The sequence below is a fragment of the Halobaculum saliterrae genome, assembly GCF_009831625.1.
GTDB classification, from domain to species: Archaea; Halobacteriota; Halobacteria; order Halobacteriales; family Haloferacaceae; genus Halobaculum; species Halobaculum saliterrae.
In genome coordinates this window covers 1-112,326 of record NZ_WUUS01000009.1, presented here as the reverse complement: position 1 = coordinate 112,326, position 112,326 = coordinate 1, and the positions used below count along the sequence as shown (strand labels likewise).

Genomic DNA, 112,326 nt, shown 5'->3' with positions numbered 1-112,326 from the left:
ACGACAGCCAACTGCGTCGCTGGGCGAACGGCGAGTACAAGCCGATGGACCGCGCGATGCGCGGCGAGCTCGCGGTGCGGTTCGCTGGGGGTGACGACGAGTGACTCCCGGCGGCGACCGTCGGAACCGCTGGATCGCGACGGCGCTGGCGCTGATCGCCGGCCTCGGTCTCGCGTCCGTCCACTGGCTCGGTCTGGTTGCAGGGGCGGCGCTCGTCGCGCTTCCGCAGCGAACGTGGCCCCGTGGCGTCGGCGCCGGCGTCGCGTTCGGGGTGCTCACGCTCGCGGCGACGGCGGCGTCGCTGTCGTTGGCCGGCGGACTCGACGTGGCGCTCGCGATGACGCAGCCGCTCGGCGTCGCCCTCGGCGTCGCCGTCGTGGGAGGCGCGGTCGGCGGCCTCGTCCGCGGCGTGGTGTAGGGGGCTGACAGGCGGTCACTCGATCCGGGCGCTCGTCGGGCCGGATCGTCCCGTCGGCGGTGGACCGCGCACTCGCTGTGGCCGCCGACGGCGCCGTTCAGGTCACACGACGGTTGGTCCCGTTTCGGTACTTGAACCCGCGCGAGCGCCGTGGAGCCGGATGACGCGCCCGTTAAGTGGTTCCGACCCCAGATCGCTCGTAATGACTGGTAGAGCCGTGCGTCACCGACCCACACCCCGATCGCGGGGTGACGCGTAGTGCCCAAGGAGTTCATCGAGGTCCGCGGCGCCGAGGAGAACAACCTCAAGGACCTCGACGTGGAGATCCCCCGCGAGCAGTTCAACGTCGTCACCGGCCTGTCGGGGTCGGGGAAGTCGTCGCTCGCGTTCGACACCGTCTACGCCGAGGGACAGCGCCGGTACATCGAGTCGCTGTCGGCGTACGCCCGGAACTTCCTCGGACAGATGGACAAACCGCAGGTCGAGAGCGTCGAGGGGCTCTCGCCGGCGATCTCCATCGACCAGAAGAACGCCGCCAACAACCCCCGCTCGACCGTGGGGACGGTGACGGAGCTACACGACTACCTGCGTCTGCTGTACGCTCGTGTCGGCCACCCCCACTGCCCCGAGTGCGGTCGCGAGGTCGGCGAGCAGTCGGCCCAACAGATGGTCCGGCGCGTGTTCGATCTGCCCGAGGGGACCCGCGCGATGATCGCGGCGCCGGTCGTCCGCGACCAGAAGGGCGCCTTCGAGGACCTGTTCGACGAACTCGTCGGCGACGGCTACTCGCGCGTCGAGGTCGACGGCGAGCAGTTCGACCTCTCGCTGGACCGTCCCGAGTTGGACGAGAACTACGACCACACGATCGACGTGATCGTCGACCGCGTGAAGGTCCGCGAGGCGGACCGCTCGCGCATCACCGACTCGGTCGAGACCGCGCTCGATGAGGCCGAGGGCACGCTGAAGCTGATCCTCCCGAACCCGCCCGAGGAAGGCGATCTCGATCTCGGCGGCAACGAGTCGCGGTCGACGGGGGACCTCGCGGGCGACGGCGACGACCGCCTCGTCGTCGAGTTCTCCGAGGACCTCGCGTGTACCCACTGCGGCATCGACTTCTCGGAGATCGAGACGCGTTCGTTCTCGTTCAACTCCCCCCACGGGGCCTGTCCCGAGTGCGAGGGGATCGGCTCGACCAAGGAGGTCGACGAGGACCTCGTCGTCACGGACCCGAGCCAGCCGATCAAGCACGTGTTCGAGCCGTGGAGCTACAACCGCTCGTACTACCGCACCCGCCTCGACAACGTCGCCGACCACTTCGGCGTGAGCGTCGAGACGCCGTTCGAGGAGCTCTCGTCCTCCGAGCGGCGCCAGTTCCTCTACGGCACCGACGCGGAGGTCGAGTTCGAACAGCAGACGAAGAACGGCGTCCGCCGGAAGACCCAGCGGTTCGAGGGCGTCATCCCCAACCTGGAGCGGCGCCACGTCGAGACCGACTCCGATCGGACGCGCGAGCACATCGAGGAGTTCATGGCCGTCACCACCTGCCCCGAGTGCGAGGGGACGCGCCTGAAGCCCCAGTCGCGCTCGGTGTACGTCGACGGTACGTCGATCACCGACGTGAACGAGCTGTCGATCGGCGACGCGCTGGAGCACTTCGAGGGGATGGAGGAGACGATGAGCGAGCGCGAGCGCACCATCGCCGAGGAGATACTCAAGGAGATCCGCGCGCGCCTCGGCTTCATGGAGGAGGTCGGACTGGAATACCTCACGCTCGACCGCGAGGCCTCGACGCTCTCGGGCGGCGAGAGCCAGCGTATCCGCCTCGCCACGCAGGTCGGATCCGGGCTCGTGGGCGTGCTGTACGTCCTCGACGAGCCCTCCATCGGCCTCCACCAGCGAGACAACGACCGTCTGCTCGACACGCTGGAGGGGCTGCGCGACCTGGGGAACACGCTGCTGGTCGTCGAGCACGACGAGGCGACGATGCGGCGGGCAGACAACATCATCGACATCGGCCCGGGGCCGGGCAAGCGCGGCGGCGAGATCGTCGCGCAGGGCGACTTCGACGACATCGTGAACACCGACGAGTCGGTGACCGGCGACTACCTCGCCGGCCGCGAGGTCGTCGAGGTGCCCGAGAGCCGTCGCGACAGCGACGCGGCGCTCACGATCGAGGGCGCGCGCCAGCACAACCTGAAGGACGTCGACGTGGACGTCCCGGTCGGGCAGTTCACCGCCATCACCGGCGTCTCCGGCTCCGGGAAGTCCACCCTCATGCACGACGTGCTGTACAAGGGCCTCGCCCGCGAGATGAACGACAACACGGAGGTCGACCCCGGCGAGCACGACCGGATCTCGGGCATGGACAACATCGAGGGCGTCCGGCTCATCGACCAGTCGCCCATCGGGCGGACGCCGCGGTCGAACCCCGCGACCTACACCGACGTGTTCGACTACATCCGCGAGCTGTTCGCCGAGACGAAGGTGGCGAACCAGCGCGGCTACGACAAGGGTCGCTTCTCGTTCAACGTGAAGGGCGGTCGCTGTGAGGAGTGCGGCGGGCAGGGAACGGTCAAGATCGAGATGAACTTCCTCTCGGACGTGCACGTCCCCTGCGAGGAGTGCGGCGGCGCGCGCTACAACGACGAGACGCTCGACGTGACGTACAAGGGCGCGACGATCGCGGACGTGCTCGACATGAGCGTCGAGGAGGCGTACGACTTCTTCGAGTCCCACTCCGGCCTCGAACGCCGCCTCGGACTCCTGAAGGACGTCGGGCTCGACTACATGCAACTGGGTCAGCCCTCGACCACGCTCTCGGGCGGCGAGGCACAGCGGGTGAAGCTCGCCGAGGAGCTCGGGAAGAAGGACGCCGGCGACACCCTCTACCTGCTCGACGAGCCGACCACGGGGCTGCACAAGGCGGACGAGCGGAAGCTCATCGACGTGCTCCACCGGCTCACCGACAAGGGGAACACGGTCGTCGTCATCGAGCACGAACTCGACCTCGTGAAGAACGCGGACCACATCGTCGACCTCGGCCCCGAGGGCGGCGACGGCGGCGGCGAGGTCGTCGCCGAGGGGACGCCCGAAGAGGTCGCCCGGATCGAGGTGTCGCACACGGGCCGGTACCTCCGCGATTACCTTCCGACGGTCGACGTGGAGGGGCCCCGAAGCGACCGACGGATGCCCGCGTTGGCGGCCGAAGCAGCGGACGACGCGGAGGAGGCCGTCGAGGCGCCCGCGACGGACGACTGACCGGCGCACGCGCGGACTGCCGGCCGACCTTTTTCGCTTGCCGTCGCGAACGGACGGCTATGACCACCGTCTACGCCGCAATGCGTGACTGCTTCCGGGTCGTCGATCCCGACGCGGGGACGGCTATCGCCGCCGCCGACCTCGACGGTCGCGCGCTCGAATCCGTCGCCGTCCACCCGGACGCGCCCGACCGCGTGTTCGTCGGCACCTTCGAGTCCGGACTGTGGCGCTCGCTCGACGCCGGCGAGACGTTCGAGCGCGTCGGCGCCGAAGCGATCGAGCAGGACGCGGTGACGGCGACGACCGTCTCTCCACAGGACCCGGCCGTGATCTGGGCGGGAACGGAACCGTCCCGCGTCTTTCACTCGACCGACGGCGGCGACACGTGGGAACGCCGCGAGGGCCTCGTCGACCTCCCGTCCAGCGACGAGTGGGCGTTCCCGCCGCGTCCGCACACCCACCACGTCCGGTGGATCGAGCCGGATCCGGACGATCCCGATCACCTCTACGTCGCCGTCGAGGCGGGCGCGCTCGTGACCACCCACGACGCCGGTGGGACGTGGGAGGACCGCGTTCCGGGCTCGCGACGAGACACGCACTCGATGGCGACCCACCCCGACGCGCCGGGCCGGGCGTGGTGCGCCGCCGGCGACGGCTACGCCGAGACGGACGACGGCGGCGAGACGTGGACGCACCCGCAGGACGGACTGGATCGCACCTACTGCTGGAGCGTCGCCGTCGACTCGGGCGATCCGGATCGCGTGCTCGTCTCGGCCGCGCGCGGTGCACGCGAGGCGCACACGGCGGGGCGTGCGGAGACGTACGTCTACCGGCGGGAGGGAAGCGAACGCTGGGAGCGACTGGATGACTGGGGCCTCCCGCTCGGTGAGGGCGTTACCCGACCAGTGCTCGCCGCAGGCGACCCCGGCGAGTTCTACTCGTTGTCGAACCGCGGGTTGTTCCGGAGCGACGACGCGGGCGGGTCGTGGTCCGCGGTCGCCGTTGAGTGGCCCGAACGGACCAGCGACCAGACGGCCCGCGGACTCGCCGTGCTCGCGTAGGTTCAAATCGGATGCCGGGTCCAGCACCTCCATGACCTGAGGACTGCCGCGCGGCGGTTCGCGGGTGTGCGGTCGCCCGTCGCGCGTCCGATCCGACCGCCTGTCAGCCCGCGACGACCCACGAGATATATCTCCGTTCGCACGAACCGAGAGGTATGTACGACTTCGTCGTGGTCGGCGTCGGTCCCGCCGGCGCGCGCTTCGCCCGGCGGGCCGCGGAGGCCCACTACGACGTGCTCGCCCTCGAGAAGGGGACGATCGGCGAGCCGTTGGCCTGCTCGGGGCACGTCTCCACCGACATCTGGAGCTACGTTCCGGACGACGCCAAGGAGCGACTGTTCCAGAACCGGGTGTACGGCGCGGACTTCCACGTCGGCGGCCCCGACTCGCCGAGCAACCGCTTCTACAAGCGCGAGGAGGTGTCGAACGTCATCGACCGCGTCGAACTCGATCGCACGCTCGCGGACGCCGCCCGGGCGGCCGGCGCCGACGTCCGCGAGGGCCACACCGTCACGTCCGTCGAGGAGCGGCCGGGCTACGTCGAGGTGACCGCCAGCGTCGGCGGCGACGAGGAGACGTTCGAGGCGCGGATGGTCGCCGGCGCCGACGGCCCCGTCTCCAGGGTCCGGAAGCAACTCGACCTCCCGGAGCCCGACGAGACGCTCCACGGCGTGCTCGCGTTCACCGACGAGGAGGACCACGGTGACCACGTCGACGTGCACCTCACCGCGCCGCGGTTCTTCGCGTGGCGCATCCCCCGCGGCGACGCCGGTGTCGAGTACGGCCTCGCCGCGCCGCCGGGTCACGAGGTGAACGAGCTGTTCGACCGGCTCACCGCGGAGTACGGGGTCGAGACCGACCGATTCTGCTCGGGCGCGATCCCCATCGGGCCGCCCGAGCGCACCGTCGCGAACCGGGGATTCCTGGTGGGCGACGCCGCGGCTCAGACGAAGCCGTTCACCGGCGGGGGCATCCTCTACGGGATGCGCGCGGCCGACGTCGCCGCCGATGTTATCGACCCGCAGGACCCGAACACGCTCGCGCGCTACGAGGAGGGGTGGCGCGAGGAACTGAGCCGGGAGATCCGGCTCGGCCACTGGATCCGTCGCGCGTACTCGCTTCCGGAGCCGGTGCAGCGGGCGGGGCTGTGGGCGCTCTCCGGGGAGATCGGCGTCCACATGGACGAGCCGAGCTCGTTCTTCTCTCGGGAGCACCTGCGGAAGCTATTCTCCTGAACCGCCCCGTCCCGCTTCGACGTTCTATCGGTGAGGCGGGGACGACGACTGCGGGAGTCTTAGCGTCGCTACGCCTGTTCGGCGGCCTCCGGGTACGTCGGGATCCGGCCAGAGCGCGCGCCCCCCTCCACGAACGGGAGGTCGGTGCGCTCGGCGGCGACCTCCTCGCCGTCGACCCGGACCGTTAGGTCGTCCGTCTCGGCGCCGGAATCGAGATACGCGAGCGCGATCGGGGCGTCCAGCGACGGGGAGTCGACCGCTCGGGTCACCTCCCCGACCGAGGCGTCGCCGGCGAACACCGCGGCGTCGGGTTCGGGGGTCTCGGCGGGCAGAAGCCCGACGAGGCGCTTGCTCGGTCGCCCGCGGTTCTCCACCTTCGAGACGACCTCCTGTCCGACGAAACAGCCCTTCTCGAAGTCGACCGCCGAGCGGACGCCGGCGACGTTCGGGAGCCGACCGCGCAGCTCCGTGTCGAACAGCGGCGTGCCGGCCTCGGCGGTGAGCGTGTCCAGCGTGGCGTACCCGAACGGCGCGGCGTTGAGGCCGCGGGTGAGGAGCGTATCGAACACGTCCTCGGCCTCGTCGGCCGCGCAGACGACCTCGTACCCCTCCTCGCCGGTGGGGTTGTCGCTCGCGATCACCGTCACGCCCACGTCGTTCATCCGCCCGCGGACGAACGTCAACTCGGGCTCGGGAGAGCCGGCGCCGTTGAGCACGGAGGCGATCTTCTCGGTCGAGGTCGGGCCGTGAACGCCGAAGACCCCGAACTCGGCACTGGCGTCGCGCAACTCCACGTCGTCGATGAATATCTTGTCCTCCCAGTCGTCGACGAGCGGTTCCGCGCGTTCGGGCGGGGTGAACAACAGCAGGCGCTCGCCGGCGTTGTAGACGAACAGCTCCGTCTCGATGGCGCCCTGCGGGTCGAGCAGCAGCGCGTAACAGCCCACGCCGTTCTCGCTCGGGACGCGATTCGAGACCGCGTTGTCGACGAACTCGACGCGGTCGTCGCCCTCGACGATGACGACGCCGTAGCCCATCTCGATCACGCCCACGCCGTTGCGGACGGCACGGGCGGCACTGTCCGGACGACCGTAGTCGGCGACGACCTCGCGTCCGCCCCGCTCGGTGAAGGCGGCGCCGTGGTCGGCGTGCACGTCGGCGACGAGACTCATACGCCTATGCAGGCCCGCGGCCGGCAAAAGGGGACCGGAACCCCGTTCGCCGGAGCACGAACGGGCCGGGACCCCGAACCGTCGTCCGTCGGCGGGGGTGGCCGACCTCGAACGGCGCTCACAACCCGAGCCTGCGTCGGATCGCGTCCAGCAGCCCGGCCTCCTCGTCGACGTGCTCGCCGGCGTCGGGAACGACGCGGTCGTCCGGATAGATCCGGACTCGACCGTCCGTCTGTTCGACCTCGATCAGGCCGGCCGACTTCAGCCCCGACAGCGCCTCCTCCACCTCGTCGATCGTCGCGTCGACGCCCGAACGGAGTTCCAGCACGGTCATTCCGTCGTCGGCGCGGCCGACGAGCGCGTCGAGAACCGCCACCTGCGTGTCGTCCCTGTCCCGGAACTCGGGCGGCACCCTCATGCCCGAGCGAACGCCCGGGTTCGGCTTACGTGTACCGGCGGCGGGTCCCGGTTCGACGGACCGAACCCGCGCAACATCCCCGGCGTCACGGCGCGCGTGCCACGCGTCCGACGCGAGCGAACCCTTTTATGGAATTGGGCGATTCGTAGGCACAATGGGACTCAGATGTCTCCTCGGTCACGACTTCTCGGAGCCGAGGACGGAACGGGACCGCGAGGTGCGGGGGGACGAGGTCATCACCACGATCACGGAGGTGAAGGAGTGCAGCCGGTGCGGCGAGACGCGCGTGGTCTCCGAGAACAAGGAGGTGACGTCGGCGGCCCCGGGCCGGGACGACGCGGACTCGCCGGGCGTTCAGTCCGGCGAGCGGACGGCCGACCGATCCGGGTCGGAGCGCCCGCCCGACACGGGATCGGCCGACGGAACCGAGGACGTCGCCGGAGCGACAGCCGACGGGAGGACGGCCGAGCCGTCGGACGTGACGGACCCGGGTCCGTCCCTCGGACCGGGCGACGGCACGGTCGCGTCCGGTGAGGGCGGCGACGACGCCTCCGTCGGCGACGAGGGGACCGCGACCGAGGACGGCTTCGACCACCCGGCCGCGGACGCGGCCGACGGTGCTGTCGACGCCGACATCGAGGAGGACGCGGAGATCATCGACGGCGACGACGACGAGTCGCCGCAGCGGTCCGAGGCGGAGGGTCGGGGGCACGGCGAGTGGCCGGACGCCGACGCGAACCGCGGCGGCGACGGCGCGCCGGAGGGCGACCCCGAGCCGACGGAGTGGCCCGACGCCGACGGCCCGGCGAGTCCGGTCGAGGGCGAGGACGAGGACGTGGAGTTCATCGGTGACGACGGGGATCCGACGGTCGAGGACACAGCCGCGAGCGAGGCCCGGACCGACGTGGTTCCGGACGCGAAGCGCGCCGACGAGCCGGGCGCGGCCGCGGACCCGGCCGACGAGGACGCGGAGTTCATCGACGGCGACAGTCCCGGCGACTGGCCCGATCAGGCGGGTGAGGACGAGGGATACGACGCCGAGCTCGACCACGCCGACGCCGGCGCCGACGTCTCCGTCGACGGCAACCTCACGCCGCAGGTCGACGCCGAGGCCACGCGCGGGGAGGACGTGGAGTTCATCGAGGCCGACGCGGACGTGACCGAGAGCGGGGATCCCACCGCTCCCGCCCCCGCCGACGACGGGCGCGGCGACGTCGGCGGCGACGGCAGCGCCCGAGACACCGCCGATACGGCGCGCCAGACGTCCGATTTCGAGTTCCGGACGACCGTCGACGACGTCGACACCGTCTACGTCTGCCCGGAATGCGGAAACAACGAACCCGTCGGCGGCTCCTCGATGCGGGCCGGCGACATCTGTCCCGAGTGCAAACGCGGATACATCGACGAGCGCGAGCTCCAGTAGGCCGGTCGCTTCGTGAGCCCGATCGGTTCGACACGACTTCTCGCGTCGGCGTCGCGTTCGGTCGCTCCGAGACGGCGGACGCGCTGGATCACACGGCTGCGACGGACAGACTCGTCGCAGCGGCGGCTGACGAAACGTGTTTACGGTCCCCCGGCAAACGGGCGGGCATGAAGGAGTACAAGATGCGTCGCGGCGAGCATCTCGAGGACCGGATGCCCGACCTGAAAGCCGAGATCGAGGAGCGATTCGGCCCGGTTTCCGGAACCGAGGAGTGGCAGGGACACGAGCTGTACGTCGTCGAGGACCCCGAAAACGCGGTGTTCGAGCGCGTCGTCGCCGGCGCCGCGTCCTACTCGGGCAAGAAGGACAAACTCGCCGTCCACTTCGAGGAGCGACCCGCCGAGGACGTCATCGCCGAGGGCAACGCGGACGCCGCCGCCGACGCCGTCGACGCGAAGAACTCGTTCCTGCTCGACGCCACCGGCCGCGACGCCAAGTCGCGCCGCGACTCGATGAAACGCGACGTCGAGGACGACGCGCCCGACTACTGAGACCGCGACTCCACCGACCCCGTTCTCCGGTCTCCTGACGAAAAGACCGACCCATCGTCCGTAACTAGCACCCTCGTGGTCCGTGGTCACATCCGTCGAGAGTGGCACGAGCGGATGTTTCAGACCGTGATAAACATTACTTCGAACCTGAGTAAATTGGCGCCACGCTTTTCACCGCCAGGGGTGTAGTGGAGGTATGACCATCGAGACGATCCTGCTGACGGTGAAGCGCGACGACGGCGACCGACTGGACTACATGACGGAGGAGGCGATCGGCCTCGCCGCCCAGGTCGGGGCGGACGTCGTCGTCGCCCACGTGTTCGAGAGCCAGTCGTCCGTGAACGAGTCGCTCGCGCGGCTGGAGGGCGTCGACGGCACGCCGACGGACGTGGCCCGGCGGCTCGGGAGCGTTCGCCGCGCGACGAAGGCGATCGAGGCCGCCGGCGTCGAGTTCCGGGTGGAGGGCGTCGTCGGGGACCCCGGCGAGGCGATCGCCGATCTGGCGACGCGAGTCGGCGCCGACCGCGTGTTCGTCGGCGGTCGCAAGCGCTCCCCGACGGGGAAAGCGGTCTTCGGCTCGACCGCCCAGCAGATCCTCCTGTCGGCGCCGTGTCCGGTGACGTTCGTCCGCGAGGAGTGACCCGCGATCGGACGCTCGTCGGCAGCCGATCGACCGTCCCCCCGTCGTTGACGGTCGCGCCGCCGTCGAGGGCCCGACGTTCACTCGCCTCCGTGTGAGAAAACGGTATCCGTAAGTGCGGGCGCCCGAACCACCGTGGTGATGGCCTACTACGTGGGCGTGGACCTGGGGGCCACGAACCTCCGTGCCGTCGTCGGCGACGACCGCGCGGAGGTCCTCGCGCGTGCAGAGACCGCCACTCCGCGAACGTCCGGCATCGCGATCACCGAGGCCGTCCTGCGCGTCGTCCGCGAGGCGTGTGGGGAGGTCGGTCTCGACCCCGCGGACGCGACGGCGGCGGGGATCGGCTCCATCGGCCCGCTGGACCTGGCCGAGGGCGCCATCGACGGTCCGGCGAACCTTCCCGGCGTCGGCCGCGTCCCGCTGGTCGGACCGCTCTCGGAACTGCTCGACACCGAGGAGGTCCACCTCCACAACGACACGATCGCGGGCGTCATCGGCGAACGCTTCCACAGCGACCGCAACCCCGACGACATGGCGTACGTCACGATCTCCTCGGGGCTCGGCGCGGGCGTCTGCGTGGACGGGCACGTCCTCTCGGGCTGGGACGGGAACGCCGGCGAGGTCGGACACATGGTCGTCGACTCCGACGGGGCGATGACCTGCGGATGCGGCCGCGACGGCCACTGGGAGGCGTACTGCTCGGGCAACAACATCCCGAAGTACGCCAGACACCTCGCGGAGACGACCGACGACCACCTCTCCACGAACCTCCCGCTCGACGACCCCGACTTCTCCGCGGTCGACGTGTTCGAGGCGCACGGGTCGGACCCGCTCGCCGACCGCGTCGTCGACCGCGTCGCCGACTGGAACGTGATCGGGTTCACCAACCTCGCGAACGCGTACGCCCCGCTGGTGGTTCGCGTGGGCGGCGCCGTCGCGCTCAACAATCCCGACGTCCTGCTCGACCCCGTCCGCGAACGGCTGGAGGAGACCACCTTCGTCAACGTCCCCGACGTGCGACTCACGGACATGGGCGACGACGTGGTCGTCAAGGGCGCGCTCGCGTCCGCCATCACCGGCGGCACCGGCGAGCGACCGGCGTAGCTCCCGGGTTCGATCGCTTCGTCCCCTCGACGGCTGTCGGCGGTGTTCTCCCGCCGCCGGCTGTCGGCCGTGTTTCCCGCCGACGGCGGCCGTCGCTAGCCATATCCGGCTCGGTCTCGACTCTCCGGTATGCGACGCCGTCGCGTCCTCCGCGCCGCCGGGGCGACCCTCGGCACGAGTACTCTCGCCGGAATCGCCGGTCGGTCCCCACCCGTCTCCGTCGCGGGCGCACACTCGGGGGTCGACAGCGACGGCACCGGTGCCGCCGACAACGACTCCGCAGACACCGGCGACTCCGCCGACGGGGCGTACGGCCCGCTCGGCTCCGTCGAGGTGGCGGGAACCCGCGAGGGGGTCGTCTCGGCGGACGGTCGGACGGCGTACCTGGCGCTCGGCGACGGCTACGCCACGGTCGATGTCTCGGACCCGGCCGAGCCGACGGTGCTGGCGGAGCGGCGCGAGCTCCTCGCCGACCGCGAGAGCGGGCCCTTCAGACAGGTCAACGACGTGAAGGTCTCGGGGGATCGCCTCGTCGCCGTCGGGCCCGCGCACCCGGGGCAGGAGAGCCCCCACGGCGTCCTCGTGGTCGACGTCTCGGATCCCGAGGAACCCATGGAGGTGGGCTTTCACCGGACGGGGTTCCCGATCCACAACTGCGACCTCGACGGCCGGCACTGCTATCTGACGGGCAACGGCGAGGAGGGGAACCCCCTCGTCGTCGTCGACGTCGAGGACGGCTCCGAGGTCGGCCGGTGGTCGCTGTTCGACGCCGACGAGTCGTGGCGCGACGTGCCGCGCCCGGTCCGCCCGATCCACGACGTGACCGTCCGCGACGGCGTCGCCGCCGCCGCCTACTGGGACGCCGGGACGTACCTGCTCGACGTGTCCGACCCGTCGGATCCGACGCTCCTCGGCGCCGTGGACCCCGGGGACCCGGCGGACCTGCGCGACCCGCCGCCGCGCTCGGCGACCGTGCCGCCCGGGAACCACCACGTGGCCGCGCTCGCGCCCGGCGGCGACACCCTCGCGGTCGGCCGGGAGAGCTGGGCCGTCGAGCGCGACGGCGACCTGATCGGCGGGCCCAGCGGCGTCGACCTGTACGACGTGTCCGACCCGGTCGACCCCGTCCACCTGTCGAGCATCGATCCCCCCCCGTCGCCCGATCCGACGTTCCGCGGGACGTGGACGACCGCGCACAATCTCGACCTGACCGACGACACGCTGTACACCTCGTGGTATCAGGGCGGCGTGAAGCGCCACGACGTGTCCGACCCCAGCGACCCGGTCGAGGAGACGTGGTGGGCGGACCCCGGGGAGGCGCGCTTCTGGGGAGCCGTCCTCGCGGTTCCGGGGGAGTTCCTGCTCGCGCCGTCGATGGGGACGCGCGCCGGCGCCGCCGCGGGCCTGTGGACGTTCCCCGACCGTGCCGGCGTCGGCGGCGACCGCTCACGGCTGACCGAGACGGCCAGGGACGGGAGCGAAACGACGCCGCCGCCGACGACCGGTCCGACGCGGACGGCGACGGATCGGCCCCCGGAGACGCCGACCGCGTCGCCGTCCCCGTCGCCGACGGACACGCCGTCGGAGGCCGCCGCCCCGGGGTTCGACGTCGCCGGCGCGCTCGCGGCCCTCGGGGGCGCCGTGGCGCTGGCGGCCCGGCGGGGACGTGGCTGCGACTCGGACCGCGACGACGACTGACCCGCGTCCGGCCCGACCCGATCCGGATCGGACCGCGAGCGCGCCGGCGCGCGAATCCGTCCGCAACGACCGTGAGGGTGTTTCTTCCGCCTCCCTCGGGGGCCGGGCAACCGCAAGCTTTCAAGCCTTCGGCGACCAACTCGAAGTAATGAGCGACCTCGCGGAGCGCGTCGAGACGTGGATGGTCGGACAGATGCCGATCATCCAGATGCACGGCGGGACGAGCGTCGTGCGCGAGGCCGACGCCGAGGAGGGCGTCGTCGTCGTCGAGCTCGGCGGCACCTGTTCGGGCTGCGGCATCTCCGACCTCACCGCACAGAACATCAAGCGCGACCTGATCATGGACTTCGACGAGGTCGACGAGGTCCACGTGAAGGTGCCCGACACCGGCGAGATGGGCTCCAGCACCGTCGAGGGCGGCCGCGGCGGCGACCTCCAGTACTCGACGGAGTCGTCGGACCACTTCTGAGGCGGCCGCGGCGGTAGCGCTTTCACCCCGGCCGCCGCCGGTGCACGCGTGCCGAGCGAACGCGACCGGATGGTGGCCGGCGAGCCGTACGACCCCGACGACCCCGAGCTGGTCGCCGCCCGTCGGCGCGCGCGAACCCTCACGAGCGAGTACAACGACACCACCCCCGAGGAGTCCGAACGCCGCCACGACCTCCTCGCGGACCTGTTCGGCGCCCTCGGCGACGGTGTCGCGATCGAGCCGCCGTTCCGCTGCGACTACGGCGACAACATCGCCGTCGGGGACGAGTTCTTCGCCAACTTCGACTGCGTGGTCCTCGACGTGGCGCCCGTCGAGTTCGGCGATCACTGCCAACTCGGGCCGGGCGTTCACGTCTACACCGCCACGCACCCGATGGACGCCGAGGAGCGGCGAGGGACGGAGTCCGGCGAGCCGGTGATCGTGGGCGACGACGTCTGGATCGGCGGACGTGCCGTGCTCAACCCCGGCGTCACCGTCGGCGACCGCGCGGTGATCGGCTCCGGGGCGGTGGTGACCCGGGACGTGCCGGCGGACACGTTCGTCGGCGGAAACCCGGCGCGGGTGATCCGCGAATTGGACTGATGAACGTGTGATTGGATCTTGTCTGTGTCGTTCCGTACCTTTTATATCACCTATTCTTCCAGATCTCTCAATATGTCTCAGGGAAAAACAGATCTCCAACGGGAGATCCTTCTCACGTGGCATGAACACCCCAACGCAACGAACGCCGAAATCGCCGAGGCATGTGATTGTTCGGCGTCTTACGTGAGTCAGGTGAAGAACCGATTCGACGGATACGACGAGATGGAAGCGATGTTCGATCGACAGGACCGCGAACTCGAACAGATGTTCGGAGACGGTATTCTCGACGGGTCGTCGCAGTCTGTTGGAGGAACGAGTTCGCCGTCGGCTTCAAGCCTCAACGGCGAGCCGGGGATCGCCGAAATGTACGAGGATCTCCCGGACAACGCCGCTGGGAACCTCATCCGGGTGATGATCCTTCTCGTTCTCCTATACGTCCTCTACGAGATCGTGATGGCTCTGGTTCTCTGAAGGGGCGCTATTCCCACTTACAGCGCCCGCTCCAGCGCCGACGCGACGCTCCGCGCCTTCTCGGCCAGTTCCTCCGTGAGTTCGCCGCGCTCGACCGCCTCGTCGAGCTCGTCGTCGTCGACGCGCTCGACGCGGCCGTCGCCGTGTTTCACCACGTCGACGTGGAGGTCGACGTAGCGCAGGGAGTCCGGGAACGCCTCGACGGGCGTGCAGACGTTGACGTAGGTCCCCTTCCGCTCGCCGTCCTCGTCGCGGTAGACCGTCGGGTACCACCACCGACCCTCGCGGAACGTCGTCGTCGCCACGTCGCCGGCCTCCCGTCGGGCGTCGAGCGCGTCGTAGCTACCGCCGGCGCTCATCCGGCGCTCGACCGTCACCGAGCCGTCCGACGGGTCGAGGTCGGTCACCTCGCCGCGCCCGAGGACGATGAGTCGGCCGTCGGGCTTCCCGTGGCCGATGGCGACCCGGTCGCCCACGTGCGGGCCGAACTGCTCCGCGACGACGCCGAACGGGAAGTCCGTGTCGTCGTCCGGGTCGCGCGCGAACTCGTCCGACGCGACGAGCGCCTCCGCGAGGTCGACGCCGGCGGAGGCGGACCGCGAGGCGGCCTTCGTCCGGTGGTGACCGGGCATCGTCGTCGTCACCGCGCGACGCAGGTCGTCCAGCGCGAAGCGGCAGTCCCGGCCGAACCACACCCACGCGCCCGCGGTCGGCGCCGCCAGCAGTCCCGGCTCGTCCTGCGGTTCCTCCAGCGCGCCGTCGAGCGTCCGCGCGTGGTCGCTCGCCCGCGTCAGCGCGTCGCCGAGCGCGTCCATGTCCGCGTCGCGGGCGTCCCGGCTCCACTCGATCCCCCAGCCGTCGGGCACGTCCACCGAGAGCAGGTCGGTCATCCCCGCGAGTTCACGCGCCGCTGCGTCGTCTGCACCGTCGACGCGGACGCCCTCGCGGCCGGGGACGAGCGTGGCGAGCCCGGCCATCGCGCGGACGTGGGTGTCGAGCGTCGGGCGGTCGTCGGCCCACGGCGCCGCCGGGGCGAGCACCTGCACGCGGAGGGTGTCGTCCTCGCCGACGTAGCCGTCGGCGTTGTCGAACGGGAGATACCCCTCCGCGCCCGATCCGCCCAGATCGACGACGGCGCCGCCGCCCAGCGTCTCGCTCACAACGCCGTCGAACACCGCACCCAAGGGTGCGGGGTCGTCCCACGCGAGCGCGTCCAGCCCCACGTCGAGGAGGTGATCGCGAAGCGTCGCCACCGCGGCGGGGTCGCCAGCGACGCCGACGCCCTGTCGGTCGTCGGTCGTCTCGACGCTCGCGTCGTGGTCGGCGGCGGGCAGGTCGGCGTCGAAGCGTCGCCGGATCGGCGGGCTCGCCTGCACCACGTCGTGGCCGGCGTCCAGCAGCGACCGGGTGAGCGCCGTCGTGTAGATCCCACGGACGCGGACTCGGTGACTCGCTGCGTCGGCGCCCCCACGGTCGTCGCCGGCGCGGTTCTCCTCACCGTCACTCTCCTCGCCGTCGCCGCTCATAACGCGTCGGGGTCGGTCGCGAAGCGCACGCGGTCGTTCACGGTGTCGCCGAGCGTGAGCTCGACGGTCTCGTCGTTCAGCACGCGGCCGTCCTCGACGGGGACGCCCCAGCGGTCGAACTTCAGGTAGCCGCGGAGGTCCGCCGCGTGGGTGTACACGTCGAGGTGGTCGACGTCGTGCTCGCGGACCCCGCCGTCGCCGTGGGCGGTGTCCATGTCCGAGTAGTAGGGCCCGCCGCCCTCGAAGAAGTCGGCGAGGTCGGCCGCCGCCTCGTCGACCGCGTCCGCCACCAGATCCGAGGCGGCCGCGAGGTCGTCGGCGTCGAGCCCGACCTCGCGGAGCGCCGCCTGTTCGCGCGGGTCGAAGTGCATACCGCGGCTTCGGCGGGGCGCGTGTCAAACGTACCGGTCCGGACGCAACGGGGTGCCGGGTCGACGATCGGTCGGGACTGCCGAGTATCTGACCTTGCAACAAGACACAAGTCTCCGGCGCGTCTCGAACCCCACACACGATGGCCAGGAAGGAGCGGACTGATCCGATCGAGGAGGCGGCCGACACCTCGACGGACCTGTACGACGTGGCGACGTGGGAGGAACGAACGTCGCTCGACGGGCTCGCCGTCGCGATCTATCGGCTCCTCTCCGGGTCCGCCCGGTGGGGAACGATCCTCCTCGCGGCGCTGTTGTTGGTCGGGATCGGCGGGTTCTCCGCGGTGACGAACCCGGCGATCGGCGCGCTCACGCTCCTGTCGGCGATCCCGGCGCTCGCGCTCGCCGCGTACGTCTATCGCTCGGACATCACCACGAGCGAGCCGCTCTGGCTGCTCGTCGCGACGTTCCTGCTCGGCGTGCTCACCGCGAACTTCGCGGCGATCCTCAACTCCGTCGCGCAGCCGTACTTCCGACCGATCGGCTTCCTCGGCACGGTGCTGTTCTTCTTCCTGATCGTCGGCCCCGTCGAGGAGACGGTGAAGCTGCTGGCGGTCCGGCTGTACGCGTACGGCCACGACAGCTTCGACTCGGTGCTGGACGGCGCGGTGTACGGCGCGATGGCGGGGCTCGGCTTCGCGTTCATCGAGAACGCGCTGTACATCTCCCGCGGCATCGAGCAGACCGGCCTCGACCTCGGGCTCGGGCTGATCGGGATCGGCGGGGGGATCACCTTCACCCGCGCGCTCGCCGGGCCGGGACACGTCATCTACTCCGCGTTCGCGGGCTACTACCTCGGGCTGGCGAAGTTCAACCCCGAGAACCGCGGCCCGATCGTCGTGAAGGGGCTGATAATCGCCGCGCTCATCCACGCCACGTACAACTCCACCGTCGGGATCGGCTCCGCGGTGCTGAACGCGTTCGTCGGGCTGCCGTCGCTGGCGTCGTCGTTCGTCTACATCGCGCTGTTCGACGGCGTGTTCGCGCTGATCCTCCTCGGGAAGATCAACCGGTACCGGACGGCCTACCGCGACGCTCACGACTCGGACGCGTCCGCCGAGGAGGAACAGCGCTCGGAGCTGACGGAGTTCGACGCCTGAGAACCGAGGGTGGATCGGTCGCCGGCCTACTCGCCGAGCTTCTCGCGGCTCACGGTCACGCCCGTCGGCGTGATGATGAGCTGGTCGTCGCCCTTCTGGACGATGTCGCCGTCGACCTCGCCGACGACCTGTCGGAGCTCGTCGATGATGCGCTCCACGGTCTGGTCGGTCGTCGAGTGCCGGGTGATGTCGGCGATGACGAAGTCGCCGTCGTAGACGGCGTCCTTGATGTCGATGACGTCCCGCTGCTCCGAGATCTCCGCGATGTGGACCTGCATCCCGGCGCCGCCTCGAGCGTTCTCGAAGTCGTCGAGGTCCAGTTCGACGTAGTCCTCGGCGCTGTGGGTCCCCCCGCTCCCGAGGATCTTGCTCATGATGCCCATGTACCCCACCAAACTCCCTCCACCCATAAGTCTGTACGTCGGACGCGACGCGGACGCGCGTCGGACTCCGGCGTCCCGCGTTCCGGGACCCCCGACTTTTTGCGTCGACCGACCCCACCGACGGACCACATGACGTTCAGCGTCTGCGTCCGCGAGGAGTACACCGACGACGAGGGCGAACGACAGACCCGGTTCGGCGTCGCCGTCACGACCCGCCTCCCCGGCGTCGGAACCCTCTGCCCGTTCGTCTCCGAGAACGGCGCGGTCGCCACGCAGTCGCTCGTGAACGTGGAGTTGGGACGCAAGGGGATCGAGTACGTCGACGACGGCCTCGCCGTCGAGGACGCCCTCCAGTCGCTCCTGAACGCCGACGACGGCGCCGAGCAGCGCCAGCTCCACGGCGTCGACGCGGACGGGACGTTCACGTTCTCCGGCGAGGAGTGCAACGACTGGTACGGCCACATCGACGGCGAGAACTACACCGTCGCCGGCAACCTCCTCACGGGCGAGGCTGTGATCGAGGCGGTCGCGAACGCCTACGAGTCGGACGCCTTCGGCGACGCCCCCCTCGCGGAGCGGCTGATCGACGCGCTGGAGGCCGGGCACGAGGAGGGCGGTGACAAGCGCGAACACCTCCCGATCCAGTCGGCCGCGCTGAAGGTGGAGACCACCGAGGAGCGCGAGGTCGGCACCTACTACGACGACCTGCGCGTCGACGCCACCGAGACGCCTATCGACGACCTCCGGGAGACGTTCGAGGAGGCGCGACGAGGCCGGGAGATCCTCATGGAGGAGTACGCCGACGAGTTGGAGGACGACGGGGACGGAGACGAGGCGGACGCCGGGGAGGAACCGGACGACGGCGCCGACAGCGAGCCGAACGAGGACGCCGAGGCCACCGCCGAGTGATCCACGACGACGGCGAGCCCGCTCGCCGGGGTCGCAGGCGGCGACCGTCCCGGTCGAACCAGTTTTGTCGACACGCGATCACGTCGGCGCATGGACTGGGCCCTCCTCCGTCGCGGACTGCTCCGCTACAGCCTCCTCGCCGCCGGCGGGACCGTCGCCGTCCTCGTCGCGCTCGCGGGCACGGCCGCGGCGGTCGTGACGTTCATCGCCGGCCTCGCGACGCTGCTGTGGGCGGCCGGGGGCGGCGGGAACGTCCGTACGACGACGGCGATCTCCAACGCCGACTCGATGGGCGTCGCCGGGAGCATCAGTGACGCCGCCGACAACGCGCCCGAGTCGCTTCCCTCGGACGTCCGGCTGTTCTTCTACGGGATCGGTCTGCTGGTGTGGAGTCCCGTCGCCATCGCGGTCACCGTGTTCGTCGTCTGATCGGCGGTCGACGGCGCCGTCGCCCCCCGATCAGACCGAGAACTCGTAGAGGTCATCGCCGACGTGGTGGAGCGACTTCACGACCTTCCCGGAGTCGCCGGCCATCTCCGCGCCGTCGACGAGCGCGCGGCCGACGCCGAGCACCTTCCCGTGGGTCTCCTCGGCGACCGCGACGAGGTCGCCCTCGGCGATCGAGTCGTCGGCCTCGGTGATACCCGGGCGCATCACGTCGGCGCCGTCGGAGACGAACGACACCGCGCCGGCATCGACGGTGACGACGCCCCGTTCGGGCGGGTGGTCGTTGGCGCCCCGAACCGTGAGGAACGGCTCGCGGTCGCCGTCGCTCTCGTAGTACAGCACGTCCGGCTCGCCGTCGACGAGCACCAGATCGAACGGGGAGTCGGTCAGTTCGACCAGCTCGAAGGACTCCCCCTCCAGATCGACCCCGAGGCGGTCCGCGAGCGCGTCGCGGATCTCCGAGACGGCGTCGCTCCGGAGGTGGTGGCGTGACTTGACGTCCATGTTCGTCCCTCCGCGCGTCGGCGGATAAATCGACCGCTCGGCGTCGGGCCCGGCCGGTCGCCCTGAACTGACCGGCGTGTGTGCCGATCACACGATAAACGCTAAGTCGGCCGACGCCGGAGTACGGTCCATGTGGGGATCCCGGCGGGACCGGGACCGGTCCGCCGTCGTCTGTATCGCCTGCGGCGAGTCGCTCTCCCGCGAGGACGCTCGCGAGTACGACAAGCAGGGCGACCGCTGGAACCGACGCGACAAGGAGTTCGAGTACCTCTGTAAGGAGTGTTATCGCGACCTCTCACACCAGCCGCGCGACGACCTGGAGGCGCTGTTGGTCGACGTCGAGGCGGCCGCCGGCGGCGACTCACAGGAGACGTACGTCGAGGCGTACCAGCGCGAGGTCGCTCGTCGCTACGGCGACGCGGAGGCCGACGCCGAGGACGCCGAGGACACCGGGGGTCGCAGGGACTGAGAGCGCGCCGCCGTCGGCTCGCGGCGCCGTTCCTCCGTGGTCTCGGTCGCTCACTCCGTTCGCTCCGTCGACCACGCACACCTCGTGGGCGGCGCATCTCAAAGCGCGTCGCCCTTCGACCGTCGCCTCACTCACTTCATTCGTTCGGCGACGCACTCCCCGAAACCCTCACGTACCACACCGCCGTACCCCGCGCCATGAGCGACGCACAGTCGGAAGAGGAGCCGGCCCAGGGCACCGCCGAGGACCAGGGTCCGGTCACCATCACGCAGGGCCTCGCGGACGCGCTCGCCGAGAAACGCGAGTCGCTGTTCGCGGAGTTCGAGATCCGCGACGAGTTCCCGCCGGAGGTGATGCGCGAGGCGAAGGACCGCACCGAGGGCGTCCAACAGGAGATCCAGGACGAGATCGACGAGCGACGCGATCTGCGGGACCTGACCGCGTGGACGACGGACCCCGCCGACGCGCAGGACTTCGACGACGCCATCTCCATCGAGGACGAGGGCGACGAGTACCACCTGTGGGTCCACATCGCCGACGTGAGCCACTACGTTCACCCGGACTCCGCGATGTGGGAGGAGGCCGTCGAGCGCGGCAACACCGTCTATCTCCCGGGCTACACGGTTCACATGCTCCCGCCGATCCTCGCGGAGACCGTCTGCTCGCTGGTCCCCAACGAGGACCGGCTCGCCCACACCGTCGAGATGCGCCTCGACAAGGAGACGCTCTCGTTCGAGGAGCTGGACATCTACAAGTCCGTCATCAACTCCGACGAGCGCCTCACCTACAAGCAGTGTGAGGCCCGCCTCGAGGACCCGGACGCGCCGTTACACGAGGAGTGCGTCCTCGCGTACGACGTGGCCGACCAGCTCCACGAGCAGCGCAAGGCGGACGGCTCGCTCGTGCTCAACCCGAGCCGCGACCGCGCCCACACCATCATCGAGGAGTGCATGCTGAAGGCGAACAAGGCGGTCACCCACGAGCTGATGTGGAACCGCGGCGTCGAGGCGATGTACCGCGTCCACCCGCAGCCGACGCCGGAGCAGTGGAACGAGGCGCTCAAGGAGATACAGGAGCTCGACGGCGTCTCCATTCCCGGCGACGCGTGGGGCGACGACCCCCGCATGGCGGTCAACGCCGCGCTGGAGGAGGCCCCGGACCGCCAACTCAACAAGATCCAGCGGGCGGTGCTGAAGGTGATGCCCCGCGCGAAGTACATGAACGACCCCTTCGGCGGCCACCACGCGCTCAACTTCGACATCTACGGGCACTTCACCAGCCCCATCCGCCGGCTCTCGGACCTGATCAACCACTGGATCGTCCACGAGAACGACGTGCCCGAGAACCTCATCGAGCTGTGCGACAGCGCCTCCGACAAACAGAAAGACGGCGAGACGGCCGAGCGACTCTACAAGCAGTTCATGCAGGAGGTCGGCCTCGACTCCTACGCGGTGAACAACCGCGGGGTCGAGGTCGTCGACGACCCCGAGGACGCGCAGTACGACCGGCCGGATACCGTCCCGGAGTAGTCACACCAAGACGGGGCTGCGTCCGTCCGATCCCTTCGTCTCCCGTTCCACGATCCGCCCCTACCGTCGGTCAGCGACGACCACCAAGTCGGTCGTCGCGCCGCGCCGCTCGAAGTAGATCCGGCACTCGTTGCGCCGCAGGAACGATTCGACCTCGTCCACGCTCGTCTCGGTCACGTCGATGCGCGCTCGGGTGCTCGACTCCACGTCGACGCGCTCGGGCGAGGCGACGGTCGGTGTCGTGCTCATACTCACACCTGTGGGGGAGACAACTTGTACGCGAGCCATGCGGAGTGAAAGTGAAACCGAGGGACTGCGGACACGTCGGCACGCTGGACCCGACGGGGACCCGCAGTCGCTTCTGGCCCCGTGACCGGCCGGATCAGAAGGGGGCTCCACGCGGAACGGCGCGACGGACGCGGTCGATCGCGTCGACGCAGCCGCCGACGCCAGCCGAGAGACCGCCACGCACCGACTCGGTGGCGCGCCGCCCGGCCCGACCGAGCAGTCCGCCGGCCGTCCGAGCGACTCCGCCGATCCGAGCCGCCGACCGCGCCGCGCGCCGGCCGGCCCGCGTCGGCGAAAGGACGCTCCCCGTGGTGACCAGACACGCCGCCGCCAGCGCCGGCACGGCTGCCAACGACGTGAGTCCGGATCCGGTGGCGACCGGAGCGCTCGCGGTAGCCAGTTCGGCGGCCCCGTCCGGATCGACCGTCGGTTCCTCAGCCGAATCGGCCGCGTACGGGTCCGGGTCGCACAGGTCGGTCGTGACCCGGCGAGCCACGAACTCCGCGCCGTTCTCGAACGCCGGGGGGTCCGGCGGGTCCGCGACCGCGTCGAGCACGTCGATCGGATCGGGCGCGACGGCGAACCCCGTCACGTCGTACCGGTCCAGCCAGTCGGCGACGGCGTCCTGCTCGTCGGTCGCCGGATGTACGACGCAGGGCGTCCCGGCGACGGCGGCGTCCATGACGGTCGAGTACCCGGAGCAGACGACCGCGTCGGCGCCCCGAATGTACGGCAGGAGCGACTCGACCGGGTCCCACGACTCGTCGGACACGTCCAGCACGTCGTACCCCTGCCGCCGGAGGTGGGTCGCGATCCGCGACAGCGACGAGTAGTGGCTCGGCACGACCACCACGTCGTACCCGTCGCGAACCGGCGGCTCGCCGTCGAGCGCGACCGGGGGGATCCGGGTCGCCCGCGACGGGTCCGCGCCCGACTCCGGCCACACGACCGGGTAGAAGAACTCCCGCGCGGCCGACAGCTGGAACCGGGTGTGGAACCCGGCGCCGGTCCGTTCGATGAGGTCGTCGTACAGCCCCGGCATGTCGTGTTTCAGCACGTACAGCGGCACGTCGCACCGGGTCGCCGCGATGGCCGCGAACATGTCGTCGGTAACGAGCGCGTCCGGCTCGGTCGCCGACAGCCACGCCCGGTAGTCGACGACCCGGTCGAGGCTCGCCGGCAGGCTCCGGGTCGCCGTCCGCCACAGCGACCCGCCCTGGTAGTCCCCGATGTAGTCGACGACGGTCGGTTCGAACTCGTCGTAGCCGTTGAGCGTGACGAACTCGGTGCCGGCGCCGCCGCCGGCCATCCTGACCGTCCCACCGGCGTCCTCGATCGCCTCAGCGATCGCGAGCATCCGCGTCGCGTGTCCAGCCCCCTCAGGGTAATGTGCGACGGCTACCGTCGGTGCCATGGTGCGTTCGTCCGAGGGTACGGTCGGCGCTGTATGGGTCTTGTGCCGTTCCCAGCGCTCCCCCGTACCCCTCCCCGTCCGCTCCCCCGTACCAGCCCCCGTCGGGACACGACCGCCGATCCGCTCGGGACGGGCGTATCGTGCACTCGCGAACGAGCACGAGGTCCGGACCGGACTGGAATCCCCGACCGCTCGGACGAACTCGAACCGATCGATCCCCGGGTCTCCCGGCGAAGGGTGCCGCCGTCGGTCGAGCGGGTGTGTGATCAGGAGACGCTCGACGGCCTCCGGTCGTCGTCGAGTCGGTTCGCGTGGAGGACGCCCCCACGAGACCTCGTACGCGAGCGGTGCGGAGTGGCTGTGAAACGGAGGCACGGCCCCGTGGTCGTCCGCGGACCCGTTCGACAGACGGGCCCAGTCTCACGGGCGGCCGAAGCCGCCAGTCTGATGCGGTCGGCACCGCTGGTGACCGCATGGACTACGACGCCGTCGTGTTCGACATGGACGGGGTGCTGATCGAGCGGTCGCCATCGTGGGTGTTCGACGACGCCGCCGAGCGGACGTTGGCGGAGGCTGGTATCGACGACCCGACCGCCCGAGAGTTCCGCGTCGTCCGAACGCTGGAGGGCGGCCTCGATACGGCCAGCGAGCACTTCGAGTCGACGCACGGCGTCGCCTTCGAGGACCTGTGGCGCCGCCGCAACGAACTCGTCACCGAGAACCAGGTTGCCGCGATCGAGGACGGGGAGAAGTCCCTCTACGACGACGCGACGGCGCCCCTCGAGCTCCCGGGTGCCCGCGGGATCGTGAGCAACAACCAGCACACGGCCGTCGAGACGGTTCTCGATCGGTTCGAGCTCCGCGATCGGTTCGACACCTGGTACGGCCTTCGACCGGGGATCGGGGACGTCGGGGCCGAGAAGCCGGCGACGGGATACATGGAACGCGCTCTGAGCGACCTCACGGCCGACCGCGCCGTCTACGTCGGCGACCGCTCCTCCGACGTCGCCGCCGCCCACAACGCCGGCATCGACGCCGCGCTCGTCCGACGGGAGTTCAACGCCGACACCGACCCCGAGCCGACGCCCGAGTACGACGTCGGTTCGCTGCACGAACTCGTGGAGCGACTGACCGCCGCGGACTGAACGGGGCGCGGGGCGACGGCGGTCCGCCGTGACTCGACCGCCGGAACGAACGGTCCGTTCCACCCCCGCCCTCGGAACGGTTCCTCCCCACGGACGACCCGTCAGGCGTCTCGGCCGACGACGTCGACGTCGGTTATCTCGAACCGCGCGCCGCCGTCCCGCCCCTCGGTCGCGGTGATCTCCCAGCCGTGAGCGATGACCAACTGGCGAACGCTCGCCATCCCGAACCCGGCATCGGTGCCCTTCGTGGAGTATCCCGCCTCGAACACGCGATCGCGTTCGCCCTCGGGGATCCCCGGTCCGTCGTCCTCGACGTAGAACCCGTCGGGGAGCGACCCGACGGTCACGGCCACCTCGTCGCCGCCGTGTTCGACCGCGTTCTTGAGGAGGTTCTCCAGCAGGCGTCCGAACGCGTCCCCGTCCGCGCGGATCCGGCCGTCGGTCTCGACCGTCAGCGTCGCATCGCCCGTCTCCAAGGAGTCCCACACGGAACGGAGGCTGTCGCTCATGTCGACCTCCGTCGGTTCCCGTACCAGCTCCCCCTCCCGCATCACGTTCGCCAGGTCGTCGACGAGTTCGTCGAGGCGATCCAGCGCGATCTCGGCCTTCTCGAGATGCACGTCGTCGTCGGTCTCACGTGCCAACTCCAGGCGCCCCCGGGCCGTGTCCAGCGGCGTCCGAACGTCGTGTGCGAGGACGCTCCCGAAGTGTTCGAACTGGTCCAACTGCCGCTCCAACTGCCGCTCGCGACGCTTGCGCTCGCTGATGTCGCGCCCGATCCCGACCAGATAGACGTCGCCGGCCTCGTCGACGAGCCGACGCTTCCGGAACTCGAACGGGACCGTCCGTCCGCCCTTCGTCCGGAGGTCCGCCTCGATCACGGTCGAGCCGGTCTCGAGCGCCTCCTCCAGGTCCTTCCGTATCCGCGGTCTGTCCGCCGGCGTGAACAGGTCCGTGGGGGACATCGCCAGCAGTTCCTCGCGGCTGTAGCCCGTCACCGCCGTCGCGCGGTCGGTCACCCGGACGAACGCCCCCTCGCTGTCGAGCACGTAGAAGACGTCCTCGAGCACGTCGAGGGCCCGTTCGAGGAAGCCCTCTCGGGCGTCGGTCGTTCGTTCCTCCCCCCACGGTCGGCTCGTGTCCCGTGTGACGTTGGTGAACCCCCGATGGTGACCGTCGTCGTCGAAGACGGCCGTGATGACGGCGGTCGCACGGAACGTGGTCCCGTCCCGGCGGACACGCCAGCCCGTGTCCTCGACGGATCCCTCCGCGAGTGCGGTCTCCAACAGCTCCGCGGGATCCCCGGCGTCGACCCGCTCCGCGGGATAGAACTCCGAGAAGTGTTCGCCGAGGATCTCCCCGTTCGAGTACCCGGTCAGCTGTTCGGCTCCCCTGTTCCAACTCGTCACGAACCCGTCGGGGTCCAACGAGAAGACGGCGTAGTCCTCGACGGCGTCGACGAACTCCTCGAACCGCTGCCGCTCCTGTTCGAGGCTCCGCTCGGTCGCCCGCTCCTCCGTGATGTCCCGGATGAGACACAACAGCGTCCCGTCGTCGGCGTACGTGAGCGCGTGACTCACGACGATCCGTGAGCCGTCCCGGCGGACGTGAACGTTCTCCCCGTCCCAGGTTCCCGTCTCCGGCACGGCGGGGAGGATCTCCTCGTACACCTGCTCCACGTCCTCGTCGGGGTAGAGCATCTCCCAGTGTTTCCCGATCATCTCCTCGCGGGTGTAGCCGTACACGTCGGTGTAGGCGGAGTTGACGTAGCGTATCGTTCCCTCCTCGTCGAGGAACGCGATCCCCTCGCGGGCGGTCTCGATGGCGGAGAAGCCCCGGTGGATCTCCCGGTTGGCCCGGGACTGTTGGACGGCGTTCTCGACGCGGTTCGCGAGCAGGGTGTACTGGTCCGTCCCGCCCTCCTTCTGGAGGTAGTCCGTGACGCCCGCCGAGATCGCCTCGCTCGCGATCTCCTCGCTTCCCTTGCCGGTGAACAGGAGGAACGGGAGATCGGGGAACTCCTCCCTGACCGCCTCGAGGAACTCCAGTCCGTCCGTCTGAGGCATGTCGTAGTCGCTGACGATACAGTCGACGGCCTCGGTCTGGAGCCGATCGAGCGCCGATCGAGGGCTCGTCTCGGTGATCACCTCCAGGGTGTCCGCCTCACGCTCGAGATAGATCGAGACGAGGTCGGCGAACTCTCGGTCGTCGTCGACGTGCAGTACCGTCGCCGGCCGTCGTCGGGTCAGGGTGTCCAATCGTTCGTGGAGAGCCGGCGACCCTGGCGGCGGTGCCATGAGGTCCCCTTGCCACGCATCGCATATGACTCCTTGCAGGCCTCGACGCGATCGACCTCGACCCGCCGAGGCTGGCCGACGGGCGCGAACGCGCGGCGTTCGGCGTGTCCCCTCGTCGATGACCGGCGGACCGGTTCACCGGTCTCACGGTCCGGTCCCCTCCCCTCGGGACGGTGCGCGACGGCTGTCGTCGGTGCAACGCTGAGCCCGTCCGAGGGGTCGGTCGACGCCGTAGGGGCATGTGGCTTCCGAGAGCTATGTCGGTCCCATGCGGCGGTCGCACCCAGCCACGTTCCGTCCCTGCGCACGATCTCGCCACCGCCGCAGTCCGTCGTTCACTGATAACCCCCCTGCAAGCGAAAGGCGCACGCTCACCACTGACAGCCGACAGTGATCCCGCATGGCGGAGTCAGAAGGCGGCCGCGAGGTGGTTGCCGAGCACGACCAACGCCGGGGGGGAACCGAACGGCCAACGATCGGGGAGGGCGTCGAGGTGGTCGTCGTCTCGAACCGGCAGCCCTACCGGCACAGCTGGGGCGACAACGGTATCGAAGTCGACAGGCCGACCGGCGGCCTGACCGCGGGGCTCGACACCGTCGTCCGCCGGATCGAGGGGAGCTGGATCGCGTGGGGCGACGGCGACGCCGACGCGGAGGCCGTCGACGAACACGACCGCGTGTCGGTCCCGCCGGACGCCGAGGACGGCTACCCGCTCCGGCGCGTGTGGCTCACCGAGGACCAGGTCGACGGCTACTACTACGGGTTCAGCAACCGCGTGCTGTGGCCCATCTGTCACGGCGCGTTGACGCGCGTCCACAGCGAGAGCGAGTACTGGGAGGCCTACGAGGCGGTGAACGAGCGGTTCGCCGACGCCGTCGGCGAGCGGGTGGGTCGCGGCGACGTCGTGTGGCTCCAGGACTACCACTTCGGGCTCCTCCCGCAGATGCTTCGCTCGCGCGTCCCCGAGGACGTCCTCGTCACGCACTTCTGGCACATCCCGTGGCCGGGCTGGGACACGTTCCGCGCGTGCCCCCACGGGTCGGAGGTCCTTCGGGGACTCCTCGGGAACGACCTCTTCGTCGTGCACACCGAGCGCTACCGACAGAACTTCCTCGACTGCGTCGAGGCGGCGATCCCGGACGCCGTCGTCGACCGCGCCGCCGGCCGAGTGTTCCACGAGGACGGCGTCACGACCGTCGAGGCGTACCCCCTCGGCGTCGACACCGAGCGGATCCTCGAGCTCGCGACCGACGGCGACGCGGACGAGCGCTGGCGTCGCATCCGCTCCCGGTACGGCATCGGCGAGGGCGTCCGGGTGGGCGTCGGGGTCGACCGCCTCGACTACACCAAGGGTATCCCCCAGCGGATCGACGCCGTCGAGCGCCTGCTCGAGCGCCACCCGGAGTGCCGAGGGACGTTCACCCTCGTCCAGATCGGATCCGAGTCGCGCTCGCGGATCCCGGCGTACCGGGAGCTACAGACGGCGGTCGTCGAGGGGGTCAACCGCGTCAACGCGCGGTTCCGCACCGACGACTGGCGGCCGATCGTGTACACGACCGACCGCCTCTCCGATCGGGAGCTGTACACCCTGTATCGCAACGCCGACGTCGGCGTCGTCAGTCCGATCCGAGACGGGATGAACCTCGTCGCCCAGGAGTACGTCGCCGCCCAGGCCGACGGCAACGGGGTCCTCGTGTTGAGCCGGCAGGCGGGCGCACACGACCTGATCGGCGAGGACGCGGTGTCGATCACCCCCCAGGACACCGACGAGTTCGCCGGGGCCCTGCATGCGGCGCTCACGATGCCGGAGGAGCGGCGCCGCGAGCGCATGGGGGCGCTCGTCGAGACGTGCCGCTCGTTCGACACCGAGGTGTGGATCGAGGACGTGCTCGGCAGCGTCGCGCGACTGCGCGAGGAGGGTCACGGGGGCTGATGACCGCCTCCGACCGGCCGCCGTCCTCGGCGGACTCCCTGCCGGAGGGCGTCCGTGACCTGCTCTCGGGCGCCGAGGGCTTGCTGTTGGGCCTCGACTTCGACGGAACGCTCGCGCCCATCGTCGACGATCCCGAGGCGGCGACGCTCGCGCCCGCGGCGCGCCCGGCGGTGGAGCGGCTGGCGACGCGGCCCGGCGTCGCGCTCGCGGTCGTGAGCGGGCGGGCGCTCTCGGACCTCGAGAAGCGGGTCGGGATCGACGGCGTCGTCTACGCGGGCAACCACGGGCTCGAACTCGGCTACGGAGGCGAGCGGGCCGTCCACCCCGCCGCCTTCGATCGACTGGGAGAGATCGACCGCCTGTGTGCGGATCTCGCCGACCGGCTCGCGGACGTTCCGGGGTGTCGAATCGAGAACAAGGGCGTCACCGCGACCGTCCACTTCCGGACCGTCGCCGGGGAGGCCGTTCCGACCGTCGTCGACGCCGTCGAACGGGCGGTCGGCGAGACGGAGGGGGTCCGGATGACGGAGGGCGACTGTATCCGCGAGATACGCCCCGCGGTCGCGTGGGACAAGGGGGACGCGATGCGGTCGATCGCGTCGGTCCTCCCGGACGACCGGCCGGCGATGTACGTCGGCGACGACGCGACCGACGAGGACGCCTTCGCCGCGATCCAGCCCGAGGGCGCGGGCGTGCACGTCGCCCGCGAGGGCACGACGTTCGAGACGGTCGCCGCCTGCCGCCTCGACGGCCGGGCGTCCGTCCCCCCGTTCCTCGAACTGCTCGCGGGGGCGACAGCCGACTTCGACGCGGCGCCGGGCTGGCGGGGAACCGATCCGCTCGCCGATCCCTTCGGGCGGACGGAGTCGTGAGTCGGCGGGCGACCCACGACGCTCGATCCATGGCGAACCGGCCGCGCTGTCCATCGGTTGGACGCGACCGCGGTGGCCGGAAAGCGGCGCGTGTCCTCGACGTATCCGTTCCGGGATCGCACCGCTCTCAGGAGTCCTGCTCCCGAAACCGCCGCCTCGCGAACCCTGCCAGTCCTCGGAAGTAGCCCGAGCCGCCCGCCGCCACGATGACCCCGCCGAGCGTGTTGAAGATCGTGTCGGAGACGATGTCCTCGACGCCGTACACCACGAGCGGCGCGTCGATGCCGAGGAGCGCCGGAACGGTGCCCGAGGCGAACTCGATCAGCTCCCAGACGACCGACATCGCGAGGACGAACACCACGATGAACACCGCACGGAACTCGGACGGGACCTCGAGCTCGTCGGAGTGGCGTTCGAACCCGCGGAACGTCGCGTACCCCGCCCCGGCGATGACGATCGAGGACATCACGTGTGTCACGTTGTCGTACCACGAGAACCACGAGTACGGGCCGAGCGAGCCGACGCTGTGGAGCCAGACCGCGGCGGTTATCCAGAGCACCAGTCCGGGGCTCATCGAGTAGCTGTACTCCCTGCGAATGGCTGCCGGCAGCAGCGTCAGGGCGAGACCGAACCCGCCGTTCGCGGCCATCCCGAGCCGAAACGTCGCGAGCCCGTACAGACAGATGCCGGCCAACACCGCCTGCAGCAGCCGTGTGAGGAGCCGTTCGCGGCGATCCGTGACCCCGATCTTCTCCCGCAGCGTCACGGGTCCTCCTCCGGGACGACGGGTCGTTCCCAGGCGCCGACGTGGTCGACGCGGTCGAAGTACCACAGGAAGAACCCGCCCATGACCAGGGCGACCGCCGCGACGGCCACGAGGTCCCACTGCAGTTCGGCCTGCGACTGGATCAGGTCCGTCGCGAACCACCTGTCGGAGTAGTACTGGCCGACGATCCACCACGACTGGAACGCCAACGTCGTCAACGCGGCGAGGACGACGGCGACACGCCGGCTCATCACGACGGCGGTGAACGCGTTGATCTCGACGACCGCCACGAGGGCGAGTCCGGAGACGGCGACAAACCCCGCCAACTCCGGAGCGAACCCCAGCGCCCGCATCGCCACGGGGACCGTCACGAACGCGGCGAGCGGCCACGGGATCATCACCTTCCAGTCGCCCGTCAGGACGGGCGGCAGTGCAACGAGGGCGACGACGATCAACGCGAAGACGCCCCACGCGGTGGCGTTCGTGAGAAGGCTCGCCCCGGCGACGAGGATCACCACCGCGAGCAGTCCCCAGCTGACCACCGCGTTCGTGGTCTCGTTTCGCGCCAGCGAGTGCGTGATGGCCATCCCCGCGTTACCCCACCGACCGACTGCGGTCCCCCCGTCGAGTCCAACGAACCGCCCGTGAACTCGCAGCACGGCGACGGGCAAGCGCGGGCGGTGGACCTCGAGCTCCCGTTCGGGCGGTACGGGTACCGCTCGTCGTCGTGTGGTCCGGCGTTGCCCGTGTCCGCGTCGTTCGACGACCGGGTAGGTGAATACCCCATGCGTACGCCCCGGACGTGGTAGTTATTCGCCGGATACCGCGACCGCCTCAGTGACCGTTGCCGGACGAGGCGTCTCTGATGTGGAGAAGACCTCCGCCTCCAGGTAGCGGGCTGCTGTGAAACAGTTCCGCCGCGGCGGGAGTCAGTCGGTGGCTGCGGGGGGTTCCCTCCCCCTCGGCGCTTCGCGAGGGGACCCTATCGGACGCGTCCGTACCGGCGTGTGACGAGCGCGATCCCGACGAGGGTCGAGACCGTGATCGCGGCCCCGAACCCGGGACCGGACGTCGACGTCTCCGCGGCGGTAGCCGTCCCCGTCGGAGACCCGGTTGCGACGTCGGTTCGCTCCGTCGCGGTCGGTGTCCGAGTCCGCGTCGTCGTCCCCGTCTCAGTCGGTGTCATAGTCGACACCTCCGTTGGCGTCGCGGTCGCCGTCTCCGCTGGCGTCGCGGTCGCCGTCGCGGTGTCGGTCGTGTCGGTGTCGTCGTCCGTCCCGTCGTCCGTCGAGTCGGTACCACTCGTCGAATCTGTACTGTCCGTCGAGTCCGTGGAATCGTCCACGTTCTTTGCGATCGACACTGTCCCGCTGGAGTAGTGGAGTGAGAGGCTCACGTACACGCCTCCCTCGACCTCGTTCACCGACATCGAGACGTCGGAGGCCGAGTAGGTCGCCTGAAGTTCCGTCTCCGGATCCGTGACGTTCCACGCGTCCAGCAGCGAGTCGGGAATGAACGTCCGGTAGTAGCCCTGGTGGACGTTTCCGTTCACGGTCTTGTGAGGCGCGGCGAGCGAGATCTCGAGACGTGACTCCGTGTCGGCGTCGCCGGAGTAGTACCGCGGCATCTCGAACAGCTGGGCGTTCGTCGAGAGGGTCATCCCGTCGAGGTCCGACGGCTGAGCGTCGAAGAAGTCCCCCTCGGCGTTCCCGACCGCCATCAGAACGGCGGATTCCAGCTCGACGTTCGCGCTGTCGTTCTTGACCGCGGATTCCCACTCGGCAGCGTTGTTCGGGCGGTTCCCCTCGAACTCGCTCTTGTAGTTCAGATCCGAGGGGCTCACCTCGAGGGTCACCTTCGTCTCGTTTCCGCCGACGTCGGTCGTGTTCCAGGTCAGATCGCGGCCGGTCGACAACAGGACCCGCGGAGTGTAGTTCTCGACGCGGAAGCTGACGCGGAACACCGTCGAGTTGTCGGCGCCGATGTCGTCGAGCTCGATGCCGCCGTTCGGATCGCGGAACTCGACACTGATGGAGCCGCCGCGGAACTCCGCGTCGACGGACGGGAGCTGATCGGGAGTGGTTCCGGAGACGTGCTCGACTGTGACCGACGAGTCGTTGACGACATCGCCTCGCACCTCCACCTCGAACTTCTTCGAGTCACTGCCGTTGATGTAGACCGTGTGGTTCCCCGTCTCGGTGAAGCGGTGTTCGAGGAAGACGAACGAGGACTCGTCCGGATCGACGTACACCTGATAGGAGTCGACGACCTTCCCATCGACGTTCAGCGTCACGTTCTGTATCCCGGAGGCGTCGCCGGTGTTGACGGCCTCCGCGAGGAAGTACGTGCTTGAATCGTTGACAGTCATCTCGGGAGTGAACGTCCGGGACAGGGAGACGTTCGCGGTCCCGGTCGTATCGCCCATCACGAACAGCGTCTCACGCTGCCCGTTGACCCAGAGGCTCTTGCGCCCGGTCTCGCCGTAGCTGACCGAGAACGAGACCGTCTTCTGCGAGTTCGCGGCCACGGTCACCCGCTTGCTCTGGCTCGTTCCGTTCCAGACGGAGACGTACTCCTCGCGGTCCGTGCTCGTCGGATTGTCGAGCGTGATGTCTACCGTCGCCGTCTCCCCGACTCCGATCTCCCTGCTCGAGAGGGAGACGTTCGTCATCGACACGGCCTGCTTCACCGTGACCGTCGTCCCGGTCTGGTCGTTGATCGTCAGGGTGTGATCGCCGGTGCGGTAGAACTGAACGTCGAGGGTGACCTGCTTGGTCTCGCTGGCGTTCACTCGAACCGTCCTCTCCCCACGGTACCCGGACCGGTTGCTCCAGGCGCTGAGTTTGAAACTCTTATCGGTGCTACCGGCATTGCTGAGTGTGACATCCACCGCCAGCGGGTCGCCCTCGTACACCTCGGTCGCCGAGACCGAGACGTCGTCGACAGTGATGTCGGAGTCGTTCACCAGCACCCTTCTGTGGTTCCCAGCACCCGCGGAGATGGCGTGTGCACCGCCGACGTTCAGCGTCCGGTTGAATTCGACGGTTGCCGTCTCATCACCGGCAACTGTGGCCGTCGACGTCGCGAGCGTCCTGAAGCCGGATCGCAACTCGGTGACGCGCTCCGTCGAACTGGAACCCGTGTTCTCCAGCGAGACGTTCGTTCGAACGGTGTCCCCGACCGACACCGACGTCGCGTTGACTGAGGTGTTGCGTACCTCGACCGGATTTGTAGCGACAGACACTGTCGTTATGTTCCCGTCGCCGACCCGGAGGTCGACGTCGCCATCGTACCGGAAGTACGTGACGTAACTGAGGTTCTTCGTCTCACCGGCCGTGAGCGAGACCGATCTCGTGTCCAACCGGCGGTCACCATCGTAGAGGGAGATGTACCGGTTCTCGGTCGAGCTCCCCCGGTTCTTCACCGTGGCGTTCACCGTGACGTTCTGATACGTGTGTAGGGACGTCTCTGAGACCGTCGTGTTCGTCACGGTCACCGGATCCTCGACCGAAACCGTCGTCGTCGGCTCGTCGTTCACCCGGATGTCGTACTGGCCGGTGTCCTTGAACGACACGTTGAGACCGATGGTACGCGACTCACCCGCCGTGAGCGTCACTTGGGTCGAGTTCCGTGGGTACGGACTGTTCCCGTACACCGCCAGCGTATACGTTTCGCTCGTGTCGGCGGTGTTGTTCAGCGTCGTCGAGACGGTCTCGGTCTCGTCAGGGTACGTCGTCGTCGCGGAGACCGTATAGCCGTCCAGATCGACCGGTGATGTGACGGAGAGCGCGGCCGTGTCTCTCGCTTCAGTCTCGCCCGTGCTCTCGTTCACCATCGACGCCGCTAGGGTGACGTTCCCACCGCCGAAGGTGCCGGCGGGAACTGTGACGTTGAGAACGTCCTCGGCGGCCGTGACGTTCGACTCGACGTTGTACGTCGCCGTCGAGTTCGACCGGGCGGAGTACCCCGGTCCGAATACTGTTATCCTTGTGTCGTTCGTCTCGACGACGCCGGTCGCGTTGTAGGCGACCTGGATCGTCGAGTCCGTGCTGTCGTTGATCGTCGCGTTCGCGAGTTCGATCGACGGCGCGCCACCTGCCGCGCTCACCGACGTCGTTCCGCCGTCGGTCGTTTCCGCGCCAACGGGTATCGAACCGAACGTCGACCCTACCATCAACACAGCGAGGAGAACCGCAAGCAAAGCTCGTGTTCCAGCCGAATGAGACATGCATCCGATGTGTCTGGCCCCCGATAATAAGGGCTGTTCATCTTTTCAATTCCATCTATCGGTAACGATATCTGTGGTGGTTCCTCATGCACGATCACGTCGGTTCGGGGCGTCGAACCGGTCATCGAGTTCGGGTTCGGTGAGATCTCCCCCATCGACGCCATCGCCGGCAGTAGCACGGGCTTCCACCGAGACGTGAGTCCGGCCCGCACGGAGGATCGCCCGAGGCTGATCCTGACGGGCGTATACCCTCCAACCGTCTCCTTCGAGGGGAACGTGGTCGGACCCACCCGTCGCGTTGTACGCACGCCGTGAGGAGAGTCCCCCCTGCCAGTCGCTTCCGCCACCCTCCCAACGAGCAGCAGTCACGAATCGATGGGTAGCCAGTGCCACGCGTCGGCAGTCACGGTCCCGAGCAGTTCCCGTCGCCGCTCCGAGAGCGCATCCAGCGCGTCGTCGAACTCGCCGTCCCCGACGGTCGGGACTTCGTCGTCACGGAGTCGATCCAGATCGCGTGTTCGCTTCCCTGACCGAACCGAGTTCGCAACGGGTCCGCTGCGAGACGATTCACTCCGTCCGCTCCCCGGCACGCTCTATGGGGGACGAAAATATCGCGTCGAAGACCTTCCCCTGGGCCTTTCGAAGGTGCTGATGGAAGGTCGGCGGGGCGACGCCCATCGACTCGGCGACCTCCTCGCCGGACGTGTCGCGAGGCCAGCCGAAGAAGCCGGCGTGGTAGGCGGCCTCCAGTGTAGCGCGCTGGCGGTCGGTGAGCTCCCTCATGAGGCGACGTTGGAAGTGGTGCAACTCATCGCGGTCCCGGCTGATCTGCTTGCGACGAACCATCTCGGCCGATGGATAGGCCGTTTCGACAGCCTCGATGACCTGTCGCACATCGACAGTCGGTGGGAGGTGGATCGTCATCCGTAGGTTGCCGTCCTCGATGACAGCACGGACAAGGTAGCCACCGTGAGAGGCGACGGCGGAGAGTATCGAGGAGTCGGTTACCCGAAGTTCGAACCGAGCGGGGTCGCCGTCCGAACGAACGGTGATCGATTCCCAGTACGGACGGACCTCGACGAGGGCCGTCAGGCTGTCGAGCCCCTCAGGAGTCGTCGTTCCGTAGATGAGATATTCGCCGTCGCCGACTGCGACCGCCTGGTCGAACGTGACTGTACCGGCCATTTCGACCGGCATGTCGTGGTCCGAGTAGACATCCGGAACCTGGAAGGTGAGTTCGACGAGCGTGTCGCTCATCAGCGCCTGTTTCCGTTCCGCGGCGGCGATGGCGTGGCCGATGATCTCGCCGACTTGGCCGATCATGACTCGTTCCTGCCCGGTGAACGCGTTCGGCCGCTCGGCGTAGACGTTCAACACCCCGTAGACCGTGCCCTCGTGGACGATCGGGATCGCGGCGGACGAGCGGAACCCGTGACTCTCGGCGTGGTCGCGCCACGGCTCGAACTGGGAGTCCGCCTGGACGTCGTTGGCGACCTGTATCTCGCCCGTCCGGAACGCTCGCCCCGTCGGTCCCTGACTGTGTTCGTCGTCGGGATCGACCGTGATCACCACGTCATCGAGATACCCCTCTACACCCGCCTCGGCGCGTTGCCTCACCACTTGGGAGTTCGTCTCGACGGTGCCGATCCAGGCGAACAGGTACGAGTCCGACTCCGCGAGCCGCTCGCACGCTATCGCCTCGATCTCCTCGCGCGTGGACTGCTCGATGACCGCGTTCGTTATCTCCTGGACGACCCGGTTGAGGCTGTTCAGTGCCGCCAGTTGATCGCGTTGGTGACGCACCTCCTGCTCGCGATCGTGGCGTTCGATAGCGGCGGCCAGGACGTTCGCGACGGACTGGACGAAGGCGGCGTCGTGCTCGGAGAAGTCCTTGACGTCGGTATCGTGGGTGCCGAGGATGCCCCACGGGTCATCGACGGGACCGATGATCGTGCTGATACCGCTTCGTACGTCGTGATTCCTGAGGAGGTCGGGGCCACTGAACCGCGATTCAGTGGACAGATCCTCGACGATGACTGGTTGTTCCGTCGCTAATGTGTAGGCCGCCTGAGAATCGTCCTCGACGGCAGAGATCGTCGCTTCGTTGACGGTCCCTTCGTCCCACCCGACACCCTGTCGAAGCAGGAGTTCATCAGATTCCGTGTCGAGGTCCAGCACTTTACAGTAGTCGTTGTCGAGCGTCTCCGCAACGAGGCGGGTGGCTTCGGCCATCAGCGCGTTCAGGCTCGACCCTTCGAGTGCACGTGTGCCGAGATCGGTAACCACCTTCTGCTGGCGTATTCGGTCCTGAAGTTCCCGTTCGCGCTCCTCCCGCTCGCTGATGTCCCGAACGATGCCGGCGAAGTGATGTCGCCCGTCGTGTTCGTATTCGCTGAACGAGATCGAGAGCGGGATCTCGGTGCCGTCAGCGGTGACGCCGGGGAGCTCGACGTGGTCCCAGTTCAGGGTCCGTTCGCCCGTCCGGAGATACTGGGCGATTCCGGTGTCGTGGGCGACAGCCAACCGTTCGGGCATGAGTTTCGTGAGCGACTCGCCGAGCAGTTCGTCGGGCGGATAGCCGAACATCTCCTCCACCGCAGGGTTGACACTCCGTATCCGGCTCTGGTCGTCGATGCTGAGGATACCGTCCGAGGCGGTTTCGGTGACCGACTCGTACCGTTCGAGGGTGCGCTCGCGTTCCTTCCGCTCGGTGATATCTCTGAAGTGGACCGACACTCCCGACTCCGAGGGATAGATGGTCGACTCGAGCCAGGCGTCGAGCGATCCGTCGTACCCCTCGCTCTTGACCGGGGTCTGCTCCTCCAGGGCTCGGTGGAGGGCGGCCTCGAACCGGTCGGAAAGGGGGATCGTCTCCCTGATGTCCTGCCCGACCACCGATGACTCCTCCAACCCGAGAAGCGTCTCTGCGTGGTCGTTGACGTACGTGATCCGGAACGCGGTATCGAGCGCGTAGAAGCCGTCCGAGATCCGCTCGAACACCTCGTCCAGTTCCGTCTTGAGTTCCTCACGCTGGCGTTCGAGGTGACGGGTCTGCTCCTTGAGCTGCGTGATGTCCTCCCCGGTCGTAACCACTCGCTCCACCTCGCCCTCGGAATCGAGAATCGGGGCCGCGTTGAGTCTCAGCCACCGATGGCCACCGTCGGGAAGCTCGACTCTGAATTGCGCGTCGAACACGGCTTCGCCGGTGGTCAGCACCCGTGAGAAGGGGAGGTCGGTCGGGGAAACGCGTTCCCCATCGGCATCGTATATCGGGCTCTCCGCGGCTGAAGCGGATCCGGAGCGACTGTCGAGAACCTCGAGGATCTCCCGCGCACGGTCGTTCATCCGCGTTATCTCCCCGTCGCGGTTCGATACTTGGATCCCGATCGGGCTCACCGCGAGGATCTGGTCAACGACGGCCTGCTCGTGTTTCCGCTCCTCCTCGGCCCGTCGCCGAACGACGAGATCTCCGAGACCCGCGGCAACGGACGAGACGGTCTCGACCAGTCGCTCGTCGGTGTCTCGGACCTCGCCCATGAGGAAGGTAAGCACGGCAACGACTTCGTCGTCCGCGAGGACCGGAACGCCGAGCGAGGACCGCAGGTCGGCGTCGGCGGCCCGCTCACGCCGTGGGTACGCCTCGAACGACCCACCCGGAAGGTCGGACGCCCACTCGAACTCGCCGCTCGCCCACACGCGCCCGGGGAGGCCCTCGCCCCTCCCGAACGTGTGCTCCGCCGAGAACACCGAGAACTCGGCGAACTCGTCCTCGTAGTAGTCGATGTCCGTCCGCCGAAGCTCCCCGTCGTCCGTCGGGAGCCAGACCTCGGCGTACTCCCAGTCGGTCAGCTCGCAGACGTCCCGTAGTGCCGCCCGCAACCCTTCCTCGAGGGTCTCGGCCTCGGCGATGTCGCGCGTCGTCTCGTACTGCAACTCGCGTTCGGCCTCCCGACGCTTGCGGTCGGTCATGTCCCGGGTGACCTTCGCATACCCTCGGAGGTCACCGTCGTCGTCGCGGATCGCCGTGATCGTCACGTTGGCCCAGAAGCGTGAGCCGTCCCGTCTCACGCGCCACCCCTCGTCGAGTGTCGAACCGTTCGCTGCGGCCACTGCGAGGTTCTTCTGGGGAACACCCGCTGTACGGTCCGCCTCCGTGTAGAACCGTGAGAAGTGTTCACCGAGGATCTCGTCCGACTCGTACCCTTTGATCCGCTCGGCACCGGGATTCCACGTCCGGACGTGGCCGTCGGGATCGAGTGTGAAGATGGCGTACTCCTCGACAGCATTGACCAGCGATTCGAACTCGCGGCGTTCATCCCGACGCGCTTGCTCCGCGTGCTTGCGGTCCGTGACGTCGTAATACAGCTCGACTCGACCACCCGCATACGCGCCAGCCTCGATGGGCTTGCTCCGGTGTTCGAGCCAGCGCTGTTCGCGCCCGTCGCCCGCCGTCACGTGGCACTCGAACCGCTCGGTGTCGGTGTTGTCGTCGTAGGTCGCCAGGACCGTCTCCACGAACGCGTCCGAGTTCTCGATCATCGGCGCGATACGTTCATCGACGAGGGTACGCTTATCGCGGCCGAGAACCTCCCGACGGTCGAGTCCGAAGTACCGTTCGGTCGCACCGTTCATCCAGGCGACCCCGAAGTCTTCGTCGAGAACGAAGACGCCCATCGCGACGTCGTCGAGAACGTCGTCGACGAGCGATTCCGCGGCAGCCGGCCACTCCGGCGCGTTCACACCGGAGTCTGTCGATGGTCGCCACCAGACCCGTGCGTTCGCGCCGACCTTCTTCGTCTCGAGTCTGCCGTGTTCGACGAGCGTTTCGAGGCGCTCGTAGGTACTCCGGCGACCGACATCGAGCGAGTCCGTCACCTCCGCCGTCGTCAGCGGCTCTCCTCCCTCGTGAAAGACCGCGAGGGTTTCGCGGAGGCGGTCAGTCAGTGTCTCCGGAGCCATTCTAGTGCCACACGGTCGCTCGCTACTAACCTCCGTCGATGGAAATCACGGGAACCAACGAGATCACAGACAGTCGGCGGTTCCACGTACCCACCACGCAGCTATCGAACGCTACCTGGTATGGAAACCGACCGTCCATCGCGTTGACCGCTCCCTAATCACTTCTAGAATCTCCTTACACCAGTGTGGGATCTCGGAATGAGTACGGAGGAACTCGATCGAATATGACCAAGACACAACCCACGGACGCCGACAGCGGGGAAGAACGGACGCCAAATGCCCTCTTCGAGTGCCTGGCGAGCAGTGACCGTCGTCGACTCCTCGGGGTCCTCGACGAGCAGGCGCCGCACTCGTTGAGCCGGAGAGACCTCGCCACGGTTCTGGGTTCGGGCGATCGCTCGGACGAGGAGGGGTCGGATTCGGACACGGACGTTCGGCAGGCGGCGCACGCGATCCACCACACACATCTCCCGAAACTGGACGCCGCTGGACTGATCGAGCGCGGTACGGACGGGGAGACGGCGACGATCGCCGATCACCCCGCGCTCGAGGACGACGGGATCCGTGCCGTCCTCGATCCGGACTCGGACACCACCACTGACTCGCTCTCCGAGGTCTTCCGGGCGCTCGCCAACGCTCGCCGCCGGACCATCCTCGACGTACTCAGCCACCAGCTCACACCCATCCACACGGAAACGCTGGCGCGTGAGCTCGGCGCAAAGGAGCTGACCATCGCCGAGTCCGAGGTCCCGGCGGACAGGGTCGACGAGATCCTCGTCGATCTCGCTCACGTCCAACTCCCGCATCTGGCGGACGCGGGATTGATCGCGTACGATCCCGACGAGCAGAGAGTCGCGTACGAGGGACATCCACGGCTGTCCGTTCCGTGGATGCACTCCACGTACCAAGGGGAGTTTCGTCGGAGTCTCACCGGCGAGCCGGAGCCGGAAGGGGTCGGAGAGATCGAGGGTCGCGAGCGGGTGATCTCGTTCGGACAGTCGCTGTGCGACCGGGCGGAAGACGAGCTGTTCGCCATGTTCACCGATACCGACCTGCTCGAAGCGGGCTGTCTCACCCGTCTCAGGGACGCCTCCCGACGCGGCACGGACGTGTATCTCGGGACGCGGGACCCGGACACTCGGGCGTACGTCCGGGAGAACGCCCCGGAGGTCGTCCTCTGGGAACCGGACACCGACTGGCTGAACCTGCCCGCCGCGGGTGACCGCGTCGGGCGCCTGCTGTTGGTCGACCGGGAAGCAGTCATGCTCGGGACACTGAACGAAGAAGGGACTGACGGTGTCCACGAGGAGCAGGCGATCGTCGGTGAGGGCGAACACAACACCATGGTCACCATGGTCTGCCAACTCGTGACCCCTCACATCGAGGAGCTCGACGAGAGCACCGCGGACATCGAAGCCGGGCTCTCGCTCTGAACTTGGTCTTTAGCCACCCGAATATGGTCTCCGTGGACGAATTCGCGATTCCGCCCGATGCGGTTCCCTCGGGAATCCTCTCCGCAGAGCTTCCCGAAGTGACCGTCGAACCGGAGCGCGCCGTATCGACCGACCACGCGCTCGTCCCGTACGTGAGGGTTCGGGGAGCAAGCCCCCGGACGGAACAAAACAGATCTACAGCATGTGTGACATCAAAACCGGCATCGAACTGGAGCTATGGGTCGTTGATCGCTCGGGACGACTGTGCGACGGCCAGAAGATTCCCCACTCTCACGAGCGAATCAAACCCGAGTTTATTGGGCCGCTTATCGAGGTACAGACGGAGCCACACGAAACCGAAGTAGCACTGCGGCAGGACCTTCAGACGACGCTTCAAACGGCGATACGAGCGGCAAGCGCGGAGGGAAAGCACCTCGTTCCGCTCGGGACGCCACTGACAGCTTCAGACGCGTCAGTTCACTCTGAGCGAGGGCGACTCTTCGAGACAATCTATGGGTATAACGTAACGAGCGCGAAAAACTGCGCCGGAACGCACGTCCACTTCGAGAGGGACGACTCCATCGACCAGATCAACCTCCTGACAGCGCTCGATCCCGCGCTCGCGCTGTTGAGTACGTCGCCGTACTACTCCGGCGAGAACGGGAGCGATTCCTCCCGAGCACACGCTTACAGAAGGAAGTGCGGCCCCAAGTTCCGTGGATACTGCGATCTGTGGGACTACGCGGACAGCCTCGAGGAATGGAACGGACGCGTCGATCACATGTACGAGGTCTTCAAGCGACTTGCCAGCGAGCGCGGCGTTCCCACGGAAACCGTCGAGAGATTCTTCGAACCGGAGGACACCGTATTGAATCCCGTTCGCCTCCGTGAGTGCCAACCGACAGTCGAATGGCGTGCCCCCGACGCGGCGCTACCGAGCCAGATCGTCCAGATCGCGACCGATGTCGGTCGACTCGTCTCCCAGACGAGCGACAAACGTATCGAGTTCGGAACCCCGGGCGTTCACTCCGATCGAATCCGACTGCCGGAGTTATCCGAGCTCCGAGACCTCAGCCAGCAGGCGATCCGATCGGGGCTCGGAGCCGTCCCGGTCAGAGAATATCTGCGGGAGATGGGGTTCGACCTCTCGAAGTATCAGCCGCTCTCACCGCAACTGAGCGGTCCACCGACCCTTACGAGATCGGAGGCCCGGAAGCTCCGACTCGAACAAGCGCAACGGTTCCGTACCGACGTCCAGCGGCTGACGGGGGAGTCGACGGTCTCGGACTCCACGGCCCAGTTGACGTAACGTCGGTTCCGTAAGGAGGTCTCCAACACGGGGAACGAACGGTGGATCCGCTATCGTGGCCGGTGGACGATCGAACGCGAGACGTCGTCGACCGCCTGTGTGAATCGAACTCAGCAGCGACGACGTGGTATCCGAAGCAGTCGCGCAGTCGCCGCCGCGCCTCCGGCTGCTTGATGGGAATGGTTCAGGCGGCGTGCTCGGTCTTTGGCGACCATGCGCCCTCCTGTGGCGGTACACGGATCCGCTCGTTCTGCCATCAACCCAGTCGCCGGTCATGTGCGCGAGCTCGTCGGCACGCATCCCGGTGTGGGCGAGCGTGTAGATCGTCACCCGGTGGTCGAGGTCGCGCTCGTCGGCGGCCTCCAGGAGAGTGCTCAGTTCGTCCTCGGTGAGGGGTTCTCTCGTCCACGCCATGGTTCGCTGTCAAATCGTTTGACTGCAAGCCCTAGAAACGCGGGGAGGACTCGGGCGTGAGCGGATCCGGTTTTACAGACGTGCATCTCTGTAAACCGAGAAGAATCCAAATATAGAAATAATGACAGTGGTGTCAGTTCGTGCTTGAGTCGTCCAAGCTATCTATCAACCAATCTCTCACAGATGGTCGCTCTTCCTCACGGAACCAGATCGGGGCCGCATATGTGACGTATCCAGTGAGTAGCAGGATAACAGCAATACCCAGCCCAATGAGGAGTAGGCCTGCTACAGAAAACCCGAAACCGGTTCTCTGTACAAATTCTGCCGCAATACCACCGGACGCACCAACGATAATCAGTCGAACGCCAATAGCGAACTCCTGACTAATTTTAACAACTGCCTTTTTTAGCACATGTCTATTTATATTAGCAAATAATTTATTCTTGTCCTTTTAGCCCGATGATGGCTCTCGCTCAGTAATTAGAACACCTCCTCGATTGGCACCTTCGCCTGCTCGTCCCACTCCTCGTGACCCGACGGTCCCCAGCCGACGGTGTCCTCGACGAGATCCCGCGCGGTCCGCGCGTGCATCCGCCGACGTGGACCGGCGTATCGCCGTCGAACAACACGAACGCGACCCACGTCGTCCCCGACTCGTCCGCGAACCGCGACGCGACGAGGCTCCGGATCTGTCATCGCCACAGCCGGAACCGGCCCTCGGCGGGATACTCGTCGTCCACCTGCTTGTGGGCGGACTTCACCTCGATCTTGGTCGCCGTCCGCTCGACGACCACGTCGTACCAGTCCGCGCGGTCGGGCGCGTGCGTCCCGTCGACGAGCGCCGCGACGAGTCGCTCCGCCAGCTCGGCGTCGTCGCCGCTGACGGCGTCCACGACCGTCACCTGGGCGGCGTCGGGAAGCGTGCGGCCGTTGTCGTCGAAACGGCTCACCGTGCGACACCTCCGAACCGGGAGAGGTGGGGTGGCCGGTCCCACGGGACGACCCGAGCCGCTCCGCCGCCGTAGGCCCACACCGTCGCACCGTGGACGTGTTCGCGAGCGATCGACCGCGTCACCGGCCGTCACCTACGGAACACTCGGGGCAGACGCGACGCGGGATCCCGCTCCCGGGCGGCGTCCGGCTTGAAACCCGGACGCCGTGTACGGGGCAGGACCTCACGGCGAACGCCTCCCGTCGTCGAGGGCCGGGCACCGCTTGTCGGGCTCGTCGATGGGACAGCCGCACCACTCGCACACGAGCGGTCGGGCTCGGCGCTCAAGTAGCACCCCCGCTGAGGGCCGCGTTCCTTCGCCCGACGGCGTGGGGATCGCCGGGAGTGTCGGTGAACTCTCTGTCGTTCGCGACTTCGTTTCGCATCGCTACGGAGAAACCATCCGGTTCAGAGTTGTTACTCGCCGTTTTGTGGTCCTTCGAGAGCGAGCCGCGACGGGATGGACTCGCTGGGATTTGAACCCAGGGCCTCTTCCTTGCGAAGGAAGCGATCTACCACTGATCTACGAGCCCGCACCCTATTGTGGCCCGGGATCGCACTTGAGGGTTCCGTTTCGACCCGTCCCCGTTCGTTCTTCACACACGGAGAAGCCGTGTCCGGCCGGCGCCCAGCCCGCACGCTAGCCCCACGAAGTGGGCGATCAGCGCGCTTCCGGGACCGCTGAACGCGACGGCGACGAGGAGCGCGAGGACGGCGACCGCGCCGACCACGACGCGCGGCGACACCCCCAGCCGCCGGGCGAGTCGTCCGAGCGCGTCGGCCGCCGGGTTGGCGGCGACGACGTAGCCGACGAGCGCGAACGCGGCGCCGCTGCTGCCGACGACACCGACGCCGCCCGGGAAGAGCAGGCCACCGAGCCACACCTGCGCGAGTCCGGCGATCGCGCCCGTCGCGAGCACGAACGCGTGGAATCGCGCTCTGGTCGTACTCGCGGCCACCGGGAGCCCGGCCACCGCCACCACGACGGCGTTCGCGAGGAGGTGCCCGAGACCGGCGTGGGCGTAGACACTCGTCGCCAGCGTCCACGGCCGTGCGAGCGCCGGCGTCGACAGAACGAACAGCAGGCGCGCCAGCGGCCCCGCGACGACCCCGGCGAGCCAGAAGGCGCCGGAGACGACCGCCATCGCCGCCAGCGTCTCGACGACCGGACGAAGCGGGGTCGAGCGGGACCGCGTCGACGCCGTCCGAGAGCTCATACCGACCGCTGGCGTCGGCGGCGCAAAACGGTGGCGTCGCTACGGGACGGAAAAACGATGAGAACGGTGTTCGGAGTCGGACCGTGTGGTCCGGTCCGGTGCGCCTCAGGTCAGTCCTCGAGGACGATCTCGATGGAGACGTCGTTCGGGACCTGGATCCGCATGAGCTGACGGAGCGCGCGTTCGTCGGCGTCGATGTCGATCAGCCGCTTGTGGACGCGCATCTCCCAGTGCTCCCACGTCGCCGTCCCCTCGCCGTCGGGGGACTTGCGCGACGGAACCTCCAGCGTCTTCGTGGGGAGCGGGATGGGGCCCGACAGCGCCACGCCGGTCTTGTCCGCGATATCGCGGACGTCGTCGCAGATGGCGTCCAGGTCGTCGGGGCTCGTACCCGCGAGTCGGACGCGCGCTTGTTGCTCGGGCATTTACCGCTCGTTGACGGAGAGCACCTTGCCGGCCGCGATGGTCTGACCCATGTCGCGGACCGCGAAGGAGCCCAGTTCCGGGATCTCGCTGGACGGCTCGATGCTGAGGGGCTTCTGCGGGCGCACCGTCACGATGGCCGCGTCGCCGGACTTGATGAAGTCCGGGTTCTCCTCGTCGACCTCGCCCGACGACGGGTCGAGCTTCTGGTCGAGCGACTCGATGGTACACGCGACCTGTGCCGTGTGGGCGTGGAAGACGGGCGTGTAGCCGGCCGTGATGACCGACGGGTGCTGCATGACGACGACCTGCGCCTGGAAGGTCTCGGCGACCGACGGCGGGTCGTCCGCGGGACCACAGACGTCGCCGCGGCGGATGTCGTCCTTGCCGACGCCGCGGACGTTGAAGCCGACGTTGTCGCCGGGGCCCGCGTAGTCGACCTCCTCGTGGTGCATCTCGACCGTCTTCACCTCGCCGCCGACGTCCGACGGCTGGAAGGAGACGTTGTCGCCGGGAGTCATCTCGCCGGTCTCGATCCGTCCGACGGGGACGGTCCCGATACCCGAGATGGTGTACACGTCCTGAATGGGCAGCCGAAGCGGCGCGTCCGTCGGCGGCTCCGTCTCCGGCAGGCCGTTGAGGGCCTCCAGGAGGATCTCGCCGTCGTACCACGGCGTGTTGTCCGAGCGCTCGGCGATGTTGTCGCCCTCGAACGCCGAGATCGGAATGAAGCTCGCGTCCTCGGTGCCGAACCGGACCTGGTTGAGCAGGTCCTCGACCTCGGAGACGACCTCCTTGTACTTGCCCTCGTCGTAGTCGACGAGGTCCATCTTGTTGATCCCGATGATCAGCTCGTTGATGCCGAGCGTGCGGGCCAGGAACACGTGCTCGCGGGTCTGGGGCGCGACGCCGTCGTCGGCCGCGACGACGAGCACCGCGTTGTCGGCCTGCGAGGCGCCCGTGATCATGTTCTTCACGAAGTCACGGTGGCCCGGACAGTCGACGATGGTGAAGTAGTACTCGTCGGTGTCGAACTCCTGGTGGGCGATGTCGATCGTGACACCGCGCTCGCGCTCCTCGGCCAGGTTGTCCATGACGTAGGCGAACTCGAAGCCGCCCTTGCCCTTCTCCTCGGCCTCCTCTCGGTGCTGCTCGATTACGTGCTCGGGGACGCTCCCTGTCTCGAAGAGGAGCCGCCCGACGAGCGTAGACTTCCCGTGGTCGACGTGGCCGATGATGGCCAGATTTTGGTGGGGTTTGTCGCTCATAGTGGAATCACGCGCTGAGGCGCTCTGTAAGGACTTGTAACGTCCGAACGCCCTAAAACCATTTCGATACGCTGAGCAGGCTATCCCCGCGCCTTCGGGCGGTTTTGCGTGTGTGTCCCTGTCGTGCGTCGAGTTTGCATGGCCGATCGATGACCGGGTCGGCGTCCACCGGCCGGCCGTGGCCGACGACGCGCGGCGTCAACTGGACCCGGCTACTCCAGGCGAGCCACGTCGGCCAACACCGCGCTCGCGGTCTCCTCGCCGCCGGCGCCGCGGCCGGAGATGGCGAGCCCGCCCGCGTACTCGTGGTCGATCTCGACGATGTTCCGGGTGCCGGTCACCGACAGCGTCCCGTTCTCGGGGACCAGCCGCGGACCGACCGTGACGCCGTCGCGGGTCGCCTCGCCGACGAGCCGGACGGTCCGGCCGTCCTCGGCGGCGAGCTCCAGCGCGCTGCCCGGGATGTCGCGGATCCCCTCGACCTCGGCGTCCGCGAGGGTCACCTCGACCTCTCGAAGCTCGTCGAGGGAGTCGCAGTCGGCCTCCCGCAGCACGTTCGCGAGGATGACGCACTTCAGCGCCGCGTCGGTCCCCTCCACGTCGAAGGAGGGGTCCGCCTCGGCGACACCGAGGTCCTGCGCCTCCGCGAGCACGTGGTCGTAATCGAGCCCCTCGGCGGCCATCCGCGAGAGGACGAAGTTCGCCGTTCCGTTGAGCACGCCGCGGACCGCCGAGACGTGCTCGGCACCCAGGTCGTCGACGGTCGCACATACCGGGATGGCGCCGCCGACAGTCGCCTCGAAGTACACCTCGCCCGCGGAGTCGGCCTCCAGTTCGCGCACGTCCGCGTAGCGCTCGGCGACCGGGCCCTTGTTGGCGAGCACGACGTGGTTGTCGCGCTCCAGCGCCGTTCGCAGGTGCGAGAAGCCGGGCTCGGCGTCCCCGAGCGTCGTCGGCGTCGCCTCCACGAGTACGTCGTACTCCGCCGCCAGCGCGTCGCCCGGCGAGGCGTCGCCGAGCGCCTCGTCGGCCTCCTTGCGCGCGAGCGCCGTCTCCACGTCGAGGCCGTCCGGGTCGACGACCGCCGACGAGGAGTCGGAAAGCGCCGTCACCGTGTGGCCGTACTCGGGCGCCAGTTCCGCGACCGAGCGGCCGACCGCGCCGGCGCCGAGGACACAGAGCCTCATCGACGGCCCTCCAGCGGCGCGATGACGTCGATGTCCTTCTCGGCGACGACCTCCCGGACCGTCTCGATCACGCTCGCGGTCTCGCCGGCGTGGGCCCGCAGGCGGAGCCGGGCGCTCGAGTGGGCCGACGAGCCGGCGCCCGCCGGCGCCGACAGGTCGATGTCGGCGACCGACGCCCCCGAGCAGTCCTGGATGTTCTTGAGCGTGTCCGACAGATCCGTGTCCACGAGGTGGCCCACGAGGACGAGCGTCACTTCGTCGCCGTACTCCTCCGCGTCGGCCTGGATCACGTTGACGCCGCGGTCGCGGAGGTCCTCGAGGATCCCCTCGAAGCGGTCCGGCGGACACTCGATGTCGACCTCGACGGGAATGCGTCCCCGCGGCGTGAGACTGCCGCGCTCGTGGAAGATCGACAGCAGGTTCGCGCCGTTGTCGGCGATGGGCTTCAGCGCCGCCAGCAGCTGGCCGGGTTCGTCGACCAACTCCAGTCTGATGGTGTGCGCCTGCAACTCGGTCTCGTGGCCGCCGTCCGTCTCCGCCGCATCCTCGGCCGTCTCGTCGGAGTCCACCGGCTGCTCGCCGGGGGCTGGCGTCGACTCCGACGGCATCTACCGCGCCCTCCGTTCGCCAGCGCTCGTCCCCGGCGAGGCCGCGCCGCCGTCGACGCGACGACGAGCGCCTGCCCCTTTGCCCGCGTCCGCCGTCGACCGTGTCCCGCCGGGGGATGTGGCTCCGGACCCGATAATTGTGATCGGCGTGCGGGGCTGGGTCGCTCGTTCGCAGCCGTCGCGCCGACCGTGGGTCGTGCCACTTGGCATAGTTGCCCTGTGTAGGTGGGGAGGTGATAAGCCTTCCACCGTGGCGATCCTTGCCAGTGTGTGAACGATCCTGTTGAATCGGCGACGGTCCGTCGGAGGAACGTCGTGATCGCCGAGAGGTCGTCACCGAGACGGACGCTCCCGTGCCGCGGCGACGCCGTCGCTCTCGGGAACGGGGCGTCGAAAGAGAACGCGGATCGCGGATCGGCCGCGACGGCCGGCGTGCTCCCTCAGATGTAGTCGATCGACTGCGGCAGCTCGAGCTTCATGCCCTTGCGCTCGCGGATCTCCATGATCTTCTCGCGCTGGAGGTTGTCGACCAGCACGCGGAAGCCCGCGTTCTCCGTGTTCCAGGAGGCGCGGCCCTCGGTGGCCGAGCGGATGTCGCTGGAGAAGCCGATCATCTCCTCGACGGGCGCGATGCCCTCGATGACCATGAGGTCGCCCTCCTGGTACATGTCGTCGACGCGGCCGCGGCGGCCCTGGATCTCGCCGGAGGCGTTGCCCATGTGCTCGCTGGGCACGTCGATGCGGACGTCCTGGATCGGCTCCAGCAGACGGATCTCGCCGTCGATGAGCGAGCGGTGGACCGCGTCGCGGACGGCGGGGATGACCTGCGCCGGACCGCGGTGGATGGTGTCCTCGTGCAGCCGCGCGTCGTGCAGGCGCAGCAGCGCGCCCTGCACGGGCTCGGCGGCGAGGGGACCGTCGTCGAGCGCCTCCTCGAGGCCCTCGATGACCAGCTCCATCGTCTCGTTCAGGTGCTGGATCCCCTTCGTGTCGTCGATGAGGACGTTCGTCCCGTGGATGTGCTCCACGTTCTGGGACGTGTCCTTGTCCATGCCGGCCTCCTGCAGCGCCTCGCGGCGCTCCAGTTCGGGCATGTCCATCGAGGCCTCGCCCCGCTGGATCGTCTCGACGATGTCGTCCGACATCGGCTCGACGGTGATGTAGAACTTGTTGTGGCGGTTCGGCGAGACGCCCTCGACCTCGCGGGAGGAGCCCTGGGGCTGCTCGCGGTAGACGACGATGGGCTCACCGGTCTGAACCGGGATCCCCTGGTTCTTCTGGATGCGCTGGGTGATGACCTCGAGGTGGAGCTCGCCCTGCCCGGAGATGAGGTGCTCGCCCGTGTCCTCGTTGATCTCCACGCGGATGGTCGGGTCCTCCTTGGCGACCTGCTGGAGCGTCTTGATGAGCTTCGGCAGGTCGTCCATCGACTTCGCCTCCACGCTCTTGGTGATGACCGGCTCGGAGATGTGCTCGATCGACTCGAACGGCGTCATCTCCTTGTCGGAGACCGTGGAGCCGGCGATGGCGTCCTTGAGGCCGGTGACGGCAGCCACGTTCCCTGCGGGGACGCCGCGGTCGAGCTCCTCGCGCTCGCCGCCCATGTAGATCCCGACCGACTGGACGCGGTTCTTGCCCACGGTCCCGGAGACGTACAGCTCCTGTCCCTTCTCGAGGGTGCCGGAGAAGACGCGGCCCGTCGCGATCTCGCCCGCGTGGGGGTCCATCCCGATGTCGGTCGCCATGAAGACGATGTCGCCGTCGCGGTCGACGGTCCGCATGCTCTCGGCGACGTCGGAGTCGTCGTCGCCGCGCCAGATGCGCGGGACGCGGAACGGCTGCGCCTTCAGCGGGTTCGGGAAGTGCTCGGCGACCATGTCGAGCACGACGTCCGACAGCGGCGTCCGCTCGTGGAGCTCCTGCCGCTCGTGGTTCTGCTCCAGCTCGATGATGTCGGCGAACGACATGCCGGTGCGCTGCATCGACGGGAGCGACACGCCCCACTTGTACAGCGCCGAGCCGAACCCGACGGTCCCCTCCTCGACGGAGACCGTCCAGTCCTCGTCGATGTCGTCCATCTCCTCGGTCATCCCGCGGATCAGCTCGTTGACGTCGCCGATGACCGCCTGGAGCCGCTCCTGCATCTCCTCGGGCCCCTCCTGGAGCTCGGAGATGAGGCGGTCGACCTTGTTGATGAACAGCGCCGGCTTGACGCCCTCGCGCAGCGCCTGCCGAACGACCGTCTCCGTCTGGGGCATCGCGCCCTCGACGGCGTCGACCACGACGAGCGCGCCGTCGACGGCGCGCATCGCGCGGGTCACGTCCCCGCCGAAGTCGACGTGGCCGGGCGTGTCGATGAGGTTGATGAGGTGGTTCTCCCCCTCGTACTCGTGTGTCATCGAGACGTTCGCCGCGTCGATGGTGATCCCGCGCTCCTGTTCGTCCTCCTCGGTGTCCATCACGAGCTGCGTCGCCTCGTCCGCGTCGGCGATCATGCCCGCGCCGGCGAGCAGGTTGTCCGTCAGTGTCGTCTTCCCGTGGTCGACGTGAGCAGCGATGGCGATGTTCCGGATCTGCTCCGGCTGGTCCATCAGTTCCTCACATTCCTGTACGATTTTCTTTCGTCGGCCCATTACCGACCGGTATTCCCCGCCCGGGCAAAAGGGTAGTGCTTTGGCGGCGCCGAAACCCCCGAATCCACGGTTCACACCGCGTGGTACGCCGTCTCGTGGCCCGGTCGTCGCCGCGCCCCCGTCCGATCGGCACAAGAGTCAAACCGATACGGACCATGCCAACTCTACACATGGATATCCGAGTCCGCGGCGCCGTCCCGCCCGATCCCTTCCTCGGGGCGGCGACGCTGTTCGAGACGGAACACGACCTCTCGCTTCCGGTGGAGGTGCAGGTTCGCGACAACCCCGAGGAGCGGACGTGGGCGGGCCACTACGACGACCGGCACGTCCTCAACGTCTCCCGGAAGGCCGCGACCTCCGCGATGGCGCGCGAGCTCGCCCTTCACGAGCTGTCGCACATGGCCCGCTACGAGGAGCCGCATCCGTCGCACCACCAGTCGACGGACGAGGCGCTGTTCCTCGCGCTGTCGGGGGCGTCGGTCGAGCGCCGGAAGGTCCACCACTGCTACCAGATCGCGAACCACATGAAGGACGTGTACGCCGACGACATCACGCTGTCCGTCGGTCCGGGCGGGAAGCTGGCGACGTTCTTCGAGTCGCAGTTGGCCGCCGCCGTCGCCGACCGACCGCGCGACCACCCCCACCCCGACTCGCAGCGCATGACGCCCGGCTCCGATCCGGACATCACCGCCGTCAACGCCGCCTTCGCGCTGGCGATGTGCGAGCGCCACGACCTCGTCGACGACGGGCATCGACTGTACGATCTGGTACACGCCGCCGCCGACGACGCGCCGGGGGTCGACGTACAGGGGTTCACCCGGCTGTTCCGGTCGCTCGCGACGGACCCGTCCGAGTCGGAGTACCGCAAGTCCCTGGTCGACGCCGCGCGGCTGTACGCCGTCGACGCAGGCGGCGGTCCCGCGGCCGCCGACTGACCGCCGAGGGCGTTCTCGTCGCGACGGAGGCCGCGTCCCCGTCGCGACCGAGGCGGCGGGAACGGGGCTCGCCAGTAGCTACTTCGTGAACGGCCCCGAAACGACCGACCATGGGATCCGAGCCCTCCACGGAGTCCACCGGAGCCGATCGGCCGGACGGCGACGCGTCCGATCCGCGCGCGACCGTGACCGACGGCGGCGAAGCGACTCGACCGCCGTACTCGCCCGCGACGCTCCTGCGTGACTGGGTCGCCGCGGGCGTCGTCGTCGCCGGACTGTACGCGCTCCTGTACGCGGTACCGCTGCCGCCGTTCGGCGTCCCCGGGTACCTCCTCATCGTCGCGTTCGACTGGCTCGAAGCGATCCTCCCGACGTTCCCGAGTTCGATCGCCTACGACGCGGCGTTCGGCGGGTTCCTCGCCGCCCTCGCGGCCGCCGCCGCGGTCGGCGGATCGGCGGCCCGGTCCCGCGGCGCGCGGGACGGCTGGCGCGTCGGCGCGGGGTCTGGGCTCGCGACCGTCGGGGCGGTCGGCGCCGTCCTCGCGGTCGGCGTGTTCGCCGCGAACGCCCGCGGCGACTACGTCCCGTTCCTGTTGGTCACGGGGACGAGCCTCGCGCTCCTCGCTGGCGGCCGCGTGCTGGCGTTCGGACGACTCGGCCGCCGGTCCGCCTGAGACCGGCGCGGGTCTGCGGGAACCGAACGGCTCGCGAGCCGGACGGGCGCGCCCATCGCCCGTGCTCGCACTGGTCCCGCGTTCGTATTTGAACGTTCGCCGCCGAGAGAGTCCCCGCGGCACCGACCGCGCCCGCGACGAGTCACCCCAGCAGCAGCCACCCGCCCGCGGTCGTCGCGGTGAGGGTCGCGAGAAACGCCGCGAACGTGACGGTGGCGTCCGTGCGTGCCTCGCCGGCCGGCCGCCACTCGACCCCGGCCGACGGCAGCCACGCGGTCGCGGCGGCGACGCCGAAGGCGAACGGGAGCAACAGCGTCAGCGTGAGCCCGAGCGGTCCCGCGCCGACGGCGGTCTCCCCCGTGAGGACCACGAGCCCGGCGTACGCGATCGAGAGTCCGACGAACACGCCCGCCGCCGCGTACGGGTCGTCGCCGTCCGGGCCGCCGCCGAACGGCCGCAACGCCCGGCGGGCCGCCGCGGTCCCCATGAACGGGACGCCGGCGGCCGCGCCCGCGAGCACCGCGACCGCGACGCCCACGAACGGGGCGGTGAGCGGTTCCATGCCCGAACCGGCGGGTTCGCCTGGTAAATGTCTCGTCCCCCGTGTATCAGCGACGAGAACGGATCGATCGAGTCGGACCGTGAGCCGGACCGGATCGCGGGAGTCCGCCTCACCTGTCGAAGGGGGGTTCGACGTCGGCGTCGGGATCGGACTCGGGAAACTCCACGGCCGTCCGAGCGCCGTCGGCCGCACGCCACTCCTCGCGGGTCACCGAGAACCGGTGGTGGTCTGCGGGCTCGTCGTACCGGCCCGCGTGGTTCCGCAGGCGTCCCTCGTAGCGACCGCCGTGTCGGTCGACGTACCGCTCCACGGCGGCGTACGACCGGTCGTTCTCGCCGTGGAGCGGCACCGCGGCGACCCCGAGGTCGAGTCGGTCGAACGCCACCTCGAACAGCGCGTCGGCGCGCTCGCCCGAGTACCGCCTCCCCCAGAACGGCTTCCGCAGCCAGATCGCGAGCAGCGCGAGGTCGCGGTCCCACCGGAGGATGAGGCCGGCGGTCCCCGCGAACTCGCCGGCACCCGGCTCGCCACTTCGGGGACGCACGACCCACTCCGCCCGTTCGCGCTCCTCCCACTGCCGCTCGAACCCGGCGAGCCGTTCCTCGGCGTCGACGAGCGTGTCCAGCGGGGACCACGGGAGGTACTCGGTCTCGGCGTCGATCGTCGGGCTCCGGTCGGAGGCGGCCTCGTACAGCGCACGCGGGGAGATGTGATCGGCGGAACACCGTTCGAGCCGGAGCCGGTCGGTTTCGATGACCTCCGGGAACACGTGCCCCGCGTGACCGACCGCGGACATAGTCGTTCCCCCGGTGCGACAGCGCTTCACGACCGAACACCTATGCGGCGTGGGGACGCAGCGCCCGGCATGGCTGTCGACGCCGTGTTGTTCGATCTGGACGACACGCTCTACCCGTACGATCCGTGTAACGAGGCCGGCACGCGCGCCGCCTTCGAGACCTACCGCGACCGCGGCGGCGACCTCGACGCGGAGGCGTTCGAGGCGCGACGTGCACGTGCCCGACGGGCGACGAAGCGCGAGGTCGGCGCCACCGCCAGCAGCCACAGCCGCCACATCTACTACAAGCGGCTGGTCGCGGACCTCCCGCGACCGTTCGACGCCGACCTCGCGCGGGCGCTGGGCGACGCCTACTGGGACGCGTACCTCGACGAGATGACGGCCTTCGACGACGCCATCCCCACGCTCGACGCGCTCCGGGAGGCCGGCGTCGACGTGGCGGTCGTGACGAACCTCACGACGCGCGTCCAACTGCGCAAGCTCGCGCGCCTCGGAGTCGACGAGCGCCTCGACGCGCTCGTCACCAGCGAGGAGGTCGGCCGCGAGAAGCCGGCCGCGCCCGTGTTCACGGCGGCGCTCGCCCGCCTCGACCGGACGCCCTCGGAGGCGCTCGTCGTCGGCAACTCCCCCGCCAACGACATCGAGGGCGGAAACGCGCTCGGAATGGAGACGGCGCTGTTCAACGGGCCGGGGGGAGACGCCGACGGGGACGGAGACGGCGCCGGCGCGACGGGGGAGAACCCGAACCACGTTCGAACGCCGGACCACCGGCTGGACTCCCTGGGCGAGGTGACGGAGGTGGCGCTGTGAGCGACGAGGCGAACCCGGCGGTCCTCCGCGGGGCCCGCGAGGCGGTCGTCGAGCACGCGCCCGAGCTCGCGCGACTCACGCCGGGGCGAACCGGGAACCTCAGCGTCCGCGACGGCGACCGCTTCGCGGTCACGCCGACGGGCGTCGCCTACGACGCCTTCGACGCCGACGACGTGCCGGTCGTGGATCTGGAGGGCGAGCGAGTCGCCGGGCGGATGAAGCCCTCCAGCGAGGTGCCGATGCACCGGCACATCTACCGCGGCTACGGCTCCGACGCCATCGTCCACACCCACTCGCCGTGGGCGACGACGATGGCCGTGCTCCACGAGGAGCTCCCCCCGATCCACTACATGATCGTCACCGTCGGCAAGCGCGTTCCCGTCGCCGAGTACGCCCCCTACGGCACCGAGGAGCTGGCCGCGAACGTCGTCGCCGCGATGGAGGAGGCGAACGCCACCGCCTCGTTCATCGAGAACCACGGCCTCGTCGTCACCGCCGACGACATCGAGACCGCGCTGGAGCACACCACCCACGTCGAGGACCTCTCGCGGCTGTACCTCCAGTCGTCGGCCGTCGGCGAGCCGACCGAGCTCCCCGAGTCCGAACTCGACACCGCGATCGAACAGTTCCGAGGGTACGGACAGGACGCCGATCAGTAGGACCTGTCGGCTGACATGTCGGCAAGGACTATGCGATCCCGCGTCGTACGCTCGCGCATGCCCCCGGCGACCGTACTCACCTGCGACGGCTGCGGCTTCGAGGCACCGACCGGGAACGACGCGTGGGATCGCGTGAGCGACCCCCGACTCGGAACGCTCACTCGCTGTCCCGAGTGCGGCAGTACGAACGTCCACAACAGGGACTGATCCCCGTTCGACGGACGGGAGCGGGCCGCCGCCCGACGGGACGTTCGCCGGAGATCGCGCTCCCCGGCGCGGCCGCTCGGAACGTGAACGAACGGAACGAAAGCGGTCCGCCGTCGTTAGCGGGCGGCGGCGGCGACGCGTTCCGTCTCCTCCTTCTGGGAGATGGCGTACGTCTGGACGTCGTAGCGGGCGGCGCCGATGAGCTGGTCCGCGAGCGCGTCGGCGGCGCTGGTCGTCGTCTTGTAGCTGGCGCCGCGAACGCCCTCGGCGATGAGCTTCAGCGACTGGTCGACGCGGCGCTGGGGCGCGACGTCGACCGCCTTCGGCACGGAGATGCCGCCGTACTTCAGGCGGACGGTCTCCTCGCGCGGGGCCGCGTTCTCGACGGCCTCGACGAGCACCTGCACCGGATTGTCCTCGGTGCGCGAGTGGATCGTGTCGAAGGCGTCGCGAACGATGCGCTGGGCCTGCTGCTTCTTGCCCGTGTTCTCCTCGGTCTGCATCAGGCGGTTGATGAGCCGCTCGACCAGCGAGATCTCGGACTTCTGGAACTGCTTGGACGCGTGACGACCCATCGTGTGCGCGATGGGGGTCACGTTCATGTACTTCCGGGTGGACGGGTCGGAGTACTCGATCTCCGAGACGTCCCACTCGCCGAACAGCAGCGCGTTCTCGACGGCCTGCTCGGAGTCGGCGGGCGCGTCCGGGTCCGGTGCCTCGGCCTCGGCGTCGACGTCGGCGTCTTGCTCTGACTCGCTCATTATCGGACGGGCTTCTCCGCGTTGCCGCGGACGAGTTCGATCATCGACACGCCGTTCACCTTCTCGACCTTGTAGTTGACGCCGGAGAGGTCGCCCATGGCGCGACCCTTCGCGCCGCCGATCCCCGCGATGGTGACCTCGTCGTGCTCGTCGATGAACGAGATGGCGCCGTCGCCGGGGCAGAACGCCGTGACCTGCTTCCCGTTCTTGATGAGCTGGACCCGCACGCACTTCCGGATCGCCGAGTTGGGCTGCTTCGCCTCGATGCCCACCTTCTCCAGGACGATACCGCGACCCTGGGGGGCGCCCTCGAGGGGGTCGGACTTCTCGGAGAGACCGCGCTCGCGTCGCGCGTACTCGGAGTCGGACCACCGCCGCTTCTGGCGGTCCTTCTTGAGCTTCCGCGCGGCGTATTTGCCGTTGGCCATCGTGGACTTCCGTTCTCAGCGGAGCTACCTAAGGGTTCCCTTTCCGTGTCCCCGAGACGACGCGAGAGACGATTAGCGGTACCTCTCGCGGGATCTACGTCCGTTTCGCACGCTCGATGACGGGCGCAGCGAACGTTTCCGCTCGAATGAGGCCCGCAGCGAGCGTCGTCGACCCGGACTCCGATCGCCGGTCACTCCGCCCCGTCCACGGCGACCGCCCCGGAGAGCTCGCGGCCGGCCGGCGGCCCGGGCGTCGCCCCCGCGGACTCGAGCGCGTCGACGGCCCGCTCCCTGACGGTTCCGCGGACGTGTAGCACGCGGGAGACCGTCGGGTCGTCGATGTGGTACTCGACGGTCAGGGACACGCCGTCGTCGCCGAGCGCGTCGACCCGCACACTCGGCGCGACCGAGTCGGCGACCCCCTCGACGGCCGCCACGGCGTCGCCGAGTTCCCGCGCGGCCGTCGCGAGGTCGTCGTCGTATGCGATCGGGACGGTCTCTCTCGCTCGGATCCGATCCTGGGCGTACGGGCGGACGACCGTGTCGGCCGTCAACACCGTGTTCGGAACGGTGACGACCGCGTTCTCGCCGGTCCTGACGCGCGTCGATCGGAAGTCGACGCGCTCGACGCGACCCTCGCCGCCGGGCCACTCGATCCAGTCGCCGACGTTGAACTCCGGGTCGACGACGAGGAACAGGCCGCTGACGAGCGAGCCGATGAGGTCCTGTCCGGCGATCCCGACCGCGAGCGTCGCGGCGGCGACGACGACCGCCGAGCCGCCGAGCGTCGCTCCGTACCCGCCGGCGATGAGCCCCAGGACGACCGCGACGATCGTCGACGCCACCCCCACGTACGTTCGCGTCGCGTCGACGATCGTCGGGTTGTTCGGGTTCCGCGAGCGAACCACGCGGGCGGCCGCCGGGGCGATCAGGAGTCGACCGACGGCGTACACCGGGAGGGCGACGGCGAGCACCCAGCCGGCCGTGGCGAGCGCGCTCGCGAGCGCGTCCGTCGCGGTGCCGACCGGCACGGGAACCGGTACCGGGTCGGGCGGCTCGATCTGGAACGGCGTCATCCCGGCGTGGCTCGCGGTCGGGACGGAAAAACAGTCGGCGCGTACCGGCGCGAGGCTCAGGCTAACTCACGTTCAGGCTAACTGCACGTCGTCGATGTCGAAGTGACGCGCCGCCAGCGTCCGCGCGGTCTCGATGTTGCGCCCGTCGGCGCCGATGGCGACGCCGCGGTCGGCCTCGACGACCTCGGCGTACGCCACGACGTCGTTCTGCCGGCTCACCGTCACGCCCCGAACCGCCGCCGGCGCGAGCGCGTTCGCGACGAACGCCTCGGGCGTGTCGGCGTCCTCGACCAGCTCCACCGACGCGCCGAGCTGCTCCTCGACGCGCTCGACGGTCCGCCCGCCGGGACCGACCGCCTCGGCCATCTCGCCCGCGGGGATGAGGAAGACCAGCCGATCGCCGTCCTCGAAGACGAGGCAGTCCGTCGGCGCGACGCCGACGAGCTCGTCGAACGTCCCGATGTACCGCCGGGCCTCGTCGGTGATCTCGACGCGCACCGTCAGTCGTCCGCGGACGTCGTGTCGGGCGCCGAGCCCATCCGCAGGTCGACGTCGCCGGTGCCGATCGACACCGGCTTCCCGACGATGACGTTCTCGATGACGCCGTTGAGGTCGTCGGCCTCCCCGTGGATCGCCGCGTCGAGCAGGTGGTTCACCGTCACCTCGAACGCCGCGCGCGCGAGCACGGAGTCCTTCGACCCGGAGATGCCGTGGCGGCCGATCGACTCGACGGTGCCGCGGTTCGTCATGATGTCCGAGACGAGCATCAGGTGGCGGATGTTCACGTCGTCGAGGCCCTGCTCCTCGAGCGTCTCCATCGTCTCGTTGATGATGGTCTCGCGGGCCGCCTCGACGCCGAGCGTCCGGTAGATCTCGTGGATGTTGTTACACGTGGTCCGGGAGGCGTCAACGCCCTCGATCTCCAGGGCGTCGGCGAACGCCGACCCCTCGGTGTAGAGGACGTACTCCTCCTCGCCGTCATCCACTTCCTCCTTCCGGATAACGACGCGGGAGACCTCCTCGATCCCCTTGAACACGATGTCCCGGAGCTCCTCGACGAGCTGGAGCAGCTCGCGGTAGCTCGGCTCGTCGGGCCCGAACTCGATCGTCGTGCCCGAGTGGCGCGTGGAGACGCCCAGCGAGTCCTCGACGATGTCGGCGACGATGCCGGCGACCTCCGTCGGGTCCTCGTGGGTGGGCCACCGCTCCAGCAGCGTCTCCTCGTTCAGGTCGACGCGGACGACCATGTCCGCGACGTTCGTCGACACGTCGCCGAGCGCGAGGATCTTCGTCGCCTCCAGCTGCCAGACGACCTCGTGGGCCTTCTCGCGGTCGGTCGCGTGCTCCTCGTCGAGGTGGACGACCATGATCGGCGTGTCCGGCGTCTTCCGGGCGTCCACCAGCTCGATGAGCCGGGGGAGCCCCTGCGTCACGTCCATCTCCGCGACGCCCGCGTAGTGGAACGTGTTCATCGTCATCTGCGTTCCGGGCTCGCCGATACTCTGTGCGGAGACGGTCCCCACGGGGTCCAGCGGGTCGACCCGCGTGTCGAGGTAGCGCGACTCGGCGGCCTGCGCGATCTCGTCGGCCTGCTCGGCCGTCACGCCGCCGCGTCCGTCGATGTTCTCGTAGATCTCGTCCCGCAGTCGCCGCGGCAGCTCGGTGTCCTCGACGATCAGCGCGATGTCCTCGGTGACCGCCTCGTGAGCGTCGACGAACCGGTCGACGGACTCGACGGCGTCAGTCATCGCTCACCCCCACGCCGCCGGCCTTGTCGAGACCGGGCCCGGCGTACTCCGAAAGGTTCGTCGGCTCCTCGCGCCGGCCGAGGAAGCGCTCCTTCTCCTCCTCGGAGGCGAACTCGGCGTCGACGACGCGGTCGGTGATCTGTTCGATGTCGATGGGCGTGTCCTCGTTGGAGGACACCTTCACCGGCGAGGTGCCGTCCTCGCCGAACTCGAACTGGACGATGGTGTCGGAGGTGTCCCGCACCGTGCCGTCGTACTGCGCCTCCAGTTCCGAGAGCGCGTTGATGAGGCGACGCTGCAGGTATCCGGACTTCGAGGTCCGGACCGCCGTGTCGACGAGTCCCTCGCGGCCGCCCATCGCGTGGAAGAAGAACTCCTCGGGCGTCAGGCCCGAGCGGTAGGAGTTCTCCACGAACCCGTGGGCCTCCGCCGAGAGGTCGTCCGGCTCGTAGTGGGCGAGCGTCCGGTCCTCGTAGCCGCGGTTGATGCGCTCGCCGCGAACCGCCTGCTGGCCGACGCAGCCGGTCATCTGGGTCAGGTTCAGCATCGACCCACGCGCGCCGGAGCGCGCCATGACGACCGCTGGGTTGTCGTCGGCGAAGTGGTCCTCGGCGATCTCGCCCGCGGAGTCGCGGGCCTTGCCGAGCGTCTGCATGATCTTCATCTCCAGCGTCTCGTCGACCGACCGACCGGGCAGGCTCTCCAGCTCGCCGGCCTCGTACGTCGAGATCAGCTCCTGAACCCGTTCGTACGCGGACTCGATCGCCTCGTCGACCTGCTCGTTGGCCTGCGGCGGGATCGACTCGTCGTCGATGCCCAGCGAGAACCCGAAGTGCATGATGGCGCGCATCGCCAGCGACGCGACCTCGTTGACGAACACGCGGGCGCGGGTCTTCGAGTACACCTTCGTGAGCGTGTCGACGATCTCGCCGCCGAAGCCGCCGACGGCGTCCTCGTCGATGGTGCCCTCGACCAGCTGGCCGTTCTCGATGCGGACGGTGTCGCCCGCCGAGGAGGTGAACTCGAGGTTCAGGTCCTCGGGCAGCAGCTCCGAGAACACCGTCCGGCCGGTCCAGACCGGCTCGCCGGCGTCGTTCGTGCCGTCGGCCTCGGGGAGCTCGTCGACCGAGGTCGCCCGCAGGAGGTCGAGCGCCTGCGTCTCGGTGAACTCGGGGTTGTCGTGCGTCAGGAGGTACGTCCCCGAGATGTGGTCCTGGATGGCGCCGATGATGTTCTCGCCGAACCGCGGCGAGAGCATCTGCTCCTGCACGCGCATGAGGACGCGCGCCTCCGCGCGGGCCTCCTCGTTCTGGAGCGCGTGCATGTTCATCTCGTCGCCGTCGAAGTCGGCGTTGTACGGCGGGCAGACGGTCGTGTTCAGCCGGAACGTCTTGTACGGCATGACCACGACCTCGTGGGCCATGATCGACATCCGGTGCAGCGAGGGCTGCCGGTTGAAGATCACGATGTCGCCGTCGACCAGGTGGCGGTTGACCTCCCAGCCGGGCTCGACCTTCTCCGCCAACTCCTCGCAGTTCTTCTCGGTCACCTTCAGCCGGCGGCCGTCGGGCCGCTTGACGTAGTTGGCGCCGGGGTGGGCCTCGGGCCCGTTGCGGACGTACTGCCGGGCGCGGTCGATGTTGCGCTCGGCGACGTTCATCACCTGCGTCATCTCCTCGGCGACCCGCTCCGGGACGCCGACCTCGTTCAGCGAGAGGGTGGGGTCGGGGCTGATGACGGTCCGCGCGGAGAAGTTCACGCGCTTGCCCGACAGGGAGCCGCGGAAGCGACCCTCCTTGCCCTTGAGGCGCTGGGAGAGCGTCTTCAGCGGGCGGCCGGACCGGTGACGAGCGGGCGGCGTGCCCGAGATCTCGTTGTCCACGAAGGTGGTGACGTGGTACTGGAGCAGCTCCCACAGGTCCTCGATGATGAGCTGCGGGGCGCCGGCCTCGCGGTTCTCCATGAACCGCTGGTTGATCCGGATGATGTCGACCAGCTTGTGCGTGAGGTCGTCCTCGGAGCGCTGGCCGTTGTCGAGCGTGATCGAGGGGCGGGTGGTGACCGGCGGGACCGGAAGTACCGTCAGGATCATCCACTCGGGGCGGGACTTCTGCGGGTGGATGCCGAGCGGTTCGAGGTCCTCGTCCGGGATGTCCTCGAACCAGTCGCGGATGTCGCTCGGCATCAGCTTGTTCATGTCCTCGACGGTGAGGTCGATGCCGAGCGCCTTCTCCAGCGCCTTGCGGTCCTCCTTGCGCGGGCGGAACTCGCCCGAGAGGATCTCGTTGATCCGGTCGAGCGCGATGCCCGTCTCGTCGGCCAGATCCATCGGGGACATCGCCTCGCTCTCGTCGACCTCCTCCTCGTCGTCCTCGGGCTCGTCGGGCTGCATCGCGCGGGTGATGAGCTCCGAGTAGTCGCCCGAGAGCACGTCCTGCACCTCGTAGTAGGTGGTCGGCTTCTCGTGTTTGATGTCCGCCTGCGGCTCGCCGCAGTGCGGACAGTTGTTGGCCTTGCGGGCCTGTCGGACGGCCGACTTCAGCACGTCGGTGGGGTCGCCGCCGAGGTCCTTCGTGCGCTGGAGCTTCTCCTTGTACTCCTCCTTCTCCTCCTCGGTGAGCGCGAGGCGGCCGCAGTTGCGGCACGTCGCGCGCAGCAGCCGACGGATGAGCTTCGTGAAGCCCACGTGGATGACGGGCGCGGCCAGCTCGATGTGGCCGAAGTGCCCGTTACACGACCCGGAGTGCTTGCCGCAGGTGCGGCACTCCAGTCCGGGGTCGATGACGCCCAGTCGCGGGTCCATCAGCCCCATGTCGATGGGGTAGCCGTCGTCGTCGTACGTGTCCGCGGTGATGACCTTCGTCGCGGACATGTCCCGATACGTCTCCGGGTCCATCAGCCCGAAGTTGATGCCGCCGATCTCTTTGGGTGTCTGGCCTGCCATAGTTAGACTGCGTCCTCAAGTTCGAGGGTCGGTCGAATGCCGAGCGCCTTCATCTCGTCGAGCAGCAGCTTGAACGCGTAGCTGATCTCCATCTCGTGGATGTCGTCCTCGTCGCCCGTGATCGGGTCGTAGATACGACGCTGCTCCACGTCCTCGACGGCCACCATCCCCGTCTCCTCGGAGATGTACACCGTCTCCTTGTCGGAGGCGTCGAGCAGCCGCTCGTTCAGCGCCATCGCGGCGCCGTGCCCGATGAGCACCTCGCGCTCCATCTCGCCGACGCGGAGGCCACCCTCGCGAGCGCGCCCCTCGGTCGGCTGACGGGTGAGCACCTGCACCGGCCCGCGCGAGCGGGCGTGCAGCTTGTTGCTCACCATGTGGTACAGCTTGTGGTAGAAGATCGTCCCGACGAAGATCTCCGCCTCGATCTTCTCGCCGGTGACGCCCGAGTACATGACCTCCTTCCCCGAGGACTTGTACCCGTGCTCCTCCAGCGACGAGCGGAGCGCCTCCTCGTCCTCGCCCTGGAACGCCGTGCCGTCGACGCGGCGCCCCTCCAGCGAGCCGACCTTCCCGCCGAGCATCTCCAGCACGTGGCCCACCGTCATGCGCGACGGGAGCGCGTGCGGGTTCATCACGAGGTCGGGAACGAGCCCGTCCTCCGTGAACGGCATGTCCTCCTGCGGGGCGAGGTGGCCCACGACGCCCTTCTGGCCGTGGCGGGACGCGAACTTGTCCCCGAGCTCGGGGATCCGCTCGTCGCGCACCGAGACCTTCGAGAGCTTCGAGCCGTCCTCGCCCTCCATCAGCGTGACCGTGTCGACGACGCCCGACTCGCCCGAGCGCATCGTGACGCTGGTCTCGCGACGCTTCTGCGGTGAGAGGCCGCCCATGTCGTCGGGCTCCTCGAGGAACCGGGGCGGGCTGGTCTTCCCGAGCAGGACGGAGTTCTCGTCCACCTTCGTCTCGGGGTTGACGAGGCCGTCCTCGTCGAGGTGGGTGTACGCGTCCTCGCCGCGGGCGCCGCGCACGTCCTGGGACGGGACCTCGAAGCGGTCCTCCTGGCCGCCGGGGTAGCGGCGCTCCTCGCCCTCGTAGGTCCGGAAGAAGTGCGAGCGCTGCATCGCGCGGTCGACGCTCCCCTTGTTCATGACGAGCGCGTCCTCGATGTTGAACCCCTCGTAGGACATGACCGCGACGACGAAGTTCTGCGCCGACGGTCGCTCGTCGAACCCGATCTGCTCGGTGGTCTGCGTCTTGACCATCGACAGCTGCGGGTAGTGCAGGAGGTGCTGGCGCGTGTCCGGCCGGATCCGGTAGTTGGCCGACGGCAGCCCGAGCGACTGCTTCATCATCCCCGCGCCCATGGTGATGCGCGGCGAGGCGTTGTGCTCGGGGTACGGGATCATCCCGGCGCCGATGCCGAAGATGAGCTGCGGGTCGATCTCCAGGTGCGTCGTCCGCGAGTTGAGGTCCTCCTCGTCGGTGGCGACGTAGATGTCCTCCTCCTCCTCGGCGTCGATGAACTCGACGATGCCGTGGTCGACGAGGTCCTCGAACTCGATCTCGCCGTTCTCCAGCGCCTCGATCGTCTCGTCGTCGAGGAGCGGCTCCCCGTTCTCCACGACGATGAGCGGCCGCCGGGCGCGTCCAGCGTCGGCGTTGACGATGACCTCGTCCGTTCGGTCCTTCACCGAGACGTTCACCATGTCGGAGACGTCGCCGCGGCGGCGCGCCTCACGGATCTGTGCCGCGAGCTGGTTCGGGTCCGGGTGGGTCCCGACCAGGCTCCCGTTGACGTAGACTTTCGCTTCTCGTTGTTGGCTTGCCATGTGTTAGTCGTCCGCGGATGCGCGGTCAACGCCCTCGATGCCGGGGATCCCCTCGACACCCATGGACGCGAGTTCTCGCTTCAGTCCCTGTTCGTCCTCGATGTTCTGGCTCAGCTCCATCGCCTGCGCGAAGTTCTTCACCAGTCCACAGTTCGGGCCCTCCGGCGTCTCGGAGGGGCAGATGCGACCCCACTGGGTCGCGTGCAGGTCGCGCGCCTCGAAGTGCGGCTGCGACCGCGACAGCGGCGAGCGCAGGCGACGAAGGTGCGACAGGACGCCCATGTAGTCCGTCCGGTCGACGAGCTGGGAGACGCCCGAGCGGCCGCCCACCCAGTTCCCCGTCGCGATGGGGTGTTCGAGCCGCTCGGTCAGCACGTCCGAGCGGACCACCGTGTTGACGGTGAGCTGCCGGTTGCGCATGTTGGCGCGCTCCAGCTGGTACTTCACGTCGCGCGCCAGCTTGTTGAGCGCCGTCCGGAACAGGTCCGTCATCAGGTCGCCCGAGACCTTGAGGCGCTTGTTGGCGTAGTGGTCCTTGTCGTCGGACTCGCGGCGGTCGAGCGCCAGCTCGAAGCACGCCTCGGCCATCCGGCAGAGGTAGTACGCCTTGTTGATGCGGACGTCCTCCTCCTCGACGCCCTCCTCGTGGAGGTGCGGCAGGAGGTAGCGGTCGATGACGTAGTTGGCCCGCTTGAGCTGGTAGTTCTTCCCTTGGCCCGAGGCGACGCGCTCGCCGAGGGTCTCGATGGCCTCCTCCTCGGTCTGCACGTCGGCCTCCTCCAGGTTCTCCAGCATGAACTTGACAATCTCCGGGTCGTCGGAGACGCGGTGGACGATCTCCTCGTCGGATTCGAGCCCGAGGGCGCGAACGAGCGTGACGAAGTTGACCGAGCCGGACACAGAGGGGAAGCTCACTTCGAGTAGCCCCTCGCGGTTGCGCTCACAGAGGACGAGCGCGCGGTAGCCTCGCCGCTGAGAGAACGTCTTGGCGACCTGGATCTCGTCGCCGTACTTCGAGTCGTACTCCGCGAGGATCTTGTTGGGCGCGAGGTCCTCGCTCGTCATGAGCACGCGCTCGGAGCCGTTGACGATGAAGTAGCCGCCGGGGTCGACGGGGTCCTCGCCGATCTCGATGAGCTCCTCGTCGGAGAACCCGGAGATGTTGCACTTGTTCGAGCCGACCATGATCGGCATCCGGCCGACTTTCGTCTCGGTCTGGTCGACGACCGTCTCGGGCTCGTCCTCGCCGCCGCGGATGATCTTCATCTCCATGAAGACGGGGGCGGCGTAGGTGATGTTGCGGAGGCGTGCCTCCTGCGGGTACAGCAGCTCCTCGGAGCCGTCGGCCTCGCGGACGCGCGGCGTCGTCATCCGCACGTCGCCGAGCTCGACGTAGACGGGCTCCTGCCCCTCCTTGTCGCCGATGTCGGTCTCGATCGTCTCCTTCTCGTCGACGACGCGCTGCATGCCGCGGTCGAGGAAGTTGTTGAATGACCGGAAGTGGTGCTCCGCGAGCCGCTCCTGGGAGAAGTACTCCCGGGAGACGGAGCGTCGTGCCTCCCTGTTCATTCTACCACCAGTCGATAGACGACCGCGACGTCGGTGGTTCGTGAGTCCCGTTCGATGCGGACCACGTCGCCCGTCTCGGCCTCGTCGGGCGTCGCGGGGTCGGTCCGCTTGATCTTGGGGAGATCGGTCCGTTTGACGTTGTACTCGTCGAGCACCTCCTCGATTTCGTCCTCCTCGAGGAGCGTGTGATCGGGCACGAGTTCGTGTTCGCTTACGTTTACCATGGCTTGGGAGAGTTCGTAGTCGCGCGCGGCCGTGTTTGCTGGGGAGAAGTCTTCACGAGATACTACGGCGGTATATACGTCCCGGCCACATAACGCTTGTCAAACGAGTTGGGGACCGGCGGCTGGCCACCTCACCGCTTGCACGACTGCGATATCCGTCCCCGCCGATATGAACGTTACGGCGTACGGTATCGCGGGGCACGGTGGCGTCGGATGAGAAGTCTTAATTATGTACCCGGGAAAGGAATGGATGCGCAGAGGCGTGGTGGAAACCCGCCGACGCGATGCATGCCCGGATGGTGTAGTGGCCCATCATACAACCCTGTCACGGTTGTGACGCGGGTTCAAATCCCGCTCCGGGCGCTTTCTGTTTCGACCGAATGACGAGCGATGAGTGTCGCGAGCAGTCCGTGCCGTAGTGGACGCATATCACACGAATTCGAATGAGGTGGCACGGACAGGTCGACTGAGGAATCTACCCCTCTGGCGTGTTCACCTCGTCAGAATTCGGAGTGACTCGCTCAACTTTACATCCGATAGAGGCCCGATCGACGGTATGAACCGTGGCTCGGTGAACTCGAAGCAGGTAGGTGACGAGACCGAGGCTGCTGCGCTCCGAACCCTGATCTCGAACGGATACAACGTCTCGATCCCGTTCGGTGACAACGACGCGTACGATCTGGTCGTCGACAACGGGGACCGACTGCTCCGTGTTCAATGCAAGACTGCTTGGCAGAACAAGTCGGAGACGATACGATTCAATACCCACTCGCAAACGACGCGGGACGGCGAGTATCACGAGATAACGTACGTCGATTCGGTCGATGCGTTTCTCGTTCGATATCCCGAGACGGGAACGCTCTATTGGATCGGAGTCGACGAGGCAACGTCACAGAAGATGGAACTTCGATTCTCCGCCGACATCGACCACCCCGCGATCAACTGGGCTGAGGAGTACGAATTCGACGGATCTATTCCGTCCGAATAACGGATTCTACGTAGTTCTCGTGGCAACTGCCAGCCCGGCCACCGTTTCCTATTCTATTCCATTCCTTCCCCCCGTGAGATCGATAAGCACATGCCGACGACGTCAACAACGACGCCGACGGCACGAAGGACCTCTCCGCTGCGTTCGATCGGATCCTGCCGCTGACGGGGGTCAATTTCGACATTTCCGTAAACTGACCCGTCGCATCCGGGGCATGACGGATCGTCGGGGTCGCTCGTCACTGCCGATGCCGTTCTGACGATCGACGCGACCCGACTCAGAGGACGAACAGCAGGAACGAGACGAGGAACCCGACGGACATCAGCAGCATCACCACGACGAATACGCCGAGCACGGGCTTCTCGACCGCGCCGGCGAGGAGTTTCGCTCGGACCGTATCGTCCCTCCCGCCGCTCACGATCGGATCACGTCCATGCCCCCGCTTGTGCGTCGGCGCGGATAACCCTTCACTCGTCGGGCTCGCATCGATCGGCTCGATCACAGCTCTCGCCGTCCGTTCCGCCTCGACCGCGGTCGCTCGCCCTGGGACTGACACCGTAGTCCGGCGTTCGTCGCTCGCGGATCCGCACCGCAGTCGCGGTCTCGGTCGCGTCGTCGACGACCAGGGCCTCGCCGACGCCGGTCGGCAGCCGCTCGCCGAGATCGTCGTCGACCGCGAGCGGTCTGGCGGCCGCGAGCGTGTCGATGTCGGCGCGGCTGTGCAGTCGGTGGGCCACCAGCAGGTCCGCCTGCGAGACCGCGACCGGCGGCAGCGCCGCGGGCCGCTGGGTGGCACACGCGAGGGAGACGCCGGGCGTCCGGCCGCGGGTAAGCAGCGTCGCCAGCGCGTCGCCGGCGACGCCGTCGAAGAAGGCGTGCGCCTCGTCGACGAACAGCCACGGCAGGCGCTCGATCGACTCCCGACCACGCGCGTCGTACAGTCCGCGGGCGACGGCGGCACAGACCGCCCCGGCGGCCGCCTGCGGGAGTCCGGAACAGTCGAGTACCGTCGGCTCGCCCGTGGCCAGCGTCCGCGGCGCGAGCCCGTCGGGATCGAAAGCGTCCCACTCGGCCGCGAGCGCGAGGTGCGTGTCCGCGGCGCGACGGGTCGCGCGGGCGGCGTCCGCGTCGGCGACGTACTCGCGCGCGGCGGCGATCGAGACAGCCGACGACTCGGCGACCGCGCGCCACACGAGCGATCCGACCGCGCCCGCCGGATCCAGATCCAGCAGCGCCGGCCACGCCGGCGGCGGAACCGCGTCCGGCTTGACCCGGGGACGGCGGTGAACCGTCCCGCCGTCGGCCGCGAGTCCGGCGAGCACGCCCATCGGATCGATCGCCACGGGCGCGAGCCCCTCGGCCGCGGCCACACCCTCCGCCAGCACCGCGAGGGTGTGGGTCTTGCCCGATCCACGTTTGCCGACGACGAGCGCCGCATGCGGGCCGTCGATGTCCACTGCGACGCGGGCGCCGACGCTGTCGTCCGTGGCGCGAAACCGCCCGAGCGGCGCGACTGGGGCCGCGCCGTCCCGAGCGACCGGCTCCCGCCAGTCGTGGCTCTCCGGCTCACACCCGTATCCGGTTCCGCCCTTCTCGGTGCCGATCACGTGCACGGCGGGTGTGGTCCCGGGATCCGTGATGAACTCTCGTCCGAGCGTTCAAATGGGAAACCGGGTCCACCGGGACGTGTGTCTCCCGACAGCACCTCTCCGACCCGGGACCGACTCCGCCCTCGACTCTCTTCGGCCGCGACGACGCAGCGTCGCCGCCTCGCCGAACTCCGTCGTGACGACCGCGCCATCGAGGGGCTCCCGGTCAGACTGGTGATCGCCCTCGTCGTCGGCGTCGCCAGTCTGAGCGTGATGCTCAACATGATCAGCGGCGTGCAGGGGCTCGCCGTTACCGAGCTCGACGCGCGGCCGACGCCGGAGGTCACGACGCCGGGCGAGCAGGAACTCTCCGTCACGGTCGTCGATCCCGACGGTCGCCCCGTCGCGGGCGCGACGGTCGTCGTCGCCGGCGACACGGCACGGCTCGACGGCGTCGCCACCGCGCGAACGGGGGCGAACGGGACGGCGACGGTTGCCGTCGCCCCGACGCTCGGCCCGAACCGGGAGCAGGGGACGCTCAGCATCTCGATCAAGCCGCCTGCGGGCGGTCAGTACGAGGACAGGCGAGGGAACACGCGGGTGCTCGTGGTCGCCGAGTAAGCGCGACGCTACTCCGACGGTATCGGGGCGATGGAGATCTCCCCGCCGCTGCGGACCAGAACCCGGTGATCGAGGTACGAGAACTCCACGTGGACGTCGTCGTCGCCGCTGCGGTCGCAGATCCGGTCGAGGGCGTCCGGGTCGATGACCTCGAACAGCGGCGCGTGACGATCGGGCTCCTCGCGACGGATCGCCGCGGTGGCCTCGACGACCGCGATACTGGCGTCGAGGACGTCCGGATCGAAGGCGCCCGTGTACTCGCCGGTTTCCGGGTCGTAGCTGACCGACACCGACTCCGCGGGGTCGGGATTCACCGCCCGCCCCCGTTTCGGGTCGAACGCTGATCGGTGTCGGGGAGGCCGACGGAGCGCCCGGCGGGCCTCCCGGCGTCGAACGCGCCACCGCCGATCCGTCGGTGGGTCACGACGGCCCCATCGAACCCGCGGCGATGGCTATCGACGCGTCGATCGACATCGTCCATACCTGATCGAACGTCGGACTCGTGATTGACTCTTTCGACTCGACCGGACGATCCCGCGGAATCGGCTCCGTCGCGCATCGCGGCACCGGCCGTTCCCCGCCGTCGGTTGCCGCCGGTGCCGCGAGGGCTAACACCCTGTGGTCCCAACGGACGGTGTTCGAATGCTCACCGACACCCCGGGCATCCATCACGTCACGTCGATGGTCGGCGACGCACAGACGAACCTCGATTTCTACGTCGGAACGCTCGGACTCCGGCTCGTGAAGCGGACGGTCAACCACGAGGACGTGCTCCGCCATCACCTGTACTACGGAAACGGCGCCGGCGATCTCGGCACCGTCTACACGTGTTTTCCCTATCCGAACGAGCCGCCCGGACGCCGCGGGCGTCCCCAGATAACCGCGGCGTCGTTTGCGGTTCCCGAGGGCTCGCTCGACTACTGGACCGACCGCCTCGGCGACCGCGGGATCGACACCGAGCGACGCTCTCGGTTCGAGGAGTCGGCGCTCCGGTTCGAGGACCCCTCGGGGACCCGTCTCGAACTCGTCGCCGCCGATCAGCCGGTCGAGCCGTGGAGCGAGGGCCCGGTTCCCGAACGCGCCGCGATCCGCGGCATCCACGGCGTCACGGCGCTGCCGACGAATCCGTTCGCGACCGCGACCGTCCTCGAAACGCTCGGATTCGACCTCGTTGCCGAGGACGGCGACCGTATCCGCTACCGCGCCGGCGGCGACCACGCGACGGTCATCGACCTGCTGGACCGGACGGCGGAGTTCGCCCGCGAGGGGAGCGGAAGCGTCCACCACGTCGCCGTTCGCGTCGCCGACGAGGCGGAGCTGCGCGAGTGGCACGACCTGTTCCGCGAGCGCGACATCGACGTGTCGCGCATCCGCGACAGGCACTACTACAAGGCGATCTACGTCCGCGAGCCCGGCGGGATCCTGATCGAGCTGTCGACGGAGGGGCCGGGGTTCGGGGTCGACGAGTCCCCGGAGTCGTTCGGCGAGTCGCTCGTCCTCCCGCCGTGGGCCGAGGAGGACCGCGAGATGATCGAGGGGCAGCTCCCGCCCGTCGAGGTGCCGACCGGGGGCCGTCAAGCCTGATGTTCCCGGGCGGAGCGCTGCCGGACGACCTCCCCCGTCCCCACGCCGGACAGCCCGTCGTCACCGCCGGCGCGCCGCGGGGCGCGGCGGAGGCGGCGGTCGTGTGTCTCCACGGCCGCGGCGCAACCGCGCAGGGCGCGATCAACCTCTACGACCCGATCGCCCGCCACGGCGTCGCGTTCGTTGCGCCTCAGGGCGCTCGAAGCCGGTGGTCCCCGCACGCGGCCGACGCCCCGCGCGAGCGCAACGAGCCCCACCTGTCGTCCGCGGTGGCGGCCCTCGACGCGGTCCTCGAGCGGACGCGGGAGGTGCTCGATCTCCCTCCCGAGGCGGTCGTCGTGACGGGGTTCTCGCAGGGGGCCGCCGTCGCCGCCGAGTACGCCGCCGGGATCGGCGGCCGAAGCCCGTCGGCGCTGCTCAGCGGCGGGCTGGTCGGACCGACTGTCGACCCGGAGTCGTACGCCGGCGATCTCGACGGTGCGACCGTGCTCGTCGCCGGCGGCGCCGACGACGACCGGGTCCCGATCGAGCGCGTTCGAGCGACCGCGGGGGTCCTGCGAGCGCTCGGCGCCGACGTGACCGAACGGGAATACGAGGGCGTCGGTCACGAGGTCACGGACGACGAGTTCGACTGGCTGAACGGTCTGCTCGCGGATCTGCAGATCGAGTGAGATCCGCCGCGATAGCGTTTCTGAGCGCGTGTGTGGGGGACGGCTATTGGAGAGCGAGTGTCGGAGACGGCTGTCGGGGTACGCCCGCCGGAGAACGGGATCGCGGTCGCCGGGTCACCGCATCGCGTCGAGCGAGCGGACCGTATCGGACATCAGGTACGCCTCGGGGCGCTGCTCGTCGCAGATCTCGAGGGCGTCGAACGTCTCCCGCCCGTCGTCGACGGTGATCCGGTACGCGTGGCTCGAGAGGGAGACGGGCCGGTCGGCCGTATCGAGGTCGGTTCGCGTCACACTAGCGGGTTCCACCGAGCGGGTATAACTGGCGCGATTCGAGCGTTACAGACACGAACGCGCCGCTTTACGGCGATTCGAGAATCGGAAACATTCACCGCGTCGACGCGGGCGTGCGATCTGATCCGCGGTTCGAGGGCGGCGCCGTTCGTCACCCGTCAGCTCCCGAACAGCTCCCGGTACAGCGTCGCCTCCGCGCGCCGGAGCCGTTCGAGGAACGCGCTCTTCGAGATGCCGAGGCCGTCCGCGACCGTCGCGGAGTCGGTCGTTCGGGGCACGTCGAAGTATCCCGCCTCGACCGCCGCCCGCAACGCCTCGACCTGCGGCGGCGTGAGCCCGAACCGGCCGCCGACGGGCGCGGACTCCGCGCCGAGGGGAGACGTCCGGGTCAACTGCACGCCGACCGTCTCGCCCGCGGTCCGCATCACGCCGCGAAGCACCTCGTGGCCGACGACGGCCCCCGTGACGGTGGCGTCGCCGTCGCGGTAGGTCACGTCCTCGACGAGCAGCCCCGCGGAGACGAGTTCGTGGACGACGCACGGATGCTTCGAGAGGCACCGGTACGTGTCTCGCTCGCCGGCCCGCGAGCGGTGGAGGTAGCGGACCCGGTCGTCGGCGTCGAGGTGCGCCGCGAGGTCGTCGTCGCGCGGCGCCCCGAACCGCAGGAGGACGTTGCCGTCGGCGCGCAACTGCGGCGGCTCCGCGCGCACGGCCACCCGCGTCGCCGCCGTCGCCTCGGCGAGGGGGCAGTCGTCGCCGCTCACGCGGACCTCGACGGCGAGACACTCCTCGATCACGGGTCGGTCATGAGTCGGTCATGGATTGGTTCGGTTCGATCAGGGGTAGATCGTGTGGGGTGATAGCGTGGGTAGAATATAAAACACGTACATGAACGGGTGAATCGGTAAGTGTCACAATGTGAAGGATCGATCATCATGGACATCGAGGAGGTCACGGAGCGCGCCGGACCGCGGCAGTTCGGCCCGAACGACGACATGCCCGAGGAGTACCGCCGGGCGGCGACCCGGATGATCCAGTTCCACGCCAACAGCGAGGTGATGGGCGGGTACCTCGACAAGGAGTTCACTCGACACGCGCCCTCGCTCGACCGGAAGCTGGCGAACACCGCGAAGGTGCAGGACGAGATCGGCCACGCGCAGTTGCTGTACCGCGCCGCGGAGACGCTCGGCGTGAAGACGCGCGACGAGATGCTCGAGGAACTGCAGAACGGCGAGGGGAAGTTCCTCAACTGCTTCCACTATCCGGTGGACTCGTGGTACGAGGCGCCGATGATCGACTTCTTCGTCGACGGCGGCGCGATGCGCCGACAGGCGACCCTGAAGTCGACGAGCTGGACGCCGTACGCCCACGCGATGGACAAGGTGTGCTTCGAGGAGGGGTTCCACGTCAAGCACGGCGAGTCCATCCTGCGGGAGCTGATGCGGGGGTCGAAGGCGACACAGGAGCGCACACAGGAGACGTTCGAGGAGTGGTGGCCGCGCATCCTCCAGTTCTTCGGGCCGACGAACGACGAGTCCACCCACAACGACTTCGCCCAGGAGGTCGGCCTCAAGACGACCTCCAACGACGAGCTCCGCAACTCGTTCCTGAACATGTACGTCCCGAAGGCAGAGAAGTACGGGCTGGAGATCCCCGAGTACCCCCGGATCTTCGAGCGCGACGACGGGACGATGGCCGTCCGCGAGGACGACCTCGACTGGGACGAGTTCTGGACCATCGCGAGGAACGAGTACGAGGGAAGCGACGAACAGATCGGCTCGCGCGCCCGTCGGCAGGAGGCCGTCTCGTGGGTCCGTGAGAGCCTCGACGACTGGGAGGGGAGCGCCGCGGGAACGCCGCAGGCGGCCGATTGATCATGATCTGGGAAGTGTTCAGACAGGAGAAGCCGGGGGACTACCACCGCCACGTCGGCAACGTCCACGCGCCGGACCGGGAGATGGCGAAGCTGTTCGCGCAGATCCAGCACGCCCGCCGGATGCAGACCAACTCGCTGTGGGTCGTCCCGCAGTCGGAGATCGGCGAGGTCGACGCCGAGGAGGCCGCCTTCGGCGGTCGCACTGACAAGTCCTACCGCTGGGCGATGACGTACAACGACATCGACGCGTCGTTCGCCGAGGAGGTGGAGGACAGCGAGGCCGAACAGCGCGAGGCGGCCCGGAAGCGTCGCGAGCAGTTGGAATCGGAGGGCGAGGTATGAGCGAACGCGACTCGGACGCCGGCACCGACGAGACCGACGCGCCCGCCGCCGCCTCGCTCGACCGCGACGACCTCACCCCCGAGGGGCAGATCGCGCTGGAGGAGTTGCTGTTCCGGCTCGCGGACGACGAGTTCGTCCACGCCGAGCGCCTCACCGAGTGGCAGATATTCGCGCCGACCATCGAGTCGGACCTCGCGCTCGCCAACGTCGCGCAGGACGAGTTCGGCCACGCGCGCCTGTGGTACGACCTCCTGCAGGAACTCGGCTACACGGAGGAGGAGTGCATCTGGCGGCGTGACCCCGACGACTGGACGCACGCGACGCTCGTGGAGCGACCCTTCGCCGACGACGGCTGGGGCGACGACGTCGTGCGAACGTACCTGTACGACGTGGCCGAGCGCATCAGGCTGGAGGCGCTGGTCGACACCAGCTACGCCCCGCTCGCCGACCGGGTCGGCAAGGCACTCGCCGAGGAGGAGTACCACCGCGAGCACGCGCTCAGTTGGCTCGAACGCCTCGCGAGCGACGACGACGCCCGCGAGCGCCTGCAGGCCGCCCTCGACGACCTGTTCCCGCACGCGCTGTCGCTGTGGTATCCCGGCGAGCACGAGACCGAGATCCGGGCCGCCGGCCTCCGCCGCGAGACGCTCGCGTCGATGCGCGAGGAGTGGCTCGATACGGTCGTCCCGACGCTGGAGGGGTACGGCCTCGTCGTCCCGGAACCGGACGACGTCTCCCGTCCGGACGCCCGCGGCCGCGACGGGAGCCACACGGACGACTGGTTCGACCTTCAGGAGGCGTTCACGGCGACCCACCGCGAGGTCGACTTCGACCGTCCAGCCCGCCTTCGCGGGGAGGAGGCGTAGATGCCGACGAACATGCCGACCGACGTGCCGGGCGGGTCCGCCGGCGACGCCGCCGCGGACGACGCCCCCGGCGCCACCGCCGCCGACGCCGAGGCGTGCGCCCACACCTCCTACGAGGACGGCGAGGCGCCCGAGGAGTTCCCGAAGACAGGCGCGGGTTCCACCGGCGTCGAGGCGGACGTGTGGGACGCCCTGTCCGAGGTCGAGGACCCCGAAATGCCCGTTAGCGTCGTCGACCTCGGCCTGATCTACGACGTGGCCGTCGACGGGGACGGGCGCTGCGAGATCGAGATGACCCTCACCTACACCGGCTGTCCCGCCCGCGACATGCTCACGAACGACGTGCGCTGCGCCGCCGAGACGGCGCCGGGCGTCGGGTCGGCCGAGGTGCGCCTTCGGTACTCGCCGGAGTGGACCGTCGCGATGGTGACCGACGCGGGGCGGAAAGCCCTCCGCGAGTTCGGGTTGAGCGTCTGATGCGTCGGAACGCGCCCGACCCGAGCGTCGCCGCGGGCGTCGCCGGAAGCGACGCGGACGACGACCCCGCGGAGTGCCCGTACTGCGGCTCGACCGACACCGAGCGCGAACACCCGAAGGGGCCGGGGCTGTGCCGGTCGATGCACTTCTGTCGCGGGTGCGGCGAGCCGTTCGAGCGGTTCGGGTAGCCCCACCGGCGTGCGACGTGCGGCGGCGACCGCGGGCGCTCGTGGCCGAGAAATTTATACCGATTTGACGGGACGATCGAACCGATGTCCGTACGAACCCCCGCCGGGCGGATCCGCTACCCGCTCGCCCTCCTCGCGGTCGTGGTCGGCGTGCTCCTGCTTGAGTTCCTCGTCGAGGTCACGCTGAACCGATACGTCGAGACCGGATCGATGTGGTTGCCGACGGTCGGGACGATCGGCGAGACCGCGACCGCGTACCTGCTTCCCCTGAGCCTCCTCTCGACGTTCGTGGTTCCCGCGGTGGCGTTCTACCTGGGCGTTCGCTACGCCCGGTCGGTCTGACCGTCGGCGACCGCTTCCGCCGGGCGTTCAGAACTGCCGACCGATCCCGAGGGAGTCGAACCGACGGCCTCGGCCGCTCACGCGTGCGGGTCGTCGGCTTCCGCGCGCGTCTTGATGAGGAACTTCATATCTCCCTGCAGGACGACGGTGTCGTCCTGGTTGGTCACCTCGCAGTCGATGACGACGAGGCCGGCGTCGTCGCGGCTGGACACGTCTTTGGTCTCCGTCACCTCCATCTCCATCGAGATGGTGTCGCCGATGAACACGGGGTTCGGGAGGTCCATGTAGTTCATCCCGAGGAACGCGAGGGCGGTGCGCTCGACGATGCCCGTCCGGTAGACGAACCCCGTCGCCTGCACGAACGTCATCGGGCCGTGGGCGATGCGCTCGCCGAAGGCGTTGTCCTCGGCGTACTCGGCGTTCGTGTGCAGCTCCGTCCAGTCGCCCGTCAGCGCCGAGTGCATCACGAAGTCGGACTCGGTGACGGTGCGCCCGACGCTCACGAACTCCTGTCCCTCCTCGAAGTCCTCGAAGTAGTGCGGCTCGTAGCTGTATGCCATGCCGACGTGTCACAGGATCAGGTGAAAGTCGTTTCGCGTGACCGGGGGGTCGATCGGACGGGACCGTCCGAGCGGACCGCCGACGCCGGCGACCCGCCTAGTCGGGGGCCATGTCCTTCTCCGCGAGTTCGGCGAGCGCCTCCGCGGTCTTCGCCCGCGCCTCCCCGTCGACCCCCATCCCGTCGAGGACGTGCGGGGCCTTCGTGAACTGGATCGACCGGTACTCGACCAACTGGATCCGATTGCCCCACGGATCGCGGACGTCGAACCCGCCGGTGTCGAGGCGTTCGCCGTCGACCTCGCTCAACCGGTCCTCGACGGCGTCGAGGTCGTCGACGACGAGCCCGAAGTGGCGGTGGTGATCGGCGGTCCCGTCACCGTCGGCCGTCTCGCTCAGCGCCACGAACTGGTCGCCCATGTCGAGGAACGCCATCCCGGGGGCGGTCCCGCGCAGTTCGACGGCGAACAGCGACCGCCACCACTCGACGGCCGCGTCGACGTCGCCCACCTCCAGGGCGACGTGGTTGATGCCCAGCGCTCGCGCCCGGTCGTCCGGTTCCGTCATACCGGGCCCACGGGCGGCGACGACGTAGCCGTGGCGACGTCGGCGACCCCCGCCGTCTGCAGGCCGCAATACGAACGCACAAACCGCTCCGGTCGAACATCGAGCCATGTACGACGTGGGGATCGTCGGCTGCGGCGTCATCGGCACCAGGCTCGCGGAGTCGTTCGCGGAGCACCCGGACACGACCGTCGCGGCCGCCTGCGACGTGGACGCCGAGCGCGCCGAGTCGTTCGCCGCCGAGCGCGACGCGACCGCCTACACCGATCACGGGACGATGCTCGCCGCCGAGGATCTGGACGTCCTCTACGTCGGCGTCCCGCCGGTCCACCACCGCGAGATCGCCGGCGCGGGGCTGGAGGCGGGCGTCAACGTCATCTGCGAGAAGCCGATCGCCGAGGACGCCGAGACGGGCGCGGAACTGGCCGCGATGGAGGCGGAGGCGGACCTCGTCACGGCGGTGAACCTCCCGTTCCGCTACACCCCGGGCTTCGTGGAGCTTCGCGAGCGCGTCGCCGCCGGCGACGTGGGCGAGCCGCGACGCGTCTCGCTGGACTTCCGCTTCCCGCAGTGGCCTCGGGAGTGGCAGGACGTCGACTGGCTCCGGTCGCGCGAGCAGGGCGGCCCGACCCGCGAGGTCGGCACGCACTTCCTGTTCGGCGTTCGGGAGCTGTTCGGCGGCATCGACCGCGTGAGCGCCGAGGTGCAGTACGCCGGCCCCGACGCCTGCGAGGAGTCGGTGGTCGGGTGGTTCGAGGCCGGCGGCGACGCGGGAGGGGCGGTCGACCGCCCGGTTCACGGCACGATCGACCTCCTCACCGACCACGAACAGCCGGAGGAGAACGCGATCACCGTGACCGGGACCGAGGGCGAGTTGACGCTCACCGAGTGGTTCCGCCTCACCGCGAACCCCGGCACCGACGCCGAGGAGGAGTTGTGTGCCGAGCGGGAGTCGACGACGCTGACGCTCGTCGACGAGTTCGTGACCGCGCTGGAGGGCGGCGACGCGGACCTCGTCTCGTTCGCGGAGGCGACGGCGGTCCAGCGCGTCGTCGACGCGGTGTTCGACTCCGGGGGCGACCCCGTCGACACCTCGACGTAGCTCGGCCCCGGATCGGCGTTCGACCGACCCCCCCGATCGACTCCCGACGGGGACCGCTCTGCCCGCGCGTCGACGCCGACCGCGCTTCGGGTGGGCCGATGGTGGCGAGCGGCTCACAGGGAATCTGACACGTTCACCCCACGATTAAGTGCGTAACGCCCGTTTCGACCCCATGACTGGCCTCCCGCGGCACGACCCCGGTGTCCCGGATCACCGACGGCGTCGTCCTCGGCGAGCCGACGACCCGAGGTCGGGGGATCCGACCCGGCCCCCCGACGGCGGTCGATGAGTGACGACCCGACGGCCGACGCGAACGGAACGAACGTTCACGTGAGCGACGGGGCCGCGCCGTCGGAGCCGTCCGTGGTCACGGTGCTGCTCGTCGTCGACGACGACGCCGACCGCGGGCGGCTCCGGGAGTTGCTCGCGGACCACGACGGGTTCGAGCCGCGGGTGGCCGACCCCGACGCTCCGACCCCGTTCGAGGTCGCCTTCGACGTCTGCCTGTTCGACGTGGGTGGGCTTCGGGGCGTCGCCGACGCGCTCGCCGCCCGCCGCGACTCGACGGAATCGCACACGCCGACACTGCTGTTCGTCCCCGAGCGGCACGGCGACGCCGAGTCCGTCCTCTCCCGCCTCGGCGACGCCGGCGACCGCGTCGACGACGTGATCGAGGCGCCGATCCGACGTGCGACCCTCGCACGGCGGCTGCGGGCGCTCGCTCGCACGAGGCGGCTCTCGACGCAACTCGAACACAGCCGCGAACGCACTCGGCGACTCGTCCATCGACTGCCGGACGGCGTCTTCGTCTGCACCGACGGTCGGGTGACGGACGCGAACCCCGCCGCCGGGTCGATGCTCGGGGTCGATCCGGAGGCGCTTCTGGGCCGCGACTTCGTCGACCTCGTCCCGTCGGTCGACCGCGACCGCGTCGCCCGCGCGCTCGAGACGGCGACGAGGAGGGGACACAGCGACCCCGTCGAGACGACGCTGTGTCGCGGCGCGCTCGGTGACGCCGACGGGGACGCGGCGCCGACCGGGTCCGCATCCGAGGACGACACGCCGGCCGAGCCGGCGCCCGAGGGCGCCACCTCGACGGACAGGGCCGACACGGCGAACCCGGCACCCCCTCCGTTGATCGATCCGGTCGAGGATGGAGAGGGGCCGGTTCCGGTCGAGCTGCACGCGATCGACGCCGGCGCCGGCGACGTGCAGGTGATCGCCCACGACATCAGGGAGCGCCGGGAGCGCGAGGAGCGACTGGCGCTGTACCGGCGCGCGATGGACGAGGCGACCGTCGGCATCACCATCGCGGACCACGACGACGACGACGAGCTGCTCGTCTACGCCAACGACGAGTTCAAACGGCTCACCGGGCTCGACGACGAGGCGATCCTCGGACACAACCCTCGAATGCTCCAGACGGACGCGACCGACCCCGAGCCGGTCGCGCGCCTCCGGCGCGCCATCGACGCCGGCGAGGAGGCGTCGGTCGTGTTGTTGAACAGGCGCGGCGACGGCCGGAAGTGGTACAACGCGCTCGACATCTCGCCCATCCGCGGCCCCGACGGGGAGGTGACCCACTACCTCGGGTTCCAGCGGGACGTGACCGAGTGGGTGTCCCGCGAGCAGCGGCTCACGGTGCTCGATCGCGTGCTCAGACACAACATCCGGAACCGACTGAACGTCGTGATCGGCTACGCCGACCGGGTCGATCAGGCGCTCGCCGAGCTCGGTGTCGAGACCGGCGCCGGGGCGGCGGACGGGCGGGCCGGATCGGGCGATCCGACGCCGTCCGTCGACGTCGGCGCGCTGCGGGCCGACGTCGACCGGATCCGCGACGCGGCCGTCGACATCCTCGATCTGTCCGACAGCGCCCGCCGGTTCCGCGAGGACATCGCCGGCGCCGGCGACGCGGAGCCGGTCGACGCGGCGGCGGTCGTGGTCGACGTCGCGAGCGCGCTCGCGGCCGACGCACCCGACGCCGAGGTCCTCGTGTCGACCCCGGACCGGCCGGTCGCCGTCGCCGGGGCCGCCCCGCTCTCGCTGGCGGTCGACGAGCTGGTCTCGAACGCGCTCGAACACGTCCCGGAGCCGACCGTCCGGGTCTCGCTGTCGGTCGACGGCGACGACGCGATGCTTCGCGTCGCCGACGACGGACCGGGGATCACCCCCGACAGCCGCGCGCCGCTGGACACCGGCACCGAGACCCCGACCGAACACGGGCAGGGCGTCGGCCTGTGGCTCGTGCGCTGGACGATCGACGCCGTCGGCGGGACCGTGGAGTACGGCGAGGGGCAGGACGGCGGCGCGGTCGTCACCTGCCGGTTCCCGATCGTCGACGACGCCGGCAGCGATGAGTGATCAGCGCCCGTCGCGTCTCGCCACGTGGCCAGCGGTACCAGTACCTGTCGAGCGTCGCTGTGACGGCGCCCTCGGCGAGACCGTAGTCGTCGCGGCGAGGCGGTAGTCGGCGGCGGCGCGAGCGCCGCGAGCGCGGGCCGTCCGACTCAGCGATCGGTCCCGGTGAGCCGGTCGTCCCAGTCGATCCACTCCTGTTCCCAGCCGGTCTTCGCGAAGTACCCCTGCTCGGAGAACTCGGCGTCCTCGCGGCGGGTGCGGTTCCGGACGCCGGCGCCGGCCTGCTCGCCCTCGACGAGCAGGGGCGACAGCGACACCGGCCCGGCCGTCTCGGCCTCTCGGAGTTCCCCCGAGTCGTCGGGCTCGTAGGCGACGACCGACTGGTCCGCGCCGCGGCCGCGTGGGAGCACCAGCCGGCCGTCGGACGCGAGCTGGTCGGCGAGGTCGTGCGGCGGCTCGACGGCGGCCGCCTCCACGAGGATCCGGTCGAAGGGCGCGTACGCCGGCAGCCCGCGCGCGCCGTCCGCGCGGTCGACGAGCACCGCGTCGTAGCCGGCCGCCGAGAGGTTCTGGCGCGCGTCGTACACCACCCGCCGCGAGATGTCGATGGCGTGCACGTGGCGTGCTCCCGCGACCTCCGCGAGCACCGCCGCGGTGTAGCCGACGCCCGCGCCGACGACGAGCGTCTCCTCGCCCGCGTCCGGGTCGAGCGCCGACAGCAGCCGCGCGACCGTCGCCGGCGAGAGCACCCGGGTTCCGCCCTGTTCGCCCGCGCGGTTCGCGTACGGCGCCTCCCCGACGAACTCCTCGCGGGGAACCGTCGCCATCGCCTCGCGGACCGCCGGCGCGATCGACCGCCCGAGGCTGTGCTCGACCGAGTCGAGCATGTCCTCACGCAGCACAGTCGGGTCGGGTCCGTCCATTGTCGAGCGATAGCGCTCCCGGAACATGAACCGCACGCTCGCCGACGGCCGCCGCACGAGCGACCGAGCGGCGACGGTTGTGCGCGGCCTGCGCACCCAACGGCGAGCGTCTTTGTGGTGCCGCCGTTGAACCGAGACGATGGAGTCAGATCGACGCGAGGCAGTCGCCGACCTCCCCCCGAGCGCGAAGCTCGTGTTCGTGGTGCTGGAGAACCACGAGCGCCTGACGCAGTCGGCGCTCGCCGAGGAGACGCTGCTCCCCCAGCGCACCGTGCGGTACGCGCTCGACGAGCTCCGCGACGCCGGCGTGTTGCGCGAGGAGCTGAACATCATGGACGCCCGTCAGCGCTTCTACTCGCTCGGCGACGCCGAGGGGTCCGCGGAGGAGCCGGGCGTCGGCATCGCGCCGGAGTCCTCGGCGTCGGCTCGTTGAGACCTCTCGATCAGCGATCCGACCCGACGCGGCGCCGCACCCCCCGAGCGACGGCCACGACGACGACCGCCTCGACGTAGCAGCCGACGACCGCCAGCGTCCAGAACCCCGCGTCGCCGACGGCGACGCCCGCCTCGTTGTACAGCGCCGTGTCGAGCAGGAACGCCGCCGCGAGCGCCGGCCACGCGACGACGGTCGCCTCGTCGGGGAGCGGCGTGAACCGAGCGAGCCCGACGAGTGCCAGCAGTGCCGCGGTGACGGCGAGCGCCGCGCGGGCGGTCGCTGCCGCCCGGAGGGCCGTGTGGAGGGGACGAGGCATCGATCCGACGTGTGTCCGAACCGACAAAGCGGTGCCGGGAGACGGGAGGGGCCGACGGGAGGCGTGTGGGGCCGCCGGAACCCGTGGGAGTGTCGAACGGCGGCGCTCAGTCGGCCACACACGGGGCGACCCGGGTTCACTCGGGCGGCAGGTGACACGCCGACGAGCGATCGCCCTCCCCGCGCTCGGGGTTCTCGCGGACGCACGGCGATCCGAACGCCTCGCGGATCCGGCGGACCGCGGCCGCGTCGTCGCCGACGACGGCCTCGTCGACGGCGGCCGAGAGCGCGCGTCCGGCGTCGCCGTCGGGGTCTGGGAGGTCGTATTCCGCCCGGAGCGCCCGTGCGAGCGAGTCCGCGTCGGCGCCGTCGACACGCGTGCGGAGCCGATCGAGGCCGACCTCCCCGTCGGCCAGATCGACGCGGAGGTCGATCACCGCGCCGTACTCGGCGCTCGTGAGGTCGGCGTCCTCCGGCGGGATCACCTCCGGGCATCGCGTGTGGAACCGGCAGCCATCGGGCGGGTCAGCGGGGTCCGGGACGGCCCCGGAGAGGGAGTGGCGGGGGCGGTCGGCGCGGGGATCCGGCGTCGGGACGGCCGCGGCGAGCGCGCGCGTGTACGGGTGGGCGGGGTCGTCCAGCACGGCGCCCGTCGGTCCGGTCTCGACCACCTCGCCGGCGTACAGCACCGCGACGCGGTCGCACGCCCGGCGGACCACGCTCACGTCGTGGCTGATGAACAGCATCGAGAGGTCGAACGCGTCCCGGAGGTCCGCCAGCAGGTCGAGTATCTCCGCCTGCACGGACACGTCGAGCGCGGCGGTGGGCTCGTCGAGGACGACGAACGCCGGGTCCAGCGCGAGCGCGCGAGCGATGCCGACGCGGCGCTTTTGCCCGCCCGAGAGCTCGTGAGGGTATCGGTCGCGGTGGTCGGCGGTCAGGCCCACGCGCTCGAACAGCGTCGCCACGCGCTCGCGGCGGCGCCGGCGGGCGACCCCGCGGACCCGCAACGGCTCGGCGGCCGACTCGCCGGCGGTCGTCCGGGGGTCGAGGCTCGACGAGGGGTCCTGAAACACCATCGCGGTTCGTCGGCGGAGGTCGTCGACCCCGTCGCCCCCGTCGCCGACGGGCCTGCCGTCGAACCGGACGGTCCCGCCCGTGGGCTCCTGCAGGTGGAGCAGCGTCTCGGCGACGGTGGACTTGCCGCTCCCCGACTCGCCGATGAGCCCCAGGGCTTCCCCGCGTTCGATCGCGAAGGAGACGCCGTCGACCGCGCGAACCGTCCCGGTCCGCCGTCGCAACACCCCCGACCGGACCGGGTAGTGCTTCTCCAGTCCGTCGACGACGACCAGCGGTTCCCGGTCGGCGTCGTCGACACCGTCGGCCGTGGATCCTGAGTCCGCGGCGCTCGATTCCGAGTCCGCGGCGGTGGCTTCCCGGGCCGCGGCTCCCGGATCCGCGGAGGAGTCCGGTCGGTTCATCGCGGCCCTCCGTCGGCGCCGCAAGTCGACGTGTCGGCGTCGTGCGTCGGATCCCGCTCGGAACGCGGTTCGGGACCCGCCTCCACGACGGTCGAGTCCCGCACGCCGTCGTGGAACACGCAGGCGGCCTCGCCGCCGCCGTCGACGCCGTGTAACGGGGGTCCGTCGCCGCTCCGGCACTCCCCGACCGCGTGTGGGCACCGAGGGTGGAACCGACACCCAGCTGGAGGGTCGAGCGGATCCGGAGGCTCGCCGCCGATCCGCTCGCCCCCGCGACCGGGCAGCGAGTCGAGCAGCCCGCGGATGTAGGGGTGCGCCGGGCGCTCGAACACTCGCGTCACGGACCCGCGCTCCATCACCCGGCCGGCGTACATGACGACGACGCGGTCGGCGATGCCGGCGACGACGCCGAGGTCGTGGGTGACGAACAGCGTGGCGAGTCCCTCCTCGTCGCCGAGGTCGGCGAACAGATCGAGGATCTGCGCCTGGATCGTCACGTCGAGGGCGGTCGTGGGCTCGTCGGCGATCAGGAGGTCGGGATCGCCCGCCAGCGCCGTCGCGATGGCGACGCGCTGTTTCATCCCGCCCGAGAGCTGGTGCGGGTACTCGTCGGCGCGCGCCGCCGGGTTCGGAAGGCCGACCCGGTCGAGCAGGTCGACGGCGCGTTCGCGCGCGGCGGCGCCGTCGACGTCGCGATGGTAGCCGACCGCCTCGGTGACCTGCTCGCCGACGGTGTACACGGGGTCCAGCGAGCGCTGTGGGTCCTGGAACACGTACGCGATGCGGTCGCCGCGGACCGCGCGGAGGTCGCGCTCGGCGCACGCGAGGAGGTCCCGGTCGTCGAAGCGGACCTCGCCGTCGACGACCTCACCCGGCGGGTCGACCAGCCGCGCGATCGACTCGCAGGCGACGGTCTTGCCGCTGCCCGACTCGCCCACGAGACACACCGTCTCTCCCGGGTACACGTCGAATGAGACGCCGTCGACGGCGCGGACGGTCCCCTCGACGGTCGGGAACTGCGTCCGGAGGTCCCGCACCGACAACAGCGGGGCGGCGTCGCCGTCACGTTCGGGTGTCGGTCGGCTTCCGTCGCGTTCGGACGCCGGCCGCCCGGGGTCGCGGCTCACCGTCGCACCTCCGTTCGCGGGTCGAGCACGTCCCGGAGCGCGTCACCGAGGACGGACATCGCGGCGACGGTGCACACGAGCGGGATCGCGGCGAACGCGACCGTCCACCACAGCTCGGGGAACTGCGAGAAGCCGATCGCGATGGTCGACCCCCACGACCGCGCGAGGGGGTTGGTGAACCCGAGGTAGGCGATCCCCGCCTCGACGAGCACGAGCGTCGGCATCCGGTTCGCGACGGCGGCGACGACGGTGTCGGAGACGTTCGGCACGACGTGTCGACGGACGATCTGCGCGTCGCTCATGCCGGCGTCGCGGGCGGCGCGCACGTACCCCGCGTCGACCCGCGAGGCGGCCGCGCTCCGGACGAGCCGGGCGGTGCCGTCCCAGTCGAACAGCCCGAACACGACGACGATCGTCACCAGGCTCCGGCTGAACGTCTCCTGGACCAGCAGGACGACGAACACCGCCGGAACGACCCGCTGGAGGTCGACGTACCGCATCAGGACCGCGTCGATCCGGCCGCCGTAGTAGGCCGCGACCGTCCCGACGAAGACCGCCGTCGGGACGACGAGCGCGGCCGTGACCAGCGACACCTGCACGGCGACGCGGGCGCCCTCGACGATCAGGTGGATCATCCCGTGGCCGTCGACGGTCGTCCCGAGCGGGAAGTGCCACGTGCCGGGGCAGACGTCGCCGTCGAGCGACGCCTGACAGTACGGGATCGTCGGCGACATCTCGACGCCCGTCCAGGCGGGCGGCTGCGCCGCCGGCACGCCGTAGCGCAGGTCGTCGGCCGACTCGATCCCGAGCAGCGACAGCGTCCGCTCGCCGAACGTCGCCGCGTACCACAACAGCAGGAGATATGCGGCGGACACGAGCGCCGCCGGCCTCCGGCGAAGCCGCCGCCAGTACCGCCGCCGGAGATCGGGGCGGCGGGCCAGCGGCGCCAGCACCCACCCGACGACCGCGAGCGACGCGTAGTAGAGGTACTCGATGATCCCGGTCGTGACGCCCCAGAACGGGACGAGTCCGGTCGGCGTGACGAACGCCTCCCACAGGGCGGCGGCCGCGAGCACGGTCCAAGCGACGAGCAGCGCGAGCGTTCGCGGGGCGACCGCGAGTCGATCCGCGACCCCGCGGTCGCCGGGGTCGACGGCGAATCGGTCGTCGGAGGAGTCGTGGGCGCGGCTCATCGCGGTCCCTCCGAGCCGGCTCGCACGTCGCATCCGCGGGACGCCATTGCGGCTCGTCGTCGAACGGAGACCATCGATATGTCACGGCGACAGAGTGAAACGATAAATGGGTAGCGGAGGGTAAAACCGCCGTATCAGCCACGGAAACAGTTATCGTATTGTCACCGGGATGCGCCCGGTGTGCAGCCCCCGTCTCACGAGGCGCCCCCGGCCCGCCCCCGGCCGCGTTCGCGTCCCCGTTCGCGTTCTCTGCCCACCCCTCCGGTGTGTTCCCGCTCGCCGGGCGGCCCGGCGCGCTCTCGGTCGTGGCTCTCCCGCCGTGCAGACCTCGACCCCCGCCGGCGACGCGGCGGGCGCTCGCGGGTCGCCGGCCGCGACGGAGGTGGTCTCCCGTGAGCCGTCGCGCGTTCCTCGCCCGCCGGCTCGGCTGGGCGGTGTTCGTCGTCTGGGTCGTGCTCACCGGGGCGTTCCTCGCGTTCGTCGGCGCACCGGACCACAACCTCAGCCTGCTCCAGTACGGGCTTCCGCCGGACGAGGCGCGCCGTGTCGCCGAGCAGTACCGCGAGCGGTTGCACTACGACGAGCCGCTGCTCCGCCGATACGCCCACTGGATGTGGGAACTGGGGACGCTCCAGTTCGGCCGGTCGTACGTGCAGGGGCGATCGGTGAACGCCATCCTCGCGCCGGCGCTGCGGCTCACCCTCGCGTACCTCGCTCCGGGGGTCGCCCTCGCGGTGCTTCTGGCCGTGCTCGGCGGACTGGCGGCCTCGCTGTGGCGCGGACTCGTCGGTCGCGCCGCGGACGCGTTCGGTCACCTCGGCGCCGCGTCCCCGGCGTTCCTCCTCGCGGAGGGGATCGCGCTGCTCGCGGTCGGGGAGGCGGACGTCGTCGCGCAGTGGAACCCCGAGGTGGGTCCGTTCGCCGGGTCGAATCCGACGGTCCTCGCGGTCGCCGTCGCGGTCGTCGCGACGACGCTGGGCGCGACGTTGCTGCGGTATTCGGCGGCCGAGACGGCCGCCGTGGCGGGGGAGCCGTTCGTGAAACGGCTTCGAGCCAACGGCGCCCCGCCGCGACGGATCGCCGCGCACGTGCTCCGCAACGCGGCGCCGCCGCTCGTCGCGCTGTTCTCGATCCGCGTGCTCGCGGTCCTCCTGCTGGGCGTCTATCTCGTCGAGACGGCGCTGGGGATCCCCGGGTTCGGCGAGGTGACGCTGACGGCGATCCGCGACCGCGACGTCGCCGTCATCCTCGCGGCCACGCTGATCACGACGCTGCTGGGCGTGCTCAGCACGCTCGTCGAGGACGTGGTAACCGTCGCCATCGACCCCCGTACCGGATCGGAGTGACCGGTCGCGGGGGCGGAGACCACCCTCCAAGACTCTCCCCCGTCAGTCGGCGGTACCGACCACGGCACTGCGGTCCGTTCCGGGGATCGCCGACACCCGCACGTCGGCGAGTCCGGCGTCGACCAACCAGTCGCGGACGTCCTCGGGCGGGTGGGCGCCGCCGTGGCCGGCGGCGAGTCCGCGCACCTCCGCCGCGACGGCCGCCACGTCGTCGCCGTCGGCGAACACGTCCGCGGCGACGACGGCGCCGTCGCCGTCGAGGAGGTCGGCGGCGACCGAACAGGTCGCCCGCGCCTCCGCTGAGTCCATCGCCGAGAGGGCGTCCCCGAGGAACGCCACGTCGAAGTCGGGGTCGAGCGCCGCCGGAACGTCCGCGTGGATCCGGACGCGGTCGGCGTGCACCCGGCCGAGCCGCTCGGCAGTCGCCGGCGACGCCACCAGCGTCGCGTCGAGGCCGCGGGCGACGAACTCGCGGGCGTACACGCCCGAGCCGCCGCTCAGGTCGACGACGGACCCGGCGTGGGGGGCGGCCCGCACCGCCTCGGTGACGCACGCGCGAACGGTGGCCTCGGCGGTGGCGTAGTCGGCTCCCAGCGCGTTCGCCTCCCAGTCGCCGCGCCGCTCGGGCGCCACGCCGGTCTCCAGCGTCTCGGGCAACTCGACCAGCTCGTCGAGCCGGTCGAGCTCGTGGGGGAACGCCCCGATCGACCGCACGTCGCGCTTGGCAAGCAGCCCGAGCGCCCGGTTCGTCGGCTCGTACTCGTCGCCGACGCGCTCGAGGAACCCGACCCGCGCGAGCGCACGGACGACCCGCTCGGCGGCCGGCTGGGCGACGTCCGTCGCCGCGGCCACCTCCGCCGGCGTCCCAGCCGTCGACAGCAACGCCTCGAGTATCCCCGTCCGTCGGGCCGCCCACAGCAGGAACAGCTCGTGGATCTCCGGCCCCGTTCGCTCGTCGCTCGGCATGGCTCGTCCACGAGGCTATGCCGGACCGATAAAAGGCCATCCCTCCGACGGGACCGGGACGCCCCCCTTCCGGAGTGTCACCCCGCTGACCTCCGCCGATCAGGGCGTGGTCATCCCGCCGATCACCTCGCGGAACCCGGCGCCGTCGAGCGCGAGCGAGGGGCCGGCCCACGCGGCGTACCGGGTTCCCTCCTCCTCCCACAGCGCCTCCCACGCGCCGTACGTCTCGTCGAGAGCGGCGTAGTGAACGTCGGTGCCGCGGCGGTCGATCCGCTCGCGACGCTCGCATGACTGGTCGGCCGGCTCCGGGGGGACGGCGGGCGCGAGCGGACTCCCCTCGGCCGCGGCGGTGATCCAGAGGTGGTCGCTCCCGTTCGCCCGGCTTCGGAAGAGGACCTCGACCGCGTCCGCGTCGGGGAACGCCAGCGCCGAGTCGAGGACGAACGCGTCGTCGTCCCCGGGAACCAGCGGCCGGGCGGGCGGGTCGCTCGCGAGCGCGGCCATGGAAACGGGTCGGCTCTCGTCGTACGGTCGCGGTCCGGGGTAGTCCCACAGGCCGTGGGGGACGCCGGGCGGCCGACAGCCGTACCGAACCCAGTAGTTCAGCGCGTGAAACGGCGCCTCCCGGACGCCGCGGCTCGCGGCCGCGTCGGCCGGGGCGAACCCGCGCAGGGTCGCCGCGAGCTCGTCGTCGTCGAACGCGCCGTCGGTGACGGAGACCTCCATCTGGGCGCGCTCGCGCTGGAGACACGCGCCGCGCCGGTCCTCGTAGTCCGTGCCGAGCCAGCCGACGGCGTCGCCGCAGTCGACGGGCATCGGGTCGGCAGTGCGCCACAGCGGTGCGATCCCGGCCGCCGGCGGCGCCCAGTCGTAGAGGAACTGCTTGATCCGCAGCGCCCGCCCGTCGCCGCGGACGACCGCCCGGACGCTCGCGGGGTTGCCGTCGCTCCACGGCGTCTGCCCCATGTCGGCCGCGTCGACGCCCTCGGGCCTGCCCGGCGGCTGTTCGGGACGGTACGTCACCGTCTCGATCGCGCAGTCGTCGGGGAGCGCGGTCGGCTCGTGGACGACGAAGTTCGCGCGCGCCGCCGCGTCGGCGAACGCCGTCTCCCGCGGCCTCTCGGCGGCGTCGGGATCGGTCAGGCGGGCGCTCGGATCCGCACGTCGCCACGCGCTCATCGTCGGCCCCCGCGGGCGGAGGATCGGCGGGTTCGGGAACTGTCTCGCATGTTCCGTCGGTGAGCGGGGCGGGTGAAAAGCGCTCGCTGAAGCTCGTTTCTATCGAGAAACCGAGAGGAGTCGCGGGGGCGGGGACGAGCCCTACCAGGCGGACCAGGCGGCCGTCTTCGTGTCGCGGGCGTACACGCGCTTCACGTCCTTGGCGTACACCATGTCGCCCTCGTGGTCGAACTTCTCGTGGCGGTAGGTGTCGGCGGCCTCGTCGCGCACCTGCACGCCCTCGATCTCGATCTCGTCGTCGCCGAACGAGACGGTCTCGCCGACCGTGAACTCGTAGTCGCCGGGGACGTACACCTTCAGGCTCCGGGTCTCGTCGCGGCGGCCGTCCTTCGGGTGGACAGTGATGTTGACGGCGACGTTGTCGACGACGCGCGTCCAGACGGTCGCGGCGTGGTCGAGGTCTGACTCCTCGACGCGGCGGTCGCCCGACAGCTCGATCGAGGTGACGCGCACCTGCTGGATCGCCTCCTCGGTCTCGACGATGAACTCGTCGCCGGTCGCGACCTGCTGGTCGGGTTCCCCGTCGAGCGTCGCGGTGTAGGACTCGCCGTCCTGGGAGACGACCACGTCCACGTCGACGGTCGTCGGCTCGGGCACCTCGACCTTGTGGGTGTGGCCGCAGACCGTACACTGCACCGTGGCGTGACCGCCGGGCTTCAGCACCTCGTGGGCCGTCTCCTCGCCGCAGCCCGGGCACTCCACGGGCACCTGCGAGGGAACGTCGGAATCGCTCATACCGTCGATACCGCGTCGCGCCGTAAGAAGCCTCGTTTCCGCGGCTCCGCGTGTGGGGGCCTGTCGTAGGGGAGCGGAGCGCCCCCGGCCCTCGATCGGTGAGCGTTCGGAACGTGCCAGCACGTACGGAGGTGTAGCGATCACGTCGGCGAAGCGGTACGGGACTCGCTGCACCGAGCGGAACCTCAGGAGTCGTTCAGCGCGGAGAACGCCTCCTGAACGTCGTTACGACGGACGTAGAGCACGACGAGTCCGACCACGAGGAGCCCGATTCCCCACCAGAGCGAGTCCCCGGGGATCAGCCAGAGGACGATGCTCACGACGCCCGACGTCAGGAGCGACCAGCCGACGGTGGTCTGGTATGACACACGCGTGATACGTGTCCGCGGAGGTAAGGGGTGATGTCGCTTCCTGTCCTCGTGGAACGGACCTCCCGGTCGCGCCGATGGCCCGTGCCGGGAGCCGAACCGCTATACGCCGGGCGACCGTCGGCTCCGACAGACCGATGCCGACGGCGCCGTCCGACCCCGACTCAGATCCCGACGTCCGGCTCGCGATGACGACGCGCGCGGAGACGTTCGAGCGCCTCCGCGAGCGCCTCGCACCGCACGGCATCGCCGTCGACCACGTCCGGCCGGACGAGCGCGTGCTCCGGGTCGCGGACGGGGACGAACCCGAAACCGCCGCCGACGCGGACGCCGAGACGGAGTTCGACGGCTTCGACGCCGGCTGGGTGTACCCGTCGCGGCTGATGGAGGGGGCGGTCGTCGACGCCCGCCTCGGGGTGCCGTGGGTGAACGGCAGGGACGCGGTGCTGGCTTCCCGTAACAAGGCCGGCGCGCTCGCGACGCTGGCGGACGCGGGGCTCCCCGTTCCGGAGACGCGGCTCGTCTCGAACCCCGCCGACGAGGAAGCGGTGCTCGCAGCGGCCGACGAGATCGGCTACCCGCTGGTCGTGAAACCGAACTCCGCGACCCGCGGCGTCGGCATCGCCAAGGCCGCCGACCCGGACTCGCTGCTGGGCGTGACGGACTACCTCGACCTCGTCCACGACTACCGCGCGACCGGCGACAAGTCGTACCTGCTGCAGGAGTTCCTCCCCGCGGCGACCGACTACCGCGTCATGGTGCTGGACGCCGTCTACGCCGGCGCCGTGGAGCGCCGGCTCCCCGAGTCCGCGCTGGCGGAGGGCCGGTGGAAACACAACGTCCATCGAGGCGCCGTCGCCGAGGGGGTGGACCTGGGCGAGGAGCCGCGGCGGCTCGCGGAGCGCGCTGCCGAGGCGTTGGGCATCCCGCTGCTCGGGGTCGACCTGCTGGAGTCGGACGGCCGACTCGTCGTCTCCGAGACCAACGCGCGGCCGACGATCGACTCGGCCGAGAAGTACCGCGAGGGGTTCGACGCGGACCTGGCGGCGCTGATCCGACGGACGGCACGGCAGTAGCGAGAGGGAGCCGAGCGAGCGTGCGAACTACTCCACGTCGATGTCGGCGGAGGGCTCCAGCGCGTCGAAGGTGACCTCGAGCACGCCGTTGTTGAACGACGCGGACGCGGAGTGCTCGTCGACACGGACGGGGAGTCGAACCCGCTCGTCGAAGCGGCGGCCGGCGCCCTCCGCGGAGATCGTGAGCGTGCGGCCGTCACACTGGAGGTCGATGCCGTCCTTCTCGACCCCCGGCAGGTCGGCCACGAGGCGAAGCGTCTGTCCCTCCTCGTACACCGACACGTGGGTCTCGTCGCCGAAGCCGGCGTCGCCGCCGGACTCGCCCGCCGCCGCCGCGCCGGACATCTCGTTCATCATCCGCTCGATCTCGTCGAAGATATCGCGGAACGGATCGTCGCGGTCGTCGCGCATTCTGGCCCGAGGTAGTTCGCTCCCCCGAATAAGCCTTCTCCCCCCGGCGGCGTCCGGACCTGTCACTGACACGGCGAGCGCGCCGCCGTGGCGACTCCCGCCGCCGTGTGCCGCTCGGTTCGCTCCGATGCACCCGCAAGCGATAAGTCGCCGGCCATTGGTAATTCGGATATGAGTAAATCATACCTCGCAGCCGGCGACGACGTCGACGAGCCGGTCCGCGTCGGGCTGAACGGGTTCGGTCGGATCGGCCGCAACGTCTTCCGGGCGGTGCTGGAGGACCCGCGGGTCGAGCTCGCGGGCATCAACGACGTGATGGAGGGGGAGGAGATGCGGTATCTGGCGTCCTACGACTCCGTGATGGGTCGGCTCGACGGGGTCGAGTACGACGCCGACGCCCGGGAACTGAGCGTCGGCGACACCGCCGTTCCGATCCTCGACGAGCAGGCCCCGGCGGACCTCCCGTGGGACGACCTCGACGTGGACGTGGCGCTGGAGTGTACCGGCGTCTTCCGCACCAAGGGCGACGCCGGGAAGCACGTCGAGGCGGGCGCCGACGTGGCGATCATCTCCGCGCCGCCGAAGGGCGACGAGCCCGTCAAGCAGCTCGTGTACGGCGTGAACCACGAGGAGGAGTACGAGGGCGAGTCGGTCGTCTCGAACGCCTCCTGTACGACCAACTCCGTGACGCCGGTCGCGAAGGTGCTCGACGAGGAGTTCGGCATCGCCTCGGGGACGCTGACGACGGTTCACGCGTACACGGGGAGCCAGAACCTCGTCGACGGACCGAAGGCGAAGACCCGGCGCGGCCGCGCGGCCGCGGAGAACATCGTGCCTACCTCGACGGGCGCCGCGCAGGCGGCGACGGAGATCCTCCCCCAACTGAAGGGCAAGCTCGACGGCATGGCCATGCGCGTGCCCGTTCCGAACGGCTCGCTCACCGAGCTCGTCGTCGACCTGGAGTCGTCGCCCTCGGCCGACGAGATCAACGAGGCGTTCCGCGGCGCGGCCGATTCCGGCCCGCTCGCGGGCGTGCTCGGCTACACCGACGACGAGGTCGTCAGCCGCGACATCCTCGGGCTCCCCTTCTCCTCGTACGTCGACCTGCAGTCGACGAACGTCGTCGGCGACGACGACGAGGGGATCGCGAAGGTCCTCACGTGGTACGACAACGAGTACGGCTTCTCGAACCGCATGCTCGACGTGGCCGCGTACGTCGACGCCTACTGAGCCCCCGAGGCGGGGGGCTCGCGTGCCGCCGAGGACCGCGTTGCCGACTGAGCCGGCTCGGTACACGCCCTCTCCACCACCAGCTTGACCCCGTCGTCGTACTCGGCGTCGACGGTCGCCGTCCACCCGTGGACCCGCGCCAGCGTCCGCACGTTCGGCAGCGCGATCCCGGCCTCGGCGTCGGGAACGGCGCCGCCGTACTCGAAGAAGCTCTCGGGGTCCATGTCGGGGTGTTCGTCGCCGTCGCCGGCGACCGAGAACCCCTCCTCGTGGAGCCGAACGGTGATCCGCTCGGCGCCGTTGTGAACGAAGAAGCGGAACGCGCTCTCGAGCAGCGAGGCGAGGCGGTCGGCGTCGGCCTCGACCGTGCCCTCGGCGTCGCGCACGAGCTCCGTGTCGGCCGTGTCGACCCCGGCCCACGCCTCCCCGACTGCCACGTCGAACGGCACCGACTCGGTCGCCTCGACGGTCCGGCCCTGCCGGGCCACGTCGGCGAAGTCCTCGACGAGCTCCCGCATTCGCCGGGCGGTCCCCGAGGCGGTCCGCAACGACTCCCGGGCGGACTGGACGTCTCCGGACTCCAGCTCCCTCCCCGCGATGTCGACGCGACCGGCGACGATCTGGAGGGTGTTGAGCAGCTCGTGGCGCATCGCGGCCGCGAGCGACTCGAGCTGGTCGTTCTGGCGCTCCAGCTCCCGCCTCCGCCGCTCGGTGTCGGTCACGTCGCTCACCATCGCCAGCCTCCCGACCGCGCCGCCGCCGCGGACGAACTCCGTCGTGGAGACGAGGTAGTAGCGCGCCCCGCCGTCGTCCCGCCGTTCGAGTATCCCCTCGTCGTCGCCGAGGGCCGAGGCGACGTCGGGGAGGACGGCCTCCAGCGCCCGGCCCCGTGCGCCGCGCAGTTCGGGGAAGCGCTCGCGGGCGAGCCCGTTCGCCTCCCGGATCCGGCCGTCGCCGTCGAGGTAGATCAGCGCGTCGTCGACGCCGTCGGACAGCTGTATCGAGAGGAACCGGTCCTCGAAGACGAACAGCGTCCCGACCGCGAACACCGCGACGCCCACGGGTTCGAGGCTCAGATCCGGGATCGTCGTGCTCGTCATCTCGACGATGTCGAACGTCACCGGGAGGGCGGTCGCGGCCAGGAGCGCGGCGAGCGGGCGGGTGTCGAAGTCCGCCTCGAGGAACAGGTCGAACAGCATGAAGAAGCCGACCGCGACCAGCGAGTACGACAACCCCGTGACGACCCAGTGGGCCAGCCCCGGCTGGATCGCGAGGTGGGGGAACGGCGTCGTCATGGGTTCGGCGGTGAAGTACAGGCCGTGGAACGGGTTGGTCAGTTTCACGGCGACGATGGCGACGTACACGGCCACGGCGAGCCGGCGGTACGTCCGGTTCCGGTGGAACGACCGGCCGGTGTACGCCGAGCAGAAGTAGAGCCACCCGCCGATGGTGGTGAGTCCGACGATCAGTCCGGTCAGGTACAGCGCGTACTGGGGCGTCCCGGTCGGCGCGACGAGGTACCCCAACTGTGCGGCCGCCCAACTGCCGCTCGTGACGAGCAGCGCCACCAGCCCCACCCGGGTCTCCCGGTCGTCGACCCGTCTCGCGCGTCGGAGCGCGACGGCGCAGCCGACAACCGCGAAGACGTAGGCAAGTACGTACCAGTAGAACGATCCGCTGCTCACGAGTTCGACCATTCGTTCGGGTACGGTCCTCCGGTCGACTTAGACGATCGCCTCGGATTATCAGGATGGATTGACAGCGGACGGGGATCGCCGGCGGACGGGACTCGCTGGGGACGGGGCTCACCGGCGACCCGAATACCAAACCATTACTCGTCCCCGACCGACCTCGCGGGTATGACGCTCCGGAAGCCGCCCCTCCGCGAGGCCCACGCCGAGCGCGACGCGAAGTTCACCGAGTTCGGCGGGTGGGACATGCCCGTGGAGTTCGACTCGATCCGCGCCGAGCACGCGGCGGTGCGCGAGTCGGCCGGCGTCTTCGACGTCTCCCACATGGGGGAGATCGAGGTCGCCGGCCCCGACGCGACGACCCTCCTGAACCGCCTCACGACCAACGACGTGACCGGCCTCTCGCCGGGCGACGCCCAGTACGCCGCGATCACCCGCGAGGACGGCGTGATGCTCGACGACACCGTCGTCTACCGGCTCCCCGACGAGGAGCGACCCGGCCACGGCGCGAACGGGGACGCCGCGGTCGGCGGCGACGGGGTCGGCGAGACCGGCGGCGCCGACCGCGGCGACCACGAGACGGTCCCCGCGTACCTGTTCATCCCGAACGCGGGCCACGACGCAGAGATGCACGAGCGCTGGGTCGACCACCGCGACGAGTGGGGCCTCGACTGCGAGGTCCGAAACGTCACCGAGGACTGGGCCATGTTCGCGGTTCAGGGCCCCGACGCGCCCGATCTCGTCGCCGACGCGGTCGACGACGGCGGCCCGGACGTGCGCGACCTCTCGCGGTTCTCGGCGACGTTCGCGCCGCTCGCAGGCGCGGACTGCTGGGTCGCCCGGACGGGCTACACCGGCGAGGACGGCTTCGAGGTGCTGTGTCCGTGGTCGGACGCCGAGGCGGTGTGGGAGCTGTTCGCCGCCGACGCCACGCCGTGCGGCCTCGGCGCGCGCGACACGCTGCGCATCGAGGAGGGGTTCCTCCTGTCGGGCCAGGACTTCGACCCCGAGGACGAGCCCCGGACGCCCTACGAGGCCGACATCGGCTTCGCGGTCGATCTCGACGCCGAGTTCGTCGGGCGCGACGCCCTCGCCGCGCAGGCGGAGGCGGGCGTCGAGGAGACGTTCGTCGGGATCGAACTGCTCGACCGCGGTGTCCCGCGCCACGGCTACGACGTGACCAACGAGGACGGACACGTCGTCGGGACGGTCACCTCGGGGACGATGAGCCCGAGCCTCGACAAGCCGATCGCGCTCGGCTACCTCCCGGTCGACCTCACAGACCCCGGGACCGAGGTCAGGGTGGTCGTCCGCGGGCGCGAGAAGCGCGCGAAGGTCGTCTCGGTCCCCTTCGAGTAGCGCGCCGGTTCGGATACACCCAAGTACCCCCGTCCCCGCAACTCCGATAGACGATGAGCTTCGACGTTCCCGACGACCTTCGCTACCGCGAGTCACACGAGTGGATCGATCCGGAGACGGGCCGCGTCGGCATCTCCGACTTCGCACAGGACGAACTGGGCGACGTGGTCTTCGTCGAACTCCCGAGCGAGGGCGACGCCGTGGACGCGGGCGCCGAGTTCGGCGTCGTCGAGTCGATCAAGGCCGTCTCGGACCTGTATTCACCGATCACCGGCGACGTGGTCGCGGTGAACGAGGCCCTGTTCGACGCGCCCGAGCTCGTCAACGAGGACCCGTTCGGCGACGGCTGGATGCTCGAACTCGACGTCGACGAGGGCGACCTCGACGACCTGCTCTCGGCCGACGAGTACCGCGACCAGATCGCCTGAGGGTCGACCGCCGGAACCGACGGTCGGATCGCCGGAACCGACGACCGGTCGTCGGGGTGGGTCGTCGCTCGCTCGGATCGACGCCCGGTCGCTACAATCGCCGCTTTCGCCTCCGGATACTTCTTGTCGATCTGTCGTGTACGCCGACCATGGAACTCGATCGCCGGTCGTTCCTCGCGACGACGGCGACGCTCGCGGCGACGGCCGCCGGCGGCTGCACCGGCTGTGCGGCCTCCCCGACCGCCTCCCTCCGAATGACCGCCGAGAGCGACGCCGGGCTCGCGCGGGAGGCGCTGACGACGTTCGATCCTGACACCGAGCCGGACCGACCGGAGCGGGAGCGAGCCGCCATCGCCGAGCGCGTCGTCGCGAACGGCTCGGCGGCCGTCGAGGATACCGATCCTCCGCTCCCGACCGACCGGCCGGTCGTCGTGAACGACGGCGTGTACCGGTTCGACGCCGAGGCGGTCGACTCCCGAGAGCTGCGCTCGTTCTCCGTGACGATCGATCCGATCCGGGTCGACGACGGCGAGGAGACGCCCGGGCCGAGCGACTGGATCCGGTACGGGGACCTCCCGGCGGTGGACCGAGAGGTGCTCGCCGAGCGGGGCTACGACGACGAGCGACCGATCGGGATCGGAACCAGCCTCTCGTACCGGCCCGAGGCCGTCGAGGACTCGGTACTCGTCCCCGATCCCGAATACTCGGTCGTCGTCTGGCCGGACGGGGCCGCCCGCTTCGAGGCCGACGACGCGTCGACGTACAGCGTGTACACCTACGAGTTGACGGCCGAGCGCATCGACTCGGCGCCCGGGTTCGGGGCCGACCTCCGCGAGCGGTTCGGCTTCTCGCTGGCGGTGCTCCCCCGGGAGGAGCGCGAGATCCTCGACGCCGCGGTCGCCCCCGAGACGCCGGCGCCCGACGCCGACGACCGCTCGGGGTACCACGTCGCGAGCGACGAGGAGCCGAGCGAGGCGCTTCGCTCGCTCGTGGACCGGTTCCGCGAGCGCGACCCCGTGGTTCTCGGGTGGGAGCACGAGTCTGAGCCGTGGCGCGCCAGCGGCGAGTACGTCGTCCGCTACGACGGGGCGGTGTACTGGGCGTCGCTACGGGTGGAGGAGTCGTCGTTCACCGAGACGCCGACGACGGAGGGCTAGGGAGTCGTGCCCGTCAGGCCCACCGAGCGAGCAGGAACCGCTCCGCCGCCTCGCGGCCGTGCTCGTCCACCCAGTCCTCGGCGACGGGCCTCGCGCAGTCGCGCGCCTCCATCACGCCCGTGACGAGGTCCGCGTACGGCCGCGGCGACACCGACGTCTCCTCGTCCACGTCGAGCGGGTCGGCCTTCGGCGGGTCGATCGGGTCGGTCACGCCGTCGCTCGGCGCCGCGAACGGATACGCTTCACGCCAGCGCCGACAGCCGGCCGCACCGCCCGGGAACGAACGACTCTTGGTGGGCGCGCCGTAGGCATATCTATGGACAGACGTGGACACGTGGCGGCGATCAACCCGCACGGACGTGTCGGGGAGGTCCCCCGATGAGCGGACGGTCCGCGGGAACGGGCGGGTCGCCGTTCGCGCCCCACACCGCCGACGAGACGGCAGCGATGCTGGACGCGCTCGGCGTCGACGACGAGGCCGAGCTGTTCGACATCCCCGAGGCGGTCGCCTTCGACGGGGAGTTCGGCATCCCCCAGCGCGACGAGCGAACCGTCAGGGCGGACCTCCGGGACACCTTCGCCCGCAACGACGACCTCACCGAGTTCCTCGGCCGGGGACACTACTCCCACTACGTTCCGGCGGTCGTCGACGACCTCTCGTCGCGCTCGGAGTTCCTCACCAGCTACACGCAGTACCAGCCGGAGATCACCCAGGGGTTCCTCCAGGCGCTGTTCGAGTACCAGTCGATCCTCGTCGAGCTGACGGGGCTGTCGATCGCCAACTGCTCGATGTACGACGCCGCGGCCGCGCTCGCGGAGGCGGCGCTCCTCTCCGACCGCGTCCGCTCGACCTCCGGGTCGACCGTCCTCGTCCCCGAGGACCTGCGCGACGGGAAGCGCGGAACGCTCGACAACTACGTCGACGGCTCTGACCTGACCGTCGAGACGTACCCCTACGCCGACAACACCGCGGACCTCGACGCGCTCGCGGACGCGGTCGACGAGGACACCACGTTCGTGTACGCGGAGACGCCGACCGTGACGGGCGCCATCGAGCCCGATCTGGCGGCGATCGGCGACCTCGCGGACGAGCACGACGCGCTGTTCTGCGTCGGCTCGGACCCGGTCGCGCTCTCCCTGCTGGAGGAGCCGGCGTCCGTCGGCGCCGACGTGGTCGTCGGCGAGGCCGGCGCGCTCGGGCTCCCCGCGAGCTACGGGATGGGGCTCGGGCTGTTCGCCTGCTCGGAGGAGTTCCTCCGGCAGGTGCCCGGCCGCCTCGTCGGGAAGAGCGAGGACGCCGACGACCGCCGGGCGTTCACGCTGACGCTGCAGACGCGCGAGCAGCACATCCGGAAGGAACGGGCCACGTCGAACATCTGCACGAACCAGGCGTGGGTGGCGCTTCGGGCGGCGATGCACGCGGCGTACCTCGGCCCGGATGGGCTCGTCGGCCTCGCCGAGGACTGCGTCCGCGACGCGGCGTCGGTGGCGGCCTCCCTCGACGCGCTGGACGGGGTCGAGGCGCCCCTGGACGACCGCCACCACTTCCGCGAGTTCACCGTCGGCGTCGACGACGCCCCCGGCGTCGCCGCCGGACTGGAGGAGCGCGGCTTCGCGGTTCACGTCCTCGACGACGAGACGCTGCAGGTGTGCGTGACCGACCTGAACGTCGATGCGGCAGACGATCTGGTCGCCGCAGTCGCGGAGGTGACGGCATGAACTACGTCGGACTGCGTCCGACGAGCTCACCCTCGCCACGGAGGTGGCTCGCGTGAACTACGATCAGGCCCGCTACGGCGACGACGAGCGCAACGAGCCGCTGCTGTCGGAGAAGGACTCGACGGCGCTCGACCCCGGTGAGGGCTCGGCGCTGCCGGACGACCTGACGCGCGACTCGCTGGAGCTGCCCGGCCTCTCGGAGCCGGAACTGGCGCGCCACTACACCCGGCTGTCGCAGATGAACTGGAGCGTCGAGGCGGGGCCGTACCCGCTGGGGTCGTGCACGATGAAGTACAACCCCTCGTTCGCGGACGCCGTCGCCGCCGATCCGAACGCGGCGGTCCACCCCGACCGTGACCCCGAGACCGTGCAGGGGAACCTCGAACTCCTCCACGGCCTGCAGGAGTACCTCGCGACCATCGGCGGGATGGACGCGGTGACGCTGCAGCCGCCCGCCGGCGCCGCCGGCGAGTTCACGGGTATCGCCGTCGCCAAGGCGTACCACGAGCACCACGGCAACGACAAGTCCGAGGTGATCATCCCGGCGTCGGCCCACGGCACCAACTTCGCCACCGCGGCGATGGCCGGCTACGACGTGGTCGAACTCCCCTCCGGCGAGGACGGCCGCGTCGACGTGGAGGCGCTCGAGGCGGCCGTCTCCGAGGACACCGCCGCGCTGATGCTCACCAACCCCAACACGGTTGGGCTGTTCGAGCGCGACATCACGGAGATCGCGGACATGGTCCACGACGCTGGCGGCCTGCTGTACTACGACGGCGCGAACCTCAACGCCCTGCTCGGCCGCGCCCGGCCGGGCGACATGGGCTTCGACATCATGCACTACAACGTCCACAAGACGTTCGCCACGCCCCACGGCGGCGGCGGTCCCGGCGCGGGGCCGGTGGGCGTCGTCGACGAACTGGCGCCGTTCCTGCCCCGTCCGCGGGTCCGCGAGGCGCGGAGCGCCTCGAACGGGGACGGGGAGCGGAGCGACCCGTCGGAGCGCGACGCCGACGACACCGCCACCGCCGCCGACGGCGGCGCGCTGACGGGTCACGACCACGATCACGGTCACACGGACGACGCGGCGCAGGACGACGAGTACGAGCTGTTCGATCCCGAACACAGCATCGGCAAGGTGCACGGCTTCTCGGGCAACTGGCTCGTGTTGATCCGGGCGTACGCGTACATCCGGCGGCTGGGCGACGAGGGGCTGCTCGACGCCTCCGCGAAGGCGACGCTGAACGCGAACTACCTCGCGAGCCTGCTCGACATGGAGGTGCCGTACGGGCCGTTCCACCACGAGTTCGCCGCCACCGCCGGGGACCGCGACGCCGCCGACGTGGCGAAGGGGATGCTCGATTACGGCGTCCACCCGCCGACGACGAAGTGGCCCGAGATGGTGCCCGAGGCGATGCTGACCGAGCCGACGGAGGTCGAGAACAAGCGCTCGCTGGAGGACCTGGCGAACGCGTTCAACGAGGCGGTCGCCGACACCGACGAGGAACTGCACGCGGCGCCGACGAAGACGACCGCCCGGCGGGTCGACCAGACCTCCGCGGCGCGGAACCCGCGGCTGTCGTGGCACGCGCTGGGCGAGGCGCAACGCGCCTCGGAGAACGCGAGCGGGGAGTGACACGACCCGCGAGCGAGGGCGACGGGGAGTAGCCCCCGACCCACCCGAACGGTCGGCGTCACGTCCGCGGTCCCGGACGCGAACGGACACGGTCGCGGTCGTCTCCGACTTCACCTGCCGTTTCCGGCCTACTCCTCTCCGGTGCCGTGAGGCTCCGGCGGCGCCATCGCCGTCGCCGGCGGCGCCATCGCCGTCGCCGGCGGCGCCCTCCGTGAAACCGTCGGCGGTTACGATCGTTCCGTGGCGGAAGAAACTATATACGTGTCCTGTTCATCGTGCGGGTCGTGTGTCGTGAGATGAGACGCGAGCCGGCGTGGGTCGCGGCGATCCGGCTGGCGATGCTCCGGGGACGGGTCACCGTCGAGGCCGTCGTCGAGGAGGCGAACCTCCTGGCCGGTCGCGAGCGGACAGTCCGCGACGTCCTCGGGACGATGGCCGAGCGCGACCTCCTCGACGCGGCCGGCGACGGGGCGTACGTCCCCGGGCCCGTCCTCATCGAGTCCGACCGCTACGACCTCGACTTCTCCAAGGCCTCCGACAACGGCACCCACCGCTGGGAGTCGGGCGGGCCGACCCGGTCCGACGCCCGCTCGGGCTCCCCCTCATAGCGAAAGCTACGTATGCGCTACGTGTCTACTCCGGACCGATGGGTACGCTGACGGACACGAAAGTCTCCGAGAAGAACCTCACGACCGTCCCGAAGTCGGTCAGGAACTTCCTCGACGTCGGCGCGGGCGACCGAGTCGAGTGGCACGTCCGTGACGGCGAGATCGTCGTCGAGAAGCTCGACCCCGACGGATCCGACGGGGAGTGACACCGTCGAGGGCCGCGCCGCCTCACAGGTCGGTCGGCTCGTCGACGTCCCGGCGGACCCCGGGGTCGTCGACGGCGACGAGCGCCGAGTCGTCGCTCCCGAGGAGGACCGCCCGGCCGCCGACGTCGCCGTCAACGTCGGTCAGGGGATCGAAGAACCGTCGGTCGAACAGCACCGGGTTCCCCCGCCGACCCTCGTGGGCGGGCGCCAGCGCGCCGCCGACGCCGGCGGCGTAGGCGTCGACCAGCGTCCGCACCGTCGCGGGGTCGACGAACGGCATGTCGCCGAGCGCGACGACCGCGGCGTCGACCGGCGGCTCCGCCGCCGCGACGGCGTCGATCCCGGTCCGGACTGACGACGCCTGTCCGCTCTCGAACTCGTCGTTGCGGACCGTCCGCACGTCGAGCCCGTCGAGGGCGTCGACGACGCGGTCGGCCTCGTGACCGACGACCGCCACGACCGGCGCGAGGCCCGCCTCCAGCAGCGTGCGGGCGGCCGCCCGGACCAGCGGCTCGCCGCCGTCGCCCCCCGCCGGCGCCACGAGCTTGTTCCGCTCGCCGAAACGCGAGCTCGTTCCGGCGGCGAGGACGACGCCGGCGACGCGCGGGGCGTCGTCCCCGTCCCCGTCCCCGTCCCCGTCCCCGTCCCCGTCCTCGGCGTCGAACGGGGGCGACACGACCGGGAGGTCACCGCCGCTCATCGTTCGACCGCCGGGTACGGGACGACGTCGACGGCGTCGCCAGCGGCGAGTCCCGACTCCGTGAGGACGAACCCGTCCGCGCGTGTCGCCCGCGTGGACGATGAGAGCACGCTGGGGTCGAACGTCTCCTCGTACACCTGCAGGGCGGAGTCGGCGTGTCCAAGCGGCGTCGCGGTCTCGTCCTCGAGGACGACCGGCACGGCGTAGGTGAACCCGGCCGGACCGATCCCCACGTCGGTCGAGAGGGTCGCCTCGACGGTCGAGAGCTCGGACTCGCCGGTGAACAGCGGTCGGGCCACGAGCGTCGTCACCGCGTGGGCGCCGACCGGCTTGCCGGGGACGGCGACGGCGACCGCGTCGTGCTCCGGGAGGTCCGCGACCGCGATGGGCTTGCCCGGCCGGAGGGCGACGCGGTGGAACAGCACCTCGCCGAGCGCGTCGAGCGCGCGGACGACGTAGTCCTTGTCGCCGACGCTCGTTCCGCCCGTGGTGACGACCACGTCGTGCTCGGCCGCGAGCGCGGCGATCCGCGACTCGACGCGCTCGTAGTCGTCGGGGACGGAGCCCTCGTGGGTCGGCTCGTGGCCCCACGCCGAGACGAGGTTCGCGAGCATGGGCGAGTCGAGGTCGCGGCTGCGGCCCTCGTGGATCTCCGTTCCCGTGGCGAGCAGTCCGACCGAGAGCCGCTCGCGGACGGTCACCTCGTCGACGCCCAGGTCGCCGAGCAGGAGGGCGTCCCGGGGCGCGAGTCGCTCGCCGGCCTCGAACAGCCGCTCGCCCTCGGCGACGTTGCTCCCGCGCTCGTAGACGTAGGTACCGGGGTCGAGTTCGGGCCCGGTGAGCCGTCCGTCCTCGACGGCCGCCTCCTCCCGCTTGAGCACCGCGTCCGCGGAGTCGGGCACCGGCGCCCCGGTGGCGATCCGCACCGCCTCGCCGGCGGCGAGTTCGGGCGGGTCGTCCTCCGGGAACACGTCGGCCTCGATCACCGCCAACGGGTAGTCGTCGCCGGCGGCGAACGCGTAGCCGTCCATCGTCGAGTGGCTCCGGTCCGGCACCGCCCGGGGCGCGTCCAGCCCCTCCGCGAGCGTCCGGCCCGCGATGCGGTCGATGTCGACGGTCCCGGTCCCGACCCGATCGAGCAGGCGACCGCGGAGGTCGCCGACGCGGTCGGCGCCCTCCCGCCACCCGATCAGCCCGTCGTGATCGTGGTCTGACCCGTGGTCGTGGTCGGGTTCGTGGTTCTGGTCCGACCCGTCGTCGCTGTCGGACGTGTCGTCACGGCCGGGTCCGTGGTCGCGGCCGGGCTCGCCGTCTCGGTCGCCGTCGGTTCCCCCGGTCGCGCGGTCATCGTTCGTCATCGTTCCTCCGGGTGTCCTGCGTCATCGTTCCCGAACGCCTCTGGCGCGCTCGCGGGTAAACGTCCGGCGACGGTTCCGAGGTCATGAACTTTTATTTGGGTGCTACCGCATACCATAGGCCGAGGTAATAGTATGCACATAGTGGGGTGCTATAAAAGATGACGGGCACGGGACAGCGAACGACACCGACGGCGGAGGTGGACGGCTGATGGAGTTCGACGGCGAGTTCGAGCTCGACGGCGTCCCGCCGGAGAAGGCGTGGGTCGTCCTCTCGGACCCGATCGCGGTCCGGGACTCGCTGAAGGGGTGCGCGTACATCACCCCGATGGACGACTCCTTCGAGTGGGACTCCTACGAGCCCGAGGAGGACATCGAGACGCTGCCGGAGGCGGACCCCGACGAGGTCGCCGCCCGGGCGTTCCGGGGGGGACAGAAGTACGCCGCGCTGATGCAGGTGGGCGTCGGCAGCGTGAAGCCGAAGTTCGAGACGACGGTCACCATCGAGGACCGCGACGAGGAGGAGTTCGTCATGACCGCGACCGGTTCCGGCTCCGCGAGCGGCAGCAGCTTCAGCATGGAGTCGGGGATGCACATCCACCCGCAGGAGGAGGGCGACGGCTCCCGCATCGAGTGGTGGACCGAGGCCGACATCTCCGGGCGGATCGCACAGCTCGGCGGTCGGGTGATCAACCCGGTCGCCAACAAGATCGTGAACAACTTCTTCAGCGACATCGAGGCGCAGATGACCGACGTGGAGGAGACCGACTCCGGCGTCACCGACAAGATCCGGGGGATGTTCTGATGAAGTCCGCACCGTTCGAACACCACGAGCCCGAGAGCGTCTCCGAGGCCGTCAGCCTGCTGGAGAGCCTCGACGACCCGACGATCCTCGCGGGCGGGCAGAGCCTCGTGCCGATGCTGCGGTTCCGCCTGGCGAACCCCGACGTGGTCGTCGACATCAACGGCATCGACTCGCTGGAGTACCTCCGCGAGGAGGACGGCTACCTGAAGCTCGGGGCGCTCGCGCGCCACGCCGACGTGGAGGACTCCGACCTGATCGACGAGCGCTACGGTAGCTTCGCCGACACGGCGCCGCTCGTGGCGGACCCCCAGATCCGAAATCGCGGCACCGTCGTCGGCTCCGTCGCGCAGGCGGACCCCAAGGGCGACTGGGGGAGCGTCCTCATCGCCCACGACGGCGAGGTCGTCGTGGAGGGCCCCGACGGCGAGCGGGCGATCCCCGCGGACGAGTTCTTCCTGCTCCCGTACGACACGACGCTGGGCGAGGAGGAGCTCATCACGGAGGCGCGCGTCCCCACCCCGGCCGACCGGGAGGGAAGCGCCTACCACAAGCTGAAGCGCAAGACCGGCGACTACGCGATGGCCGGCGTCGCGGCGCGGCTGCGGTTCGACGACGACGGGCGGATCGAGTCGGCCGGCATCGGCATGACCGCCGTCGACATCACGAACGCCCGCGCGAGCGAGGCCGAGGAGGCGCTCGAGGGCGAGCGCCCGAGCCCGGAGCTGTTCGAGGAGGCGGGCGAGCTGGCGGCCGAGGCGTCGAACCCCGAGTCCGACGAACACGGCGACGCCTCCTACAAGGAGCGCATGGTCGACGTGCTGGCACAGCGGGCGCTCGGCGACGCCGCCGAGCGGGCCGGCGCGGTCAAACGGAGGGTTACACAGTGAGCGACGAACGCGAGATCACGCTGACGGTCAACGGTACCGAGCACACGATCGAGGTCGAGCCGCGGCGCCTGCTCGTCCACGCGATCCGGGAGGACCTGGGCATGACGGGCACCCACATCGGCTGTGACACGGGCAACTGCGGCGCCTGCACCGTCCTCGTGGACGGCGAGCCGATCAAGTCCTGCCTGATGTTCGCGGCGCAGGCCGACGGCAGCGAGATCCTCACCGTCGAGGGGATGGAGGACCTCCCGGACGCTGGGCCGGAGCTGCACCCCCTGCAGGAGGGGTTCAAGGAGGAGCACGGCCTCCAGTGCGGCTACTGCACGCCGGGCATGCTGATGGCCGGGAAGGCCCTGCTCGAGGAGAACCCCGACCCCGACGAGGAGGAGATCCGCGAGGCGATCAGCGGGAACCTCTGTCGGTGTACCGGCTACCAGAACATCGTGAAGGCGATCGAGTACGCCGCCGACGAGCTCGACGACGCCGAGCGCGTCGCCGCCGACGGCGGGGCGCTCGCGGCCGACACAGCCGGTGACGGCGGCCCGGACCCGGCGGACGGCCCGCTGTACGAGGCCGACGCCGGCGACGCGGACACCTTCTGCGGCCGCGAGGACTGCTGTGGCGGTCCGTCGACGGACGAGACCCATCCCGGCGAGGACCCGCCCGCACAGTTCGACACCGAGCACATGGGAGGTGACGACGAATGAGCAGCGAACCCGACAACCCGGACGTTCCGGACGCGGAGACGGAGTACCAGCACCCGGAGGACGACGGTCCCGACCCGGAGAAGCACTGCGGCCACGGCCGCGGCGGCATGGGCGAGGAGGTGAGTCGCAAGGAGGACAAGCGGTTCATCACCGGCCGCGGCGACTACGTCGACGACATCAAGAAGCCGGGGATGCTCCACTGCGAGATCGTCCGGAGTCCCCACGCGCACGCCCGAATCGAGGAGATCGACGGCTCCCGCGCGATGGCGATGGACGACGTCGTCGCGGTGCTCACCGCCGACGACCTGCTGGAGCACGACCTGGCGACGATGCCCACCCTGATGGACGACACCCAGGACGTGCTCGTCAACGACAAGGTGAAGTTCCAGTCCCAGGAGGTCGCCGCCGTCATCGCGAAGGACCGCTACGCCGCCAAGGACGGCGCCGAGAAGGTCGAGGTCGAGTACGACGTGCTCGACCCGGTCGTCGACGCCGAGGAGGCGCTGAAGGAGGACGCTCCCCTCGTCCGCGACGAACTGGAGGACCAGGAGGACAACCACATCTTCGACTGGGACACCGGCAACGAGGAGGAGACCCAGCGCGCGTTCGACGCCGCCGACGTCACCGTCGAGGAGGACATGGAGTACCAGCGGCTCCACCCCGCGCCCATCGAGACGTGCGGCGCGGTCGCCGACTGGGACCCCGGCAAGGACAAGATGACCGTCCACATGACCTCCCAGGCGCCCCACGCCCACCGCACCCTGTTCTCGCAGGTGTCGGGCATCCCCGAGCACAAGGTCCGGATCGTGAGCCCGGACGTGGGCGGCGGCTTCGGCAACAAGGTGCCCATCTATCCGGGGTACGTCGTCGCCGCGGCGGCGTCGTACGTGCTCGAACAGCCGGTGAAGTGGGTCGAGGAGCGCTCGGAGAACATCCAGACGACCGGGTTCGCCCGCGACTACGAGATGACCGGCGAGATCGCCGCCACCGAGGACGGCGAGATCGAGGCGGTCCGCGTCGACGTGCTCGCCAACCACGGCGCGTACAACGCGGCCGCCCAGCCGTCGAAGTTCCCCGCGGGCTTCTTCAACATCTTCACCGGCTCCTACGACATCGACGCCGCCTACGGCTCGCTGACGGCGGCGTTCACGAACACTGCGCCCGGCGGGGTCGCCTACCGCTGCTCGTTCCGGGTGACGGAGGCGGTGTACCTCATCGAGCGAATGGTGAAGGTGCTCGCCGACGAGCTCGACATGGACCCGACGGAGGTCCGCAGGAAGAACTTCATCCCCTCCGACGCCTTCCCGTACGAGTCGGCGACGGGGTGGAACTACGACTCCGGCGACTACGAGAAGGCGCTGGACAAGGCGCTGGAGATGGCCGACTACGAGGAGTACCGCGAGGAGCAGCGTCGTCGCATCGAGAACGACGCCGACAAGCTCCTCGGCATCGGCGTCTCCTCCTTCACGGAGGTCGTCGGCGCCGGCCCCGGCAAGCAGTGTGACATCGCGGGCATCGAGATGTTCGACTCCGCGGACCTGCGGGTCAACCCCACGGGCAACGCCGTCCTCCGGGTCGGCGTCCAGACGCAGGGGCAGGGCCACGAGACCACCTTCGCCCAGATCGTCGCGGAGGAGCTCGGAATGGACGTCGACGACATCGTCGTCGAGCACGGCGACACCGACACCGAGCCGTACGGGCTCGGCACGTACGGCTCGCGGTCGACGCCCGTCGCGGGCGCGGCCGCGGCCGTCGCCGCCCGGAAGGTGCGCGACAAGGCGAAGTCGATCGCGGCCAACGAGCTGGAGGCCGCCGAGGAGGACATCGAGTGGGACCGCGAGTCCGGCGAGTTCCACGTCGCCGGCGCGCCCGACCGCTCGATCACCATCACCGAAATCGCCGCGGGCGCCTTCATGAACCACCCCGACCAGGAGGAGCCCGGACTGGAGGCGACGAACTACTACGACCCGCCGGAGATGACGTACCCGTTCGGCTCGTACGTCGTGGTCGTCGAGGTCGACCGCGAGACCGGCGAGGTCGAGTTCGAGAAGTTCGTCGCCGTCGACGACTGCGGCAACCGCATCAACCCCATGATCATCGAGGGGCAGATCCACGGCGGCCTCGCCCAGGGGATCGGCACCGCGATGCTCGAGGAGGTCACCTACGACGACAACGGCAACGTCACCGGCGGCGACTTCATGAACTACCTCCTCCCGACGGCCAACGAGATCCCGAACTTCGAGACGGGCCACACGGTGACGCCGTCGCCGCACCACCCGATCGGCGCGAAGGGGGTCGGCGAGTCGCCGACCGTCGGCTCGCCGCCGGCGATCGTGAACGCCGTCACGGACGCGATGAGCCACGCCGGCGTCTCCCACGTCGAGATGCCGATGACGCCCGACCGGGTCTGGAAGACGCTCTCCGAGCACGGCCTGGATATCGGCCCGGCCGACAACGTCGCCTTCGAGTTCGACGACGACGGCGCGGGCGAACCGGCCGACGACTGATCGCCTCCCCGAACGAACCCGGTCGACCCCGTCGACCGGGTCCTCCCGACGCGCCCCACCACACTACTCATGACACACGACACCGACGAGGAACCGACCGCGACCCAGCACAGCCCCGGCGACGCCGACGGCGACGTCGCCGCCCTCGAGCGCGACCTCGCCGCCGCCGGGGAACCGTACGCCCGGGTGACGGTCGTCCGCCGGGAGCCGCCGGTGTCCGCGAACGTCGGCGACCGCGCGGTCGTCACCCGCGACGGCGAGCTCCGCGGCTGGATCGGCGGCGCCGCCTGCGCGCAGACGATCGCCGCGACGCAGGCCGCCGAGGTCATCGAGGCGGGCGAGCCCCGGCTGATCGGGATCGCGCCAGACCCCGACGACGTGGACCGCCCGGGACTGGAGGCGTTCCCGATGACGTGCCACAGCGAGGGCGTCCTGGAGCTGTTCGTCGAGCCGGTGCGCCCCCGGCAGGAGCTGGTGATCGTCGGCGGCTCGCCGGCGGCGCGGTCGCTCGCCCGGCTGGCCGCGGAGCTCGCCGTCGACGTGGTCCTGGTGGACCCCGACGGCGACGAGTCGGGCCTGCCCGACGGGACGCGCGTACTGACCGACACCGAGCCGTCGGCTGTCGCCGACGCGGTCGGTCCCGAGCCGCTGGTGGTCGTCGCGACGATGGGATCGTTCGACGCCCGCGGCGTCGCCGCCGGCGTGCTCGCGGACGCCCCCTACGTCGGCTTGGTTGCAAGCGACACCCGCGCGGGAGAGGTCGTCGAGACCGCCGCGGGGCTGGTCGACGCCGATCCCGAGGCGGTCGCGGATCGAGTGACGAACCCCGCCGGGGTCGACGTCGCGGCGTACACACCCGCCGAGATCGCCGCCAGCCTGCTCGCGGAGGTCGTCGACGAGCGGCCGGGCCGCGGGGGCGGCGGCCAGCCGGTCGCCGGCGCGGCCGCGGGCGACGACTCGGGGTCCGTGGAGTCCGACGCCGACACGGACGCCGACGACGGGGCCGATACGGACACCGATGACGAGGCCGACACGGACGCCGATACCGACACCTCGGGCGAGGCCGAGGAGGCCGTCGACCCAGTCTGCGGGATGACCGTCGACCCGGCGTCGGCGGCCGACACGGTCGAGTACGACGGCGAGACGTACCACTTCTGTTGCCGCGGCTGTGCCGACTCCTTCGCGGCCGACCCCGACGAGTACCTCGACGCCGACACGGAGGGCGCCGCCACCTCATGACGCGGGGAGACGACGACCCGTTCGGCCGGGTGTCGGAGGCCGACCTCGCCGAGCGGTTCGAGGCGGCGGACTACGTCGCCGACGACCGCACGGTGACGACGGTCGACCTCGCGCTGCGGCTGGAGCGGCCGCTCCTCGTCGAGGGGCCGCCGGGCAGCGGGAAGACCGAGCTCGGGAAGGTGCTCGCCGAGGCGTTCGACACCGAGCTCATCCGCCTGCAGTGTTACGAGGGGCTCACCGCCGAGAACGCCCTCTACGAGTGGAACTACACGAAGCAGCTGCTCGCCGTGCAGGCTGACGAGGGGAGCGTCGCCGGGGGGACCGCCGACTCCGCCGCAGCATCCGCCGTCGACGAGTCGCCGCCGGGCGCGGCCGACCGACACGGCTCCGTGTTCGACGAGGAGTACCTCCTCGAGCGACCGCTGCTGCGGGCGCTGCGCACGGAGGGCGGGACGCCGCCGGTGTTGCTCATCGACGAGATCGACCGCGCCGACGAGGAGTTCGAGGCGTTCCTGCTGGAGCTGCTGTCGGACTTCCAGGTGTCGATCCCCGAGCTGGGCACCGTCACGGCCGAGCGGCCGCCGGTCGTGATCCTCACCTCGAACCGGACGCGAGGGCTGAGCGACGCGCTGAAGCGTCGCTGTCTGTACCTCAACGTCGAGCCGCCGTCGTTCGAGACGGAGTACGAGATCGTCCGGCGGAAGGTGCCCGAGCTGGACGCCGCGGTCGCCGCGGAGGTGTGCGCGGTCGTCGCGCGCCTGCGCGAGGAGGCGTTCCTGAAGCGGCCGGGGGTCGCCGAGACGCTCGACTGGGCCCGCGCGGTCGCACACCTCCGCCACGACGACGGCGACAAGCCGCTGTCGGGCGAGGAGATCGAGCGGACGATCGGCTGCCTGCTCAAGGAGGTCGAGGACGTCGAGCGGGTCGACGCCGACCTGCTGGAGACGCTTCGGGCGGCGGCCGCCGAGGCCGGACCGCTCGGCCCGACCGCGGAGTGAGCCACGCATGATCCCCCCGTCCCCGCCGACGGACCCCGAGCCCGACCCGCCCTCGAACGGCCTCGACGAGCCGACGGGCCGCGGCGGCGGTCCGAGCGCGGACGACGGGGTCCCCGACTTCCGAGCGGCGCGGCGACACGTCCTGATCGAGCTCGTCCGGCTGGCGGCCGTGCTCCGGGACGACGGCGTCGAGGTCCCCCCGAGCGCGACGCTGTCGGCGGGCCGGGCGCTCTCGGTCGTCGGGCTGTCCGACCGCGAGGCCGTCGAGGCGGCGCTGCGGGCGTCGCTGCTCTCGTCGGCGGAGGACGCCGACGCGTTCGATTCCGCGTTCCCGTCGTTCTGGCACCGGCTTCGGTCGGGGATCTCGGCGGTCGCGACCGACCACGACGGGCCCGAGGCGGGGGGCGAGGACGGTCCGGACGACGACGGAGCCGGGCCGGACGCCGACGACGGGGCCGCGGCCTCCGACGCCGATACGCTGGAGGGGGCCGAGCCGCCGGATATGGAGGGCGGCGACGCCGACGGCGACGTGGAGGTCCGCATCCCCACCGGGCGCCGCCACGCGACCGGCGAGCGGGCGGCCGACCCCGGCGACGGGGACCGCCGGCGCGCGAGCGCCGTCGAGAGCG

111 protein-coding genes, 2 tRNA genes and 2 pseudogenes (1 of these 115 only partly in view) are annotated in these 112,326 nt (G+C 69.9%); 60 read left to right on the top strand and 55 right to left on the bottom strand.

The features are described from left to right. The 5 genes from GRX01_RS14390 to GRX01_RS14370 all read left to right on the top strand — a co-directional run. A protein-coding gene (locus tag GRX01_RS14390; RefSeq protein ID WP_321168131.1) for a penicillin acylase family protein crosses the window boundary here: on the top strand, positions 1-104 show its end. Its footprint begins 2,341 nt before the window's first position; 104 of the gene's 2,445 nt are visible here — the last part of the coding sequence; its start codon lies beyond the left edge, outside the window; the stop codon is at positions 102-104. Further along, a complete protein-coding gene (locus tag GRX01_RS14385; RefSeq protein WP_159668928.1) occupies positions 101-418 on the top strand; it encodes a hypothetical protein in 318 nt (105 codons plus the stop codon). Before GRX01_RS14390 ends, GRX01_RS14385 begins: the two co-directional genes overlap by 4 nt. Before the next feature lie 258 nt (positions 419-676). Then, positions 677-3,676: an excinuclease ABC subunit UvrA gene (gene uvrA, locus GRX01_RS14380; protein WP_321168130.1), complete on the top strand. Its 3,000-nt coding sequence runs from the start codon at positions 677-679 to the stop codon at positions 3,674-3,676. Between the two features lie 59 nt (positions 3,677-3,735). Further along, positions 3,736-4,737, top strand: coding sequence for a WD40/YVTN/BNR-like repeat-containing protein (locus GRX01_RS14375; protein WP_159668925.1), 1,002 nt, complete (start codon positions 3,736-3,738; stop codon positions 4,735-4,737). A gap of 155 nt (positions 4,738-4,892) precedes the next feature. Further along, the gene (locus GRX01_RS14370) at positions 4,893-5,972 is read left to right on the top strand and encodes a geranylgeranyl reductase family protein (RefSeq protein WP_159668923.1); all 1,080 of its coding nucleotides are present in this window, start codon (positions 4,893-4,895) and stop codon (positions 5,970-5,972) included. Between the two features lie 68 nt (positions 5,973-6,040). On the opposite strand, the gene ygfZ is transcribed toward GRX01_RS14370, so the two are convergent. Together ygfZ and GRX01_RS14360 are read right to left on the bottom strand one after the other, a co-directional pair. Further along, positions 6,041-7,144, bottom strand: coding sequence for a CAF17-like 4Fe-4S cluster assembly/insertion protein YgfZ (gene ygfZ, locus GRX01_RS14365; RefSeq protein WP_159668920.1), 1,104 nt, complete (start codon positions 7,142-7,144; stop codon positions 6,041-6,043). 118 nt (positions 7,145-7,262) lie between these two features. Continuing rightward, positions 7,263-7,562, bottom strand: coding sequence for a DUF6432 family protein (locus GRX01_RS14360; RefSeq protein ID WP_159668917.1), 300 nt, complete (start codon positions 7,560-7,562; stop codon positions 7,263-7,265). 154 nt (positions 7,563-7,716) lie between these two features. On the opposite strand from GRX01_RS14360, the gene GRX01_RS14355 reads away from it, so the two are divergent. The 8 genes from GRX01_RS14355 (at position 7,717) to GRX01_RS14320 (ending at position 14,524) form a co-directional block, all read left to right on the top strand. Beyond that, positions 7,717-8,985 (top strand): DUF7093 family protein, encoded by a 1,269-nt coding sequence (locus GRX01_RS14355; protein WP_159668914.1) that lies wholly within the window; start codon positions 7,717-7,719, stop codon positions 8,983-8,985. Between the two features lie 167 nt (positions 8,986-9,152). Next, a complete protein-coding gene (locus GRX01_RS14350; RefSeq protein ID WP_159668911.1) occupies positions 9,153-9,536 on the top strand; it encodes a DUF5611 family protein in 384 nt (127 codons plus the stop codon). A 196-nt stretch (positions 9,537-9,732) separates the two neighbouring features. Then, on the top strand, positions 9,733-10,176 hold the full coding sequence (locus tag GRX01_RS14345) for a universal stress protein (RefSeq protein WP_159668908.1): 444 nt from the start codon (positions 9,733-9,735) through the stop codon (positions 10,174-10,176). A gap of 141 nt (positions 10,177-10,317) precedes the next feature. Continuing rightward, positions 10,318-11,283: an ROK family protein gene (locus GRX01_RS14340; RefSeq protein ID WP_159668905.1), complete on the top strand. Its 966-nt coding sequence runs from the start codon at positions 10,318-10,320 to the stop codon at positions 11,281-11,283. Between the two features lie 129 nt (positions 11,284-11,412). Then, on the top strand, positions 11,413-12,981 hold the full coding sequence (locus GRX01_RS14335; protein ID WP_159668902.1) for an LVIVD repeat-containing protein: 1,569 nt from the start codon (positions 11,413-11,415) through the stop codon (positions 12,979-12,981). A 148-nt stretch (positions 12,982-13,129) separates the two neighbouring features. Beyond that, positions 13,130-13,450: a NifU family protein gene (locus GRX01_RS14330; RefSeq protein ID WP_159668899.1), complete on the top strand. Its 321-nt coding sequence runs from the start codon at positions 13,130-13,132 to the stop codon at positions 13,448-13,450. Positions 13,451-13,498: 48 nt separating this feature from the next. Continuing rightward, complete coding sequence (locus GRX01_RS14325; protein ID WP_321168129.1) at positions 13,499-14,053, top strand: sugar O-acetyltransferase; 555 nt, start codon at positions 13,499-13,501, stop codon at positions 14,051-14,053. Between the two features lie 72 nt (positions 14,054-14,125). Further along, on the top strand, positions 14,126-14,524 hold the full coding sequence (locus GRX01_RS14320; RefSeq protein WP_159668896.1) for a MarR family transcriptional regulator: 399 nt from the start codon (positions 14,126-14,128) through the stop codon (positions 14,522-14,524). Positions 14,525-14,541: 17 nt separating this feature from the next. Here the strand turns inward: GRX01_RS14320 and GRX01_RS14315 are convergent, their stop codons facing one another. After that, positions 14,542-16,050, bottom strand: a complete 1,509-nt coding sequence (locus tag GRX01_RS14315) for a DUF402 domain-containing protein (protein ID WP_159668893.1) — start codon at positions 16,048-16,050, stop codon at positions 14,542-14,544. Continuing rightward, on the bottom strand, positions 16,047-16,421 hold the full coding sequence (locus GRX01_RS14310) for a DUF7532 family protein (protein WP_159668890.1): 375 nt from the start codon (positions 16,419-16,421) through the stop codon (positions 16,047-16,049). Before GRX01_RS14310 ends, GRX01_RS14315 begins: the two co-directional genes overlap by 4 nt. A 140-nt stretch (positions 16,422-16,561) precedes the next feature. Here GRX01_RS14310 and GRX01_RS14305 point away from each other — a divergent pair, with 140 nt between their 5' ends. After that, positions 16,562-17,578 carry a PrsW family intramembrane metalloprotease gene (locus GRX01_RS14305; RefSeq protein WP_159668885.1) on the top strand — a complete coding sequence of 339 codons (1,017 nt, stop codon included), beginning with the start codon at positions 16,562-16,564 and terminating at the stop codon, positions 17,576-17,578. A gap of 26 nt (positions 17,579-17,604) precedes the next feature. Here GRX01_RS14305 and GRX01_RS14300 read toward each other — a convergent pair whose 3' ends face one another. Beyond that, positions 17,605-17,961 (bottom strand): cell division protein SepF, encoded by a 357-nt coding sequence (locus GRX01_RS14300; protein WP_159668881.1) that lies wholly within the window; start codon positions 17,959-17,961, stop codon positions 17,605-17,607. Positions 17,962-18,090: 129 nt separating this feature from the next. Here GRX01_RS14300 and GRX01_RS14295 point away from each other — a divergent pair, with 129 nt between their 5' ends. Next, positions 18,091-18,870: a DUF1028 domain-containing protein gene (locus GRX01_RS14295; RefSeq protein WP_159668877.1), complete on the top strand. Its 780-nt coding sequence runs from the start codon at positions 18,091-18,093 to the stop codon at positions 18,868-18,870. 90 nt (positions 18,871-18,960) lie between these two features. After that, positions 18,961-19,299: a hypothetical protein gene (locus tag GRX01_RS14290; protein WP_159668874.1), complete on the top strand. Its 339-nt coding sequence runs from the start codon at positions 18,961-18,963 to the stop codon at positions 19,297-19,299. Positions 19,300-19,329: 30 nt separating this feature from the next. Here GRX01_RS14290 and GRX01_RS14285 read toward each other — a convergent pair whose 3' ends face one another. After that, positions 19,330-19,821, bottom strand: a complete 492-nt coding sequence (locus GRX01_RS14285) for an RNA-binding protein (RefSeq protein WP_159668871.1) — start codon at positions 19,819-19,821, stop codon at positions 19,330-19,332. Between the two features lie 130 nt (positions 19,822-19,951). On the opposite strand from GRX01_RS14285, the gene GRX01_RS14280 reads away from it, so the two are divergent. After that, complete coding sequence (locus GRX01_RS14280; protein ID WP_159668868.1) at positions 19,952-20,290, top strand: DUF7562 family protein; 339 nt, start codon at positions 19,952-19,954, stop codon at positions 20,288-20,290. A 197-nt stretch (positions 20,291-20,487) separates the two neighbouring features. Next, positions 20,488-21,819, top strand: coding sequence for an RNB domain-containing ribonuclease (locus GRX01_RS14275; RefSeq protein WP_159668865.1), 1,332 nt, complete (start codon positions 20,488-20,490; stop codon positions 21,817-21,819). Between the two features lie 60 nt (positions 21,820-21,879). Here the strand turns inward: GRX01_RS14275 and GRX01_RS14270 are convergent, their stop codons facing one another. Then, on the bottom strand, positions 21,880-22,068 hold the full coding sequence (locus tag GRX01_RS14270) for a hypothetical protein (protein ID WP_159668863.1): 189 nt from the start codon (positions 22,066-22,068) through the stop codon (positions 21,880-21,882). Between the two features lie 133 nt (positions 22,069-22,201). Then, positions 22,202-23,521 carry a glycosyltransferase gene (locus GRX01_RS14265; RefSeq protein WP_201289609.1) on the bottom strand — a complete coding sequence of 440 codons (1,320 nt, stop codon included), beginning with the start codon at positions 23,519-23,521 and terminating at the stop codon, positions 22,202-22,204. 473 nt (positions 23,522-23,994) lie between these two features. Here GRX01_RS14265 and GRX01_RS14260 point away from each other — a divergent pair, with 473 nt between their 5' ends. Then, the gene (locus GRX01_RS14260) at positions 23,995-24,666 is read left to right on the top strand and encodes an HAD family hydrolase (protein WP_159668859.1); all 672 of its coding nucleotides are present in this window, start codon (positions 23,995-23,997) and stop codon (positions 24,664-24,666) included. A 101-nt stretch (positions 24,667-24,767) separates the two neighbouring features. Here GRX01_RS14260 and GRX01_RS14255 read toward each other — a convergent pair whose 3' ends face one another. Then, on the bottom strand, positions 24,768-26,963 hold the full coding sequence (locus GRX01_RS14255) for a PAS domain S-box protein (RefSeq protein WP_159668856.1): 2,196 nt from the start codon (positions 26,961-26,963) through the stop codon (positions 24,768-24,770). Between the two features lie 400 nt (positions 26,964-27,363). On the opposite strand from GRX01_RS14255, the gene GRX01_RS14250 reads away from it, so the two are divergent. Both GRX01_RS14250 and otsB read left to right on the top strand, forming a co-directional pair. Continuing rightward, complete coding sequence (locus GRX01_RS14250) at positions 27,364-28,896, top strand: alpha,alpha-trehalose-phosphate synthase (UDP-forming) (protein ID WP_159668854.1); 1,533 nt, start codon at positions 27,364-27,366, stop codon at positions 28,894-28,896. Continuing rightward, positions 28,896-29,768 carry a trehalose-phosphatase gene (gene otsB / locus GRX01_RS14245; RefSeq protein WP_159668851.1) on the top strand — a complete coding sequence of 291 codons (873 nt, stop codon included), beginning with the start codon at positions 28,896-28,898 and terminating at the stop codon, positions 29,766-29,768. The genes GRX01_RS14250 and otsB overlap by 1 nt, the downstream gene beginning before the upstream one ends. Positions 29,769-29,895: 127 nt before the next feature. On the opposite strand, the gene GRX01_RS14240 is transcribed toward otsB, so the two are convergent. The 3 genes from GRX01_RS14240 to GRX01_RS14230 form a co-directional block, all read right to left on the bottom strand. Further along, on the bottom strand, positions 29,896-30,534 hold the full coding sequence (locus GRX01_RS14240; RefSeq protein ID WP_321168128.1) for a hypothetical protein: 639 nt from the start codon (positions 30,532-30,534) through the stop codon (positions 29,896-29,898). Continuing rightward, a complete protein-coding gene (locus tag GRX01_RS14235; protein ID WP_159668848.1) occupies positions 30,531-31,121 on the bottom strand; it encodes a hypothetical protein in 591 nt (196 codons plus the stop codon). Before GRX01_RS14235 ends, GRX01_RS14240 begins: the two co-directional genes overlap by 4 nt. A gap of 395 nt (positions 31,122-31,516) precedes the next feature. Continuing rightward, positions 31,517-34,642: a hypothetical protein gene (locus GRX01_RS14230; protein WP_159668846.1), complete on the bottom strand. Its 3,126-nt coding sequence runs from the start codon at positions 34,640-34,642 to the stop codon at positions 31,517-31,519. A 506-nt stretch (positions 34,643-35,148) separates the two neighbouring features. Between GRX01_RS14230 and GRX01_RS14225 the strand changes: the two genes are divergently transcribed. Next, positions 35,149-35,292, top strand: a complete 144-nt coding sequence (locus GRX01_RS14225) for a hypothetical protein (protein WP_159668844.1) — start codon at positions 35,149-35,151, stop codon at positions 35,290-35,292. A gap of 37 nt (positions 35,293-35,329) precedes the next feature. On the opposite strand, the gene GRX01_RS14220 is transcribed toward GRX01_RS14225, so the two are convergent. Continuing rightward, positions 35,330-38,695: a PAS domain S-box protein gene (locus GRX01_RS14220; protein ID WP_449271454.1), complete on the bottom strand. Its 3,366-nt coding sequence runs from the start codon at positions 38,693-38,695 to the stop codon at positions 35,330-35,332. Next, positions 38,684-39,721, bottom strand: a pseudogene (locus GRX01_RS19715) (PAS domain S-box protein); the annotation flags it as partial. The gene GRX01_RS14220 and the pseudogene GRX01_RS19715, both read right to left, overlap by 12 nt. A 224-nt stretch (positions 39,722-39,945) precedes the next feature. Here GRX01_RS19715 and GRX01_RS14215 point away from each other — a divergent pair. Next, positions 39,946-41,154: a DUF7344 domain-containing protein gene (locus GRX01_RS14215; protein WP_159668839.1), complete on the top strand. Its 1,209-nt coding sequence runs from the start codon at positions 39,946-39,948 to the stop codon at positions 41,152-41,154. Between the two features lie 202 nt (positions 41,155-41,356). Beyond that, positions 41,357-42,463 carry a glutamate-cysteine ligase family protein gene (locus GRX01_RS14210; protein ID WP_159668836.1) on the top strand — a complete coding sequence of 369 codons (1,107 nt, stop codon included), beginning with the start codon at positions 41,357-41,359 and terminating at the stop codon, positions 42,461-42,463. Between the two features lie 1,106 nt (positions 42,464-43,569). On the opposite strand, the gene GRX01_RS14205 is transcribed toward GRX01_RS14210, so the two are convergent. From GRX01_RS14205 to GRX01_RS14170, 8 genes are all read right to left on the bottom strand, one after another. Then, positions 43,570-43,827 carry a hypothetical protein gene (locus GRX01_RS14205; RefSeq protein ID WP_159668834.1) on the bottom strand — a complete coding sequence of 86 codons (258 nt, stop codon included), beginning with the start codon at positions 43,825-43,827 and terminating at the stop codon, positions 43,570-43,572. A 502-nt stretch (positions 43,828-44,329) separates the two neighbouring features. Further along, positions 44,330-44,401 (bottom strand) — tRNA-Ala (locus GRX01_RS14200). 63 nt (positions 44,402-44,464) lie between these two features. Next, the gene (locus tag GRX01_RS14195) at positions 44,465-45,085 is read right to left on the bottom strand and encodes a rhomboid family intramembrane serine protease (RefSeq protein WP_159668831.1); all 621 of its coding nucleotides are present in this window, start codon (positions 45,083-45,085) and stop codon (positions 44,465-44,467) included. Positions 45,086-45,195: 110 nt separating this feature from the next. Continuing rightward, the gene (gene rpsJ, locus GRX01_RS14190) at positions 45,196-45,510 is read right to left on the bottom strand and encodes a 30S ribosomal protein S10 (RefSeq protein WP_159668828.1); all 315 of its coding nucleotides are present in this window, start codon (positions 45,508-45,510) and stop codon (positions 45,196-45,198) included. Then, the gene (gene tuf / locus GRX01_RS14185) at positions 45,511-46,776 is read right to left on the bottom strand and encodes a translation elongation factor EF-1 subunit alpha (RefSeq protein ID WP_159668826.1); all 1,266 of its coding nucleotides are present in this window, start codon (positions 46,774-46,776) and stop codon (positions 45,511-45,513) included. Positions 46,777-46,988: 212 nt separating this feature from the next. Continuing rightward, entirely contained in the window at positions 46,989-47,963 is a 975-nt protein-coding gene (locus GRX01_RS14180) for a homoserine dehydrogenase (protein ID WP_159668824.1), read from the bottom strand. Further along, a complete protein-coding gene (locus GRX01_RS14175; protein ID WP_159668821.1) occupies positions 47,960-48,571 on the bottom strand; it encodes an amino acid-binding protein in 612 nt (203 codons plus the stop codon). Before GRX01_RS14175 ends, GRX01_RS14180 begins: the two co-directional genes overlap by 4 nt. 440 nt (positions 48,572-49,011) lie before the next feature. Next, the gene (locus GRX01_RS14170; protein ID WP_159668819.1) at positions 49,012-51,204 is read right to left on the bottom strand and encodes an elongation factor EF-2; all 2,193 of its coding nucleotides are present in this window, start codon (positions 51,202-51,204) and stop codon (positions 49,012-49,014) included. Positions 51,205-51,374: 170 nt separating this feature from the next. Here GRX01_RS14170 and GRX01_RS14165 point away from each other — a divergent pair, with 170 nt between their 5' ends. Next, positions 51,375-52,139, top strand: coding sequence for a DUF5781 family protein (locus GRX01_RS14165; RefSeq protein ID WP_159668817.1), 765 nt, complete (start codon positions 51,375-51,377; stop codon positions 52,137-52,139). Between the two features lie 110 nt (positions 52,140-52,249). Continuing rightward, on the top strand, positions 52,250-52,813 hold the full coding sequence (locus tag GRX01_RS14160) for a hypothetical protein (RefSeq protein ID WP_159668814.1): 564 nt from the start codon (positions 52,250-52,252) through the stop codon (positions 52,811-52,813). Positions 52,814-52,955: 142 nt separating this feature from the next. Here GRX01_RS14160 and GRX01_RS14155 read toward each other — a convergent pair whose 3' ends face one another. Then, positions 52,956-53,375 carry a hypothetical protein gene (locus GRX01_RS14155; RefSeq protein WP_159668812.1) on the bottom strand — a complete coding sequence of 140 codons (420 nt, stop codon included), beginning with the start codon at positions 53,373-53,375 and terminating at the stop codon, positions 52,956-52,958. A gap of 109 nt (positions 53,376-53,484) precedes the next feature. Next, a complete protein-coding gene (locus GRX01_RS14150; protein WP_321168127.1) occupies positions 53,485-54,144 on the bottom strand; it encodes a GNAT family N-acetyltransferase in 660 nt (219 codons plus the stop codon). 96 nt (positions 54,145-54,240) lie between these two features. On the opposite strand from GRX01_RS14150, the gene GRX01_RS14145 reads away from it, so the two are divergent. From GRX01_RS14145 to GRX01_RS18910, 3 genes are read left to right on the top strand one after another with little or no spacing between them, the layout of a single operon-like run. After that, positions 54,241-54,981 (top strand): HAD family hydrolase, encoded by a 741-nt coding sequence (locus GRX01_RS14145; RefSeq protein WP_159668804.1) that lies wholly within the window; start codon positions 54,241-54,243, stop codon positions 54,979-54,981. Continuing rightward, positions 54,978-55,640: a class II aldolase/adducin family protein gene (locus tag GRX01_RS14140; RefSeq protein ID WP_321168126.1), complete on the top strand. Its 663-nt coding sequence runs from the start codon at positions 54,978-54,980 to the stop codon at positions 55,638-55,640. The genes GRX01_RS14145 and GRX01_RS14140 overlap by 4 nt, the downstream gene beginning before the upstream one ends. A 57-nt stretch (positions 55,641-55,697) precedes the next feature. Beyond that, positions 55,698-55,847: a hypothetical protein gene (locus GRX01_RS18910; RefSeq protein WP_201289608.1), complete on the top strand. Its 150-nt coding sequence runs from the start codon at positions 55,698-55,700 to the stop codon at positions 55,845-55,847. 116 nt (positions 55,848-55,963) lie between these two features. Here the strand turns inward: GRX01_RS18910 and GRX01_RS14135 are convergent, their stop codons facing one another. The 9 genes from GRX01_RS14135 to GRX01_RS14095 form a co-directional block, all read right to left on the bottom strand. Next, positions 55,964-56,608, bottom strand: coding sequence for a 30S ribosomal protein S7 (locus GRX01_RS14135; protein WP_159668801.1), 645 nt, complete (start codon positions 56,606-56,608; stop codon positions 55,964-55,966). Then, on the bottom strand, positions 56,608-57,036 hold the full coding sequence (locus tag GRX01_RS14130; protein ID WP_073306653.1) for a 30S ribosomal protein S12: 429 nt from the start codon (positions 57,034-57,036) through the stop codon (positions 56,608-56,610). Before GRX01_RS14130 ends, GRX01_RS14135 begins: the two co-directional genes overlap by 1 nt. Before the next feature lie 191 nt (positions 57,037-57,227). Then, positions 57,228-58,112, bottom strand: a complete 885-nt coding sequence (locus tag GRX01_RS14125) for a mechanosensitive ion channel family protein (RefSeq protein ID WP_159668798.1) — start codon at positions 58,110-58,112, stop codon at positions 57,228-57,230. Positions 58,113-58,184: 72 nt separating this feature from the next. Beyond that, positions 58,185-58,610 carry a NusA-like transcription termination signal-binding factor gene (locus GRX01_RS14120; RefSeq protein WP_321168125.1) on the bottom strand — a complete coding sequence of 142 codons (426 nt, stop codon included), beginning with the start codon at positions 58,608-58,610 and terminating at the stop codon, positions 58,185-58,187. A 2-nt stretch (positions 58,611-58,612) separates the two neighbouring features. Then, a complete protein-coding gene (rpoA2, locus tag GRX01_RS14115) occupies positions 58,613-59,860 on the bottom strand; it encodes a DNA-directed RNA polymerase subunit A'' (protein WP_159668795.1) in 1,248 nt (415 codons plus the stop codon). Beyond that, the gene (locus tag GRX01_RS14110) at positions 59,853-62,804 is read right to left on the bottom strand and encodes a DNA-directed RNA polymerase subunit A' (RefSeq protein ID WP_159668792.1); all 2,952 of its coding nucleotides are present in this window, start codon (positions 62,802-62,804) and stop codon (positions 59,853-59,855) included. The genes rpoA2 and GRX01_RS14110 overlap by 8 nt, the downstream gene beginning before the upstream one ends. 2 nt (positions 62,805-62,806) lie before the next feature. Next, positions 62,807-64,636: a DNA-directed RNA polymerase subunit B gene (gene rpoB / locus GRX01_RS14105; RefSeq protein WP_159668789.1), complete on the bottom strand. Its 1,830-nt coding sequence runs from the start codon at positions 64,634-64,636 to the stop codon at positions 62,807-62,809. 3 nt (positions 64,637-64,639) lie between these two features. Continuing rightward, on the bottom strand, positions 64,640-66,205 hold the full coding sequence (locus GRX01_RS14100) for a DNA-directed RNA polymerase subunit B'' (RefSeq protein WP_159668786.1): 1,566 nt from the start codon (positions 66,203-66,205) through the stop codon (positions 64,640-64,642). Then, entirely contained in the window at positions 66,202-66,429 is a 228-nt protein-coding gene (locus GRX01_RS14095; RefSeq protein WP_159668783.1) for a DNA-directed RNA polymerase subunit H, read from the bottom strand. The genes GRX01_RS14100 and GRX01_RS14095 overlap by 4 nt, the downstream gene beginning before the upstream one ends. Before the next feature lie 290 nt (positions 66,430-66,719). Here GRX01_RS14095 and GRX01_RS14090 point away from each other — a divergent pair. Beyond that, a tRNA-Asp gene (locus GRX01_RS14090) sits at positions 66,720-66,792 on the top strand. A gap of 208 nt (positions 66,793-67,000) precedes the next feature. Further along, positions 67,001-67,417, top strand: a complete 417-nt coding sequence (locus tag GRX01_RS14085; RefSeq protein WP_321168124.1) for a group I intron-associated PD-(D/E)XK endonuclease — start codon at positions 67,001-67,003, stop codon at positions 67,415-67,417. Positions 67,418-67,694: 277 nt separating this feature from the next. Here GRX01_RS14085 and GRX01_RS14080 read toward each other — a convergent pair whose 3' ends face one another. After that, positions 67,695-67,835, bottom strand: a complete 141-nt coding sequence (locus tag GRX01_RS14080) for a hypothetical protein (RefSeq protein WP_159668780.1) — start codon at positions 67,833-67,835, stop codon at positions 67,695-67,697. 49 nt (positions 67,836-67,884) lie between these two features. Next, entirely contained in the window at positions 67,885-69,030 is a 1,146-nt protein-coding gene (locus GRX01_RS14075; RefSeq protein ID WP_321168123.1) for an ATP-binding protein, read from the bottom strand. A 75-nt stretch (positions 69,031-69,105) separates the two neighbouring features. Here GRX01_RS14075 and GRX01_RS14070 point away from each other — a divergent pair, with 75 nt between their 5' ends. Continuing rightward, entirely contained in the window at positions 69,106-69,627 is a 522-nt protein-coding gene (locus GRX01_RS14070; protein ID WP_394351391.1) for an Ig-like domain-containing protein, read from the top strand. Positions 69,628-69,635: 8 nt separating this feature from the next. Here the strand turns inward: GRX01_RS14070 and GRX01_RS19210 are convergent, their stop codons facing one another. Both GRX01_RS19210 and GRX01_RS14060 read right to left on the bottom strand, forming a co-directional pair. Further along, positions 69,636-69,941 (bottom strand): HalOD1 output domain-containing protein, encoded by a 306-nt coding sequence (locus GRX01_RS19210; protein WP_159668777.1) that lies wholly within the window; start codon positions 69,939-69,941, stop codon positions 69,636-69,638. Further along, positions 69,938-70,108 carry a hypothetical protein gene (locus GRX01_RS14060; protein WP_159668774.1) on the bottom strand — a complete coding sequence of 57 codons (171 nt, stop codon included), beginning with the start codon at positions 70,106-70,108 and terminating at the stop codon, positions 69,938-69,940. The genes GRX01_RS19210 and GRX01_RS14060 overlap by 4 nt, the downstream gene beginning before the upstream one ends. A gap of 161 nt (positions 70,109-70,269) precedes the next feature. Between GRX01_RS14060 and GRX01_RS14055 the strand changes: the two genes are divergently transcribed. Together GRX01_RS14055 and GRX01_RS14050 are read left to right on the top strand one after the other, a co-directional pair. Beyond that, positions 70,270-71,211, top strand: coding sequence for a VOC family protein (locus GRX01_RS14055; protein WP_159668771.1), 942 nt, complete (start codon positions 70,270-70,272; stop codon positions 71,209-71,211). Then, on the top strand, positions 71,211-71,882 hold the full coding sequence (locus GRX01_RS14050; protein ID WP_159668768.1) for an alpha/beta hydrolase: 672 nt from the start codon (positions 71,211-71,213) through the stop codon (positions 71,880-71,882). Before GRX01_RS14055 ends, GRX01_RS14050 begins: the two co-directional genes overlap by 1 nt. Positions 71,883-71,996: 114 nt before the next feature. Here the strand turns inward: GRX01_RS14050 and GRX01_RS14045 are convergent, their stop codons facing one another. Next, positions 71,997-72,173: a hypothetical protein gene (locus GRX01_RS14045; protein WP_159668766.1), complete on the bottom strand. Its 177-nt coding sequence runs from the start codon at positions 72,171-72,173 to the stop codon at positions 71,997-71,999. Positions 72,174-72,331: 158 nt separating this feature from the next. After that, positions 72,332-72,970, bottom strand: a complete 639-nt coding sequence (locus GRX01_RS14040) for a helix-turn-helix domain-containing protein (protein ID WP_321168122.1) — start codon at positions 72,968-72,970, stop codon at positions 72,332-72,334. Between the two features lie 138 nt (positions 72,971-73,108). Here GRX01_RS14040 and GRX01_RS14035 point away from each other — a divergent pair, with 138 nt between their 5' ends. The 6 genes from GRX01_RS14035 (at position 73,109) to GRX01_RS14010 (ending at position 76,264) form a co-directional block, all read left to right on the top strand. After that, positions 73,109-74,047: a Phenylacetic acid catabolic protein gene (locus GRX01_RS14035; RefSeq protein WP_159669190.1), complete on the top strand. Its 939-nt coding sequence runs from the start codon at positions 73,109-73,111 to the stop codon at positions 74,045-74,047. Positions 74,048-74,049: 2 nt separating this feature from the next. Then, the gene (paaB, locus tag GRX01_RS14030; RefSeq protein ID WP_159668763.1) at positions 74,050-74,391 is read left to right on the top strand and encodes a 1,2-phenylacetyl-CoA epoxidase subunit PaaB; all 342 of its coding nucleotides are present in this window, start codon (positions 74,050-74,052) and stop codon (positions 74,389-74,391) included. Continuing rightward, on the top strand, positions 74,388-75,257 hold the full coding sequence (paaC, locus tag GRX01_RS14025) for a 1,2-phenylacetyl-CoA epoxidase subunit PaaC (protein ID WP_159668760.1): 870 nt from the start codon (positions 74,388-74,390) through the stop codon (positions 75,255-75,257). Before paaB ends, paaC begins: the two co-directional genes overlap by 4 nt. Further along, positions 75,258-75,734: a 1,2-phenylacetyl-CoA epoxidase subunit PaaD gene (gene paaD, locus GRX01_RS14020; RefSeq protein WP_233741047.1), complete on the top strand. Its 477-nt coding sequence runs from the start codon at positions 75,258-75,260 to the stop codon at positions 75,732-75,734. Further along, the gene (gene paaE, locus GRX01_RS14015; protein WP_159668757.1) at positions 75,734-75,922 is read left to right on the top strand and encodes a 1,2-phenylacetyl-CoA epoxidase subunit PaaE; all 189 of its coding nucleotides are present in this window, start codon (positions 75,734-75,736) and stop codon (positions 75,920-75,922) included. The genes paaD and paaE overlap by 1 nt, the downstream gene beginning before the upstream one ends. Before the next feature lie 84 nt (positions 75,923-76,006). Continuing rightward, the gene (locus GRX01_RS14010; protein WP_159668754.1) at positions 76,007-76,264 is read left to right on the top strand and encodes a hypothetical protein; all 258 of its coding nucleotides are present in this window, start codon (positions 76,007-76,009) and stop codon (positions 76,262-76,264) included. Between the two features lie 77 nt (positions 76,265-76,341). On the opposite strand, the gene GRX01_RS14005 is transcribed toward GRX01_RS14010, so the two are convergent. Further along, positions 76,342-76,824 carry a MaoC family dehydratase gene (locus tag GRX01_RS14005; RefSeq protein WP_159668751.1) on the bottom strand — a complete coding sequence of 161 codons (483 nt, stop codon included), beginning with the start codon at positions 76,822-76,824 and terminating at the stop codon, positions 76,342-76,344. 97 nt (positions 76,825-76,921) lie between these two features. Continuing rightward, the gene (locus GRX01_RS14000) at positions 76,922-77,389 is read right to left on the bottom strand and encodes a VOC family protein (RefSeq protein WP_159668748.1); all 468 of its coding nucleotides are present in this window, start codon (positions 77,387-77,389) and stop codon (positions 76,922-76,924) included. 106 nt (positions 77,390-77,495) lie between these two features. Here GRX01_RS14000 and GRX01_RS13995 point away from each other — a divergent pair, with 106 nt between their 5' ends. Both GRX01_RS13995 and GRX01_RS13990 read left to right on the top strand, forming a co-directional pair. Then, entirely contained in the window at positions 77,496-78,488 is a 993-nt protein-coding gene (locus tag GRX01_RS13995) for a Gfo/Idh/MocA family protein (protein ID WP_159668745.1), read from the top strand. Between the two features lie 285 nt (positions 78,489-78,773). After that, a complete protein-coding gene (locus GRX01_RS13990) occupies positions 78,774-80,852 on the top strand; it encodes a PAS domain-containing protein (protein WP_159668742.1) in 2,079 nt (692 codons plus the stop codon). A gap of 146 nt (positions 80,853-80,998) precedes the next feature. Here GRX01_RS13990 and GRX01_RS13985 read toward each other — a convergent pair whose 3' ends face one another. Next, positions 80,999-81,772: a protein-L-isoaspartate O-methyltransferase family protein gene (locus GRX01_RS13985; protein WP_233741046.1), complete on the bottom strand. Its 774-nt coding sequence runs from the start codon at positions 81,770-81,772 to the stop codon at positions 80,999-81,001. A 139-nt stretch (positions 81,773-81,911) separates the two neighbouring features. Between GRX01_RS13985 and GRX01_RS13980 the strand changes: the two genes are divergently transcribed. Beyond that, positions 81,912-82,205, top strand: coding sequence for a MarR family transcriptional regulator (locus tag GRX01_RS13980; RefSeq protein WP_159668739.1), 294 nt, complete (start codon positions 81,912-81,914; stop codon positions 82,203-82,205). A 10-nt stretch (positions 82,206-82,215) separates the two neighbouring features. Here the strand turns inward: GRX01_RS13980 and GRX01_RS13975 are convergent, their stop codons facing one another. The 4 genes from GRX01_RS13975 to GRX01_RS13960 all read right to left on the bottom strand — a co-directional run bounded on the left by GRX01_RS13975 (position 82,216) and on the right by GRX01_RS13960 (position 86,324). Beyond that, a complete protein-coding gene (locus GRX01_RS13975) occupies positions 82,216-82,524 on the bottom strand; it encodes a hypothetical protein (protein ID WP_159668736.1) in 309 nt (102 codons plus the stop codon). Positions 82,525-82,660: 136 nt separating this feature from the next. After that, positions 82,661-84,004 carry an oligopeptide/dipeptide ABC transporter ATP-binding protein gene (locus GRX01_RS13970; RefSeq protein ID WP_233741045.1) on the bottom strand — a complete coding sequence of 448 codons (1,344 nt, stop codon included), beginning with the start codon at positions 84,002-84,004 and terminating at the stop codon, positions 82,661-82,663. Beyond that, positions 84,001-85,050, bottom strand: a complete 1,050-nt coding sequence (locus GRX01_RS13965) for an ABC transporter ATP-binding protein (RefSeq protein WP_159669181.1) — start codon at positions 85,048-85,050, stop codon at positions 84,001-84,003. Before GRX01_RS13965 ends, GRX01_RS13970 begins: the two co-directional genes overlap by 4 nt. A 77-nt stretch (positions 85,051-85,127) precedes the next feature. After that, positions 85,128-86,324, bottom strand: coding sequence for an ABC transporter permease (locus GRX01_RS13960; protein WP_159668733.1), 1,197 nt, complete (start codon positions 86,322-86,324; stop codon positions 85,128-85,130). A gap of 392 nt (positions 86,325-86,716) precedes the next feature. Here GRX01_RS13960 and GRX01_RS13955 point away from each other — a divergent pair, with 392 nt between their 5' ends. Next, a complete protein-coding gene (locus tag GRX01_RS13955; RefSeq protein ID WP_159668730.1) occupies positions 86,717-87,670 on the top strand; it encodes an ABC transporter permease subunit in 954 nt (317 codons plus the stop codon). Between the two features lie 42 nt (positions 87,671-87,712). Here the strand turns inward: GRX01_RS13955 and GRX01_RS13950 are convergent, their stop codons facing one another. The 4 genes from GRX01_RS13950 to GRX01_RS13935 all read right to left on the bottom strand — a co-directional run bounded on the left by GRX01_RS13950 (position 87,713) and on the right by GRX01_RS13935 (position 90,978). Then, positions 87,713-88,636: a helix-turn-helix domain-containing protein gene (locus GRX01_RS13950; protein WP_159668727.1), complete on the bottom strand. Its 924-nt coding sequence runs from the start codon at positions 88,634-88,636 to the stop codon at positions 87,713-87,715. Positions 88,637-88,735: 99 nt separating this feature from the next. Further along, positions 88,736-89,815 (bottom strand): hypothetical protein, encoded by a 1,080-nt coding sequence (locus GRX01_RS13945; RefSeq protein WP_159668724.1) that lies wholly within the window; start codon positions 89,813-89,815, stop codon positions 88,736-88,738. A gap of 141 nt (positions 89,816-89,956) precedes the next feature. Continuing rightward, the gene (locus GRX01_RS13940) at positions 89,957-90,610 is read right to left on the bottom strand and encodes an HVO_0476 family zinc finger protein (RefSeq protein WP_159668721.1); all 654 of its coding nucleotides are present in this window, start codon (positions 90,608-90,610) and stop codon (positions 89,957-89,959) included. Positions 90,611-90,795: 185 nt separating this feature from the next. Further along, on the bottom strand, positions 90,796-90,978 hold the full coding sequence (locus GRX01_RS13935) for a hypothetical protein (RefSeq protein WP_159668718.1): 183 nt from the start codon (positions 90,976-90,978) through the stop codon (positions 90,796-90,798). A 137-nt stretch (positions 90,979-91,115) separates the two neighbouring features. On the opposite strand from GRX01_RS13935, the gene GRX01_RS13930 reads away from it, so the two are divergent. Continuing rightward, positions 91,116-92,054 carry an ATP-grasp domain-containing protein gene (locus GRX01_RS13930; protein WP_159668715.1) on the top strand — a complete coding sequence of 313 codons (939 nt, stop codon included), beginning with the start codon at positions 91,116-91,118 and terminating at the stop codon, positions 92,052-92,054. A gap of 27 nt (positions 92,055-92,081) precedes the next feature. On the opposite strand, the gene GRX01_RS13925 is transcribed toward GRX01_RS13930, so the two are convergent. Continuing rightward, entirely contained in the window at positions 92,082-92,465 is a 384-nt protein-coding gene (locus GRX01_RS13925) for an Hsp20/alpha crystallin family protein (protein WP_159668711.1), read from the bottom strand. Positions 92,466-92,636: 171 nt separating this feature from the next. Between GRX01_RS13925 and gap the strand changes: the two genes are divergently transcribed. Continuing rightward, the gene (gene gap, locus GRX01_RS13920; protein ID WP_159668707.1) at positions 92,637-93,695 is read left to right on the top strand and encodes a type I glyceraldehyde-3-phosphate dehydrogenase; all 1,059 of its coding nucleotides are present in this window, start codon (positions 92,637-92,639) and stop codon (positions 93,693-93,695) included. Here the strand turns inward: gap and GRX01_RS13915 are convergent. After that, positions 93,689-95,392 carry a sensor histidine kinase gene (locus tag GRX01_RS13915; RefSeq protein WP_159668704.1) on the bottom strand — a complete coding sequence of 568 codons (1,704 nt, stop codon included), beginning with the start codon at positions 95,390-95,392 and terminating at the stop codon, positions 93,689-93,691. The genes gap and GRX01_RS13915 overlap by 7 nt on opposite strands. Before the next feature lie 162 nt (positions 95,393-95,554). On the opposite strand from GRX01_RS13915, the gene GRX01_RS13910 reads away from it, so the two are divergent. The 3 genes from GRX01_RS13910 to GRX01_RS13900 all read left to right on the top strand — a co-directional run bounded on the left by GRX01_RS13910 (position 95,555) and on the right by GRX01_RS13900 (position 98,330). Then, complete coding sequence (locus GRX01_RS13910; RefSeq protein ID WP_159668701.1) at positions 95,555-96,745, top strand: glycine cleavage system aminomethyltransferase GcvT; 1,191 nt, start codon at positions 95,555-95,557, stop codon at positions 96,743-96,745. Between the two features lie 53 nt (positions 96,746-96,798). Continuing rightward, entirely contained in the window at positions 96,799-97,173 is a 375-nt protein-coding gene (gene gcvH / locus GRX01_RS13905; protein ID WP_159668698.1) for a glycine cleavage system protein GcvH, read from the top strand. Between the two features lie 149 nt (positions 97,174-97,322). After that, positions 97,323-98,330 (top strand): hypothetical protein, encoded by a 1,008-nt coding sequence (locus tag GRX01_RS13900; RefSeq protein ID WP_159668695.1) that lies wholly within the window; start codon positions 97,323-97,325, stop codon positions 98,328-98,330. Between the two features lie 13 nt (positions 98,331-98,343). Here GRX01_RS13900 and GRX01_RS13895 read toward each other — a convergent pair whose 3' ends face one another. Next, complete coding sequence (locus GRX01_RS13895) at positions 98,344-98,541, bottom strand: hypothetical protein (protein WP_201289607.1); 198 nt, start codon at positions 98,539-98,541, stop codon at positions 98,344-98,346. Positions 98,542-98,708: 167 nt separating this feature from the next. Between GRX01_RS13895 and gcvPA the strand changes: the two genes are divergently transcribed. From gcvPA to GRX01_RS13875, 4 genes are all read left to right on the top strand, one after another. Further along, a complete protein-coding gene (gene gcvPA / locus GRX01_RS13890; RefSeq protein WP_159668692.1) occupies positions 98,709-100,049 on the top strand; it encodes an aminomethyl-transferring glycine dehydrogenase subunit GcvPA in 1,341 nt (446 codons plus the stop codon). Positions 100,050-100,101: 52 nt separating this feature from the next. After that, complete coding sequence (gene gcvPB / locus GRX01_RS13885; RefSeq protein ID WP_159668689.1) at positions 100,102-101,685, top strand: aminomethyl-transferring glycine dehydrogenase subunit GcvPB; 1,584 nt, start codon at positions 100,102-100,104, stop codon at positions 101,683-101,685. Positions 101,686-101,981: 296 nt separating this feature from the next. After that, on the top strand, positions 101,982-102,293 hold the full coding sequence (locus tag GRX01_RS13880) for a hypothetical protein (RefSeq protein ID WP_201289606.1): 312 nt from the start codon (positions 101,982-101,984) through the stop codon (positions 102,291-102,293). Positions 102,294-102,331: 38 nt separating this feature from the next. Further along, positions 102,332-102,499 carry an AbrB/MazE/SpoVT family DNA-binding domain-containing protein gene (locus GRX01_RS13875; RefSeq protein ID WP_159668686.1) on the top strand — a complete coding sequence of 56 codons (168 nt, stop codon included), beginning with the start codon at positions 102,332-102,334 and terminating at the stop codon, positions 102,497-102,499. 22 nt (positions 102,500-102,521) lie between these two features. Here GRX01_RS13875 and GRX01_RS13870 read toward each other — a convergent pair whose 3' ends face one another. Together GRX01_RS13870 and GRX01_RS13865 are read right to left on the bottom strand one after the other, a co-directional pair. Further along, a complete protein-coding gene (locus GRX01_RS13870; RefSeq protein ID WP_159668683.1) occupies positions 102,522-103,199 on the bottom strand; it encodes a nucleotidyltransferase family protein in 678 nt (225 codons plus the stop codon). Then, entirely contained in the window at positions 103,196-104,557 is a 1,362-nt protein-coding gene (locus tag GRX01_RS13865) for a molybdopterin molybdotransferase MoeA (protein ID WP_201289605.1), read from the bottom strand. Before GRX01_RS13865 ends, GRX01_RS13870 begins: the two co-directional genes overlap by 4 nt. A gap of 208 nt (positions 104,558-104,765) precedes the next feature. Between GRX01_RS13865 and GRX01_RS13860 the strand changes: the two genes are divergently transcribed. The 7 genes and pseudogenes from GRX01_RS13860 to GRX01_RS13830 form a co-directional block, all read left to right on the top strand. Beyond that, positions 104,766-105,359, top strand: a complete 594-nt coding sequence (locus GRX01_RS13860; RefSeq protein ID WP_201289604.1) for a CoxG family protein — start codon at positions 104,766-104,768, stop codon at positions 105,357-105,359. Continuing rightward, complete coding sequence (locus tag GRX01_RS13855; RefSeq protein ID WP_159668680.1) at positions 105,359-106,246, top strand: FAD binding domain-containing protein; 888 nt, start codon at positions 105,359-105,361, stop codon at positions 106,244-106,246. The genes GRX01_RS13860 and GRX01_RS13855 overlap by 1 nt, the downstream gene beginning before the upstream one ends. Then, entirely contained in the window at positions 106,243-106,953 is a 711-nt protein-coding gene (locus GRX01_RS13850; protein WP_321168120.1) for a (2Fe-2S)-binding protein, read from the top strand. Before GRX01_RS13855 ends, GRX01_RS13850 begins: the two co-directional genes overlap by 4 nt. Further along, the gene (locus GRX01_RS13845; protein WP_159668677.1) at positions 106,950-109,460 is read left to right on the top strand and encodes an aerobic carbon-monoxide dehydrogenase large subunit; all 2,511 of its coding nucleotides are present in this window, start codon (positions 106,950-106,952) and stop codon (positions 109,458-109,460) included. The genes GRX01_RS13850 and GRX01_RS13845 overlap by 4 nt, the downstream gene beginning before the upstream one ends. Positions 109,461-109,529: 69 nt before the next feature. After that, positions 109,530-110,699 carry an XdhC family protein gene (locus GRX01_RS13840; RefSeq protein WP_159668674.1) on the top strand — a complete coding sequence of 390 codons (1,170 nt, stop codon included), beginning with the start codon at positions 109,530-109,532 and terminating at the stop codon, positions 110,697-110,699. After that, positions 110,696-111,697 carry an AAA family ATPase gene (locus GRX01_RS13835; RefSeq protein WP_159668671.1) on the top strand — a complete coding sequence of 334 codons (1,002 nt, stop codon included), beginning with the start codon at positions 110,696-110,698 and terminating at the stop codon, positions 111,695-111,697. The genes GRX01_RS13840 and GRX01_RS13835 overlap by 4 nt, the downstream gene beginning before the upstream one ends. Positions 111,698-111,704: 7 nt before the next feature. Next, positions 111,705-112,326, top strand: a pseudogene (locus GRX01_RS13830) (VWA containing CoxE-like protein); the annotation flags it as partial.

Excerpts from the sequence above, each read along its gene's own strand:
- GRX01_RS14375 (WP_159668925.1), top strand. The coding sequence starts at position 3,736 with ATGACCACCGTCTACGCCGCAATGCGTGACTGCTTCCGGGTCGTCGAT.
- GRX01_RS14370 (WP_159668923.1), top strand. The coding sequence starts at position 4,893 with ATGTACGACTTCGTCGTGGTCGGCGTCGGTCCCGCCGGCGCGCGCTTC.
- ygfZ (WP_159668920.1), bottom strand. The coding sequence starts at position 7,144 with ATGAGTCTCGTCGCCGACGTGCACGCCGACCACGGCGCCGCCTTCACC.
- GRX01_RS14360 (WP_159668917.1), bottom strand. The coding sequence starts at position 7,562 with ATGAGGGTGCCGCCCGAGTTCCGGGACAGGGACGACACGCAGGTGGCG.
- GRX01_RS14355 (WP_159668914.1), top strand. The coding sequence starts at position 7,717 with ATGGGACTCAGATGTCTCCTCGGTCACGACTTCTCGGAGCCGAGGACG.
- GRX01_RS14350 (WP_159668911.1), top strand. The coding sequence starts at position 9,153 with ATGAAGGAGTACAAGATGCGTCGCGGCGAGCATCTCGAGGACCGGATG.
- GRX01_RS14345 (WP_159668908.1), top strand. The coding sequence starts at position 9,733 with ATGACCATCGAGACGATCCTGCTGACGGTGAAGCGCGACGACGGCGAC.
- GRX01_RS14340 (WP_159668905.1), top strand. The coding sequence starts at position 10,318 with ATGGCCTACTACGTGGGCGTGGACCTGGGGGCCACGAACCTCCGTGCC.
- GRX01_RS14335 (WP_159668902.1), top strand. The coding sequence starts at position 11,413 with ATGCGACGCCGTCGCGTCCTCCGCGCCGCCGGGGCGACCCTCGGCACG.
- GRX01_RS14330 (WP_159668899.1), top strand. The coding sequence starts at position 13,130 with ATGAGCGACCTCGCGGAGCGCGTCGAGACGTGGATGGTCGGACAGATG.
- GRX01_RS14320 (WP_159668896.1), top strand. The coding sequence starts at position 14,126 with ATGTCTCAGGGAAAAACAGATCTCCAACGGGAGATCCTTCTCACGTGG.
- GRX01_RS14315 (WP_159668893.1), bottom strand. The coding sequence starts at position 16,050 with ATGAGCGGCGACGGCGAGGAGAGTGACGGTGAGGAGAACCGCGCCGGC.
- GRX01_RS14310 (WP_159668890.1), bottom strand. The coding sequence starts at position 16,421 with ATGCACTTCGACCCGCGCGAACAGGCGGCGCTCCGCGAGGTCGGGCTC.
- GRX01_RS14305 (WP_159668885.1), top strand. The coding sequence starts at position 16,562 with ATGGCCAGGAAGGAGCGGACTGATCCGATCGAGGAGGCGGCCGACACC.
- GRX01_RS14300 (WP_159668881.1), bottom strand. The coding sequence starts at position 17,961 with ATGGGCATCATGAGCAAGATCCTCGGGAGCGGGGGGACCCACAGCGCC.
- GRX01_RS14295 (WP_159668877.1), top strand. The coding sequence starts at position 18,091 with ATGACGTTCAGCGTCTGCGTCCGCGAGGAGTACACCGACGACGAGGGC.
- GRX01_RS14290 (WP_159668874.1), top strand. The coding sequence starts at position 18,961 with ATGGACTGGGCCCTCCTCCGTCGCGGACTGCTCCGCTACAGCCTCCTC.
- GRX01_RS14285 (WP_159668871.1), bottom strand. The coding sequence starts at position 19,821 with ATGGACGTCAAGTCACGCCACCACCTCCGGAGCGACGCCGTCTCGGAG.
- GRX01_RS14280 (WP_159668868.1), top strand. The coding sequence starts at position 19,952 with ATGTGGGGATCCCGGCGGGACCGGGACCGGTCCGCCGTCGTCTGTATC.
- GRX01_RS14275 (WP_159668865.1), top strand. The coding sequence starts at position 20,488 with ATGAGCGACGCACAGTCGGAAGAGGAGCCGGCCCAGGGCACCGCCGAG.
- GRX01_RS14270 (WP_159668863.1), bottom strand. The coding sequence starts at position 22,068 with ATGAGCACGACACCGACCGTCGCCTCGCCCGAGCGCGTCGACGTGGAG.
- GRX01_RS14265 (WP_201289609.1), bottom strand. The coding sequence starts at position 23,521 with ATGGCACCGACGGTAGCCGTCGCACATTACCCTGAGGGGGCTGGACAC.
- GRX01_RS14260 (WP_159668859.1), top strand. The coding sequence starts at position 23,995 with ATGGACTACGACGCCGTCGTGTTCGACATGGACGGGGTGCTGATCGAG.
- GRX01_RS14255 (WP_159668856.1), bottom strand. The coding sequence starts at position 26,963 with ATGGCACCGCCGCCAGGGTCGCCGGCTCTCCACGAACGATTGGACACC.
- GRX01_RS14250 (WP_159668854.1), top strand. The coding sequence starts at position 27,364 with ATGGCGGAGTCAGAAGGCGGCCGCGAGGTGGTTGCCGAGCACGACCAA.
- otsB (WP_159668851.1), top strand. The coding sequence starts at position 28,896 with ATGACCGCCTCCGACCGGCCGCCGTCCTCGGCGGACTCCCTGCCGGAG.
- GRX01_RS14235 (WP_159668848.1), bottom strand. The coding sequence starts at position 31,121 with ATGGCCATCACGCACTCGCTGGCGCGAAACGAGACCACGAACGCGGTG.
- GRX01_RS14215 (WP_159668839.1), top strand. The coding sequence starts at position 39,946 with ATGACCAAGACACAACCCACGGACGCCGACAGCGGGGAAGAACGGACG.
- GRX01_RS14210 (WP_159668836.1), top strand. The coding sequence starts at position 41,357 with ATGTGTGACATCAAAACCGGCATCGAACTGGAGCTATGGGTCGTTGAT.
- GRX01_RS14195 (WP_159668831.1), bottom strand. The coding sequence starts at position 45,085 with ATGAGCTCTCGGACGGCGTCGACGCGGTCCCGCTCGACCCCGCTTCGT.
- rpsJ (WP_159668828.1), bottom strand. The coding sequence starts at position 45,510 with ATGCCCGAGCAACAAGCGCGCGTCCGACTCGCGGGTACGAGCCCCGAC.
- tuf (WP_159668826.1), bottom strand. The coding sequence starts at position 46,776 with ATGAGCGACAAACCCCACCAAAATCTGGCCATCATCGGCCACGTCGAC.
- GRX01_RS14180 (WP_159668824.1), bottom strand. The coding sequence starts at position 47,963 with ATGAGGCTCTGTGTCCTCGGCGCCGGCGCGGTCGGCCGCTCGGTCGCG.
- GRX01_RS14175 (WP_159668821.1), bottom strand. The coding sequence starts at position 48,571 with ATGCCGTCGGAGTCGACGCCAGCCCCCGGCGAGCAGCCGGTGGACTCC.
- GRX01_RS14170 (WP_159668819.1), bottom strand. The coding sequence starts at position 51,204 with ATGGGCCGACGAAAGAAAATCGTACAGGAATGTGAGGAACTGATGGAC.
- GRX01_RS14165 (WP_159668817.1), top strand. The coding sequence starts at position 51,375 with ATGGATATCCGAGTCCGCGGCGCCGTCCCGCCCGATCCCTTCCTCGGG.
- GRX01_RS14160 (WP_159668814.1), top strand. The coding sequence starts at position 52,250 with ATGGGATCCGAGCCCTCCACGGAGTCCACCGGAGCCGATCGGCCGGAC.
- GRX01_RS14155 (WP_159668812.1), bottom strand. The coding sequence starts at position 53,375 with ATGGAACCGCTCACCGCCCCGTTCGTGGGCGTCGCGGTCGCGGTGCTC.
- GRX01_RS14145 (WP_159668804.1), top strand. The coding sequence starts at position 54,241 with ATGGCTGTCGACGCCGTGTTGTTCGATCTGGACGACACGCTCTACCCG.
- GRX01_RS18910 (WP_201289608.1), top strand. The coding sequence starts at position 55,698 with ATGCCCCCGGCGACCGTACTCACCTGCGACGGCTGCGGCTTCGAGGCA.
- GRX01_RS14135 (WP_159668801.1), bottom strand. The coding sequence starts at position 56,608 with ATGAGCGAGTCAGAGCAAGACGCCGACGTCGACGCCGAGGCCGAGGCA.
- GRX01_RS14130 (WP_073306653.1), bottom strand. The coding sequence starts at position 57,036 with ATGGCCAACGGCAAATACGCCGCGCGGAAGCTCAAGAAGGACCGCCAG.
- GRX01_RS14125 (WP_159668798.1), bottom strand. The coding sequence starts at position 58,112 with ATGACGCCGTTCCAGATCGAGCCGCCCGACCCGGTACCGGTTCCCGTG.
- rpoA2 (WP_159668795.1), bottom strand. The coding sequence starts at position 59,860 with ATGACTGACGCCGTCGAGTCCGTCGACCGGTTCGTCGACGCTCACGAG.
- GRX01_RS14110 (WP_159668792.1), bottom strand. The coding sequence starts at position 62,804 with ATGGCAGGCCAGACACCCAAAGAGATCGGCGGCATCAACTTCGGGCTG.
- rpoB (WP_159668789.1), bottom strand. The coding sequence starts at position 64,636 with ATGGCAAGCCAACAACGAGAAGCGAAAGTCTACGTCAACGGGAGCCTG.
- GRX01_RS14100 (WP_159668786.1), bottom strand. The coding sequence starts at position 66,205 with ATGAACAGGGAGGCACGACGCTCCGTCTCCCGGGAGTACTTCTCCCAG.
- GRX01_RS14095 (WP_159668783.1), bottom strand. The coding sequence starts at position 66,429 with ATGGTAAACGTAAGCGAACACGAACTCGTGCCCGATCACACGCTCCTC.
- GRX01_RS14060 (WP_159668774.1), bottom strand. The coding sequence starts at position 70,108 with ATGGACGATGTCGATCGACGCGTCGATAGCCATCGCCGCGGGTTCGAT.
- GRX01_RS14055 (WP_159668771.1), top strand. The coding sequence starts at position 70,270 with ATGCTCACCGACACCCCGGGCATCCATCACGTCACGTCGATGGTCGGC.
- GRX01_RS14050 (WP_159668768.1), top strand. The coding sequence starts at position 71,211 with ATGTTCCCGGGCGGAGCGCTGCCGGACGACCTCCCCCGTCCCCACGCC.
- GRX01_RS14035 (WP_159669190.1), top strand. The coding sequence starts at position 73,109 with ATGGACATCGAGGAGGTCACGGAGCGCGCCGGACCGCGGCAGTTCGGC.
- paaB (WP_159668763.1), top strand. The coding sequence starts at position 74,050 with ATGATCTGGGAAGTGTTCAGACAGGAGAAGCCGGGGGACTACCACCGC.
- paaC (WP_159668760.1), top strand. The coding sequence starts at position 74,388 with ATGAGCGAACGCGACTCGGACGCCGGCACCGACGAGACCGACGCGCCC.
- paaD (WP_233741047.1), top strand. The coding sequence starts at position 75,258 with ATGCCGACGAACATGCCGACCGACGTGCCGGGCGGGTCCGCCGGCGAC.
- paaE (WP_159668757.1), top strand. The coding sequence starts at position 75,734 with ATGCGTCGGAACGCGCCCGACCCGAGCGTCGCCGCGGGCGTCGCCGGA.
- GRX01_RS14010 (WP_159668754.1), top strand. The coding sequence starts at position 76,007 with ATGTCCGTACGAACCCCCGCCGGGCGGATCCGCTACCCGCTCGCCCTC.
- GRX01_RS14005 (WP_159668751.1), bottom strand. The coding sequence starts at position 76,824 with ATGGCATACAGCTACGAGCCGCACTACTTCGAGGACTTCGAGGAGGGA.
- GRX01_RS14000 (WP_159668748.1), bottom strand. The coding sequence starts at position 77,389 with ATGACGGAACCGGACGACCGGGCGCGAGCGCTGGGCATCAACCACGTC.
- GRX01_RS13995 (WP_159668745.1), top strand. The coding sequence starts at position 77,496 with ATGTACGACGTGGGGATCGTCGGCTGCGGCGTCATCGGCACCAGGCTC.
- GRX01_RS13990 (WP_159668742.1), top strand. The coding sequence starts at position 78,774 with ATGAGTGACGACCCGACGGCCGACGCGAACGGAACGAACGTTCACGTG.
- GRX01_RS13985 (WP_233741046.1), bottom strand. The coding sequence starts at position 81,772 with ATGGACGGACCCGACCCGACTGTGCTGCGTGAGGACATGCTCGACTCG.
- GRX01_RS13980 (WP_159668739.1), top strand. The coding sequence starts at position 81,912 with ATGGAGTCAGATCGACGCGAGGCAGTCGCCGACCTCCCCCCGAGCGCG.
- GRX01_RS13975 (WP_159668736.1), bottom strand. The coding sequence starts at position 82,524 with ATGCCTCGTCCCCTCCACACGGCCCTCCGGGCGGCAGCGACCGCCCGC.
- GRX01_RS13970 (WP_233741045.1), bottom strand. The coding sequence starts at position 84,004 with ATGAACCGACCGGACTCCTCCGCGGATCCGGGAGCCGCGGCCCGGGAA.
- GRX01_RS13960 (WP_159668733.1), bottom strand. The coding sequence starts at position 86,324 with ATGAGCCGCGCCCACGACTCCTCCGACGACCGATTCGCCGTCGACCCC.
- GRX01_RS13950 (WP_159668727.1), bottom strand. The coding sequence starts at position 88,636 with ATGCCGAGCGACGAGCGAACGGGGCCGGAGATCCACGAGCTGTTCCTG.
- GRX01_RS13945 (WP_159668724.1), bottom strand. The coding sequence starts at position 89,815 with ATGAGCGCGTGGCGACGTGCGGATCCGAGCGCCCGCCTGACCGATCCC.
- GRX01_RS13940 (WP_159668721.1), bottom strand. The coding sequence starts at position 90,610 with ATGAGCGATTCCGACGTTCCCTCGCAGGTGCCCGTGGAGTGCCCGGGC.
- GRX01_RS13930 (WP_159668715.1), top strand. The coding sequence starts at position 91,116 with ATGCCGACGGCGCCGTCCGACCCCGACTCAGATCCCGACGTCCGGCTC.
- GRX01_RS13925 (WP_159668711.1), bottom strand. The coding sequence starts at position 92,465 with ATGCGCGACGACCGCGACGATCCGTTCCGCGATATCTTCGACGAGATC.
- gap (WP_159668707.1), top strand. The coding sequence starts at position 92,637 with ATGAGTAAATCATACCTCGCAGCCGGCGACGACGTCGACGAGCCGGTC.
- GRX01_RS13915 (WP_159668704.1), bottom strand. The coding sequence starts at position 95,392 with ATGGTCGAACTCGTGAGCAGCGGATCGTTCTACTGGTACGTACTTGCC.
- GRX01_RS13910 (WP_159668701.1), top strand. The coding sequence starts at position 95,555 with ATGACGCTCCGGAAGCCGCCCCTCCGCGAGGCCCACGCCGAGCGCGAC.
- gcvH (WP_159668698.1), top strand. The coding sequence starts at position 96,799 with ATGAGCTTCGACGTTCCCGACGACCTTCGCTACCGCGAGTCACACGAG.
- GRX01_RS13900 (WP_159668695.1), top strand. The coding sequence starts at position 97,323 with ATGGAACTCGATCGCCGGTCGTTCCTCGCGACGACGGCGACGCTCGCG.
- gcvPA (WP_159668692.1), top strand. The coding sequence starts at position 98,709 with ATGAGCGGACGGTCCGCGGGAACGGGCGGGTCGCCGTTCGCGCCCCAC.
- GRX01_RS13880 (WP_201289606.1), top strand. The coding sequence starts at position 101,982 with ATGAGACGCGAGCCGGCGTGGGTCGCGGCGATCCGGCTGGCGATGCTC.
- GRX01_RS13875 (WP_159668686.1), top strand. The coding sequence starts at position 102,332 with ATGGGTACGCTGACGGACACGAAAGTCTCCGAGAAGAACCTCACGACC.
- GRX01_RS13870 (WP_159668683.1), bottom strand. The coding sequence starts at position 103,199 with ATGAGCGGCGGTGACCTCCCGGTCGTGTCGCCCCCGTTCGACGCCGAG.
- GRX01_RS13865 (WP_201289605.1), bottom strand. The coding sequence starts at position 104,557 with ATGACGAACGATGACCGCGCGACCGGGGGAACCGACGGCGACCGAGAC.
- GRX01_RS13860 (WP_201289604.1), top strand. The coding sequence starts at position 104,766 with ATGGAGTTCGACGGCGAGTTCGAGCTCGACGGCGTCCCGCCGGAGAAG.
- GRX01_RS13855 (WP_159668680.1), top strand. The coding sequence starts at position 105,359 with ATGAAGTCCGCACCGTTCGAACACCACGAGCCCGAGAGCGTCTCCGAG.
- GRX01_RS13845 (WP_159668677.1), top strand. The coding sequence starts at position 106,950 with ATGAGCAGCGAACCCGACAACCCGGACGTTCCGGACGCGGAGACGGAG.
- GRX01_RS13840 (WP_159668674.1), top strand. The coding sequence starts at position 109,530 with ATGACACACGACACCGACGAGGAACCGACCGCGACCCAGCACAGCCCC.
- GRX01_RS13835 (WP_159668671.1), top strand. The coding sequence starts at position 110,696 with ATGACGCGGGGAGACGACGACCCGTTCGGCCGGGTGTCGGAGGCCGAC.